The sequence below is a fragment of the Comamonadaceae bacterium OTU4NAUVB1 genome (assembly GCA_024372625.1).
Lineage (GTDB): Bacteria > Pseudomonadota > Gammaproteobacteria > Burkholderiales > Burkholderiaceae_C > Variovorax.
Genome location: CP099605.1, coordinates 2,729,977 through 2,832,500 on the forward strand (window position 1 = coordinate 2,729,977; position 102,524 = coordinate 2,832,500).

The 102,524-nt window shown below is 68.9% G+C and carries 95 protein-coding genes, 2 tRNA genes, 2 rRNA genes and 4 pseudogenes (1 of these 103 running past the window's edge); 50 read left to right on the plus strand and 53 right to left on the minus strand.

The window, feature by feature from the left end; genetic code table 11:
• On the plus strand, window positions 1-2,580 hold the 3' portion of the coding sequence (locus NF681_16210) for a DUF1929 domain-containing protein (protein UST53827.1). 2,568 nt of this gene lie to the left of the window's left edge; the window shows 2,580 of its 5,148 coding nt (coding positions 2,569-5,148); the start codon falls outside the window, past its left edge; its stop codon occupies window positions 2,578-2,580.
• A 21-nt stretch (window positions 2,581-2,601) separates the two neighbouring features.
• On the opposite strand, the gene NF681_16215 is transcribed toward NF681_16210, so the two are convergent.
• The gene (locus tag NF681_16215) at window positions 2,602-3,129 is read right to left on the minus strand and encodes an outer membrane protein assembly factor BamE (GenBank protein UST53828.1); all 528 of its coding nucleotides are present in this window, start codon (window positions 3,127-3,129) and stop codon (window positions 2,602-2,604) included.
• Window positions 3,130-3,167: 38 nt separating this feature from the next.
• Here NF681_16215 and NF681_16220 point away from each other — a divergent pair, with 38 nt between their 5' ends.
• The 5 genes from NF681_16220 (at window position 3,168) to NF681_16240 (ending at window position 5,802) form a co-directional block, all read left to right on the plus strand.
• The gene (locus NF681_16220) at window positions 3,168-3,377 is read left to right on the plus strand and encodes a DUF3460 family protein (protein UST53829.1); all 210 of its coding nucleotides are present in this window, start codon (window positions 3,168-3,170) and stop codon (window positions 3,375-3,377) included.
• A gap of 79 nt (window positions 3,378-3,456) precedes the next feature.
• The gene (locus tag NF681_16225; protein UST55811.1) at window positions 3,457-4,242 is read left to right on the plus strand and encodes a segregation/condensation protein A; all 786 of its coding nucleotides are present in this window, start codon (window positions 3,457-3,459) and stop codon (window positions 4,240-4,242) included.
• A gap of 81 nt (window positions 4,243-4,323) precedes the next feature.
• Window positions 4,324-4,968 carry a 7-carboxy-7-deazaguanine synthase gene (gene queE, locus NF681_16230; GenBank protein UST53830.1) on the plus strand — a complete coding sequence of 215 codons (645 nt, stop codon included), beginning with the start codon at window positions 4,324-4,326 and terminating at the stop codon, window positions 4,966-4,968.
• A 53-nt stretch (window positions 4,969-5,021) separates the two neighbouring features.
• A complete protein-coding gene (locus NF681_16235) occupies window positions 5,022-5,396 on the plus strand; it encodes a 6-carboxytetrahydropterin synthase (GenBank protein ID UST53831.1) in 375 nt (124 codons plus the stop codon).
• Between the two features lie 43 nt (window positions 5,397-5,439).
• Window positions 5,440-5,802, plus strand: coding sequence for a 5-carboxymethyl-2-hydroxymuconate Delta-isomerase (locus tag NF681_16240; GenBank protein UST53832.1), 363 nt, complete (start codon window positions 5,440-5,442; stop codon window positions 5,800-5,802).
• A 48-nt stretch (window positions 5,803-5,850) separates the two neighbouring features.
• Here NF681_16240 and NF681_16245 read toward each other — a convergent pair whose 3' ends face one another.
• The 4 genes from NF681_16245 to NF681_16260 form a co-directional block, all read right to left on the minus strand.
• Window positions 5,851-6,867 carry an NAD(P)-dependent glycerol-3-phosphate dehydrogenase gene (locus NF681_16245; protein UST55812.1) on the minus strand — a complete coding sequence of 339 codons (1,017 nt, stop codon included), beginning with the start codon at window positions 6,865-6,867 and terminating at the stop codon, window positions 5,851-5,853.
• A 64-nt stretch (window positions 6,868-6,931) separates the two neighbouring features.
• Window positions 6,932-7,390 (minus strand): protein-export chaperone SecB, encoded by a 459-nt coding sequence (gene secB / locus NF681_16250; GenBank protein UST53833.1) that lies wholly within the window; start codon window positions 7,388-7,390, stop codon window positions 6,932-6,934.
• A gap of 141 nt (window positions 7,391-7,531) precedes the next feature.
• The gene (gene grxC, locus NF681_16255; GenBank protein ID UST53834.1) at window positions 7,532-7,792 is read right to left on the minus strand and encodes a glutaredoxin 3; all 261 of its coding nucleotides are present in this window, start codon (window positions 7,790-7,792) and stop codon (window positions 7,532-7,534) included.
• A gap of 85 nt (window positions 7,793-7,877) precedes the next feature.
• Window positions 7,878-8,285 carry a rhodanese-like domain-containing protein gene (locus tag NF681_16260; GenBank protein UST53835.1) on the minus strand — a complete coding sequence of 136 codons (408 nt, stop codon included), beginning with the start codon at window positions 8,283-8,285 and terminating at the stop codon, window positions 7,878-7,880.
• 82 nt (window positions 8,286-8,367) lie between these two features.
• Between NF681_16260 and gpmA the strand changes: the two genes are divergently transcribed.
• The 3 genes from gpmA to moeB all read left to right on the plus strand — a co-directional run bounded on the left by gpmA (window position 8,368) and on the right by moeB (window position 11,476).
• Window positions 8,368-9,111, plus strand: a complete 744-nt coding sequence (gpmA, locus tag NF681_16265) for a 2,3-diphosphoglycerate-dependent phosphoglycerate mutase (GenBank protein ID UST53836.1) — start codon at window positions 8,368-8,370, stop codon at window positions 9,109-9,111.
• A 100-nt stretch (window positions 9,112-9,211) separates the two neighbouring features.
• On the plus strand, window positions 9,212-10,657 hold the full coding sequence (locus NF681_16270; GenBank protein UST53837.1) for a S41 family peptidase: 1,446 nt from the start codon (window positions 9,212-9,214) through the stop codon (window positions 10,655-10,657).
• Window positions 10,658-10,708: 51 nt separating this feature from the next.
• Entirely contained in the window at window positions 10,709-11,476 is a 768-nt protein-coding gene (gene moeB, locus NF681_16275; GenBank protein UST53838.1) for a molybdopterin-synthase adenylyltransferase MoeB, read from the plus strand.
• Between the two features lie 6 nt (window positions 11,477-11,482).
• Here the strand turns inward: moeB and NF681_16280 are convergent, their stop codons facing one another.
• Window positions 11,483-13,495, minus strand: coding sequence for an AsmA family protein (locus NF681_16280; GenBank protein UST53839.1), 2,013 nt, complete (start codon window positions 13,493-13,495; stop codon window positions 11,483-11,485).
• A gap of 268 nt (window positions 13,496-13,763) precedes the next feature.
• On the opposite strand from NF681_16280, the gene NF681_16285 reads away from it, so the two are divergent.
• The gene (locus NF681_16285; GenBank protein ID UST53840.1) at window positions 13,764-14,162 is read left to right on the plus strand and encodes a response regulator; all 399 of its coding nucleotides are present in this window, start codon (window positions 13,764-13,766) and stop codon (window positions 14,160-14,162) included.
• Window positions 14,163-14,296: 134 nt separating this feature from the next.
• On the opposite strand, the gene NF681_16290 is transcribed toward NF681_16285, so the two are convergent.
• A complete protein-coding gene (locus NF681_16290) occupies window positions 14,297-14,929 on the minus strand; it encodes a response regulator transcription factor (protein UST55813.1) in 633 nt (210 codons plus the stop codon).
• Between the two features lie 131 nt (window positions 14,930-15,060).
• Between NF681_16290 and NF681_16295 the strand changes: the two genes are divergently transcribed.
• From NF681_16295 to NF681_16310, 4 genes are all read left to right on the plus strand, one after another.
• A complete protein-coding gene (locus NF681_16295) occupies window positions 15,061-16,374 on the plus strand; it encodes a CHASE3 domain-containing protein (protein UST53841.1) in 1,314 nt (437 codons plus the stop codon).
• A gap of 202 nt (window positions 16,375-16,576) precedes the next feature.
• Entirely contained in the window at window positions 16,577-16,948 is a 372-nt protein-coding gene (locus NF681_16300; GenBank protein UST53842.1) for a hypothetical protein, read from the plus strand.
• 100 nt (window positions 16,949-17,048) lie between these two features.
• Window positions 17,049-17,429, plus strand: a complete 381-nt coding sequence (locus NF681_16305) for a phage holin family protein (protein ID UST53843.1) — start codon at window positions 17,049-17,051, stop codon at window positions 17,427-17,429.
• Window positions 17,419-17,904, plus strand: a complete 486-nt coding sequence (locus NF681_16310) for a hypothetical protein (GenBank protein UST53844.1) — start codon at window positions 17,419-17,421, stop codon at window positions 17,902-17,904. Before NF681_16305 ends, NF681_16310 begins: the two co-directional genes overlap by 11 nt.
• A 117-nt stretch (window positions 17,905-18,021) precedes the next feature.
• Here NF681_16310 and NF681_16315 read toward each other — a convergent pair whose 3' ends face one another.
• The 5 genes from NF681_16315 to nudB form a co-directional block, all read right to left on the minus strand.
• Complete coding sequence (locus tag NF681_16315) at window positions 18,022-18,219, minus strand: CsbD family protein (GenBank protein ID UST53845.1); 198 nt, start codon at window positions 18,217-18,219, stop codon at window positions 18,022-18,024.
• 148 nt (window positions 18,220-18,367) lie between these two features.
• Window positions 18,368-18,790: a BLUF domain-containing protein gene (locus NF681_16320; protein UST53846.1), complete on the minus strand. Its 423-nt coding sequence runs from the start codon at window positions 18,788-18,790 to the stop codon at window positions 18,368-18,370.
• Between the two features lie 9 nt (window positions 18,791-18,799).
• Window positions 18,800-19,534 carry a GTP cyclohydrolase I gene (locus NF681_16325; GenBank protein ID UST53847.1) on the minus strand — a complete coding sequence of 245 codons (735 nt, stop codon included), beginning with the start codon at window positions 19,532-19,534 and terminating at the stop codon, window positions 18,800-18,802.
• A 12-nt stretch (window positions 19,535-19,546) separates the two neighbouring features.
• Window positions 19,547-20,344 (minus strand): endonuclease/exonuclease/phosphatase family protein, encoded by a 798-nt coding sequence (locus NF681_16330; protein UST53848.1) that lies wholly within the window; start codon window positions 20,342-20,344, stop codon window positions 19,547-19,549.
• Window positions 20,341-20,802 (minus strand): dihydroneopterin triphosphate diphosphatase, encoded by a 462-nt coding sequence (gene nudB / locus NF681_16335; GenBank protein UST53849.1) that lies wholly within the window; start codon window positions 20,800-20,802, stop codon window positions 20,341-20,343. The genes NF681_16330 and nudB overlap by 4 nt, the downstream gene beginning before the upstream one ends.
• 334 nt (window positions 20,803-21,136) lie before the next feature.
• On the opposite strand from nudB, the gene mqo reads away from it, so the two are divergent.
• Window positions 21,137-22,816 (plus strand): malate dehydrogenase (quinone), encoded by a 1,680-nt coding sequence (mqo, locus tag NF681_16340; GenBank protein ID UST55814.1) that lies wholly within the window; start codon window positions 21,137-21,139, stop codon window positions 22,814-22,816.
• 89 nt (window positions 22,817-22,905) lie between these two features.
• Here mqo and aspS read toward each other — a convergent pair whose 3' ends face one another.
• The 12 genes from aspS to serA form a co-directional block, all read right to left on the minus strand.
• Window positions 22,906-24,711 carry an aspartate--tRNA ligase gene (gene aspS, locus NF681_16345; protein ID UST53850.1) on the minus strand — a complete coding sequence of 602 codons (1,806 nt, stop codon included), beginning with the start codon at window positions 24,709-24,711 and terminating at the stop codon, window positions 22,906-22,908.
• Window positions 24,712-24,751: 40 nt separating this feature from the next.
• Window positions 24,752-25,375: a DUF502 domain-containing protein gene (locus NF681_16350; protein UST53851.1), complete on the minus strand. Its 624-nt coding sequence runs from the start codon at window positions 25,373-25,375 to the stop codon at window positions 24,752-24,754.
• 12 nt (window positions 25,376-25,387) lie between these two features.
• The gene (locus NF681_16355) at window positions 25,388-25,750 is read right to left on the minus strand and encodes a zinc ribbon domain-containing protein (protein UST53852.1); all 363 of its coding nucleotides are present in this window, start codon (window positions 25,748-25,750) and stop codon (window positions 25,388-25,390) included.
• A gap of 127 nt (window positions 25,751-25,877) precedes the next feature.
• On the minus strand, window positions 25,878-27,326 hold the full coding sequence (locus tag NF681_16360) for a sodium:solute symporter family protein (protein ID UST53853.1): 1,449 nt from the start codon (window positions 27,324-27,326) through the stop codon (window positions 25,878-25,880).
• Window positions 27,327-27,377: 51 nt separating this feature from the next.
• A complete protein-coding gene (ubiB, locus tag NF681_16365) occupies window positions 27,378-28,943 on the minus strand; it encodes a ubiquinone biosynthesis regulatory protein kinase UbiB (GenBank protein ID UST53854.1) in 1,566 nt (521 codons plus the stop codon).
• Complete coding sequence (locus tag NF681_16370) at window positions 28,940-29,512, minus strand: hypothetical protein (GenBank protein UST53855.1); 573 nt, start codon at window positions 29,510-29,512, stop codon at window positions 28,940-28,942. The genes ubiB and NF681_16370 overlap by 4 nt, the downstream gene beginning before the upstream one ends.
• Before the next feature lie 67 nt (window positions 29,513-29,579).
• On the minus strand, window positions 29,580-30,644 hold the full coding sequence (locus NF681_16375; GenBank protein UST53856.1) for a Tim44-like domain-containing protein: 1,065 nt from the start codon (window positions 30,642-30,644) through the stop codon (window positions 29,580-29,582).
• A 43-nt stretch (window positions 30,645-30,687) separates the two neighbouring features.
• Complete coding sequence (ubiE, locus tag NF681_16380; protein ID UST53857.1) at window positions 30,688-31,419, minus strand: bifunctional demethylmenaquinone methyltransferase/2-methoxy-6-polyprenyl-1,4-benzoquinol methylase UbiE; 732 nt, start codon at window positions 31,417-31,419, stop codon at window positions 30,688-30,690.
• Window positions 31,420-31,500: 81 nt separating this feature from the next.
• Entirely contained in the window at window positions 31,501-31,923 is a 423-nt protein-coding gene (locus tag NF681_16385) for a DUF971 domain-containing protein (protein ID UST53858.1), read from the minus strand.
• A 30-nt stretch (window positions 31,924-31,953) separates the two neighbouring features.
• Window positions 31,954-32,424, minus strand: a complete 471-nt coding sequence (locus NF681_16390; protein ID UST53859.1) for an HIT family protein — start codon at window positions 32,422-32,424, stop codon at window positions 31,954-31,956.
• Complete coding sequence (locus NF681_16395) at window positions 32,421-36,299, minus strand: FAD/FMN-binding oxidoreductase (GenBank protein ID UST53860.1); 3,879 nt, start codon at window positions 36,297-36,299, stop codon at window positions 32,421-32,423. Before NF681_16395 ends, NF681_16390 begins: the two co-directional genes overlap by 4 nt.
• 110 nt (window positions 36,300-36,409) lie before the next feature.
• On the minus strand, window positions 36,410-37,639 hold the full coding sequence (gene serA / locus NF681_16400) for a phosphoglycerate dehydrogenase (protein UST53861.1): 1,230 nt from the start codon (window positions 37,637-37,639) through the stop codon (window positions 36,410-36,412).
• A gap of 284 nt (window positions 37,640-37,923) precedes the next feature.
• Here serA and ugpB point away from each other — a divergent pair, with 284 nt between their 5' ends.
• The 6 genes from ugpB (at window position 37,924) to NF681_16430 (ending at window position 45,529) form a co-directional block, all read left to right on the plus strand.
• Window positions 37,924-39,237, plus strand: coding sequence for a sn-glycerol-3-phosphate ABC transporter substrate-binding protein UgpB (gene ugpB / locus NF681_16405; GenBank protein ID UST53862.1), 1,314 nt, complete (start codon window positions 37,924-37,926; stop codon window positions 39,235-39,237).
• 91 nt (window positions 39,238-39,328) lie between these two features.
• A complete protein-coding gene (gene ugpA / locus NF681_16410) occupies window positions 39,329-40,210 on the plus strand; it encodes a sn-glycerol-3-phosphate ABC transporter permease UgpA (GenBank protein UST53863.1) in 882 nt (293 codons plus the stop codon).
• Between the two features lies 1 nt (window position 40,211).
• Window positions 40,212-41,063: a sn-glycerol-3-phosphate ABC transporter permease UgpE gene (gene ugpE, locus NF681_16415; GenBank protein UST53864.1), complete on the plus strand. Its 852-nt coding sequence runs from the start codon at window positions 40,212-40,214 to the stop codon at window positions 41,061-41,063.
• Window positions 41,064-41,070: 7 nt separating this feature from the next.
• Complete coding sequence (gene ugpC, locus NF681_16420; GenBank protein UST53865.1) at window positions 41,071-42,078, plus strand: sn-glycerol-3-phosphate ABC transporter ATP-binding protein UgpC; 1,008 nt, start codon at window positions 41,071-41,073, stop codon at window positions 42,076-42,078.
• A gap of 37 nt (window positions 42,079-42,115) precedes the next feature.
• Window positions 42,116-42,928 carry a glycerophosphodiester phosphodiesterase gene (gene ugpQ, locus NF681_16425; protein UST53866.1) on the plus strand — a complete coding sequence of 271 codons (813 nt, stop codon included), beginning with the start codon at window positions 42,116-42,118 and terminating at the stop codon, window positions 42,926-42,928.
• 39 nt (window positions 42,929-42,967) lie between these two features.
• Window positions 42,968-45,529 carry a DUF3772 domain-containing protein gene (locus NF681_16430; GenBank protein UST53867.1) on the plus strand — a complete coding sequence of 854 codons (2,562 nt, stop codon included), beginning with the start codon at window positions 42,968-42,970 and terminating at the stop codon, window positions 45,527-45,529.
• A gap of 24 nt (window positions 45,530-45,553) precedes the next feature.
• Here NF681_16430 and NF681_16435 read toward each other — a convergent pair whose 3' ends face one another.
• Window positions 45,554-45,832, minus strand: a complete 279-nt coding sequence (locus NF681_16435) for a hypothetical protein (protein ID UST53868.1) — start codon at window positions 45,830-45,832, stop codon at window positions 45,554-45,556.
• 105 nt (window positions 45,833-45,937) lie between these two features.
• Here NF681_16435 and hemA point away from each other — a divergent pair, with 105 nt between their 5' ends.
• The 5 genes from hemA (at window position 45,938) to NF681_16460 (ending at window position 51,159) form a co-directional block, all read left to right on the plus strand.
• Window positions 45,938-47,227: a glutamyl-tRNA reductase gene (gene hemA / locus NF681_16440; protein UST53869.1), complete on the plus strand. Its 1,290-nt coding sequence runs from the start codon at window positions 45,938-45,940 to the stop codon at window positions 47,225-47,227.
• Window positions 47,228-47,376: 149 nt separating this feature from the next.
• Window positions 47,377-48,465 carry a peptide chain release factor 1 gene (gene prfA, locus NF681_16445; protein UST53870.1) on the plus strand — a complete coding sequence of 363 codons (1,089 nt, stop codon included), beginning with the start codon at window positions 47,377-47,379 and terminating at the stop codon, window positions 48,463-48,465.
• On the plus strand, window positions 48,462-49,403 hold the full coding sequence (gene prmC, locus NF681_16450) for a peptide chain release factor N(5)-glutamine methyltransferase (protein UST53871.1): 942 nt from the start codon (window positions 48,462-48,464) through the stop codon (window positions 49,401-49,403). The genes prfA and prmC overlap by 4 nt, the downstream gene beginning before the upstream one ends.
• A 36-nt stretch (window positions 49,404-49,439) precedes the next feature.
• Window positions 49,440-49,769 (plus strand): Grx4 family monothiol glutaredoxin, encoded by a 330-nt coding sequence (grxD, locus tag NF681_16455; protein ID UST53872.1) that lies wholly within the window; start codon window positions 49,440-49,442, stop codon window positions 49,767-49,769.
• A 103-nt stretch (window positions 49,770-49,872) separates the two neighbouring features.
• Window positions 49,873-51,159, plus strand: coding sequence for a hemolysin family protein (locus NF681_16460; protein UST53873.1), 1,287 nt, complete (start codon window positions 49,873-49,875; stop codon window positions 51,157-51,159).
• Window positions 51,160-51,165: 6 nt separating this feature from the next.
• On the opposite strand, the gene NF681_16465 is transcribed toward NF681_16460, so the two are convergent.
• Together NF681_16465 and NF681_16470 are read right to left on the minus strand one after the other, a co-directional pair.
• Window positions 51,166-51,813: a lytic transglycosylase domain-containing protein gene (locus NF681_16465; GenBank protein UST53874.1), complete on the minus strand. Its 648-nt coding sequence runs from the start codon at window positions 51,811-51,813 to the stop codon at window positions 51,166-51,168.
• The gene (locus tag NF681_16470) at window positions 51,810-53,558 is read right to left on the minus strand and encodes a proline--tRNA ligase (protein ID UST53875.1); all 1,749 of its coding nucleotides are present in this window, start codon (window positions 53,556-53,558) and stop codon (window positions 51,810-51,812) included. The genes NF681_16465 and NF681_16470 overlap by 4 nt, the downstream gene beginning before the upstream one ends.
• Window positions 53,559-53,749: 191 nt before the next feature.
• On the opposite strand from NF681_16470, the gene NF681_16475 reads away from it, so the two are divergent.
• A complete protein-coding gene (locus tag NF681_16475; protein UST53876.1) occupies window positions 53,750-54,430 on the plus strand; it encodes an RNA pyrophosphohydrolase in 681 nt (226 codons plus the stop codon).
• A complete protein-coding gene (locus NF681_16480) occupies window positions 54,402-54,929 on the plus strand; it encodes a CNP1-like family protein (GenBank protein ID UST53877.1) in 528 nt (175 codons plus the stop codon). The genes NF681_16475 and NF681_16480 overlap by 29 nt, the downstream gene beginning before the upstream one ends.
• 33 nt (window positions 54,930-54,962) lie before the next feature.
• Here the strand turns inward: NF681_16480 and proB are convergent, their stop codons facing one another.
• The 4 genes from proB to rplU all read right to left on the minus strand — a co-directional run bounded on the left by proB (window position 54,963) and on the right by rplU (window position 57,871).
• Window positions 54,963-56,126 (minus strand): glutamate 5-kinase, encoded by a 1,164-nt coding sequence (gene proB, locus NF681_16485; protein UST53878.1) that lies wholly within the window; start codon window positions 56,124-56,126, stop codon window positions 54,963-54,965.
• On the minus strand, window positions 56,123-57,178 hold the full coding sequence (gene obgE / locus NF681_16490; GenBank protein ID UST53879.1) for a GTPase ObgE: 1,056 nt from the start codon (window positions 57,176-57,178) through the stop codon (window positions 56,123-56,125). The genes proB and obgE overlap by 4 nt, the downstream gene beginning before the upstream one ends.
• 96 nt (window positions 57,179-57,274) lie before the next feature.
• The gene (gene rpmA, locus NF681_16495) at window positions 57,275-57,544 is read right to left on the minus strand and encodes a 50S ribosomal protein L27 (protein ID UST53880.1); all 270 of its coding nucleotides are present in this window, start codon (window positions 57,542-57,544) and stop codon (window positions 57,275-57,277) included.
• A gap of 15 nt (window positions 57,545-57,559) precedes the next feature.
• Window positions 57,560-57,871: a 50S ribosomal protein L21 gene (rplU, locus tag NF681_16500; protein UST53881.1), complete on the minus strand. Its 312-nt coding sequence runs from the start codon at window positions 57,869-57,871 to the stop codon at window positions 57,560-57,562.
• A 186-nt stretch (window positions 57,872-58,057) separates the two neighbouring features.
• On the opposite strand from rplU, the gene NF681_16505 reads away from it, so the two are divergent.
• Both NF681_16505 and NF681_16510 read left to right on the plus strand, forming a co-directional pair.
• Window positions 58,058-59,050 (plus strand): polyprenyl synthetase family protein, encoded by a 993-nt coding sequence (locus NF681_16505; GenBank protein UST53882.1) that lies wholly within the window; start codon window positions 58,058-58,060, stop codon window positions 59,048-59,050.
• 49 nt (window positions 59,051-59,099) lie between these two features.
• Window positions 59,100-59,176, plus strand: a tRNA-Pro gene (locus tag NF681_16510).
• 53 nt (window positions 59,177-59,229) lie between these two features.
• On the opposite strand, the pseudogene NF681_16515 reads toward NF681_16510, so the two are convergent.
• From NF681_16515 to NF681_16545, 7 genes and pseudogenes are all read right to left on the minus strand, one after another.
• Window positions 59,230-61,917 (minus strand): annotated as a pseudogene (locus tag NF681_16515) (response regulator).
• Window positions 61,918-62,208: 291 nt separating this feature from the next.
• A pseudogene (locus NF681_16520) lies at window positions 62,209-62,484 on the minus strand (Hpt domain-containing protein).
• 968 nt (window positions 62,485-63,452) lie between these two features.
• A pseudogene (locus NF681_16525) lies at window positions 63,453-64,484 on the minus strand (methyl-accepting chemotaxis protein).
• A 466-nt stretch (window positions 64,485-64,950) separates the two neighbouring features.
• A complete protein-coding gene (locus NF681_16530; GenBank protein ID UST53883.1) occupies window positions 64,951-65,493 on the minus strand; it encodes a chemotaxis protein CheW in 543 nt (180 codons plus the stop codon).
• Between the two features lie 47 nt (window positions 65,494-65,540).
• Window positions 65,541-65,906 (minus strand): response regulator, encoded by a 366-nt coding sequence (locus NF681_16535; GenBank protein UST53884.1) that lies wholly within the window; start codon window positions 65,904-65,906, stop codon window positions 65,541-65,543.
• On the minus strand, window positions 65,906-66,307 hold the full coding sequence (locus NF681_16540) for a response regulator (protein UST53885.1): 402 nt from the start codon (window positions 66,305-66,307) through the stop codon (window positions 65,906-65,908). Before NF681_16540 ends, NF681_16535 begins: the two co-directional genes overlap by 1 nt.
• Window positions 66,308-66,391: 84 nt before the next feature.
• Window positions 66,392-66,562: a rubredoxin gene (locus NF681_16545; GenBank protein ID UST53886.1), complete on the minus strand. Its 171-nt coding sequence runs from the start codon at window positions 66,560-66,562 to the stop codon at window positions 66,392-66,394.
• A 97-nt stretch (window positions 66,563-66,659) separates the two neighbouring features.
• Between NF681_16545 and NF681_16550 the strand changes: the two genes are divergently transcribed.
• Together NF681_16550 and hemL are read left to right on the plus strand one after the other, a co-directional pair.
• Complete coding sequence (locus NF681_16550) at window positions 66,660-67,661, plus strand: hydroxymethylpyrimidine/phosphomethylpyrimidine kinase (GenBank protein ID UST53887.1); 1,002 nt, start codon at window positions 66,660-66,662, stop codon at window positions 67,659-67,661.
• Window positions 67,662-67,729: 68 nt separating this feature from the next.
• Window positions 67,730-69,019, plus strand: coding sequence for a glutamate-1-semialdehyde 2,1-aminomutase (gene hemL, locus NF681_16555; GenBank protein UST53888.1), 1,290 nt, complete (start codon window positions 67,730-67,732; stop codon window positions 69,017-69,019).
• 221 nt (window positions 69,020-69,240) lie between these two features.
• On the opposite strand, the gene purH is transcribed toward hemL, so the two are convergent.
• The 3 genes from purH to dusB are packed head-to-tail and all read right to left on the minus strand — an operon-like array spanning window position 69,241 to window position 72,239.
• A complete protein-coding gene (gene purH / locus NF681_16560) occupies window positions 69,241-70,839 on the minus strand; it encodes a bifunctional phosphoribosylaminoimidazolecarboxamide formyltransferase/IMP cyclohydrolase (protein ID UST53889.1) in 1,599 nt (532 codons plus the stop codon).
• 31 nt (window positions 70,840-70,870) lie between these two features.
• On the minus strand, window positions 70,871-71,107 hold the full coding sequence (locus NF681_16565) for a Fis family transcriptional regulator (GenBank protein UST53890.1): 237 nt from the start codon (window positions 71,105-71,107) through the stop codon (window positions 70,871-70,873).
• A gap of 58 nt (window positions 71,108-71,165) precedes the next feature.
• A complete protein-coding gene (gene dusB / locus NF681_16570; GenBank protein UST53891.1) occupies window positions 71,166-72,239 on the minus strand; it encodes a tRNA dihydrouridine synthase DusB in 1,074 nt (357 codons plus the stop codon).
• A gap of 174 nt (window positions 72,240-72,413) precedes the next feature.
• On the opposite strand from dusB, the gene NF681_16575 reads away from it, so the two are divergent.
• The 3 genes and pseudogenes from NF681_16575 (at window position 72,414) to NF681_16585 (ending at window position 73,994) form a co-directional block, all read left to right on the plus strand.
• Window positions 72,414-72,884 (plus strand): DedA family protein, encoded by a 471-nt coding sequence (locus tag NF681_16575; GenBank protein UST53892.1) that lies wholly within the window; start codon window positions 72,414-72,416, stop codon window positions 72,882-72,884.
• A gap of 46 nt (window positions 72,885-72,930) precedes the next feature.
• Window positions 72,931-73,884 (plus strand): ribokinase, encoded by a 954-nt coding sequence (rbsK, locus tag NF681_16580; GenBank protein UST53893.1) that lies wholly within the window; start codon window positions 72,931-72,933, stop codon window positions 73,882-73,884.
• A pseudogene (locus tag NF681_16585) lies at window positions 73,881-73,994 on the plus strand (D-ribose pyranase). Before rbsK ends, NF681_16585 begins: the two are co-directional and overlap by 4 nt.
• 120 nt (window positions 73,995-74,114) lie before the next feature.
• Here the strand turns inward: NF681_16585 and ychF are convergent.
• The gene (gene ychF / locus NF681_16590; protein UST53894.1) at window positions 74,115-75,206 is read right to left on the minus strand and encodes a redox-regulated ATPase YchF; all 1,092 of its coding nucleotides are present in this window, start codon (window positions 75,204-75,206) and stop codon (window positions 74,115-74,117) included.
• Window positions 75,207-75,299: 93 nt separating this feature from the next.
• Complete coding sequence (locus NF681_16595; GenBank protein ID UST53895.1) at window positions 75,300-76,205, minus strand: MOSC N-terminal beta barrel domain-containing protein; 906 nt, start codon at window positions 76,203-76,205, stop codon at window positions 75,300-75,302.
• Window positions 76,206-76,316: 111 nt separating this feature from the next.
• Between NF681_16595 and NF681_16600 the strand changes: the two genes are divergently transcribed.
• The 4 genes from NF681_16600 to NF681_16615 all read left to right on the plus strand — a co-directional run bounded on the left by NF681_16600 (window position 76,317) and on the right by NF681_16615 (window position 81,002).
• Window positions 76,317-77,537 carry an FAD-dependent monooxygenase gene (locus NF681_16600; protein ID UST53896.1) on the plus strand — a complete coding sequence of 407 codons (1,221 nt, stop codon included), beginning with the start codon at window positions 76,317-76,319 and terminating at the stop codon, window positions 77,535-77,537.
• A 35-nt stretch (window positions 77,538-77,572) separates the two neighbouring features.
• Complete coding sequence (locus tag NF681_16605; protein ID UST53897.1) at window positions 77,573-78,316, plus strand: DsbC family protein; 744 nt, start codon at window positions 77,573-77,575, stop codon at window positions 78,314-78,316.
• Window positions 78,313-80,157 carry a peptidase M61 gene (locus NF681_16610; protein UST53898.1) on the plus strand — a complete coding sequence of 615 codons (1,845 nt, stop codon included), beginning with the start codon at window positions 78,313-78,315 and terminating at the stop codon, window positions 80,155-80,157. Before NF681_16605 ends, NF681_16610 begins: the two co-directional genes overlap by 4 nt.
• Window positions 80,158-80,222: 65 nt before the next feature.
• Window positions 80,223-81,002, plus strand: a complete 780-nt coding sequence (locus NF681_16615) for an enoyl-CoA hydratase (GenBank protein UST53899.1) — start codon at window positions 80,223-80,225, stop codon at window positions 81,000-81,002.
• A gap of 4 nt (window positions 81,003-81,006) precedes the next feature.
• Here NF681_16615 and NF681_16620 read toward each other — a convergent pair whose 3' ends face one another.
• Both NF681_16620 and NF681_16625 read right to left on the minus strand, forming a co-directional pair.
• Window positions 81,007-82,260: a hypothetical protein gene (locus NF681_16620; GenBank protein UST53900.1), complete on the minus strand. Its 1,254-nt coding sequence runs from the start codon at window positions 82,258-82,260 to the stop codon at window positions 81,007-81,009.
• Window positions 82,257-82,991, minus strand: coding sequence for a sigma-70 family RNA polymerase sigma factor (locus NF681_16625; protein ID UST53901.1), 735 nt, complete (start codon window positions 82,989-82,991; stop codon window positions 82,257-82,259). Before NF681_16625 ends, NF681_16620 begins: the two co-directional genes overlap by 4 nt.
• A 185-nt stretch (window positions 82,992-83,176) precedes the next feature.
• Here NF681_16625 and NF681_16630 point away from each other — a divergent pair.
• Window positions 83,177-83,253, plus strand: a tRNA-Met gene (locus NF681_16630).
• Window positions 83,254-83,296: 43 nt separating this feature from the next.
• Here NF681_16630 and dmeF read toward each other — a convergent pair.
• A complete protein-coding gene (gene dmeF / locus NF681_16635) occupies window positions 83,297-84,310 on the minus strand; it encodes a CDF family Co(II)/Ni(II) efflux transporter DmeF (protein ID UST53902.1) in 1,014 nt (337 codons plus the stop codon).
• 18 nt (window positions 84,311-84,328) lie between these two features.
• The gene (gene ruvB, locus NF681_16640) at window positions 84,329-85,384 is read right to left on the minus strand and encodes a Holliday junction branch migration DNA helicase RuvB (GenBank protein UST53903.1); all 1,056 of its coding nucleotides are present in this window, start codon (window positions 85,382-85,384) and stop codon (window positions 84,329-84,331) included.
• 176 nt (window positions 85,385-85,560) lie between these two features.
• Between ruvB and NF681_16645 the strand changes: the two genes are divergently transcribed.
• From NF681_16645 to NF681_16670, 6 genes are all read left to right on the plus strand, one after another.
• Window positions 85,561-86,226 (plus strand): CDP-alcohol phosphatidyltransferase family protein, encoded by a 666-nt coding sequence (locus NF681_16645; protein ID UST53904.1) that lies wholly within the window; start codon window positions 85,561-85,563, stop codon window positions 86,224-86,226.
• Window positions 86,223-87,989, plus strand: coding sequence for a bifunctional alpha/beta hydrolase/class I SAM-dependent methyltransferase (locus tag NF681_16650; protein ID UST53905.1), 1,767 nt, complete (start codon window positions 86,223-86,225; stop codon window positions 87,987-87,989). The genes NF681_16645 and NF681_16650 overlap by 4 nt, the downstream gene beginning before the upstream one ends.
• The gene (locus tag NF681_16655; protein UST53906.1) at window positions 87,986-89,350 is read left to right on the plus strand and encodes a phosphatase PAP2/dual specificity phosphatase family protein; all 1,365 of its coding nucleotides are present in this window, start codon (window positions 87,986-87,988) and stop codon (window positions 89,348-89,350) included. Before NF681_16650 ends, NF681_16655 begins: the two co-directional genes overlap by 4 nt.
• On the plus strand, window positions 89,343-89,792 hold the full coding sequence (locus NF681_16660; GenBank protein ID UST53907.1) for a hypothetical protein: 450 nt from the start codon (window positions 89,343-89,345) through the stop codon (window positions 89,790-89,792). Before NF681_16655 ends, NF681_16660 begins: the two co-directional genes overlap by 8 nt.
• A 71-nt stretch (window positions 89,793-89,863) precedes the next feature.
• Window positions 89,864-90,520, plus strand: a complete 657-nt coding sequence (locus tag NF681_16665) for a 1-acyl-sn-glycerol-3-phosphate acyltransferase (protein UST55815.1) — start codon at window positions 89,864-89,866, stop codon at window positions 90,518-90,520.
• Window positions 90,517-91,473: a phosphatidate cytidylyltransferase gene (locus tag NF681_16670; protein ID UST53908.1), complete on the plus strand. Its 957-nt coding sequence runs from the start codon at window positions 90,517-90,519 to the stop codon at window positions 91,471-91,473. The genes NF681_16665 and NF681_16670 overlap by 4 nt, the downstream gene beginning before the upstream one ends.
• A 64-nt stretch (window positions 91,474-91,537) precedes the next feature.
• Here NF681_16670 and ruvA read toward each other — a convergent pair whose 3' ends face one another.
• Window positions 91,538-92,110, minus strand: coding sequence for a Holliday junction branch migration protein RuvA (gene ruvA, locus NF681_16675; protein ID UST53909.1), 573 nt, complete (start codon window positions 92,108-92,110; stop codon window positions 91,538-91,540).
• A gap of 31 nt (window positions 92,111-92,141) precedes the next feature.
• On the opposite strand from ruvA, the gene NF681_16680 reads away from it, so the two are divergent.
• Both NF681_16680 and ybeY read left to right on the plus strand, forming a co-directional pair.
• Complete coding sequence (locus NF681_16680; GenBank protein UST53910.1) at window positions 92,142-93,089, plus strand: PhoH family protein; 948 nt, start codon at window positions 92,142-92,144, stop codon at window positions 93,087-93,089.
• 2 nt (window positions 93,090-93,091) lie between these two features.
• Entirely contained in the window at window positions 93,092-93,574 is a 483-nt protein-coding gene (ybeY, locus tag NF681_16685) for an rRNA maturation RNase YbeY (GenBank protein ID UST53911.1), read from the plus strand.
• Window positions 93,575-93,596: 22 nt separating this feature from the next.
• Here ybeY and dtd read toward each other — a convergent pair whose 3' ends face one another.
• From dtd to tyrS, 3 genes are read right to left on the minus strand one after another with little or no spacing between them, the layout of a single operon-like run.
• Window positions 93,597-94,037 (minus strand): D-aminoacyl-tRNA deacylase, encoded by a 441-nt coding sequence (dtd, locus tag NF681_16690; GenBank protein ID UST53912.1) that lies wholly within the window; start codon window positions 94,035-94,037, stop codon window positions 93,597-93,599.
• Complete coding sequence (locus tag NF681_16695; GenBank protein UST53913.1) at window positions 94,034-94,984, minus strand: cation diffusion facilitator family transporter; 951 nt, start codon at window positions 94,982-94,984, stop codon at window positions 94,034-94,036. The genes dtd and NF681_16695 overlap by 4 nt, the downstream gene beginning before the upstream one ends.
• 35 nt (window positions 94,985-95,019) lie before the next feature.
• Complete coding sequence (gene tyrS / locus NF681_16700) at window positions 95,020-96,252, minus strand: tyrosine--tRNA ligase (GenBank protein UST53914.1); 1,233 nt, start codon at window positions 96,250-96,252, stop codon at window positions 95,020-95,022.
• 157 nt (window positions 96,253-96,409) lie between these two features.
• Between tyrS and NF681_16705 the strand changes: the two genes are divergently transcribed.
• Both NF681_16705 and NF681_16710 read left to right on the plus strand, forming a co-directional pair.
• Complete coding sequence (locus NF681_16705) at window positions 96,410-97,759, plus strand: M23 family metallopeptidase (GenBank protein ID UST53915.1); 1,350 nt, start codon at window positions 96,410-96,412, stop codon at window positions 97,757-97,759.
• A gap of 55 nt (window positions 97,760-97,814) precedes the next feature.
• Entirely contained in the window at window positions 97,815-98,975 is a 1,161-nt protein-coding gene (locus tag NF681_16710) for an anhydro-N-acetylmuramic acid kinase (protein ID UST53916.1), read from the plus strand.
• 274 nt (window positions 98,976-99,249) lie between these two features.
• Here the strand turns inward: NF681_16710 and rrf are convergent.
• Together rrf and NF681_16720 are read right to left on the minus strand one after the other, a co-directional pair.
• A 5S ribosomal RNA gene (gene rrf / locus NF681_16715) occupies window positions 99,250-99,362 on the minus strand.
• A gap of 128 nt (window positions 99,363-99,490) precedes the next feature.
• Window positions 99,491-102,363: ribosomal RNA gene (locus NF681_16720) — 23S ribosomal RNA — on the minus strand.
• Between the last annotated feature and the right edge of the window lie 161 nt (window positions 102,364-102,524).

Consider the following 102,524-nt stretch of genomic DNA (forward strand, 5'->3'; position numbering starts at 1 on the left):
ACGGCGACGGTCAACACCGCCCTCGGCGGCGCCGAGGTGCTGGCGATCGACGCGTCGACGCTGGCGGTGACCCGCACCGTCGTGCTGCGCCACAGCGACAAGACCGACACCGAGATCCAGGGCGCCGGCCTCCCCAACTACCTGGGCGCGGCCACGATCTCGCCGGACGGCAGGTCGGCGTGGGTGCCCTCCAAGCAGGACAACGTCAAGCGCGGCACCCTGCGCAGCGGCCAGGGCCTGGACTTCCAGAACACCGTGCGCGCCATCTCCTCGCGCATCGAGCTGGCCACGCTCGCGGAGGATTACGCCCGGCGCGTGGACCACGACAACGCGAGCCTCGGCTCGGCGGCGGCCTTCCACCCGTCGGGGGCCTACCTCTTCGTGGCGCTGGAGACCAGCCGCCAGGTGGCGGTGGTGGACGCGGCCGGCGGTCGCGAGCTGTTCAGGGCCGACGTGGGTCGCGCGCCGCAGGCCCTGTCGGTGTCGGCGGACGGCCGGACGCTGTACGTGCAGAACTTCATGGACCGCAGCGTGAGCGTGCTGGACCTCGCCCCGCTGGCGGTCAACGGCGAACTGCGCCTGCCACCGATCGCCACCACCACGACGGTGGCCGCCGAGCGGCTCGCCGCGCAGGTGCTCGCGGGCAAGCAGCTGTTCTACGACGCGCGCGACCCGCGCCTGGCGCGCGACAGCTACATGAGCTGCGCGAGCTGCCACAGCGACGCGGGCCACGACGGGCGCACCTGGGACTTCACGGGCTTCGGCGAGGGCCTGCGCAACACCATCGCGCTCAAGGGCCGCGCGGGCGTGGGCCACGGCTTCACCCACTGGAGCGCCAACGGCGACGAGGTCCAGGACTTCGAGAAGCAGATCCGCGACTTCGCGGGCGGCACCGGCCTGATGACGGACGCCCAGTTCGCCACCGGCACCCGCGCCCAGCCGCTGGGCGACCGCAAGGCCGGCGTGAGCACCGACCTCGACGCGCTGGCGGCCTACCTCGGCTCGCTCGACGCCTTCGCGCCCAGTCCGCTGCGCAACGCCGACGCCTCGCTGACCACGCCCGCGCAGGCGGGCAAGGCGGTCTTCGCGGCGGCCAACTGCGCGAGCTGCCACGCCGGGGCGCCCTTCACGCTCAGCGCCGACGCCAGCGCGCTGCGCAACGTCGGCACCCTGCGCACGAGCAGCGGCCAGCGCCTGGGCGCCAACCTCGCGGGCATCGACGTGCCCACGCTGCGCGACGTGTGGGCCACCGCCCCCTACCTGCACGACGGCAGCGCGCCGACGCTCGCGGCGGCCGTGCAGGCCCACGCGGGCACCAACCTGGGCGCGGGCGATCTGACCAGCCTGGTGGCGTACCTGCAGCAGATCGGCGGCGAGGAGACGGCCGCGCCCACCGCCGGCGGCACGGGCGGCGGCACGGGCAGCACCGGCGGCACGGGTGGCACGGGTGGCGGTACGGGCGGCACCGGGGGCACGACCGCCCCGGCCGCCGTGCCGCCGTCCACGGCCACGGCCTGCGCCGCCGAGGGCGGGACGTGCGCGCTGCCCGCGGGCGCCACCGCCACCGTCTGGTACGGCGCCAACGCCCAGTGGGCGGTCAGGACCGCCGTCGCCGGCACCATCGCCTGCACCAACGCCGTCTTCGGCGATCCGGCACCCGGCACGGTCAAGGGCTGCCGCTACGCGCTCGACGCGACGGTGAAGGCGACGACCAACCTGGCGCCGTCGGCCACGCTGGCGACCTCCTACGTCTCGCCCTGGGAGAGCCTGGCGGCGATGGCCAACACGGTCGCGCCGGCCAACTCGGCCGACCGCACCGGCGGCGCCTACGGCAACTGGCAGGGCGAGGCCAACTATGGACGCACCGACTGGGTCAGCTTCACCTGGACCACCCCCAAGGCGCTGAGCGCGCTGGAGGTCTACTGGTGGAACGACGGCGCGGGCATCGGCACGCCGACGGCCGCCAGCGTCGAGTACTGGAGCGGCACCGCCTGGCTGCCCCTGGGTGCCGTGGGCACCGCGCTCGACACCTTCAACCGCGCGACGCTGGGCGTGACGACCACCCGGCTGCGCGTGGCCATGAGGAGCGCCCGGGCCACCGGCATCCTGGAGGCGCGCGTGCTCGGCGCCGAGGCACCGGCACCGACCAACATCGCCGCGACGGCCACGCTGGCGACCTCCTACGTCTCGCCCTGGGAGAGCCTGGCGGCGGTGACCGACGCGCTCGTGCCGGCCAACTCGGCCGACCGCACCGGCGGCGCCTACGGCAACTGGCAGGGCGAGGCGCTCTACAACCGCACCGACTGGGTCAGCTTCACCTGGACCGCGCCCAAGTCGCTGAGCGCGCTGGAGGTCTACTGGTGGAACGACGGCGCGGGCATCGCCACGCCGACGGCGGCGACGGCGGAGTTCTGGGACGGCAAGGCCTGGCAGCCACTGCCGGCCCCGGGCATGGCGCTCAACGCCTTCAACCGCGTCGATTTCCAGGTCACCGCCACCGCCGTTCGCGTGGCCATGAAGAGCGCCAGGGCCACCGGCATCCTGGAGGCGCGCATCCTGGGCGGCGACGCGCCGCGATGACGCATCGGGCGCGACCGCGCCTCAGTTCGGCTCGGCGGCGCGGTCGGGGGACGATCCGCTGCGCACCACGCGCTGGTCGCGGTCGAGCACGACGGTGAAGACCATCGGCGTGTTCGGCGGCTGCACCCATCGCCATTCCCATTCGCTCTCGCGCTTGAGCGCGTAGGGCATGACCCTCGCGGGCTTGCCCAGCAGCTTGCGCACGTCCTCCATCGCCATGCCGGGGCGCACGCGGGCGAAGTTCTCGGGCGTGAGCACCTGGCGCAGCGCGCTCATGCGGCCGTCCGCGCCGATGGTGATCATGTAGTTCTTCTGGCCCTGCGGCTGGCGGTTGTATTCGAGCACCCGGCCGCCCGGCACGCCCGGGGCGTCCCAGACGTTCTCGGGCTGGCCGAAGCGCGTGCGCACGTCCGCCTCGGTGGAGACGCCCTCCTCGAGCTGTTCGATGCGCTGCGGATCGCACCCCGACAGCGTCAGCACGGCCGACCCCGCCACCGCCAGTGCCGCCAGCGAAGTCGCCAGCCGGTTCCCACCGAAGCGTGTTGACATGCCGTCCCCCGTAAAATCGATGCAAAGGGTTTCAGTCTATGTCCATCTTCAATCGTCCCCACTACACCTCCGAGTTCACGCAGTTCATCGACGAACTCAAGCAGAAGCGGCCGCACCTCGAGGCCGACCAGCGTACCGGCCGCGCGCTGCTGTGGGACAAACAGCCCGTCGACCTCGGCGTCCTGAAGGACGACCTGGACGCGAAGGTGCCCCAGCAGCCCTACGTCTACCAGACGCAGGCGAAGTAGGCCGGTGCACGCCTTGCCGGCCGTCGCGCCGGACGGCGCGGACCTCTCTTCTTCCCTCCGAGCCGCCCCGCACGAGGACATCGATCCGATCGCGCTGGCGCGCCTCTACGGCGAGCCGCTCTTCTCGCTGCCCAACGACCTCTACATCCCGCCCGAGGCGCTGCAGGTCTTCCTCGACGCCTTCGAAGGCCCGCTGGACCTGCTGCTCTACCTGATCCGCAAGCAGAACTTCAACATCCTCGACATCCCGATGGCGGGGCTGACCCGGCAATACCTCGCCTACGTCGACCAGGTGCGGCGCACGCACCTCGAACTCGCCGCCGAGTACCTGCTGATGGCGGCGATGCTCATCGAGATCAAGTCGCGCATGCTGCTGCCCCCCAAGCGCGTGGCCGACGGCGAGGAAGCCGAGGACCCGCGCGCCGAACTCGTTCGGCGCCTGCTGGAATACGAGCAGGCCAAGCGCCAGGCCGCCGCCCTGGGGGCCACGCCGACGCTCGGGCGCGACCACTGGGCCGCCCAGGCGCACGTCGAGCAGTCGCGCGCGCCACGCTTTCCCGACGTCGATCCGACCGACCTGCGCAACGCCTGGGCCGACGTCCTGCGGCGCGCGAAGCTGGTGCAGCACCACACGATCTCGCGCGAGGCCCTGAGCGTGCGCGAGCACATGAGCATCGTGCTGCGCCATCTGCAGGGGCGGCGCTTCGTCGAGTTCGAGCGGCTGTTCGACGTCACGCGCGGCGTGCCGGTGCTGGTGGTGACCTTCATCGCGATGCTGGAACTCGCCAAGGAGACGCTGATCGACATCACGCAGGCCGAGGCCTTCGCGCCGATCTACGTGCGGCTGGCCTATGTCCCCACCTGAGGCCTCCCATCCCGGCGCCCGCCAGCGCCCGATGCCGGCCGCGCGCACGGCGCCACCGATCGACCCTTCATCGAGTCCCCCATGAGCTACAGCGTCAAGGAAATCTTCTACACCCTGCAGGGCGAAGGCGGTCAGGCCGGCATGCCGGCCGTGTTCTGCCGCTTCGCCGGCTGCAACCTCTGGAGCGGGCGCGAGGCCGATCGCGAGCGCGCCGTCTGCCGGTTCTGCGACACCGACTTCGTGGGCACCGACGGCACGCTCGGGGGCAAGTTCCCCGACGCGGACCGGCTGGCCGACACCATCGCCGCGCAGTGGCCGGCCGACGACGGCGCGACCGGCGCGCGCCTGACGGTGCTGACCGGTGGCGAGCCGCTGCTGCAGGTCGATGCCGCGCTGGTGGACGCCCTGCACGCGCGCGGCTTCCGCATCGCGGTGGAGAGCAACGGCACCGTCGTCGCTCCCGAGGGCATCGACTGGCTGTGCATCAGCCCCAAGGCCGGCGCGCCGTGGGTGCAGCGCAGCGGGCAGGAACTCAAGGTGGTGTGGCCGCAGCCCGGACTCGACCTGGAACGCCTGCGCGCCGACAGCGAATTCGAGCACCGCTTCCTGCAGCCCATGGACGGCCCGGCGCAGGCCGAGAACATCGCCCTGTGCATCGACACCTGCCTGCGCCACCCGTCCTGGCGCCTGAGCCTGCAGACCCACAAGCTGACCGGCATCCGCTGACCCGCGGGCCGCTTCCTTCCGGGCGCCCGCTCGCCCTCCGTTTCATCGACGCCATGTCCTTCCCGCAATTCACCCTCAGCCAACGCTTCTTCTTCGACGCCGCCCATACCCTCCAGCGCGAGATCGAGACCGAGGGCAGCCGCCGCATCCACGGCCACACCTACCGTGCCGAGGTCGCCGTGCGCGGCCCGCGCGACGCAGTCACCGGCATGGTCATCGACCTGGGCCACCTGCGCGCGCGCTGCGACGCCCTGCGCGAGCGGCTCGACCACCATCTGCTCGACGACGTGCCCGGCCTCGGCCCCGCCACGCTGGAGAACCTGTGCGTGTTCATCGCCACCGCCCTGGCCGACCTGCGCCCGGCGGTCAGCAGCGTGCGCGTCTGGCGCGAGTCCTCGGGCGACGCCTGCGTGCTCGAACTGTCCTGAATCCCCGTCCCCAACCGCATCGAACGAAAGCAAAAGGTCCGCCATGCCCCACCTGATCATCGAATACACCAGCAACCTGCCCGACTTCCCGGAGGCCCGGGTGCTCGACGAACTCAACACCGCCGTCACGGCCAGCCCGGAGATCCTGAGCGAGTCCGACCTGAAGACGCGCTTCGTCCCGGTCTCGCGTTTCGCCATCGGCACCGCGCCCGCCGATCGCGCCTTCGTCCACGCCCAGCTGCGTCTGCTGTCGGGGCGCGATGCGCCAACCAAGCAGGACCTGACCGGCCGCATCGCCGACGTGCTGCGCCGGCTCGCGCCGCGTCCCGCGGGCGTGCTGGTCCAACTGAGCGTGGAGATCGTCGACATGGACCGGCCGTCCTACGTCAAGGAAAAGCTCTCGTAGCACGCGTGCCGTCGACCCGAAGCGACGAGTCGAGTGCGCGCCGGATCCTCAGGGCTCGACGCCCGGCCCGCGTCCCATCAGCTCGACCACCGCCTCGGCCGGCCGCATGCGGCCGTCGAGCAGCGCGACCACGCTGCGGGCGATCGGCATGTCGATGCCCAGGTAGGCCGCGCGCTGCACGACGGTGCGCGCGCAGTGGACCCCCTCGGCCACGTGGCCGAGCGACGCCACCGCCTGCGCCAGCGTCTGGCCCTGGGCCAGCAGCAGGCCGACCTTGCGATTGCGCGACAGGTCGCCGGTCGACGTCAGCACCAGGTCGCCCAGTCCGGACAGGCCCATGAACGTCTCGGCCCGCGCGCCCAGCGCCAGGCCGAAGCGCGTCATCTCGGCCAGTCCGCGCGTGACGAGCGCCGCGCGCGCGTTGAGACCGAGCGACAGGCCATCGCACAACCCCGTCGCGATGGCCAGCACGTTCTTCAATGCGCCGCCCACCTCCACGCCGACGATGTCGTCGTTCGCGTAGACGCGCAGCCGGGGGCCGTGGAAGGCATCGACCAGCGCCTGGCGCACGTCCGCGTGGGCGCTCGCGGCGACCAGCGCGGTGGGCTGTCCGCGCGCGACCTCCTGGGCGAAGCTCGGTCCGCTCAGGGCTCCGGCGCGAAGGCGCGGCGCGACCTGTGCCTGGACCTCGTGCGGCAACAGGCCGTGGCTTTCCTCCCGGGCGTCATCCGCGCCGTCGCGGGAGGCCGGTTCGATGCCCTTGCTCAGCCAGGCGAGCGGCGCGTCGAGGTCGCGCAAGGCCGTGAGCTGTGCGCGTAACGCGGCCATCGGCGTCGCGACGATGACGAGGTCGGCCGCGCGTGCCGGCGGCGCGGCGTCGCCGCCGACGATGCGCAATGCCGAGGGCAGTGCGATGCCGGGCAGGTAGCGGAGGTTGTCGCGCGTGGCCGCCATGGCGGCGGCCTGGGCCGCGTCGCGCGCCCAGAGCGTCACGTCGTGCCGTCCGGCGGCACCGACCGCCATGGCCGTGCCCCAGGCACCGGCGCCGAGGATGCAGATCTTCACGGACGAACGCGCCGTCGTGCGTCCCGCCGCCGGGCGGCGAGGCATGGCGGCGCGACGGGTGCGGTCACTGCGTCAGGACGGACGACGGTTGGCCGGCGGCCTGCGCCTGCTGCTGTTCGAACATGGCCTGGAAGTTGATCTCGGCCAGGTGGACCGGCGGGAAGCCGCCGCGTTGGATCAGGTCGGCCACGTTGCCACGCAGGTAGGGATAGACGATCTGCGGGCAGGCGATGCCCAGGATCGGGCTCATCTGGTCTTCCGGCAGGTTGCGGATCTCGAAGATGCCGGCCTGCTTGGCCTCGACCAGGAAGACCGTCTTGTCGCCGATCTTGGTCTGCACGGTGGCCGAGACGGTCACTTCGAAGACGCCTTCGGCCACGGGCTGGGCATCGACGCCGAGCTGGATGTCGACGGTCGGCTGTTCCTGCTCCAGCAGGATGCCGGGCGAGTTGGGCTGCTCCAGCGACACGTCCTTCAGGTAGACGCGCTGAATCTGGAACACGGGATCGGGAGTGTCGGCCATGGCTGAGCTTTCGAAGTCGAATGGAAGGCCTGCGGCGAGCACGGAAGTCCCGCGATCGCAGGCCGGATGGGGAAGGAGCCGGCGATTATGGCCTGTGCCATCGCCGGCTACGGCGTGCCCGGAGGCACGCGCGCTTCAGGGTCAGGCGCCCTGCAGCAGAGGCACGAGGCCGCCGCGGCCGTCGAGCGCGATCAGGTCGTCGCAGCCGCCGACATGGGTCTCTCCGATGAAGATCTGCGGCACCGTGCGGCGCTTCGTCGACGCCATCATGGCGACACGTGCCTGCGGGTCGCTGTCGATGCGGATCTCCTCGATCTGCTCGACGCCCTTGGACTTGAGGATCTGCTTGGCGCGAATGCAATAGGGGCAGACGGCCGTCGTGTACATCTTGACGGTTTGCATGAGGAAGGAGTGGTCGGGTTGAGGATGCCGTCAGCGTCCAGGTGGACGCCGGGCGACGGCGCGGAGAGCGGTCGGGCCGTCCGGCTCAGGCCTTCTCGATGGGCAGGTTAGCCTCTTTCCACGCCTTGAGCCCGCCCGCCACGACTTGGGCCTGCTCGTAGCCGAGCTTCTTGGCCGTCGCCAGCGCGCGCTGCGCACGCGTGCCGCTGGCGCACATCAACAGCAGCGGAACGGATTTGTTCTTGACCGCGCCGGTCAGTTTCTGCTCGAGCTGGCCGAAGGGCACGTTGCGCGCGCCGGTGGCGTGCCCCGCGGCGAATTCGTCGGGTTCGCGCACGTCCACCATGACCGCGCGCTCGCGGTTGATCAGCTGCACCGCGCCCTGGGCCGTGAGCGATCCGCCGCGCGCGCCGTTGATCAGCGGCCAGGCCAGCAGGCCCCCCGAGCTCAGCGCGATCAGGATCAGCATCCAGTTGTCGACGATGAATTTCACGATGTTCCTTGAATGGCAAACCGCCGATTTTAGAATGCTGCCTTTCGCAGTCCGCTCCCCCCCGCACTCAAAGGCCTCCCTCATGCACAAGCTGGTACTGATCCGCCACGGCGAATCGACCTGGAATCTCGAGAATCGCTTCACCGGCTGGACCGACGTCGACCTGACGCCCACCGGCGTCGAGCAGGCCAAGCAGGCCGGCCGGCTGCTCAAGGCGGAGGGCTACGATTTCGACGTCGCCTACACCAGCGTGCTCAAGCGCGCCACCCGCACGCTCTGGCACACGCTCGACGAACTCGACCGCACCTGGCTGCCGGTGGTGCATTCCTGGCGCCTCAACGAACGCCATTACGGCGGGCTGCAGGGCCTGAACAAGGGCGAGACGGCCAAGAAGTACGGCGACGAGCAGGTGCTGGTGTGGCGCCGCAGCTACGACACGCCGCCGCCGCCCCTCGATGCCGCCGACCCGCGCAGCGAGCGCGGCGACCTCCGCTACGCCAAGCTGGCTCCGGAACAGATTCCACTGACCGAATGCCTGAAGGACACCGTCGCGCGCGTGCTGCCGTTCTGGAACGAGTCGATGGCGCCGGCGATCCGCAGCGGACGCCGCCTGGTGGTCGCGGCGCACGGCAACTCGATCCGCGCCCTGGTCAAGTACCTCGACGGCATCTCCGACAGCGAGATCGTCGGGCTGAACATCCCCAACGGCATCCCGCTGGTCTACGAGCTGGACGAGCAGCTCAAGCCGTTGCGTCACTACTACCTGGGCGATGCCGAGGCCGTGGCGAAGGCCGCCGCCGCCGTCGCATCCCAGGGCAAGGCCTGACGAGCGCGTAACCGGACGGCGCGCCAGGGGAACCGTGGCGCGCCGATCGCTTCCAAGCAGCGGGCTGTATATTGATCCGACAGCCGACAAGGAATCACACATGGGCCAGAAACTGAAAATCACCGGCTGGGTCGCCGCCGGCGCCGTTGCCGGTGTGTTGACCACCGTCTCGCTGCAGACCGTCGCGCGCGGCTCGCTCGCGCCGCTGCCCCTGGAGGAGCTGCAGCAGCTCGCAGCGGTCTTCGGCATGGTCAAGAGCGACTATGTCGAGACCGTCGACGAGAAGAAGCTCATCTCCGACGCCATCGCCGGCATGGTCGCCGGACTCGACCCGCATTCCCAGTATTTCGACAAGAAGTCCTTCAAGGAATTCCGTGAAGGCACGTCCGGCCGCTTTGTCGGCGTGGGCATCGAGATCGCCCAGGAAGACGGCCTGATCAAGGTGGTCTCTCCCATCGAGGGTTCGCCCGCGTTCCGTGCCGGCCTCAAGCCCAACGACATGATCACCCGCATCGACGACACGGCCGTGCGTGGCCTGTCGCTCAACGATGCCGTCAAGAAGATGCGCGGCGACGCCAATACCAAGGTGCTGCTGACGGTCTTCCGCAAGGACGAGAACCGCAGCTTCCCGGTCACGATCACGCGCGAGGAGATCCGCACGCAGTCCGTGCGCGGCAAGGTCGTGGAGCCGGGCTATGCCTGGATCCGCCTGTCGCAGTTCCAGGAGCGCACGGTCGACGATTTCGTCAAGAAGGTCGACGAGATCTACAAGCAGGACCCCAACCTGAAGGGTCTGGTGCTCGACCTGCGCAACGACCCGGGTGGCCTGCTCGACGCCGCCGTGGCGATCTCCACGGCCTTCTTGCCCGCCAACGCCGTGGTGGTGTCGACCGACGGCCAGCTCACCGAGAGCAAGGCGGTCTACAAGGCGGCGCCCGAGTTCTATCAGCGCCGTCCCACCGACAGCGACGCCCTGCGCAACCTGCCCGCCGCGCTCAAGACGGTGCCGCTCGTGGTCCTGGTCAACGAGGGTTCGGCCTCGGCCAGCGAGATCGTCGCCGGCGCGCTCCAGGACCACAAGCGCGCCACCATCATCGGCAGCCAGACCTTCGGCAAGGGCTCGGTCCAGACCGTGCGCCCGCTGGGTCCGGACACGGGCCTGAAGATCACCACGGCACGCTACTACACGCCCAACGGCACGTCGATCCAGGCCAAGGGCATCGTGCCCAACGTGCTGGTCGACGAAACCGCCGAGGGCAGCCCCTACGCCGCCCTGCGCATGCGCGAGGCCGACCTCGAGAAGCATCTGGCCAGCGGTCAGGGCCCCGAGCAGAAGGATCCCGAGCGCGAGAAGGCCCGCGACGAGGCACGCAAGCGCCTTGAGGAGGAAGCCAAGAAGCCGCCGCAGGATCGCAAGACCCCCGAGTTCGGCAGCGCCGACGACTTTCCGCTGCGTCAGGCGCTCAACAACCTCAAGGGCGTGCCCGTGGTCGCCAGCAAGACCCAGGTCGTGGTCGAGAACAAGGAAGAGAAGAAGGAGAACTGATCGGGATGGGCCGTTGACGGCCCTTCCCGTTCGGTCCATCCGAGGCCCTGCATGGACGACGCCGCGCTGCTGCGTTATTCGCGGCACATCCTGCTCGAGGAGTTCGGCATCGACGGCCAGTCCCGCCTCGATGACGCACATGCCCTGGTCGTCGGCGTGGGCGGTCTGGGATCTCCCGTGTGCCTGTACCTCGCCGCGGCGGGCATCGGGCACATCACGCTGGTGGACGACGACACCGTCGACCTCACCAACCTGCCCCGCCAGATCGCTCACGGGACGGCCCAGGTGGGCCGGTCGAAGGTCGAATCCGCCGCGCTGGCGATGCACGCGCTCAATCCTGGCATCGTCCTCACGACCCACGAGCAGCGGGTCGACCGCGTCTGGTTGGACCGAGCGGTGACCGGTGTCGACGTCGTGGTCGATTGCAGCGACAACTTCGCCACCCGTCACGAGGTCAATCGCGCCTGCGTGCGCGCCAGCGTGCCACTGGTATCGGGCGCGGCCATCCGCTTCGACGGCCAACTGAGCGTTTACGATCCGAGGGACCCGCTGTCACCGTGCTATGCCTGTGTCTTTCCGCCCGATTCGACCTTCGAGGAGACGCGTTGCGCCGTCCTGGGCGCTTTTTCGACGGTCGTCGGCACCATCGGCACCCTGCAGGCCAACGAGGTGATCAAGCTGCTGGCGGGCATCGGTCCCTCGCTGGCGGGACGCCTCCTGGTTTTCGACGGCCGGAACGTGACCTTCGATCATTTCGGCCTCGCACGCGATCCGGAGTGCCCGACGTGCGGTCACCGATCGCCGGTTTTCACCAGCTGAATCCGCCTACTGTTTCGCGGCCTTGCCCTTGGCGGCCCCTTGCTTGGCAGCCGCGGACTGCGGCGTGCGTGCCTCGCTGAGTACCTCCTGGCAGTCGGCGTTCTGTCCCGGGCCCGTTTCCACCGTCGCGGCCAGCGCAAGCAGCGGATTGATGGCGCCCAGTGCCAGCGCCGCCAGCCCTCGCGCCACGAGCGGTGTCGCCTCGACGCCCGCCGTGGGCGATTCGAGCGTTCCGCCGATCACCAGCGGCGTTCGCAGCGACAGGATGCTCATGTCCTTGGGCTGCGGCTTGATGACGAAATCGATCGTCTCCTTGGCCAGATTGAGGTTGCCCTCGGCATTGAAGACGGTGTCGGTGGTATCGAAGACCAGGCTGCGCCCCGCCATCACGCCCTTGTCGACATCGAACGCCACGGCCGCGCAGCGCAGCACGACGTTCCGATCGCCACGGATGAAGAACTTGACGATCTCCGCGCCGTCGAGGCCCATGAATTCGAGCAGCAGGTTGCTGAATTCGCCCCGTCCCGTCATGGCGGCGACATCGCCCGATGCGTTGCCGAGCCAGGACGCGACCGAATTTCCACGCCCCGACAGGTTGATCCGGCCGTCGAGCCGTCCGAGGCTGGTGCGCATCGTCTCCACCTTCGGAATCAGCCGGTTGATCTGCACGGCGTTGACCTGGAGCGACGCGCGGATGTCCGCCGGATTCTGGGCGGCATCGATGCGGATCGCACCGGCCACCTTGCCGCCGGCCAGGCCGAGATCGAGGGGATCGAGGGTCAGCAGACCATCCTTGAGCAGGACGTGCACGCTGCCGCGATCGAGCGGCACATCGCGGACATTGCGAATGCGATCGGCGGTGTACTTCACATCGGCATTGACGGCGCGCAGGCGCGCGAAATCGAGTGTGGAGTTCGGGAGCACCCTGCCCGGGGCCGCGCGCGCGGTCTGCTTCGACGCCGTGGCCTGGACACCCTCGATCGCCTTGGCGGAACGTTCCGTGGGCGCCAAGCCGATCAACGGCCCCAGGTCGTCCATGTCCATGACCTTGGAGTGCAGCGCCCCACGCAGTTGCGGCACCTTCTGCGCCTGATCGAAATCCATCGACCCCTCGATGTCGGAAAGCCCCAACTTGCCCTGGAGGCCCTGGACCTTCCAGGACATGCCGTCCTTCACGATGCGACCGCTCACCGCATAGGGCGAAGTGTCCGGCAACGCCACGCCCAGCAGAGCGAACAACTCTCCAAGACTTTGTCCGCGCAACGCGAAATCGGCACGGATGCCGTCGAATCCTTCCAGCGCGGCGACCGTCCCGGTCGCCTTCAACCGGGTCTGGCCGGCGGCGGCGTCGATCTCCAGCGGAAACGGTGGGGACGCCGCAGAGGATTTCGTCAACTGCAGCACGTTGCCGGTGCGTCCCTGGGCCGTCAGCGGCTGGTTCTTGTAGGTTCCCTTGACGCGGTAATCCAGCGGCATGTCGCCCCGGGCATTGTCGAAATCCACATCGGCATGCAGGTCCACGCCCAAGTGCCTGGCCAGGAAATCCACCGAGCCCTTGTCGACCTGCACCTGGCCGATTTCCGGCGTGTTCTTTTCTTCCGACGTGTCCTTGCCGAAAGCCCAGGTCCGCCGACCGTCGGCTTCCATCTGGAGGCCCACCGCGGGCGATGACAGCACGATTCGCGGCAGCACGATGCGACTGGCCAGCAGCGGCCAGATGCGGATGTCGACCTCGGCCCGCTCCGCCCGCACGAGGTAGGGATCGCGGGCCCATTCCGGATTGGCGAACTCGACGCCATCGAGCCGCACGGTCGCCGTGCGCAGGCCCAAACTCACGTCGAGGCGACGGGTGATTTCGAATTTGCGCCCCGTCTTCTCGCTCACATAGCGGTTGACCGGGCCACGCAGCATGTCCCAAGGGAAGAAGACAACGACCACGACCAGAACCAGCACCAGCGATGCGAGTGCGAGACCAATGCGTTTGAGGAGGACTTTTCGCGATGTGTGTGTGTTTTGCATGAGTCGTTCATCCTGCCATGGCGACATCGAGGCGGATCAGCAAGTCGCTAATGCGCACCATCGGAGTTCGTGGATTGCGACCCGGTCGTCTGGCAGCCTCATGACCTGTGCGAGGTGACCTACGAAACACTCGGGTGGAAACCCGGTAAGCGCGCTCCTACGACCTCAAACCTTGAAGACTTGCAGGATTTCTCGCTTCGGCTTCTAGGATGATTTTCATTCCAGGTTTGTATGCCGAGGTCGGCTGCACGACAAGGGTGTCTCCGACATGGACTCCAGATTGAAAACTTTCATCGTCGAAGACAACGCCACGATCCGCGAAAACCTCGTCGACACGCTGGAAGAGTTGACGTGCATCGTCACGGTCGGCTACGCGGAGGCGGAAGACGAAGCCAGGAACTGGCTGGGTCACAACACCGGGAACTGGGAACTCGCGATCGTTGATCTGTTCCTGAAGCAGGGCAGCGGGTTGGGCGTCCTGCAGGGGTGCGCGGAACGCCTGCCGCATCAGAAGATGATCGTTCTGAGCAACTACGCCACCATCGATATCCGAAAGCGCTGCATGCAGCTCGGTGCCGACGCGGTTTTCGACAAATCCAACGAGATCGATGCATTGATCGATTTCTGCGTGGCGCAGGTTTCGGCACGGCCCACCGGCCTGTCATGAATCCTTCGACCGTTCAAGGAATCGGCACGACCGACGTCGGACACACACTGTTTCCAAAATGACGAAGGCACGATACCCTCGAGAGTGCATCGCGCCTTCCGGTCGTCAACCGCTTCCTGCGGTCGTCCAGCGAATCAGTCGATCAGCTTGTTCTTCAACGCGTAGTAGGTCAGGTCGCTGTTGGAGGAAAGATTCATCTTTTCCATCAGACGCGTGCGGTAAGTGCTCACCGTCTTCACCGACAGCGACAGCGTCTTGGCGATGTCGCCCGCCGTTTCGCCCTTCGCGAGCTTCAGGAACACCTGGAACTCACGCTCGGAGAGTTGTTCGTGGGGCGCTGCGTCGTCCTTGCGATCGAGTTGGCGCGCAAGCAGCTCGGCCACCGCGGGAGTGATGTAGCGCCGGCCCAGCGAGATCGTACGGATCGCGTTGACGATCTCGATCGGATCGCATTCCTTGTTCAGGTAACCACTGGCGCCCTGCCGGATGAGGTTCATGGCGTAGTGCTCCTCCGGATAGCCGCTGAGGATCAAGATCCCCACGTCCGGGGCCTTGGCGCGAATCATGGCCAAGGCGTCGATGCCGCTCTGGCCGGGCATCGACAGGTCCATGACGAGCACATCGAGCTCCGTGGTGCGCACCAGTTCGATGGCCTCGCGTCCCGTGCCTGCCTCACCGACCACCCTGAGGTCGACATGCTCCGAGAAAAACTGGCGCAAACCGGAGCGCACGATGGCGTGGTCGTCCACAATTCCGATCTTGATCATCATTTACCTTATTCGTTGTCCTGCGCGGCTGAGCGTCGCAATATGCTGATTGTTGGTCGGCTTCGATTATTCCCGAATTTGGATCGCTGGCATCTCGCGGAAACCTCATGCGTTGGATAGCTTTCTCGAAGATGGCCCTGGGACTCACGCTCGCCACGCTGGCGGCGGTGGCCGTGGTGGGCATCAACGAGGTCGGTTACCTGCGTTCCGGTCAGGCTCTGGAGACCGTGCGCAACGCACAGAAGGTGCGCACGACACTGTTGCGGCTCATGCAGAACGTCCTGGATGCCGAAACGGGTCAGCGTGGCTACCTGTTGACTGGCGAGGCGAGCTATCGCGAACCCTACGACACCGCCGTGACACAGGTGGGAGGCCGTCTGGAGGAACTGCGACGGCTCTACGCGGATCGGCCGGACGATGCGCGCCGGTTCGAAGTCCTCACGCACCATGTGGCTCGCAAGCTCGCGGAGATGGAAACGAGTGTCCGGCTGCGTCGCGACGGCGACGAGCAGGCGTGGAAGTTCGTCATGACCACCGACATCGGTCGCGAGGAGATGACGGCCATCCGCGGCCAGACCGAGTTGCTCATCGGCCTGAGCAACGAAGCCCTGCGGCAGGGCCAGACGCAGATCGAGAAGGCGTTGAGGTTCGGACGACTGGGGATCGTGGCGATCGTCGCCACCGCGTGGGTCGCCTTCTGGCTGTACCTGCGGCAGACCCACGCCATGCGTTCCATCGGCGAGCGTCAGCAGGAAATTCTTCAGGGCGAACGCAACGCGCTTGAAACGCAGGTGCAGGAGCGCACGGCGAATCTGAAGGAACTGGCCACCCACCTGCAGGAAGTGCGCGAAACCGAACGAGGCTATCTGGCGCGCGAACTGCACGACGAACTCGGCTCGCTGCTCACGGCCGCCAAACTCGACGTGGCGCGCCTGAAGTCGCGGCTCGCCGATGCGCCCGATGCGATGCAGCGCCTGCAGCACCTGACCGAACTGCTCAACAGCGGCATCGCGCTCAAACGGCGCATCATCGAGGACCTGCGTCCATCGTCGCTGTCCAACCTGGGGCTCGTCGCGTCCCTGGAAATCCTGGGCCGAGAATTCGCCGACCAGTCGGGCCTGCAGGTCGAGATGGTGCTCGAACCGGTCGACACCGACGAATCCCGGCAGCTGACCATCTACCGCATGGTGCAGGAAAGCCTGACGAACATCGGCAAGTACGCCAAGGCGACCGAAGTGACGGTCACGATGATGAACCAAGGCAGCCATGCCACCATCGAAGTGGCGGACAACGGCAGCGGCTTCGACACGCTCCATGTCCGAGCTTCCACACATGGATTGGCCGGGATGCGTCATCGCGTCGAGGCTGCTCAAGGCGAACTGGTGGTGGAATCGACGCCGGGCAGTGGCACCCGGCTGACCGCAACGCTGCCGCTTCGTCCCTGAATCGGCTTTGCCCGGTTTTTTGGAGCCGCACAACCGATACGTTGCTATCCTACGGCCCAAATCCCCTGCTACTGACAGGAGATTTACTTCGAGGCGGTAGATTACCAATCTGTCTTTATTTCATGTATTTGAAGCGCTGAAAATGCTTCATCGACAGAAATTTGGCCGGCACATCCAATGGAACCAAGGAAAGGATTTCTTCATGAACACCAAGTCAGCTTCGCAATTTGCCGATGACGCCAGCAAGACCGCCAACGACGCCGTCGAAACCACCCGCTCGTACGCACAGAATGCGGTCAACGCAGCGGGCGAAAAGGTCCGCGATCTGCGTCGCGAAGCGGAACCGGCGGTCGAGCAGATCGCTGCGCGTGTTCAGCAGGCCGTCCAACGCGGCCTCGAAGCGGCTTCGACCACGAGCGCACGTGCACAGCGTCGCTTCGAACAGGCTGCCGACGTGACCGGCCGGTACATCTCCGATCAGCCCGTGCGTTCCGTCCTGATCGCTGCTGCAGCGGGCGCAGCCATCACGGCACTGATCGTCCTTGCCAGCCGAAGCGGTCGCGACGAGTACTGATCGCCAGATCGATGAAGCCTTGCTTCGGTCGCATGTAATGCGCGCTGAGCAGGGCTTCAGCTGAATTCATTCCGATTTTCGTCTGCGGGCGGCTGATTCAATGTTCCATCCTATCTACTCCACCTTGTTGGGGCATCCTGAACTTATCGCCGACCACGTGGCGAACTATGGTGCCCTGATCAAGGCAGAAGCGCTGGAAGCCAAGCGCAACGTCATCAAGAAAGCCATTGCGGGCGCTGTCGCAGTGGTTGCAGGGCTGTTGGGACTCGTGTTCGCAGGTGTCGCCGTCATGCTGGGCGGTGTCAATGGTTCCTTTCATTGGGTGCTGTTGCTGGTTCCTGGCTTGACCCTGCTCGTCGCAGCGATCGCAGCCACCGTTGCCCTGCGTCCCTCTACTTTTCATGGATTCCAGGACCTGCGTGCCCAGTTGGATGCAGATCTGCATGCCTTGCACGTTGCTGGAGCGCGCGATGGCCATTGATCACTCGAGTCTCACACCTCAGCAACGCTTGGCGATTTCGCGGCGTGCGCTCTTCAATCAGATCGGTGAAGTCGCCGAGCAGGATGCGAAGCCTGCACGAACTGCGAACACATCGTCGATTCCACCTCGCGCGACACCGTCCGCAGGTCCGAGGACCAAGCGCGGCCTGTTGAGCGGCCTGCCTTGGCTGGGAGTGGCACAGAGCTTCGGTGCGCGTTGGTGGCGTCGCCACCCGGCAAACGCCGTGGTTCAATTGGCCCAGCCCCTGCTCCAGCGCTATGCAAAAAAGCAGCCGGGCAAGTTGATCGCATATGCCGCAGGCACCGGTGCGCTTCTGGTGATCATCAAGCCCTGGCGTCTGCTGTCGTTCACCGCTTTGGTGGCCGCCGTGCTCAAGACTTCCGATGTGGCCGACATGGTCACGACGCTGATGCATGGCCAATTGAACGACGATCTGAGCGACGACGGACGCTGACATCGACGGCAGCCCTATCGATGGGCGTCGTCGCGACCCACGTCGGACCTATTTGATCCACACTGGTCGGAAATAAAAAAGCCTGGCCGAAGCCAGGCTTTTTTGCGCTTTATTCGATCAAAGCTTGTCGGCGCCGGACTTCACCGCGTCCTTGGCCTTTTCCTTGGTATCGCCATAAGTGCTCTGCACCTTGCCGGCTGCTTGATCCACGTTGCCCTTGGCTTCAAGCTCGTCGTTGCCGGTCACACGACCCGCGACTTCCTTGATCTTTCCCTTGACTTGATCAACGCGTCCTTCGACTTGGTCTTTGTTCATGGCTTTTCCTTTTCGTGGATGGGTTTCATGGCGTTATGGCCACGAATTCAATCTAGGGCGATGCGCATGCCCAGGACGTTGGTGGTTCTCCCGAGCGTTTGTAGGACGTCAAGAATTCCGGCCAGCACGCCCCAAGATGATTCGGCCTTCAGCCTCGAACGCCCACGGCCGCGGTCGCCATCAATTCCTTCAACAATGCCAGGGACACCGCTCCGGACGCCGAATAAGGATCGAGTTCCGCCCGTTCCGAAAAACGCATCAGGGTCGAAGCGTGGACACGGCTGAGGTGGACCTGTCCCATCGTCCATCCTCCGAAACACCGTTCGACGATTTCCTCGAAATACAGCAACTCGACGTCCTTGTGCCTCGGGTCCTTCTGGATGTGTCCATAGAGGTCGTTGACGGCGGTGCGACTGCCTTCGATGCCCTGGAGGAACACCCCGTTGCCATAGCACAGGATGCCGGTGATGCCGCAAGCCGTGTTGTGGACACGGGCCTGGGCGAGGATCGTGTCGATCGACTGGGGACTGTCGTCGACGGCGCGGCTGGCGTACAGGAGACGGACGAGCATGGGTGGCTTTCAGCGTTGGCGTGGCAGAAGCGAAAGGAATTCACGACGCAGGTTGGGATCCTTCAGGAACACGCCGCGCATGACGGAATTGATCATCTTGCTGTCCATCTCCTTCACACCCCGCCACGCCATGCAGAAATGCTCCGCTTCCATGACGAGCGCCAGGCCATCGGGTTGCGTCTTCTGCTGGATCAGGTCGGCAAGCTGAACCACCGCTTCCTCCTGGATCTGGGGCCTTCCCATGATCCATTCCGCCAGACGGGCGTATTTCGAGAGACCGATGACATTGGTGTGCTCGTTGGGCATGACGCCGATCCACAGCTTTCCGATGATCGGGCAGAAGTGATGGGAGCAGGCACTGCGCACCGTGATGGGGCCCACGATCATCAACTCGTTGAGGTGTTCGGCGTTGGGGAACTCGGTGAGCTTGGGAGGCGGCACGTAGCGCCCCTGGAATACCTCATTGAGGTACATCTTGGCCACCCGGCGCGCAGTGTTGTCGGTGTTGTGGTCGTTGGTGATGTCGATCACCAGGCTCTCCAGCACGCCTTTCATCTTGACCTCGACCTCGTCGAGCAACGCCTCCAAGTCGCCAGGCTGAAGGAACTCGGCGATGTTGTCGTTGGCGTTGAAGCGCCGCCGCGCCGCCCTCAGGCGTTCACGGATCTTGACTGAGACCGGCGTGCCTTCTTCTTCTTGCGTGCTTGCTGCGGTGCCTGGAGAGGCATCGATCGTCCTTGACATGTACAAATCCTATCAGCGGGTGAACTCGCGTTCACCCTCGGCGAAATGCGAGAGCGTGGGGAGGGAGAATTCGGTGATCAACGGCAGGTGGTCCGACATGCGCGCCCAGACCGGGCCGCGCGGGACGCTGCAGGACACCGGCACCACCCGGCGAGCGTAGATGAAGTCGAGCTGCGTCACCGGCAGGCGCGACGGGTAGGTGAGCGTGGGCGGACCGCGCAGGTCGCTGGAATCTCGCATGTCCATCGCGTTCATCGCGTGGCGCATGCGCGCCCCCCAGTCGTTGAAGTCGCCCGCCACGATGACCGCCTCGTCGGGCGGTATCTCGCGCTCGATGAACTCGCGCAGCCGGCTCACCTGCCGCACGCGACTGCCCTTGATGAGGCCCAGGTGGACCACGATGGCGTGGACCGGGACACTGTCGACGTCGATCAGCACATGCAGGAGACCCCGCTGTTCGAAGCGGTGATCGGAGATGTCCTGATGCCCCGTGCGCACCACGGGCCACCGTGTGAGCAGCGCGTTGCCGTGCTCGCCATGGCGCGTGACCGCGTTGGTCTCGTAGACCGCCGTATAGCCTTCAGGGGCCAGGAAGTCGGCCTGCGGCTGTTCGGGCCAGCGGGCGAAGCGCCGGGCCCCCATGCGGTTCATCTTGCGCACTTCCTGGAGGCACACGATGTCGGCATCGAGCTGTTCGATCGCGTGGCCGAGGTTGTGGATTTCCAGGCGGCGCGCCGGGCCGATGCCTTGGACGCCCTTGTGGATGTTGTAGGTCGCCACCCGCAGAAGGGGGGCCGTCGTGGCATTCATGGCGCGAATTGTGGCAGCAGCAGGATGGCTTCGGCGTTGGAAGGCGAAAAGCAGCGGTCGGCCGCCTCGCGGTGCGGAAGCCACTGCCACGCCGTGTGCTCGCGCGGGGCGAGGACCGGCTCGATGCGGTGCGGCAGACACAGACCGAACAGGTGCTCGGTGTTGCGCGTCACGCCGGGAGCGTAGCGACGGCGCCATTGCGGATAGATGTCGTAGACGTTGCGCAGGCGCCAGTCGACCAGCCGCGCCTCGAACGCGCTGCCGCGTCCGCAGTCGATGCCGGTCTCTTCGCCGACCTCGCGTGCGGCCGTCAACGCGAGCGGCTCGTCCTCCCTGTCCTTGCTGCCGGTGACGGACTGCCAGAAATCGGGCGCGTCGGCACGGCGGATGAGCAGCACGTCAAGGTCGGGCGTGTACATCACGACCAGCACGGATTCGGGGATCTTGAAGGGTCGCATGGTCTGGAAGGGGTCGTGAAACGGTGGGAACGCACGGTAGCGCACCTCCGATAGGGTTTTCCCTTAGGAAACACATGCTCGCTTGTAAAATCCAGTCCCTGCGCACCGATCGCGTGGTCAGCTCCGACCCCGTGGGTCGCGAATTCCGGGGAGAGGCAACCAGCACCTGCCATCCGCCATACGAAGTTCCCGCGTCACGCCACCGTCCGGGGCGTGCACGCATTACCGATGCCGGCGACAGGACGCTATCCCCTCCGAAGTCCGAGTCTTCAATCCCGTCGTGTCGTTGCCGTACCCGTATCCGTATCCGTATTCCGAAAAGATGAATCTGATGATGTTCAAGAAAACGCATTCCGCCCTGGTGGGCGTGGCCCTGTCGCTGGCACTCGCCGGCGCGCAGGCGGCCGAACCCAGGAAGGTCGATGTGCTGCTGATCGGCGGCGGCATCATGAGCTCGACGCTGGGCGTCATGCTCGGCGAACTCGAGCCTGGCTGGTCGATGGAAATGGTCGAGCGCCTCGACGGCGTCGCCAAGGAGAGTTCGAACGGCTGGAACAACGCCGGCACCGGGCATTCGGCGCTGGCCGAACTCAACTACACGCCGGAGAAGGACGGCAAGGTGGAAATCGTCAAAGCCATCGAGATCAACGAGGCATTCCAGGTCTCGCGGCAGTTCTGGGCCTCGCAGGTGAAGCGCGACGTGCTGAAGAACCCCCGCTCGTTCATCAATTCGACGCCTCACATGAGCTTCGTCTGGGGCGACGAGAACATCGCCTTCCTGAAGCGACGCCACGCGGCGCTGCAGGCCAGCCCGCTGTTCCGTGGGATGCAGTATTCCGAAGACCCGGCGCAGATCGGCAAATGGGTGCCCTTGATGATGGAAGGCCGCGACGCGACGCAGAAGGTCGCCGCGACCTGGACGCCCATCGGCACGGACGTGAACTTCGGCGAGATCACGCGCCAGTTCGTCGGGCATCTGCAGACGCGGTCGAATTTCTCGCTCAAGCTCTCCAGCGAGGTCCAGGACATCACGCGCAATGCCGACGGCACCTGGCGCATCGGCTACAAGAATCTGAAGGACGGCAGCACCACGCAAACCGACGCCAGATTCGTCTTCGTCGGCGCGGGCGGCGGTGCTCTGCACCTGTTGCAGAAGTCGGGCATCCCCGAGGCCAAGGACTACGCAGGCTTTCCGGTGGGCGGCTCGTTCCTGGTGACGGAGAATCCGGCGATCGTGGAACGGCACCTCGCCAAGGCCTATGGCAAGGCGTCGGTGGGATCGCCGCCGATGTCGGTGCCGCACCTCGACACGCGCATCCTCGACGGCAAGCGCGTCATCCTCTTCGGTCCCTTCGCCACCTTCTCGACCAAGTTCCTCAAGGAAGGCTCCTACCTCGACCTGCTCACCAGCACGACACCGCACAACGTCTGGCCGATGGTGAAGGTGGGCGTGGCGGAATACTCGCTCGTCGAGTACCTGGCCGGCCAGGTGATGCTGTCGGACGACGACCGGCTGAAGGCACTGCGCGAGTACCTCCCGAACGCAAAGAAGGAGGACTGGCGCCTCTGGCAGGCGGGCCAGCGCGTGCAGATCATCAAGCGCGACAAGGCCAGGGGTGGCGTGCTGAAGCTCGGCACCGAGATCGTCAGTTCGCAGGACGGCACCCTGGCCGGCCTGCTGGGTGCCTCGCCCGGCGCTTCCACCGCGGCGCCGATCATGCTGGACCTGATGAAGCAGGTCTTCAAGGACAAGCTGGCCACGCCCGCCTGGCAGTCCCGCATCCGCGAGATGGTGCCCAGCTACGGCACGGCGCTCAACGCCAGCGCGGAGAAGGTCCAGCAGGAATGGACGTCGACCAGCCAGGTCCTGCAACTGGCACCGCCGCCGACGCTGGATGCCATGACGACGTCGCCGGCACCGGTTTCGGCGCCCGCCACGTCGGCCCGTCCCTCACCGAGCGGCCAGCCGGCCACGCGTCAGCCTTCGAAGGCGTCGACCGACATGGCCCTCTGAGGTCCACGCGCTCTTGAAGGAATAAAAAAGGGGCACCCACCGGTGCCCCTTCGTTCTTGGCGGCGCGACGTTCGTCACGCAACGTTCGTTCAGGCCTTGGCTTCGACGTTGCGCAGGCGGATGTGCAGTTCGCGCAGCTGCTTCTCGTCGACCGGGCTGGGCGCCTGCGTCAGCAGGTCCTGCGCGCGCTGGGTCTTGGGGAAGGCGATGACGTCGCGGATCGAATCGGCGCCGGTCATCAGCATCACCAGGCGGTCCAGGCCGATGGCGATGCCACCGTGGGGCGGCGCGCCGTACTGCAGCGCGTCGAGCAGGAAGCCGAACTTGAGCTGCGCGTCCTCGGCACTGATCTTGAGTGCGCGGAACACCTTGCTCTGCACGTCCTCGCGATGGATCCGCACCGAACCGCCGCCCATCTCGATGCCGTTGAGCACCATGTCGTAGGCCTTGGCGATGCATTTCTCGGGCGCGGTGTCCATCAGGTTCTCGTGACCGTCCTTCGGCGCGGTGAACGGGTGGTGCACGGCGGACCAGCGCTGGCCTTCCTCGTCGTACTCGAACATCGGGAAATCGACCACCCACAGCGGGGCCCAGCGATCGTCGAACAGTCCACTGCGGCGGCCGAACACGCTGTGACCGATCTTCACGCGCAGCGCGCCGATGGCGTCGTTGACGACCTTCTCCTTGTCGGCGCCAAAGAACAGGATGTCGCCGTTGGACGCCCCGGTGCGCGCGATGATCTCGGCCAGGGCGGCGTCGTCGAGGTTCTTGACGATCGGGCTCTGCAGGCCGTCACGGCCGGCCGCGGTGTCGTTGACCTTGATGTAGGCCAGGCCCTTGGCGCCATAGATCTTCACGAACTCCTGGTAGGCGTCGATCTCGCCGCGCGACAGGCCGCCCTCGCCGCCGCCGCCGGGCACGCGCAGGGCGACGACGCGACCGCCCTTCATCGTCGCGGCGTTCGAGAAGACCTTGAACTCGACATGCTTCATCAACTCGGTGAGTTCGGTGAATTCGAGCTTGACGCGCAGGTCCGGCTTGTCCGAGCCGTACCTGAACATCGCGTCGCCGTACGTCATCGTCGGGAACACCGGCAGGTCGATGCCCGCGGCGTTGCGAAAGACGTTGCGGATCATCCCTTCGAACATCTCGCGGATCTCCTCCTCGGCCATGAACGAGGTCTCGATGTCGATCTGCGTGAATTCGGGCTGGCGGTCGGCGCGCAGGTCCTCGTCGCGGAAGCACTTGACGATCTGGTAGTAGCGGTCGTAGCCCGCCACCATCAGCAACTGCTTGAACAGCTGGGGCGACTGGGGCAGCGCGAAGAAGCTGCCGTCGTGCACGCGGCTGGGCACCAGATAGTCGCGCGCGCCCTCGGGCGTGGACTTGCCCAGCATCGGCGTCTCGATGTCGATGAAGCCGTTGGCGTCGAGGAACTTGCGCGCCTCCATCGTGACCTTGTAGCGCAGCATCATGTTGCGCTGCATGGCCGGGCGGCGCAGGTCGAGCACGCGGTGCGTGAGGCGCGTGGTCTCGCTCAGGTTGTCGTCGTCGAGCAGGAACGGCGGCGTGACCGACGGGTTGAGCACCTTCAGGTCGTGGCACAGCACCTCGATCTTGCCGCTCTTGAGGTTCTCGTTGGTGGTGCCCTCGGGACGCGCGCGCACCAGGCCCGTGACCTGGACGCAGAACTCGTTGCGCAGCCCTTCGGCCACCGCGAAGGTGGCGGCCCGGTCGGGATCGCACACCACCTGCACGTAGCCTTCGCGGTCGCGCACGTCGATGAAGATGACGCCGCCATGGTCGCGGCGACGGTTGACCCAGCCGCAGAGGGTCACGGTCTGGCCCATCAGGGCCTCGGTCACGAGACCGCAATAGTGGGAACGCATGGTCATGGAATCGATTCCGGCGCCGGGGGGCGCAATGTGTCTGTGACTAGGAATGGGTCGCGAGGGTCGCGGGGCCGCCGGGGACGACCACACCCATCGAGACGATGTACTTGAGCGCGTCGTCCACGCTCATCTTCAGTTCGATGCACTCGCTGCGCTTGAGCATGACGAAATAGCCGCCGGTCGGGTTGGGCGTGGTGGGCACGTAGACGCCCAGATAGTCACCGCCGCCGAGCCGCTCGCGCACTTCGCTGCCCGGCGTCCCGGTGACGAAGGCGATGGTCCAGGAACCCTCCCGCGGCCACTGGATCAGCACCGCCGTGCGAAAGGCGTTGCCGTTCTCGGAGAACAGCGTGTCCGACACCTGCTTGACGCTGGAATAGATCGAGCGCACGACCGGGATGCGCCGCACCAGGGCATCGCCCCAGCCCAGCAGGCGCTTGCCGACGAAGTTGCTGGCGACCGCGCCGACCACCAGGAGGATGGCCAGCGTGAGCAGCACGCCCAGGCCACGCACCCGATGGGCGTTGAGCCAATCGGTCCACTCGGTGGGCAGCAGCCACAGCGTCTGGTCCAGCGTGCCGATGATCCAGTTGAGAACGCCCAGCGTGATGACCAACGGCACGATGACCAGCAGGCCCGAAAGCAGCCATTTGCGCAGCGCGTGCATGCAGACCGCCCCTCAGTCGCTCTTGGGCTTGGGCGCGGGCGCGGGGGCCGGTGCCGGCGCGGAGCCGGCGGCAGGCGCCGGGGCGGCGGCGGGCGGGTTGCCGCCGCCGGCGGACTCGGCCGGCGCGGCGGCCGCCTTGCCGGTGTCGCCCTCGCTCTTGGCGGCACCCGCATCGGCGGGTTTCTTGCCGCCGCCTTCTCGGAAGTCGGTCACGTACCAGCCGGAACCCTTGAGTTGGAAGCCCGCAGCGGTGACCTGCTTCTCGAACGCGCTCGCACCGCACGCCGGACACACCGTCAGCGGGGCATCGGACATTTTCTGCAAGGCGTCCTTGGCGAAGCCGCAGGCGCTGCATTTGTAGGCGTAGATGGGCATGGGATGGGGTGGGAAAAGGCGGCACGGCCGCCGCTCGCAAAGCCCGCGATTATAGGTCGTCGGGTGCGCCGTCCGACCCGCCCCGGGAGGGGCCGGCGGGCACCCCGGCCGCAGCGCCGCAGGCGCGTCAACCCGCCTCGGTCGCGAGCGGGCGGTGCGGCGTGCGCACGTTGGCCAGCCATTGCGGTGCGAGCGATCCAGCCCCCATTCCCGCGAACGCGGCCAGCACGCCCGCGAGCTGGGCCGGGAACGACTCGCCCCAGGGCAGTGCCAGGAACGCCAGCCAGACCCCGATGCCCAGCAGCACGGCGGCCACGGCGCCCTGGGTGGTCGCCCGTTGCCAGTAGAGCCCGCACACCAGCGGCACGAAGGCGCCCACCAGCGGCACCTGGTAGGCCCCGGAGACCAGTTCGTAGATCGGCGTGCCCTGCATGCGGATCGCATAGGCCAGCACGGCGGCGCTGAACACCAGCACGGTGACGCGCATGGTGCGCAGGTTCTCGCGGTCGGTGCCGCCCGGGCGGAACTGGCGCCAGATGTTCTCCGTGAAGGTGACGCTCGGCGCCAGCAGCGTCGCCGAAGCGGTCGACTTGATGGCCGAGAGCAGCGCGCCGAAGAACAGCACCTGCATCGCGAAGGGCATCTTCTCCAGCACCAGCGTGGGCAGCACCTTCTGCGGATCCTCCTGAAGCAGGGCCTGGGCCTGCTCCGGCATGATGATCAGCGCGCTGGCCACCAGGAACATGGGCACGAAGGCGAACAGGATGTACGCCACCCCGCCGATGACCGGACCGCGCGTGGCCGCGCGCAGGTCGTTGGCGGACATCACGCGCTGGAACACGTCCTGCTGCGGGATCGAGCCCAGCATGATGGTGATGGCGGCGGCGAAGAAGAACAGGATGTCGCGCAGCGTGGGCTCCGGCCAGAAGCGGAACAGGTCGCGGCTGATCGCGAATGCCACCACCTTGTCGGCGCCACCGGCCATCTGACCGGCGAACACCGCGATTACCCCCAGACCCACGACCAGGATGATCATCTGGATGAAATCGGTCACCGCCACCGACCACATGCCGCCGAACAGCGTGTAGGCCAGGATCGAGACGACGCCGATCACCATGCCCACGGGAATCGGGATGGCACCGGCCGACAGCACGTTGAACACCAGCCCGAGTGCCGTGACCTGCGCCGACACCCAGCCCAGGTAGCTCACCATGATGATGAGCGAGCACGCCACCTCCACCGTGCGGCCGTAGCGCTCGCGGTAGTAGTCGCTGATGGTCAGCAGCGTCATCCGGTAGAGCTTGCCGGCGAAGAACAGTCCGACCAGGATCAGGCACGTGCCGGCGCCGAACGGGTCCTCGATCACGCCCCGCAGGCCACCGTCGATGAACTTCGCCGGAATGCCGAGCACGGTCTCGGAGCCGAACCACGTCGCGAAGGTGGTCGTCACGATCATGAACAAGGGCAGATGGCGTCCGGCGATGGCGAAATCGGCCGTGTTGTCGACCCGCCGGGCCGCCACCAAGCCGATGGCGATCGTGAACAGCAGGTAGACGGCGACCAGGGTCAGCAGCAAGGGGACTTCTCCGGGACAGGCAGGGTGAAGGCAGGGTGGAGGCGGAAGCGTCTACAGGACCTTCACGCGCAGCAGCAGCTGCATCGCGAGCAGCCCCAACGCAAAACCCACGCCACCATAGATCACCCCCTGCAGCAGGCCGATGGTCTTCTTCTGCGCTTGCAGCAGTTCGAGCAACTCACGGCGGTGGTCGTCGGGGCGGTGCTCCAGGTACTCGTGCAGCAGGCGGGGCAGCTGGGGCAGCAGCTTGGCGTAGCGCGGCGCCTCCTCCCGCAGTTGGGCGAACAGCCGTTTCGGCCCGATCTGGTCGAGCATCCACTTTTCCAGGAACGGCTTGGCCGTCGCCCAGAGGTCGAGTTCGGGATCGAGTTGTCGGCCGAGCCCCTCGATGTTGAGCAGGGTCTTCTGCAGCAGCACGAGTTGGGGCTGGATCTCGACGTGGAAGCGGCGCGAGGTCTGGAACAGGCGCATGAGCACCATGCCCAGCGAGATCTCCTTGAGCGGCCGGTCGAAATACGGCTCGCACACGGTCCGGATGGCCGCCTCGAGTTCGTCGATGCGCGTGCCCTCGGGCACCCAGCCGCTTTCCAGGTGAAGTTCGGCGACCCGCTTGTAGTCGCGGCGGAAGAAGGCGACGAAATTCTGCGCCAGGTATTCCTTGTCCGTCTCGGTCAGCGTGCCGACGATGCCGAAGTCCAGCGAGATGTAGCGGCCGAAAGTGGCCTCCTCCAGGCTCACCTGGATGTTGCCGGGATGCATGTCGGCATGGAAGAAACCGTCGCGGAAGACCTGCGTGAAGAAGATCGTGACGCCGTCGCGCGCCAGCTTGGGAATGTCGACGCCGGCCGCGCGCAGGCGGTCGAGCTGCGCGATGGGCACGCCGTTCATGCGCTCCATCACCATGACCTCCGGGTGGCAGAAGTCCCAGATCATCTCGGGAATGAGCACCAGATCGAGTTCGGCCATGTTGCGCCGCAGCTGGGCGGCGTTGGCGGCCTCGCGCACCAGATCGAGCTCGTCGTGCAGGTACTTGTTGAATTCGGCCACCACCTCGCGCGGTTTGAGGCGCTTGCCGTCGGCCGACAGGCTCTCCACCCAGCCGGCCATCATGGCCATCAACGCCAGGTCCTTCTCCATCACGCGGCGCATGCCCGGGCGCAGCACCTTCACGGCGACATCGCGCACGCGGCCCTTGGCGTTGCGGATGGTCGCGAAATGCACCTGGGCGATCGAAGCGCTCGCGACCGGCGTCTCGTCGAAACGCTCGAAGACCTCGGCCACCGGCCGCTTGAAGGCGCGTTCGATGGTGGCGATGGCGACGGACGACGGAAACGGCGCCACGCGATCCTGCAGCCAGGCGAGCTCGTCGGCGATGTCCGGTGGCAGGAGGTCACGCCGCGTCGAGAGCACCTGACCGAATTTCACGAAGATGGGACCGAGCCGCTCCAGCGCCTCGCGCAGACGCTGGCCACGCGGCGCGTCCAGCCGCCGTCCGATCGAGAGCACGCGCGCCACGACTCCCAGCCATGGTTTCTGGAAGCTCGTGAGCACCAGCTCGTCGAGCCCGTAGCGCAGTGCGATCCAGACGATGTACAGACCGCGTGAGAAGCGATTCATTCGTTGCTCGCGCTCCCGGAGGCCCCACCCGGACGCCCCGCGGCGCCCGTCGCCTTGCCGACGAACTGGCGCAATGCCGCGGCCACGCGGCGCGCCACGTTGCCGATGGTGTGCGCGGGCACGTCGCCGATCACGCGCGCGAGGTCGTCCTCGACGTCCCAGCGCACATGGTCGACCAGCCAGTTGACCTCGGCGGCGAGCTGCACGTCGCCGACGATGCGCACCGACGGCTTGTCGCCGCGCAGCGTCGCGCCGGCCAGCTTCAGGGGCGAGGTCTCGGTGACGATCAGGGTGAGTTCGGGGATGGCGCCCTCGGGCGCCAAGTCGAGCAGGCCGGCGGGCGTCGCCACCAGTTGCAGGGTGACGAAACGCCATTCGAAGCGCACCACGCGGCCCTTCTGGCGCACCAGTCGCTGCTGGGCCTCCGGTTCCTGCTGCAGGACGTGGTTGAGGAACAGCACGGCGTGCTGCTGGACCTCGTGGACCGCCCAGACGGGCGGCCGCAGGCGGCTGCCGACACGATCGAGGAGGCCGTCGAGAAAAGAAAAAGGGGACGATGGTGTAGCCATGTCCCCATTATCCCGCCCGCATGCGCACCGGTCGTCGGCCGGTGCGCCGCGATGGCACCGTCTCAGGTCATTGCAATGCCTGCACGCCCGCCACCAGCCAGCCGCCCGCGCCATTGGTGGGCTTGGTCATGTTCCAGACCTCGCGGAACGGGCTCGGGCCAGCCGCCGCGTCCTCGCGGATCATGCCGGAGAACTCGACACTCGCCAGGTAGACGTCGGGCAACTCCTCGATGCCCAGCAGCTTGGCGTCAAGCATCACGACCTCGGTCTTGTTGGGCTGGCCACCGGTGTGCGTCTCGCGTTCGGCCAGCTGCGACTGGATCTCGCCGAGCATGCCGTCGGTCATCATGGAGCGCAGGTTGCCGACGTCGGCACGGTCCCAGGCATCCTGCAGCGTCACGAAATTGCGCTTCGCGGCGGTCAGGAAGCCGTCGGTGTCGAAATCGGCCGGAACGCCCCACGACTGCGCACCGCCCAGGGCCGAACCGATCATGCTGCCGCCGGCCGCACCGACCGCACCGGCGCCGGCCGCGTTGGCCATCGACGAGATGCCCGACGCGGCACCGGGACGCTGCGCGTTGGCATCGAAGGACGTGGCGCCCGTCTCCCAGGGCCGTGCCGAGGCGTCGTTGCCCACCTTGGCGGGGCTGTACTGCGTGGGCGTCGGTGCGTCCGCGGGGCTGTTGCCGGCACCCTGGAACGCGAAGTCGCCGTTGCGCTGGCCACCGCCGTTGCCGGCGCGCGAGCGGGCCGCGAAGAAACGCCACGCCATGAAACCGGCCATGACCACCAGCAGGATCAGCAGGATGTTGCCGAAGCCGGCACCCAGGCCCAGCGAATGCGCGAGCCACGCCAGGCCCAGACCCGCGGCCAGGCCGCCGAGCATGCCGCCCCAGTTGCGCTTGGGCGCGGCGGCGGCGGGCGCGGCGGCACCAGGACGGGCGGCCGCGTTGTTGGCGTTCTGCGCCGGGGCGCCCGGCGTCGTCGGCGAGGCCGGTGGCGACGCCTCGCGCTGCGTCACGTTGTTCGACTGGCGGCCCATCGACTGCCCGCCCCCCATGCGCTTTGCATCGGCCTGGGCGCTCACGAGCACCATGGCGCACACCAGGCACGCGGTCCAGAAGTTCTTCATTTCATCGTCTCCTCAACGGGGTGATCCCGGAAAAATTCAGCGTTCAACACTTGATTCCAACATGCAGGGCGACGATGCCGCCGGTCATGTTGTGATAGTCCACATGGCCGAAACCGCCCTCCTTCATGAGGGCCTTGAGCTCTTCCTGCGACGGGTGCATCCGGATGGATTCCGCCAGGTAGCGATAGCTGGCGTCATCGCCCGCCACCGCCTTGCCCAGGCGTGGCAGCACCTTGAAGGAATACCAGTCGTAGGCCTTGCGCAACGGCTGCGCGACCTTGGAGAACTCCAGCACCAGCAGCTTGCCGCGCGGCTTGAGCACGCGGTTCATCTCCTTGAGCGCCAGGTCCTTGTGCGTCATGTTGCGCAGGCCGAAGGCGACCGTGACGACGTCGAAGTGGTCGTCGGGAAACGGCAGCTTCTCGGCATCGCAGACCATCGTCGGCAGGCTCACGCCGGCGTCGAGCAGACGCTCGCGGCCGGTGCGCAGCATGGCCTCGTTGATGTCGGTGTGCACGACCTCGCCGGTGGTACCCACCTTCTTCGAGAAGGCCAACGCCAGGTCGCCCGTGCCGCCCGCGATGTCCAGCACGCGCGAGCCCTCGCCGACGTTGGCGACCATCACGGTGTAGGCCTTCCAGGCGCGATGCATGCCGACCGACATCAGGTCGTTCATGAGGTCGTAGCGCGTGGCGACCGAGTCGAACACGCCCCGCACGCGACGCGCCTTGTCGCGTTCGTCGACGTTCTCGAAACCGAAATGGGTGGTGCTCATGCTTGCCATATTAGGGCGGAAGCACTCACCTCAAGCCGACGACCCCGCAAGGACGGCGGACATTGGCGGGGGACGCGATCCTCAGTGGCTGCCGCAGGCGTGACCGCCACCGCCGCCCGACACGGCCATGGGCGCGTCGCGGTCCACGCCGGCGGCCGACAGGCGCTGTTCGTAGCGCGCCCACAGCGCCTCCTGCTGAGCGCCGAGCTCGTAGAGCAGCGTCCATGTGAAGATGCCGCTTTCATGGCCGTCGGTGAAGACCGGCTTGACCGCGTAATTGCCCACGGGCTCCAGCGCCAGCAGGCCGACGTCGCGTTTGCCGGTCTGCAACACCTCCTGGCCGGGGCCGTGGCCCTGGACTTCGGCCGATGGCGAGTACACGCGCATCAGTTCGAACGGGATGCGGAAGTTCGCACCGTCGGAAAAACCCACCTCCAGCACGCGCGACTGGCCGTGGACGGTGATCGATTGGGGCGTCGGTGCGCCGATGTGCAGGCCTGCCATGGGAATGTCCTGGGGGGGGGGGGGGTGGTTTCAGTCGGTGCCGATGGCGCTCAGGCGCTCGGCGAGCGTCCGCTCGAGCACCGGCAGCAGCGCGGCGACGGCGGCCTCGCGCGCGGTGTCGCGGGAACGCCGGGCCTCGGCCCAGACCGGCGCGGGAAAATGGCTGTCGCCCTCGAAGCGCGCGATCACGTGCCAGTGCAGGTGCGGCACCATGTTGCCCAACGCGGCCAAGTTGACCTTGGCCGGTGCCAGATGCTCGATCAGGACGCGCTCGACCGTCGCCACGGCGTCCATGCAGCGCGCGCGTCCGGTCGCGTCGAGGTCGGAGAACTCGGCCACGTGGTCGTGCCAGACCACGCGGTAGAACGCCGGGAAGCCGGCCTCGTCCGCATGGACGACGCGGAAGTCGGCCGCATCGAACACGATGCGCCCGCCCGCCGCGTCGCACAGCGGGCAGCCCGCCCGGCGCGCGGTTGGCAGCGGCGTCGACACGTCGCTCACACCAGCACCCGCTCGATGCCGCCGGCATTGGCCGCAGCGACGTAGGCCGGCAGCCACTGCTCGCCCAGGATCTTGCGCGCCATCTCGACGACGATGTAGTCGGCCTCGAGCAGGCCGTTGTCCAGGTCGCCGCCATAGCGCGACAGCCCCTGCAGGCAGCTCGGGCAGCTGGTCAGGATCTTCACGTCGCCCCGTGCCGGCGCCTTGCCCGACGCCCGCAGCGCGGCCTCGCCCTTCTTCAGTTCCTCCTCCTTGCGAAAGCGGATCTGCGTGGCGATGTCCGGCCGCGTGACGCCCAGCGTGCCGGACTCGCCGCAGCAGCGGTCGTTCTTCTGCACGCCGTCGCCCACCAGCGCCTTGACGGTCTTCATCGGGTCCTGCAGCTTCATCGGGCTGTGGCAGGGGTCGTGGTAGAGGTAGCCGCCACCGCCGGCGTCGCCCAGCGTGATGCCCTTCTCCAGCAGGTATTCGTGGATGTCGATGATCCGGCAACCGGGGAAGATCTTGTCGAACTGGTAGCCCTGGAGTTGGTCGTAGCAGGTGCCGCAGCTCACCACCACCGTCTTGATGTCGAGGTAGTTGAGGGTGTTGGCCACGCGGTGGAAGAGCACGCGGTTGTCGGTGATCATCTTCTCGGCCTTGTCGAACTGGCCGCTGCCGCGCTGGGGGTAGCCGCAGCAGAGGTAGCCCGGCGGCAGCACGGTCTGCACGCCGGCATGCCAGAGCATCGCCTGCGTGGCCAGGCCGACCTGCGAGAACAGCCGCTCCGAGCCGCAGCCGGGAAAATAGAACACGGCCTCGGTCTCCGACGTGGTGGCCTTCGGGTTCCGGATGATCGGGACGTAGTCGGCATCCTCGATGTCCAGCAGCGCGCGCGCGGTCTGCTTGGGCAGGCCGCCGGGCATCTTCTTGTTGATGAAGTGGATCACCTGCTCCTTGACCGGCGCCGGCCCGAGCGTGGCCGGCGGCAGGGCCGTCTGCTTCTTCGCGGGCAGCCGGAAGAAGTCGTGGGCCAGGCGCTGCGCCTTGAAGCCGATGTCCACCATGCCCACGCGCATCGCCTTGATGGTGGCCGGGTTGGTGGCGTTGAGGAACATCATGGCCGCGGCGTTGCCGGGACGGAAGCTCTTCTGCCCCATCTTGCGCAGCAGGTTGCGCATGTTCATCGAGACGTCGCCGAAATCGATCTTCACCGGGCAGGGCGTGAGGCACTTGTGGCAGACCGTGCAATGGTCGGCCACGTCCTCGAACTCCTCCCAGTGCTTCAGGCTCACGCCGCGTCGCGTCTGCTCCTCGTAGAGAAAGGCCTCGACCAGCAGCGAGGTCGCCAGGATCTTGTTGCGCGGGCTGTAGAGCAGGTTGGCGCGGGGCACGTGGGTCGCGCACACCGGCTTGCACTTGCCGCAGCGCAGGCAGTCCTTGACCGAATCGGCGATGGCGCCGATGTCGCTCTGCTGCATGATCAGCGACTCGTGGCCCATCAGGCCGAAGCTCGGGGTGTAGGCGTTGGTGAGGTCGGCGTGCAGTTCCTGCGGCGCCGGGCCCGGCGAGCGCAGCAGCTTGCCCTTGTTGAAGCGTCCTTCCGGATCGATGCGCCGCTTGTATTCGGTGAACGGACGCAGCTCCTCGTCGGAGAGGAATTCGAGCTTGGTGATGCCGATGCCGTGCTCCCCGGAGATCACGCCGTCCAGGCTGCGCGCCAGCGCCATGATGCGCACCACCGCGGCGTGGGCGGTCTGCAGCATCTCGTAGTTGTCGCTGTTCACCGGCAGGTTGGTGTGGACGTTGCCGTCGCCCGCGTGCATGTGCAATGCCACCCACACGCGGCCCTTGAGCACGCGCTGGTGGATGGCGGCGCACTCGGCCAGGATCGGCGCGAACTCCTCGCCCGTGAAGATCTGCTGCAGCGGCGCACGCAGCTGCGTCTTCCAGCTCGCACGCAGCGAGTGGTCCTGCAGCTGCGCGAATAGCGCGTCGATGTCGCGCAGCCACGAAGCCCACGTCGCGCGCACCTCGCGCACCAGCGCCACGGCCTGCGCCACGCGCGCCTCCAGCAGTTCCACCGCCGGGATGTCGTTGGCGTCGTCGGTCTTCCCCAGGGGCAGGTTGCCGCGCGTGAGGAACTCCTCCAGCGCGTCGGCGAAGGCGATCTTGTTGCCCAGCGACAGCTCGATGTTGATGCGCTCGATGCCGTCGGTGTACTCGGCCATGCGCGGCAGCGGGATCACCACGTCCTCGTTGATCTTGAAGGCGTTGGTGTGGCGGCTGATGGCCGCCGTGCGCTTGCGGTCGAGCCAGAACTTCTTGCGTGCCTCGGGGCTGATGGCGACGAAGCCCTCGCCGCTGCGCGAGTTGGCGATGCGCACCACCTCCGAGGTGGCGCGCGCCACGGCGTCGGCGTCGTCGCCGGCGATGTCGCCGAACAGCACCATCTTGGGCAGGCCGCCATGCTTCTTCGACTTGGTGGCGTAGCCCACCGCCTTGAGGTAGCGGTCGTCCAGGTGCTCCAGGCCGGCGAGCAGCACGCCCGAGCGCTTCTGCTCGGCGAACATGAAATCCTTGATCTCGACGATGCTGGGCACCGCGTCCCTGGCGTTGCCGAAGAACTCCAGGCACACCGTGCGCGTGTGCGAGGGCATGCGGTGGACGATCCAGCGGCAGCTGGTGATCAGACCGTCGCAGCCCTCCTTCTGGATGCCCGGCAGGCCCGAGAGGAACTTGTCCGTCACGTCCTTGCCCAGGCCCTCCTTGCGGAAGGTCCGCCCGGGGATCTCCAGGCGCTCGGCGCGCAGCTCGGTCGTGCCATCGGCGGCGAAGTACTGCAGGTCGAAGACGGCCGACTCGGCATCGTGGATCTTGCCCAGGTTGTGGCCGATGCGCGTGACCTCCAGCCATTCGGCCTGCGGCGTCACCATGCGCCAGGAGGCCAGGTTGTCCAGCGCCGTGCCCCACAGCACGGCCTTCTTGCCGCCGGCGTTCATCGCCACGTTGCCGCCCACGCAGGAGGCCTCGGCGGAGGTCGGGTCGACCGCGAACACGTAGCCCGCGCGCTCGGCCGCGTCGGCCACGCGCTGCGTGACCACGCCGGCGCCGGTCCAGATGGTCGGCACGGGATCGGCCAGACCCGGCAGCGCGACCAGCTCGACCTCGGTCATCGCCTCCAGCTTCTCGGTGTTGATGACCGCGCTGTTCCAGGTCAGCGGGATCGCACCGCCGGTGTAGCCGGTGCCGCCCCCGCGCGGGATGATCGTCAGGCCCAGCTCGATGCAGCCCTTGACCAGCAGGGCCATCTCTGCCTCGGTGTCCGGGCACAGCACGACGAAGGGGTACTCCACGCGCCAGTCGGTCGCGTCGGTCACGTGCGCCACGCGCGAGAGGCCGTCGAACTTGACGTTGTCCCTGGCCGTGAGCCTGCGGAAGACGCGCGTGGCCTTGCGCCGCAGCGCGGCGACGTCTCGGAACATGGCGTCGAAGGCCGCGATGGCCCCCGCCACCAGCGCCGACAGCTCGCCCACCAGCGCGTCGCGCTGCGCGTCGACGTCGGGCGTGCGCCGCTTGCCGACCTCGCCCAGGCGGTGCGCGAGCGCTTCGACCAGCTGGCCACGCCGGCGCGGGTTGTCCAGCAGGTCGTCGATCAGGTAGGGGTTGCGCTGCACGACCCAGATGTCGCCCAGCACCTCGTAGAGCATGCGCGCCGAGCGGCCCGTGCGGCGCTCGTCGCGCAGTGACTGCAGCAGCGTCCAGCCGCGCTCGCCCAGCAGGCGGATCACGATCTCGCGGTCGGAGAAGCTCGTGTAGTTGTAGGGGATCTCGCGGAGTCGCGCGGGCTCTGCGGCCTGTGACAACAACGCCGTCAGCGCGGTGGGTGCATTCATCGGGGAATTTGCCTCGGCCGGGCGCTGCGCACCCGCTTGCCGGGCCGGGGATTTTAGGTCAGCGCGCTCTTCGCGACCCGGGCGGGGTCAACCCGGCCGCCCCTCGCCCCTCAGAACAGCACGCGGCTGCGGATCGTTCCCGGCACCGCCGCGAGCTTTTCCAGCGCCAGGTCCGAGGACGCCGCGTCGATGTCGATCACGACGTAGCCGACCTTCTCGTTGGTCTGCAGGTACTGCGAGGCGATGTTGATGTGGTTCTCGGAGAAGATGCGGTTGATCTCCGACAGCACGCCCGGCACGTTGCGGTGGATGTGCAGCAGCCGGTGCTTGCCGGGGTGCGCCGGCAGCGCCACCTCGGGAAAGTTGACCGACGAGATCGACGTGCCGTTGTCGCTGTACTTCACCAGCTTCTCGGCCACCTCGCCGCCGATGTTGGCCTGCGCCTCCATCGTCGAGCCGCCCACGTGCGGCGTCAGGATCACGTTGTCCAGCCCGCGCAGGGGCGAGACGAACTCCTCGCTGTTGCTGCCCGGCTCGACCGGGAACACGTCGATCGCCGCGCCCCAGAGCTTCTTCGCCTTCAGCGCCGCGGCGAGCGCGTCGATGTCCACCACCGTCCCGCGCGCCGCGTTGATCAGGATGCCGCCGGGCTTCATGGCGGCGATCTCGTCGGGGCCGATCATCCACTGCGTCGAGGGCAGCTCCGGCACGTGCAGCGTCACGATGTCGCTCTGCGCGAGCAGGTCGTGCAGGCGTTGCACCTGGCGCGCGTTGCCCAGCGGCAGCTTGTTGACCACGTCGTAGAACGCCACGTGCATGCCCAGCGACTCGGCCAGCACCGACAGTTGCGTGCCGATCGAGCCGTAGCCCACGATGCCCAGCGTCTTGCCGCGCGCCTCGTGCGAATTGATCGCCGACTTCAGCCAGCCGCCGCGGTGCGCCAGCGCGTTCTTCTCCGGCACGCCGCGCAGCAGCAGGATCGCCTCGGCCAGCACCAGTTCGGCCACCGAGCGGGTGTTGGAATACGGCGCGTTGAACACCGCCACGCCGCGCTCGCGCGCCGCGTTCAGGTCGACCTGGTTGGTGCCGATGCAGAAGCACCCCACGGCCACCAGCTTGGGCGCCGCGGCGAGCACGTCGGCCGTCAGCTGGCTCTGCGAGCGGATGCCCAGGAAATGCACGTCGGCGAGGCGGGCCTTGAGTTCCTCGCCCTGCAACGCCTTGGGCAGGGTCTCGATCTGCGTGTAGCCCGCGCCCCGCAGCACTTCCACCGCCGAGGGATGGATGCCCTCGAGCAACAGGAACCGGATCTTGCTTTTGTCGAGTGAGGTCTTGGTCATGGCGCGTGCCGCGAGAAGGCGGCCGGTACGCCCCGGCGCGGACCCGGTCGGGTCCGGTGCGGGGCCAGCGTGAGGCTGGAGGAAAAGGAGGGCGATGCTAGCATGGTGCATTGCAGCAAGCCGGACGCGTTCGCCGTGGCGCCAGGAGGGTTTCCCCCCTTGGAGAAAGCGCCGTCCGGCGGCAAAACCCCGAGGTCGCCGTCGTGTCACGAGCACGGCCTAGCATGCGCGCCTTTCGCGTCCCCGGCGCCCATCCGCGCCCTTTCCTCCAGGAGTCCTCCCTCATGCGATTCAAGAAGCTCGCCCTGTGCACCGCACTGGCGGCCACCACCCTCGCCGGCACCGCGCAGGCCCAGACCGAAATCCAGTGGTGGCATTCGATGACCGCCGTCAACAACGAATGGGTCAACGACCTGGCCAAGCAGTTCAACGAAAGCCAGAAGGACTACCGGATCGTCCCGACGTACAAGGGCCAGTACGAGGAATCCATGACCGCCGCCGTCGCCGCGTTCCGCGCCGGCAACGCCCCGGACATCCTGCAGGTCTTCGAGGTCGGCACCGCCACCATGATGGCCAGCAAGGGCGCGATCGTGCCGGTGGGCAAGGTCATGAAGGACGCGGGCGAGAAGTTCGATGCGGCCGCCTACATCCCCGCCGTCGCCGGCTACTACACGGCACCCAACGGCCAGATGCTGAGCTTCCCGTTCAACAGCTCGACCACGGTCTTCTACTTCAACAAGGACGCCTTCAAGGCTGCCGGCCTGCCTACCGACAAGGCGCCCTCGACCTGGCCGGAAGTGGTCTCCGCCGCCGCCAAGCTCAAGGCCAGCGGCCACAAGTGCCCGTTCACGACGGCGTGGCAGAACTGGACCCAGATCGAGAGCTTCTCGGCTTGGCACAACGTCGAGTTCGCCACCCGGAGCAACGGCCTGGCCGGCCTCGACGCGCGCCTGAAGGTCGACTCGCCCCTGCACCTGCGCCACGTCGAGAACCTCGCGAGCATGGTCAAGCAGGGCCTGTTCATCTACAAGGGCCGCTCCAACATCCCCGAGGCCTCGTTCGTCTCGGGCGAGTGCGCCATGATCAACACGTCCTCGGGCTTCTACGGCAACGTCGCCAAGAACGCCAAGTTCGGCTACGGCGTCGCGCCCCTGCCCTACTACCCGGACGTGCCCGGCGCCCCGCAGAACACCGTGATCGGCGGCGCCAGCCTGTGGGTGATGTCGGGCAAGACGCCCGAGAAGTACAAGGGCATCGCCAAGTTCTTCAGCTTCGTCTCGACGCCCGAAGTCCAGTCGGCCAGCCACAAGCGCACCGGCTACCTGCCGGTCACCACCGCCGCCTACAAGCTGACCGAGGACTCGGGCTTCTACAAGCAGAACCCCGGCACCGACGTGGCCGTCACGCAGATGATCCGCAAGGTCACCGACAAGAGCCGCGGCATCCGCCTGGGCAACTACGTGCAGATCCGCGCCATCGAGGACGAGGAACTCGAACAGGTCTGGAACGGCAAGAAGACCGCCAAGGAGGCGCTCGACGCCATCGTCAAGCGCAGCAACGAGCAGCTCGAACGCTTCCAGAAGGCCAACAAGGGCTGAGTCCCGCGCACCGCGACCGCGCGCCGGTCGCTAGACTCGCCCGCCTCGGCTCCTCGCATGGAGCAGGCGGGCTTTTCATTTCAGGGTTTTCATGGACAAGCGTGTCTTCTTCCGCTCCGGCTGGCTGCCGTGGGCGCTGCTGGCGCCGCAGATGCTGGTCATCGGGGTCTTCTTCTTCTGGCCGGCCGGCCAGGCGCTCTACCAGTCGCTGCAGCAGCAGGACCCGTTCGGCACTTCGATCGAGTACGTCGGACTGGACAATTTCCGCCAGCTGTTCGCCGACCCGGGCTATGTCGAATCGTTCAAGACCACGGCGCTGTTCTCGGTGCTGGTCGCGGGCATCGGCATCGCGGTGTCGCTGCTGCTGGCCGTCTTCGCCGACCGCATCACGCGCGGGGGCACCTTCTACAAGACCATGCTGATCCTGCCCTACGCCGTGGCCCCGGCCGTGGCGGCGGTGCTGTGGGTGTTCATGTTCTCGCCCTCGCTGGGGGTGGTGGCCTATGCGCTGGGCCACCTGGGCATCGACTGGAACCACCTGCTGAATTCCGGCCACGCCATGACGCTGATCGTGATGGCGGCGATCTGGAAGCAGCTCTCCTACAACTTCCTGTTCTTCCTCGCCGGCCTGCAGTCGATCCCGCGCTCGCTCATCGAGGCGGCCGCCATCGACGGCGCGCGGCCGTGGCGCCGCTTCTGGACGGTGCAGTTCCCGCTGCTCTCGCCCACGACCTTCTTCCTGCTGGTCATCAACATCGTCTACGCCTTCTTCGACACCTTCGCGATCGTCGATGCCGCCACGCACGGCGGCCCGGGCACGGACACGGCGATCCTGGTCTACAAGGTCTACTACGACGGCTTCAAGGCCATGGACCTGGGCGGCTCGGCCGCGCAGTCGGTGGTGCTGATGGCGATCGTCGTGGTGCTCACCGTCATCCAGTTCCGCTACGTCGAGAAGAAAGTGAATTACTGACATGGTCGAGAAACGCGGAACCCAGGGCATCCTCGCGCACGTCATCGTGATGCTGGGGGTGCTGATCGTCGCCTTCCCGCTCTACCTGGCCTTCGTGGCCTCCACGCACACGGCGCAGGACATCGTGCAGGCGCCCATGCCGCTGCTGCCGGGTTCGAACCTGCGCGAGAGCTACATGGCGGCGCTGTTCGGGCGCGAGAACGCCGGCGGCTCCAACGCGCCGGTGGCGCACATGATGTGGGTGAGCCTGGTGACGGCCCTGGTCATCGCCATCGGCAAGATCACGATCTCGCTGCTGTCGGCCTTCGCCATCGTGTACTTCCGCTTCCCGTTCAGGAAGACCGTGTTCTGGGCCATCTTCGTGACGCTGATGCTGCCGGTGGAGGTGCGCATCCTGCCGACCTACGAGGTGCTGGCCAACCTGCACATGCTCAACACCTACGCCGGACTGACGGTGCCGCTGATCGCCTCGGCCACGGCGACGTTCCTGCTGCGCCAGTTCTTCATGACGGTGCCCGAGGAGCTGACCGAGGCCTCGCGCATGGACGGCGCGAGCCCGATGCGCTTCTTCTTCGACGTGCTGCTGCCGCTGTCGAAGACCTCGATCGCGGCGCTGTTCGTGATCCAGTTCATCTACGGCTGGAACCAGTACCTGTGGCCGCTGATCGCCACCACCGGCGAGGACATGTACCCGGTGGTGGTGGGCATCAAGCGGATGATCGCCGGGGGCGACGGCCAGAACGAATGGAACGTCGTGATGGCCACGGCCATCCTGGCGATGCTGCCGCCCGCGATCGTCGTGGTCGCGATGCAGAAGTGGTTCGTCAAGGGCCTGGTGGATACGGAGAAATAAACAAACCATGGCTGCTCTTTCGTTTCGCAATGTCATCAAGCGCTACGGCGCGGGCCCGAAGGCCAACCAGGTCATCCACGGCGTGAGCGCGGAGATCGGCGACCGCGAGTTCGTGGTCATCGTCGGGCCGTCGGGCTGCGGCAAGTCCACGCTGCTGCGCATGGTCGCCGGGCTGGAGGAAGTCTCCGCCGGCGAGATCGCGATCGGCGGGCGCGTCGTCAACACGCTCGAACCCTCCGAGCGCGACATCGCGATGGTGTTCCAGAACTACGCGCTCTACCCGCACATGACGGTCTTCGACAACATGGCCTACGGCCTGAAGATCGCCAAGGTGCCCAGGGACGAGATCAGGACGCGCGTGGACAAGGCCGCGCGCATCCTGGAGCTGGGCGCGCTGCTCGCGCGCAAGCCGCGCGAGCTCTCCGGCGGCCAGCGCCAGCGCGTGGCCATGGGCCGCGCCATCGTGCGCCAGCCGCAGGTCTTCCTGTTCGACGAGCCGCTGTCCAACCTCGACGCCAAGCTGCGCGCGCAGACCCGCATCGAGATCCAGAAGCTGCACCGCGAGCTCGGCATCACCTCGCTGTTCGTCACGCACGACCAGGTCGAGGCGATGACGCTGGCGCAGCGCATCATCGTGATGAACGGCGGCGTGATGGACCAGTTCGCCACGCCCGAGGAGGTCTACAACCGCCCCGCCACCACCTTCGTCGCCAGCTTCATCGGCTCGCCGCCGATGAACCTGCTGCGCCACGCGCCGGGCGTGCGCCCGGGGCAGATCCTGGGCGTGCGGCCGGAACACCTGAAGCTCGATCCGGCCGGCTGGGCGGTGCAGGTCGAGTACGTCGAACTGCTGGGCGCCGAGCGGCTGGTGTACGGCCACATCGGCGAGGAGCCCGTCATCGTGCGCATCGACGAGGCCGACACGCCCCCGCGCGCGGGCGACACCGTGCACGTCGGCGCCCCGCCCGATCGGCTGCACGCCTTCGATGCCGGCTCGGGCAAGCGCGTGGCCTGAACGAGCGACGCGTCGCACCCGGTCCAGGATCATCGCCATGACCTCCGCCATGACCTCCATCCCGCCCGCCGCCCCGACCGTCGCTCCCGGTGCGCCGGCACCCGCCGTCCCCCGGGCCGACTGGCCCTATCCGCGCTGGATCGCCCACCGCGGCGCCGGCCGCCTCGCGCCGGAGAACACGCTGGCGGCCTTCCGCCTCGGGGCCGCCCACGGCTATCGCATGTTCGAGTGCGACGTCAAGCTCAGCGCCGACGGCGTGCCTTTCCTGCTGCACGACGCCACGCTCGAACGCACCACCGACGGCCGGGGCACGGCCGGCGACCTCGACTGGGCCCGGCTGTCGCGGCTCGACGCCGGCGGCTGGCATTCGCGCGCCCACGCCGGCGAGCCGCTGGCACGGCTGGAGAACGTCGCGCGCTTCTGCCTGCGCAACGGCCATCACCTGAACATCGAGATCAAGCCCACGCCCGGCACCGAACGCCGCACCGGCGAGGTGGTGGCGCAGGAGGCCGCGCGCCTGTGGGCCGGCCAGCCGGTGCCGCCGTTGCTGACCTCGTTCCAGCCCCTGGCGCTCGAGGGCGCGCGTCACGGCGCCGAGCACCTGCCGCGCGGGCTGCTGCTCGACGCGCTGCCCGAGGGCTGGCTCGAGGAAGCCCTGCGCCTGGACTGCGTCGCCGTCGTGTGCAACCAGGCGCTCTGGAGCGAGGCCACGGTGGCGCGCGCGCGTGACGCCGGCCTGCGCACCCTGAGCTACACCGTGAACGACGACTGGGCGGCGCAGCGGCTGATCGCGCTCGGCACGGACGGCGTCATCACCGACCGCATCGACCTCTTCGCTGCGGCAAGCTAGCGCGTTTTGCATCCGTGGCCCCGCGCGGCCTTGTCATCGATGAGAACGACCTCCGGACCTTCCGCCTTCCTCGCCCTTCTCCTTGTCTGGCTGACGCTCGCCCTGGGCGCGCCGGCCGCCGCGCAGCAGCCCGCGACGGCCCAGACCTCCCAGCCGGCGGCGACGGCCGGCGAGGCCGCCCCGGTCGAGCCCGAGGTCACCGTGCCCGCGCTGCGCAAGCGCCTCGACCAGCTGCCGGAGAACGTCGACGACAACGCGGACGTGCCGCGCCTGATCGGCGAGACACAGGACATCGTCGCGCAGGCGCAGCGCTTCGTCGCCTCGCGCGACGGGCAGCTCGCCGACCTGAACGCGCGCCTGGGCGAACTCGGCGCCGCGCCGGCGGCCGGCGCGACCGAGGCGTCCGACATCACGCGCCAGCGCGCGACGCTGGAGAAGGAACGCAACGCGCTCGACGCCGACATCCGCCTGGCCCGCCTGGTCGCCGTCGATGCCCAGCAGCGCACCGCCGACCTGCAGGCGCGGCGCCGCGCGCTGTTCGAGGCACGCATCCTGGAGCGCGTGGAGTCGCCGCTGGGCGCGGCCTTCTGGCGGCGCATCGGTGCGGCGTGGCCCACCGACCAGGCGCGCCTGCGCGGGCTCGGCAACGACCTGCGCGGCGGGCTCGCCAGCGCCTGGCGCGAGGACGGTCTCGGCCTGTTCCTGGCGTCCCTCGCCGGCGCGCTCCTGCTGGTCGTGCTGGGCAGCTGGGCCGCCGAGCACGCCCTGATCAAGCTGGCGGTGCGGGTCTTCCCGGTCGGACGGCTGCGGCGCTCGCTGCTGGCCGTCGCCACCGTGCTGTCGACCACCGCCATCACCGCGCTGGGCACCGAATGGGCCTGGCAGGCGCTGCTGCGCCAGGGCGACTGGTCGGCCGTCGCCCAGGGCCTGGGCGATTCGGCGGCCCGGCTCGCCGCCTTCGTCGGCTTCGTCGTCGGCCTGGGCCGGGCGCTGCTGGCCAACCACCGCACCAGTTGGCGCCTGCCGCCCATGTCCGACGCCATCGCCTCGCGCCTGGCGCCGCTGCCCTGGGTGATCGCCGGGGTCTCGACGCTGATCTGGGCGGTCACGCAGGTCAACACCGCCGTCCAGGCGAGCCTGGCGGCGGTCGTGGCCACGCACGCGCTCACCGCGCTCGCGCTGGCCGCGCTGTCGACCTGGATGCTGCTGCGCTTGCGGACCTCCAGCGTCGTCGACGCGGCGGGCGGCACGGCGGCCGTGGCCGCTGCGTCAAATGCATCGAGCCGGTCCGGCGCGCCGGAGGCGAAGCCCGCCGCACGCACCGACGACGATGCCCCGCCGACCGAACACGAGGCGGTGGCCGCGGGCCGGCCCCTGTGGGTGGGCATCGTCACCGGCGTCATGACGGCGGTGACGATCGCGATCTGCGTGCTGGTGGCGCTGGGCTTCGTCTCGCTGGCGAGCTTCGTGGCCAGTCAGCTGACCTGGACGGGGATCGTCGCCGCCGCGGCCTACCTGCTGTTCAAGTTCGCCGACGACCTGTTCATGGCGCTGCTGTCCTCGCGCGGGAGCACCGGCCAGCGGCTGCACAAGAGCTTCAACATCGCGCCGCACACGCTCGACCAGGCGGCCGTGGTGCTGTCGGCGGTCAGTCGCGTCACGTTGTTCTTCTACCTGGTGATCGCCCTGCTGGCGCCGCTGGGCACCACGCCCGACGAGCTGTTCCAGCGCAGCGGCGCCGTCGGCGCGAGCCTGAAGGTCGGCCAGTTCGAACTCGTGCCCGGCGCGCTGCTGGGGGCCTTCGCGGTGCTGGTGGGCGGCTTCGTCGCCATGCGCGTGGCCCGGCGCTGGCTCGACGACAGCTACCTGCCGACCACCACCCTGGAGCCGGGCATGCGCAGCTCGCTGCTCACGCTGCTGGGCTACGTGGGCGGGGCGGTGGTCATCGGCTCGGCGCTGTCGGCGCTGGGCCTGGGCATCGAGCGCATCGCCTGGGTGGCCAGCGCGCTGTCGGTGGGCATCGGCTTCGGCCTGCAGGCGATCGTGCAGAACTTCATCTCCGGGCTGATCCTGCTGGCCGAGCGGCCGGTGAAGGTCGGCGACTGGGTGGTGCTGGGCAACGCCGAGGGCGACGTGCGCCGCATCAACGTGCGCGCCACCGAAATCCAGCTGGGCGACCGCTCCACCCTGATCGTGCCCAACTCGGAATTCATCACCAAGACGGTCCGCAACATGACGCTGGTCAACGCCGAGGGCCGGGTGCTGATCCGCCTGCCGATGCCGCTGACCACCGACGCCAACCTCGCCCGCGAGGTGCTGCTCGCGGCCTGCACCGGACACGCCGGGGTGCTGAAGACGCCGGAGCCTTCGGTCTCGCTCGACGGCATCGAGGGCGGATTCCTGATCTTCCAGGTGATCGCCTACGTCGCCAGCCCGCGCCTGGCCGGCGGCGTGCGCAGCGAGCTGCTCTTCACGATGCTCGACGAGCTGCGCCGGCGCGACCTGCCGCTCGCGGCCTACGCCGCGGCGGCGGCGCCGACGCCGGTGGCGCCGCAGTCGGCATCCAGCCCGTTGCCGCCGCCCTCGGCCCCGGCGGGCTGAAGGCGCCGTGGCCCTGTCGCGGTGCTATTTCCAGGACCGCGAGAGCGCCCATTGCGCGCTGGCGCCCACCCCCACCAGTGCGACGTAGCTGGCCATCCGGCCGTCGCGTCCGAAGACCCACAACCCGATCGCCAGCACCGCCACCCCGGCGACGGCGTTGAGCCCCACCTGGACCCAGAACCCGGGCGCGCCGGCGTCGCGGGGCAGCATCCAGCGCGCGGCCAGGGCCAGCGCGAGCGCCAGGAACAGGGCCGGGGCGACGAAGTTCAGCAGCGAGAGGGAAAGGAGGTGGGCGACGGACATGGGACGGGCCGCTCGGGCCTCGAAATGGTGCATTCCGCAGCCCCGGCGCGGGGCATGCGCGGCGTCCGGCGGACGGGACGACGACAAATTTTATAATCGGGGACTATGTCAGTCTGGGCCCTCGGCTTGAACCACACGACCGCGCCGCTCGATCTGCGCGGTCGTTTCGCGTTCGCCGTCGATCAGATCCCCCCGACCCTGAACAGCCTGCGCGAGTCCTTCGCCTCGGGCCGTCATCCGGACGTCGAGGCCGCCATCATCTCGACGTGCAATCGCACCGAGATCTACTGGGTGTCGGACCACCAGGCCGCGCTCGACCACACCGTCGGCTGGCTGGCCGACAGCGGCGGCGTCAGCCGCGACGTGCTGCGCTCGCACACCTACACCCTGCACGACGACGCCGTCGCCCGCCACGCCTTCCGCGTCGCCAGCGGGCTCGATTCCATGGTGCTGGGCGAGGCGCAGATCCTCGGCCAGATGAAGGACGCCGTGCGCGCCGCCGAGACCGCCGGCGCCCTGGGCAGCACGCTCAACCAGCTCTTCCAACGCTCCTTCGCCGTCGCCAAGGAAGTGCGCACCGCCACCGAGATCGGCGCGCACTCCATCAGCATGGCCGCCGCCGCCGTGCGCCTGGCCGGCCAGTTGTTCGAGGACCTGCGCGAGACGCGCGTGCTGTTCGTCGGCGCGGGCGAGATGATCGAGCTGGCCGCGACGCACTTCGCCGCCCGCCAGCCCAAGTCGATCACCATCGCCAACCGCACGGCCGAGCGCGGCGAGCGGCTCGCCGCGCGCTTCGGCGGCCAGGCGATGCGGCTGGCCGACCTGCCCGCGCGGCTGGCCGACTTCGACATCGTGGTGAGCTGCACCGCCAGCACGCTGCCGCTGATCGGCCTGGGCGCGGTCGAGCGCGCGCTGCGCCAGCGACGGCACCGCCCGATGTTCATGGTCGACCTGGCGGTGCCGCGCGACATCGAGCCGGAGGTCAAGGACCTGGAGGACGTCTACCTCTACACCGTGGACGACCTCGCCGCCGTGGTGCAGCAGGGCCAGGCCAGCCGGCAGGCGGCGGTGGCCCAGGCCGAGGTCATCATCGACGCGGGTGTCGAGAGCTTCATGCAGTGGCTCGGCCAGCGCGGCACGGTGCCCCTGATCCGCCAGCTCAATGCCCAGGCCGAGGAATGGCGGACGCTCGAGCTGGCGCGCGCGCGCAAGCTCCTGACCCGGGGCGAACCGGTCGAGGCCGTGCTCGAGGCGCTGGCGCGCGGGCTGACCCAGAAGATGCTGCACGGCGCCATGGCCGAACTCAACGCCGGCGACGCCGAGGCGCGCGAGCGCACCGCGCAGACCGTCTCGCGCCTGTTCCTGCGCGGCGACGCCACGCGCAAAGAGCGTTAGCGACACGGTCCCGCCGCCTTGGCGTCCCCGCCGAGGCGCCAAGGCGGCCGGCGCGGCGGCACCGCCGTCCGCCCCGTCGCTTCAAGGCGTCGCGTCGCCACCGAAACTTCCTCGTCCCCGTCTTCCCGCCCCGTCCTCCGAGGTCCGCCGTGAAACCCTTCCTCCGTCACCAGCTCGAGCGCTACGTCCAGCGCCTGGGCGAACTCGACTTCCTGCTCTCGCGCGAGGACATCATGGCCGACATGGCGCAGTACCGCGCCATCTCGCGCGAGCATGCCGAGGTCACCCAGATCGCCGGGCGCCACGCCCGCTTCGTGCAGCGCGAGGCCGACCTGGCCGGGGCGCGCGAGATGCTGGCCGACCCCGAGATGGCCGAGATGGCCCGCGAGGAGATCGCCGAGGCCGAGGCCGACCTGGTCCGGATCGAGGACGACCTGCAGCGCCTGCTGCTGCCCAAGGACCCGGACGACGCGCGCAACGCCTTCCTGGAGATCCGCGCGGGCACCGGCGGTGACGAATCGGCGCTCTTCGCGGGCGATCTGCTGCGGATGTACACGCGCCACTGCGAGCGCGCCGGCTGGCGCTGCGAAGTCGTCAGCGAAAGCCCGAGCGAACTCGGCGGCTTCAAGGAGGTGGTGATCCGCGTCGTCGGCGACGGCGTCTTCGGCCAGCTGCGCTTCGAGTCCGGCGGCCATCGCGTGCAGCGCGTGCCGGCCACCGAGACGCAGGGGCGCATCCACACCAGCGCCTGCACCGTGGCCGCGCTGGCCGAGCCCGACGAGGCGCTCGCGGTGCAGATCAACCCGGCCGACCTGCGCATCGACACCTACCGCGCGAGCGGCGCCGGCGGCCAGCACATCAACAAGACCGATTCGGCCGTGCGCATCACGCACCTCCCCACGGGCATCGTGGCCGAGTGCCAGGACGACCGCAGCCAGCACCGCAACAAGGCCAAGGCGCTGCAGGTGCTGTCCGCGCGCATCCAGGAGAAGGACCGCAGCGAACGCGCCGCCAAGGACGCCGCCCTGCGCAAGGGCCTGGTGGGCAGCGGCGACCGCAGCGACCGTATCCGCACCTACAACTTCCCGCAGGGCCGGCTCACCGACCACCGCATCAACCTCACGCTCTACAAGCTGCAGACCATCATGGAAGGCGACCTGGGCGACGTGCTGGCCGCGCTGCGCGCCGCGCGCGAGGCCGAGCAGCTGGCCGAGCTCGAATCGAGCCTGCCGGCATGAGCGCCCCGACGCTCGCGCAGGCCCTGCGCGACGCCGCGCGCGCGGGCCTCGGCCGGCTCGACGCCCAGCTGCTGCTGCTGCACGCCCTCGGGCGGCCCGTCCACGACCGCGCCTGGCTGTTCGCCCACGACGACGACGCATTGCCCGAGCCGGCGCGCGCGCGCTTCGAGGACCACGTCGCGCGCCGCGCCGCCGGCGAGCCGGTGGCCTACCTGCTGGGCGAGAAGGAATTCCATGGCCTCGCGTTGCGGGTCGATGCCCGCGTGCTGGTGCCGCGCCCGGACACGGAGGCGCTGGTGGAATGGGCGCTGGCGCTGCTGGACGCGCCGGCGGTGGCGGTGGCGGCGGGCGACGCCCCCCGGCATGGATCGTCCGGACCTTCGGTGCTCGACCTGGGGACCGGCAGCGGCGCCATCGCCCTGGCATTGCAGCGGGCCCGGCCCGGCGCCCGGGTCGACGCCGTCGACGCGAGCGCCGACGCGCTGGCGGTGGCGCGCGACAACGCGGTGCGCCTGGGCCTGCCCGTGCGCTTCGCGCAGGGCGACTGGCTCGACGGCGCTCCCGCCGCCGCCTACGACCTGATCGTCTCCAACCCGCCCTACATCGCCATCGGCGACCCGCACCTGCCGGCGCTGGCGCACGAGCCGGCAGCGGCGCTGGTGGCGGGCGCCGACGGCCTCGACGATCTGCGCCGCATCGTGGCGTCGGCCCCCGCCCGCCTGCGCGACGGTGGCTGGCTGCTGCTCGAGCATGGTCACGACCAGGCCGGCGCGGTGCGCGCGCTGCTGGCGGCGCGGGGCTTCACGCACGTCGCGAGCCGCCGGGACCTCGCCGGCATCGAACGCTGTTCCGGAGGCCGGCGCGCCGGGCCGCCCGGGCGGTCCGCCGACGAGGACTTGGGCCGCGCGACGGGCAGCGCCGGCGCCACGGTGAAATAATCCCCGCAGTCCATTCTTCCCTTCAGGAGCCCTCCCATGCCCGATTCCCAGCAACGCATCGACGACCTCGTCAAGACCAACGACATCGTGCTCTTCATGAAGGGCAACGCCAGCTTCCCGATGTGCGGCTTCTCCGGCCGCGCCATCCAGATCCTCAAGGCCATCGGCGTCGACACCAAGTCGCTCAAGACGGTCAACGTCCTGGACGACGCCGAGATCCGCCAGGGCATCAAGGAATACAGCAACTGGCCCACGATCCCGCAGCTCTACGTCAAGGGCGAGTTCATCGGCGGCTCGGACATCATGATGGAGATGTACGAGTCGGGCGAGCTGCAGCAGGTCGTCGTCGGCGGCGGCGCGGCCTGAGCGGCCGCCCGGCGCCGGCCGGGCCCGCGGCATCCCCCCGTGCCCGGCCGGGCCCCGCGGACGTTCCGGGGGCCGGGCACGCGCCGGCCCCTTTCCTTCTCCCATGAGCCTGATCCAGAGCCTGCTGCTCATCGCGGCGCTGATCGTCACGAGCGCCTTCTTCTCGCTCGCGGAGATCACGCTCGCGGCCTCGCGCCGCCTGCGGCTGCGCCAGATGGCCGACGAGGGCGACGCGCGCGCCGAGCGCGTGCTGCGCGTGCAGGAGCAGCCCGGGCACTACTTCACCGTCGTGCAGATCGGCCTGAACGCGGTCGCCATCCTCGGCGGCGTGGTCGGCGAAGGCGCCCTGAGCCCGTACTTCGCGCGCCTCTTCGCGCTGTGGCTGAGTCCCGAGACCGCCGCCGGCGCGGCCTTCGCGGCCTCCTTCGTCACCATCATCTCGGTCTTCCTGGTGTTCGCCGACCTGTTCCCCAAGCGCCTGGGCATGAGCGAGCCGGAGCGGCTGGCGGTGCGCATGGTGGGACCGATGCAGGTGCTCATCACCACCTTCAAGCCGCTGGTGTGGCTGTTCACGCGCAGCACCGACGGCCTCTTCAAGCTGATGGGACTGCCGCTGCACCGCGTCGAGCAGATCACCTCGGCCGACATCCTCGCCATGACCGAGGCCGGTGCGCGCGCGGGCGTGCTGGCGCTGCGCGAGCAGCAGGTGATCGCCAACGTCTTCGAACTCGACACGCGGCTGGTCAGCAGCGTCATGACGCCGCGCGAACGCGTCGCCTGGTTCTTCGACGACGACCCGGAGTCGGTGCTGCGCGCGCGCATCGTGGCCGAGCCCTTTTCCGCCTACCCGGTGTGCGACGGCGACATCGACCACGTGCTGGGCTACGTGGATGCCAAGGACATGTTCCAGCGCGTGCTCAGTGGCCAGCCGCTCGCGCTGGACCAGGGGGTGCCATTGCACAAGGCGCTGGTGGTGCCCGACCGGCTGTCGCTCACCGAGGTGCTGGAGCAGTTCCGCCAGGCCCGCGAGGATTTCGCCATCGTCGTCAACGAATACAGCCTGGTGGTGGGCGTGATCACCCTGAACGACGTCATGAGCACCGTGATGGGCGACCTGGTCGGCCCGCAGGACGAGGAGCCGCAGATCGTGCGGCGCGACGAGCGCTCCTGGCTGATCGACGGCGTGACGCCGATCCAGGACGTGCTGCGCGCGCTGGAGATCGACGCCCTGCCCCACCCCGACGAGTACGAGACCCTCGCGGGCTTCCTGATGACGATGCTGCGCCGCGTGCCCAAGCGCACCGACAGCGTGACCTGCGCCGGCCACACCTTCGAGGTGATGGACGTCGACAGCCATCGGATCGATCAGGTCATGGCGACCCGGCTCTGACGGGCCTCAGGCGTCGGCGCGGTCCTTGAATTGCCAGAGGCGCTGATTGGCGAAGACGGCATCGGGGTACGGCGCGCGGCCACGGCTGCCGTTGTAGCGCCCGAGCGTGAGGAAGAGATCGCCGCGCTCGCGGTCGAGGTAGTGGCGCAGGATGACGCAGCCGAAGCGCAGGTTGGTCTGCATGTGGAAGAGCTTGGCCGGGTCGGCGTCGCCGATCACGCGGGTCCAGAACGGCATGACCTGCATGTAGCCGCGCGCGCCGGCGCTGGAGACGGCGAACTTGCGGAAGTTGCTCTCGACCTGCACCAGCCCCAGCACCAGGCTCACGTCGAGCCCGGAACGCTTGGCCTCGTACCAGGCGGTCTGCAGGAATTCGATCCGCGTCGCCGCGTCGGGCAGCTTCTTCTTCAGGCGCTCGCTCATCTCGCCGAGCCAGCGCAAATGCGCGAGCCGTGCCTCGGTGCTGGCGAACTCGGGCACCGGCGGCGCGTTGTTGCGGACCGCCGAACTCAGCGCCGTGCGCACCGAGTCGATCAGCGGCTCCTCGATCTGCGCACCGGCCCGGGCCTGCCGCGGCAGCGCCGCCAGCCACGGCGCCAGGACCGCGCCGGCCGCGCCGCCGAGGCACTGGCGCCGCGACGGCCCCGGGCTCATTTCGCGCCGAGCCGCTTCTCGATGAAGCTGGCGATCGCGGCGACCGGCACCTTGGTCGCGGCGGTGTCGCGGCGGCCCTGGTACTCGACCTCGCCCTCCTTCAGCCCCCGGTCGGAGAGCACCACGCGATGCGGCACGCCAATGAGTTCCCAGTCGGCGAACATCGCGCCCGGGCGCTCGCCCCGGTCGTCGAGCAGGACGTCGACACCGGCCGCGCGCAGTTGCTCGTAGAGCGATTCGGCCGCGGCCTTGACCTCGGCGCTGCGGTCCATGCCGATCGGGCAGACCACCACCGTGAACGGCGCGATGGCGTCGGGCCAGACGATGCCGCGCTCGTCGTGGTTCTGTTCGATGGCGGCCGCCGGCAACCGGGTGATGCCGATGCCGTAGCAACCCATCTCCAGGAACTGCGGCTTGCCGCCCTCGTCGAGAAAGGTGGCGCCCATCGGCTTGCTGTACTTGGTGCCCAGGTAGAACACGTGGCCCACCTCAATGCCGCGTTCGATGGCCAGCACCCCCAGGCCGTCCGGCGAGGCGTCGCCGGCGACCACGTTGCGCAGGTCGGCCACGAGGTCGGGCTCGGGCAGGTCCCGGCCCCAGTTGACGCCGGTGACGTGGACGTCGGGTTCGTTGGCGCCGCAGACCCAGTCGGCCATGACGGCGACCTCGCGGTCGGCCACCACCTTCACCGGCCGGACCAGGTCCAGCGGGCCGAGGTAACCGGGCCGGCAACCGAAATGGTCCTCGATCTCCGCCGTCGTCGCGAAGCGGAAACCCTGGTCGAGACCGGGCAGCTTGCCGACCTTGATCTCGTTCATGTCGTGGTCGCCGCGCAGCAGCAGCAGCCAGACCTGCGCGCCCGCCGCGTTGCCGGCGGCGTCGAGCCTGTCGGTGGCGAGCACCAGCGACTTCACGGTGGCCGCGAGCGGCACACCCAGCAGTTCGGCGACGTCGGCGCAGGTGCTCTTGCCCGGCGTCGGCGTCTTCGAGCGCGGCTGCGTCGCCGCGCCGCGCGGCCCGGTGGGCGCCAGCGCCTCGGCCTTCTCCATGTTGGCGGCGTAGTCGCTGTCCGGGCAATAGACGATGGCGTCCTCGCCGGTCGCGGCGATGACCTGGAACTCCTCGCTCAGGTCGCCGCCGATGGCGCCGCTGTCGGCCGCCACGGCGCGGTAGCGCAGTCCGAAGCGGTCGAAGATGCGGCGGTAGGCCTGCGCCATGACCTGATAGCTGGCCTTGGCGGCGTCCGGACTGCGGTCGAAGCTGTAGGCGTCCTTCATGATGAATTCGCGCCCGCGCATCAGGCCGAAGCGCGGCCGGCGCTCGTCGCGGAACTTGGTCTGGATCTGGTAGAAATTCCTCGGCAACTGCTTGTAGCTGCGGAATTCCTGGCGCGCGATGTCGGTGACGACCTCCTCGCTGGTGGGCTGCACGACGAAGTCACGGTCGTGGCGGTCCTTGATGCGCAGCAGTTCCGGACCCATGGCCTCGAAGCGGCCGGTCTCCTGCCACAGCTCGGCCGGCTGGATCACCGGCATGGTGAGCTCGACGGCGCCGGCGCGGTCCATCTCCTCGCGCACGATGGCCTCCACCTTGCGGATCACGCGCAGGCCCATGGGCATGTACGTGTAGACGCCCGCGCCGAGCTTCTTGATCATGCCGGCGCGCATCATGAGGCGATGGCTCGCGACCTCGGCGTCGGCCGGTGCTTCCTTCAGGGTGGAGACAAAGAAACGGGAAGCTTTCATCGATCGCGTTCGGAAAAAGAGGAGGGAGGAAAGCGTCGCGACGGGGATTCCGGGACCTGCGACCGGGCGGCGGAGACCCGACCTTCCCGGACCGCACCGATGGCACGACGGTGGGTTCACTGCCGACGAGACAGGCCACGAATGTGGCCCGGCATGCATAATCAAAGCAGTTTAAAAATTGGGGTTTGATTATGCTCGACCGTGACGGCTTCAGGCCCAACGTCGGCATCATCCTGCTCAACCAGAGAAACCAGGTTTTCTGGGGCAAACGCATCCGAACCCACTCCTGGCAGTTTCCGCAAGGCGGCATCGACCGTGGCGAGAGTCCCGAACAGGCCATGTTCCGGGAACTGCATGAAGAGGTGGGGCTCCATCCGGAGCACGTGCGGATCATGGCCCGTACCCGCGACTGGTTGCGCTACGAGGTGCCGGATCGCTTCATCCGACGCGACGCACGTGGCCACTACAAGGGCCAGAAGCAGATCTGGTATCTGCTGCAGCTGGTCGGCCACGACTGGGATTTGAACCTGCGCGCCACCGACCATCCGGAATTCGACGCCTGGCGCTGGCACGACTACTGGGTGCCGCTCGACGTCGTGGTGGAGTTCAAGCGCGGTGTCTACGAGATGGCATTGACCGAGCTGTCGCGCTACCTGCCCCGCCAGGATTTCCGCAACCGCTTCATGCGCGTCAATCCGCGTGGACGCGAGTTAGACCGGTTCGCGCCCGCGAACGGTCTGGACCCGCATTTCGACCTGCCTCCGGGCGCCACCTTCGACCCGGATCCCAATGCCAGCATTCCACATCCCGCCAACGATCCGCCACCCCTCGCCGCGTCCGCCGATGCGTTCGGCACGCCCGACGACCGCTAGGACCCGTCGCCTCGCGACGACCCTGCTGGCCATCGGCCTGGCTTGCGCGGCCGGTGGTGCTACGGCACAGCTCTTCGGCAACACCGACTGGCAGGAAAGTCCGGCCCCGCCGCCGCCCGCCTTCGATGTCGACCGGCTGGTGCCGATCGGCATGCCGGGCTACATGACGCTCGAGTTCGGCGTCGATCCCGCGACGATCGTCGTCACGCCCGACGGCGTCGTGCGCTACGTGGTCGTGGCACGCAATCCGGCGGGCGGCGCGGTCAACGCGTTCTACGAAGGCGTGCGCTGCGCCACGGAGCAGATGAAGGGCTATGCGCGTTCGAGCGGCGGCGGCTGGGAGGCGGTGGCCGACCCGCAATGGAAATCCTTCCGCGCGATGAATTCGAGCTACACCCGGGCGCTCGCCCAGCAGGCGTTGTGCCGGGGCGGGGTGCCGCGCAGTTCGGTGGCACTCATGATCGGTCGCCTGAAGAACCCGGTCCGAGAGACGGACTGATCGGGCGCGCCGCGGCACGCGCGTCGGCCTCGCTCAGCGGGACGCGGCGTCCCTCGTCAGCACCATGTTGTCGCGGTGCACCATCTCGGGCTCGGCCGCATAGCCCAGCAGCCGTTCGAAATCGGCCGAGGGCCTGCGGCACAGCAGCCGGGCCTCGGCGCTCGAATAGTTCGCCAATCCACGCGCCAGTTCGATGCCCTGCGGATCGCGCACCGCGATCACGTCGCCGCGCGAGAAGTCGCCCTCGACGGCCGTCATGCCGATCGGCAGCAAGCTCTTGCCCTCGCCGCGCACCTTGTCGGCCGCGCCGCCGTCGACCGTGACGGAGCCGCGCAGTTGCAAGTGGTCGGCCATCCAGCGCTTGCGTGCCTGGTGCTTGGCGGTCTGCGCCACCAGCAGCGTGCCGATGGCCTCGCCGCGCATCAGGCGCAGCAGCGCGTCCGGCTCGCGACCCCAGGCGATGACGGTCGATGCGCCGGAACCCGCCGCACGCCTGGCCGCCAGGATCTTGGTGATCATCCCGCCGCTGCCGATCGCCGAGCCGACGCCACCGGCCATCGCTTCCAGCGCCGGATCGCCGGCGACGGCTTCGTGGACGAACCGGGCGTCGGGATCGCGCCGCGGATCGGCGGTGAAGAGGCCCTTTTGGTCGGTCAGGATGACCAGCACGTCGGCCTCCACCAGATTGGCGACCAAGGCGCCCAGGGTGTCGTTGTCGCCGAACTTGATCTCGTCGTTGACGACGGTGTCGTTCTCGTTGATGACCGGCACCACGCCCAGCTTGAGCAAGGTCAGCAGGGTCGAGCGCGCATTCAGGTACCGCTCGCGGTCGGCCAGATCGGCGTGCGTGAGCAGCACCTGCGCGCTGCCCGCGCCATGTTCGCGCAGCTTGGTCTCGTAGATCTGAGCCAGGCCCATCTGGCCGACGGCGGCGGCGGCCTGGAGCTCGTTGATCTCCTTGGGCCGCGTGCGCCAGCCCAGGCGCTTCATGCCCTCGGCGATGGCGCCGCTCGACACCATCACCACCTCTCGACCGTCGCGCATCAGCGCGCCCAGCTGGCGGCACCATTCGCCGATCGCCGCGTCGTCCAGGCCGCGGCCCTCGTTGGTGACGAGGCTGGAGCCGACCTTGACGACGATGCGCCGCGCGTTGCGCAATGCCGCCGTGCCGGAGGATGCGTTCGGCGGCGCGCTCATGCGAAGCGCGGGTCGATGTCCGCCGGTGGCTGCTCGGCCACCTGCTGCGCCTTCACGTGCTGGTAGACGGCCTGCACGAGCGGCTCGCAGCCTTCGCGCGTCAGGGCCGAGATCTCGAAGACCGGACCCTTGAAACGCATGCGCTTGACGAAGTCCTTCACGCGCGCGGCGCGCTCGTCGCCGGGCACCATGTCGAGCTTGTTGAGCACCAGCCAGCGCGGCTTGGCATGCAGGCCGGCGTCGTATTTCTTGAGCTCGCCGATGATGGCCTTGGCCTGCGCGACCGGGTCCACGCCCTCGTCGAAGGGCGCGATGTCGATCACGTGCAGCAGCAGCCGCGTGCGCTGCAGATGGCGCAGGAACAGGTGACCGAGCCCGGCGCCCTCGGAAGCGCCCTCGATCAGACCCGGCAGATCGGCGACCACGAAGCTCTGTTCGGGGCCGACGCGGACCACGCCCAGGTTGGGGTGCAGCGTGGTGAAGGGATAGTCGGCGATGCGCGGCCGGGCGTTGGAGATGGCGCTGATCAGGGTCGACTTGCCGGCGTTGGGCATGCCCAGCAGGCCGACGTCGGCCAGCACCTTCAGTTCGAGCTTCAGGCTCTTCTTGTCGCCGGGCCAGCCGGGCGTCTTCTGGCGTGGCGCGCGATTGATGGCGCTCTTGAAGCGCATGTTCCCGAAGCCGCCGTCGCCGCCCTTGGCGATCATCACCATCTCGCCCGGGACCAGCAGTTCGTAGAGCACCTCGCCGGTCTCGGCGTCGCTCACGATGGTGCCCACGGGCATCTTGAGCACCACGTCGTCGCCGGCGGCGCCGAACATGTCGGAACCCATGCCGTGCTGGCCGCGCTTGGCGTCGTGGCGGCGCGAGTAGCGGAAATCGACCAGGGTGTTGAGGTTGATGTCGGCCACGGCGAACACGTGGCCGCCACGGCCGCCGTCGCCCCCGTTGGGGCCCCCGAATTCCTTGTACTTCTCATGACGGAACGACACGCAGCCGTTGCCGCCATCGCCCGCGGCGATGTCGATGAAGGCTTCGTCGACGAACTTCATGATGGACTCAGTCTACAAATGAGGTGCCGCACGGCGCGCGGCGAAAAACGAAGAAGCCCCGACCAGCGGGGCTTCGATCCGATCTGGACGACGCGCTCAGGCTTGTGCAGCCGCCGGCGTCACGCTGATCGTGTGCTTGTTCAGCGAACCCTTGAAGCCGAAGGACACATGGCCCTCGACCAGGGCGAACAGCGTGTGGTCCTTGCCCACGCCGACGTTCGCGCCGGGGTGGAACTGGGTGCCGCGCTGGCGCACGATGATCGAGCCCGCGCTGATCAGTTCGCCGCCGAACGCCTTCACGCCGAGCATCTTGGGCTTGGAATCGCGCCCGTTTCGCGTTGAGCCGCCGCCTTTTTTCTGTGCCATGGTGTGAGCTCCTGCTTAACCGGCGATCGCGCCGATTTGCAGTTCGGTGAACTGCTGGCGATGGCCTTGACGTTTCTGATAATGCTTGCGACGGCGCATCTTGAAGATGTGCACCTTGTCGTGCAAGCCGTGGGACAGCACCGTGGCTGTGACCGTTGCGCCGGACACCAGGGGCGTGCCGATCTTGATGTCCGAGCCGTTGCCGACTGCGAGGATCTGATCGATCACGATTTCCTGGCCTACGTCCGCAGCAATCTGTTCTACTTTAATTTTTTCGCCGGCGGCAACGCGATACTGCTTGCCTCCGGTTTTTATGACCGCGTACATGTTGACCTCTTGGGGGAAATGGTTCCGCGGCGAATTCCGCAGAGCCCAAGATTCTAGCATGTGATGGGTCCCGCCGGCTTGCGCCCGGTCCGCTCCGGGAGCCGGACGCATCGCGCTCTTTATAATCGACGCGTTCTGGCCGTTCGCGCCGGCATCCCTCCTTCGCCGTACCCAGGCGCCCTCGTTTTGCCAGTTTCCGATACCGACAACTCCTCCACCGCCGCCATCCTCGGCCTCATCGCCGACGACATGGGGCAGGTCGATCGCGTGATCTCCGAACGGCTCGACACCGGCGTGCCCCTGGTCAGCGAGGTGTCGCGCTACATCATCTCGGCCGGCGGCAAGCGTCTGCGTCCGGCGCTGCTGCTGCTCATGAGCGGCGCGCTGGGCTACATCGGCGCGCAGCGCTTCAACATCGCGGCGGTGGTGGAATTCATCCATACGGCCTCGCTGCTGCACGACGATGTCGTCGACGAATCGACGCTGCGCCGCGGCCGGCCGACCGCCAACGAATCCTTCGGCAACCCCGCCAGCGTGCTGGTGGGCGACTTCCTGCATTCGCGCGCCTTTCAGATGATGGTCGACTGCAACGACATGCGCGTGATGCAGATCCTGGCGGATGCGACCAACGTCATCGCCGAGGGCGAGGTGCTGCAGCTCATGAACATGCACGACGCCTCGCTCGACGAGGAGGCCTACCTGCGCGTGATCCGCTCCAAGACGGCGAAGCTGTTCGAGGCCAGCACCCGCGTGGCCGCCGTGCTGGCCAAGGCGTCGCCCGAGATCGAGGAAGCCTGCGGCACCTACGGCCAGGCGCTGGGCACGGCCTTCCAGGTGATCGACGACGTGCTCGACTATGCCGGCGACGCGAGCGAGACCGGCAAGAACCTCGGGGACGACCTGCGCGAGGGCAAGACCACCCTGCCGCTCATCCTCGCCATGCAGCGCGCCGACGCCGAGGAGGGCGGGCTCATCCGCAAGGCGATCGAGGCCGGCGACGCCACGCAACTCGAGCGCATCGTCGAGATCGTGCGTGCCACCGGCGCGCTCGATGCCACGCGCGCGGCCGCCGCGGCCGAGGCGCAGCGCGCGATCGACGCGTTGACCGGACTGCCCAGGAATTCGTACACGCAAGGTTTGCTACAATTGGCGGCTCAGCTGCTTGAGCGCCGCGCCTGATCGGTCTTCCGTTGCGGAAGCGCGATGCGGCCCTCTCGCGAGACACCATCGGGGTGTAGCTTAGCCTGGTAGAGCGCTACGTTCGGGACGTAGAGGCCGGAGGTTCGAATCCTCTCACCCCGACCAAGAAATCGAAAAGCCCAAGTGGATCGCACTTGGGCTTTTTTCGTTTCAGGACCTCACGATGCCCGGCCGGCGTCGTCTGCGGGAATGCAGCCACGCACCAGCCTCAGCAATTCGTCTTCGGCATAGGGTTTGCCGATGTAGTGGTTCACCCCCAGGCGTTGCGCATGCTCGCGGTGCTTGGGCGCGATGCGGGAGGTGATCATGACGATCGGCAGGCCGGCGAGCGCCGCGTCGGCGCGGATGTGGCGCGCCAGGTCGAAGCCGTCCATGCGCGGCATCTCGATGTCGGAGAGCACGACGTCCGGACGCTCCTGGCGCAGCACCTCCAGCGCGTGCAGGCCGTCGGCGGCCAGCGCGACACGGAATCCCTCGCGCTGCAGCAGGCGCTGGGTCACGCGGCGCACCGTCAGCGAATCGTCCACCACCAGCACCAGTGGCGTGGTCGGCGCCTGCGGGCCGGGGCCCGTGCCGGTGACGGCCGTGTTGCCGGCCTGCAGGCGCCAGGCCGCTTCGCCGTGCACGTCGGCGAGGGCGACGGGGTTGTAGATCAGCGCCACGGCGCCCGACGACAGCACCGAAGCGGCGGCCATGCCGGCCAGCCGCGAAAGCTGCGGGCCGAGGTTCCTCACCACGACATCCTGGTTGCCCTGCACCTCGTCGACATGCAGGGCCACGCGGCGCGCGGCGCTCCTCACGACGACGACGAAATGCGTGCGCACGGCGAACTGGTCGCTGCGCGCGGACGCCTGCAGCAGCGCCCCCGCCCAGTAGAACGGCACCGGTTCGCCTTCGAAGACATGGTGGCGCCCGGCATACGCGGCGCCCAGATCGTCGGCGCTCACGCGCTGCACCCGCTCGACCAGGTTCGACGGCACGCCGATCGTGGCGTCGCCGGCGCGCAGCATCACCACGTGCGTGACGGCGGTGGTCAGCGGCAGCACCAGCTTGAAGCAGGTGCCCTGCCCCGGCGTGCTGTCGGTCTCGATGCGTCCGCCCAGCGCGGCGACGCTGGTGCGCACCACGTCCATGCCAATGCCGCGTCCGGACAGTTCGGAGACCTCCCCCGCCGTGGAGAACCCGGGCGTGAAGATGAAATCCGCCGCCTGATCCGGCGTGAGCCGGGCCGGGCCGGCGACGAGGCCCAGGGCGCGTGCGCGCTCGGCGATGCGCGGCACGTCCAGGCCGCCCCCGTCGTCGCGAAAGCTCACGGCGACGTCGTTGCCTTCCTGCTGGAGGTCGATCGCGATCAGGCCCGCCGGTGGCTTGCCGGCGCGCTCGCGCACGCGGGCGTCCTCGATGCCATGGGCGACGCCGTTGCGCAGCAGGTGTTCGAAGGCCGGCGTCATGCGTTCGAGCACGCCACGATCGATCTCGGTGGAACCCCCGTGGATGTCCAGCCGAACCTGCTTGCCGCTGTCGCGCGAGGCCTGCCGCACGACGCCGTACAGCCGCTCGGCGATGCTCTCGAACTCCACCATGCGCGTGCGCAGCAGGTCGCGCTGCAGTTCGCGCGTCTGGCGCGCCTGCGAGCCCAGGGCGTCCTCGCTGCCCTGCAGGCTTTTTTGCAGGGCGCGCTGCACCGTGGCCACGTCGTCCACCGATTCGGCCATCATCCGCGTGAGTTCCTGCACGCGGGTGAAACGGTCGAATTCGAGCGGATCGAAGCCCTGCTGCGAATCCTTGGCCTGCGCCAGGCGCGACTGCATCTGGCTCTCGGCCTGCAGCTCGACGTCGCGCAGCTGCTGGCGCAGGCGATCGAGGTTGCCGGTGAGGTCGCCCAGGGAGGCGCGCATCTGCGCCAGCCCGGTGACCAGCCGCGAGCGCGTGACGACGACCTCGCCGGCCTGCGCCACCATCCGGTCGAGCAACTGCGTGCGGATGCGCACGGTCTGGCTCGCCGCGGCCTGCGGAGACGGGGCTTCCGCCGGAACGGCATCGGCGCCGGCGTCCACGCCTTCGATGCCGGCACCGGCTCGCAGGTGGTCGAGCGCCGACTGCAGCGCGTCGAAGCGCTCGAACAGTTCGTCGATCGCTCCCGGAGTGACCGTGGCCTTGCGCCGCGCCAGCAGTTCGATGGCCGATTCCATGCGATGCGCGCGCTCGCCCAGGCGCATCGCGCCGGCGAGCCGCGCACCGCCCTTGAGCGTGTGCAGCGTGCGCAACGCGAACGCGCGCGGCGCGTCCGCGCCCGGCTGCCGCGCCCATTCACGCAACGCGCCGCCGAGCTGGTGGAGCAGTTCGACCGCCTCCTCCTCGAACACCGGAAACAGGTCGGCGTCCACGGCGTCGGTGGTGTCGAAGGGGTCTTCGCCCGGCAGCAGCGCCACCGTCGCACGGGCCGACGGCGCGGTCCGGGCGGCCGTGATCGCGTCGAGCGCCTGCAACGTCGAGGGCGCGGCCGCGTCCAGGAACCCGGCGGCGAACCGGTGCAGCAACCGGCGCAGCTCGTCCACGCCCGCGACCACCGCCGCGTCCTGCAGGGCGGTGCCACGCCCCTGGCGGCGCAGCTGCTGCAGCGCGCGTTCGACCGAGCGCGCCAGCGCCGCCAGGTCGCTCAGGCCGAGGGTCGCGGAGCTGCCCACGAGCGCGTGCGCGAGACCGATCGCCGAAGCGGCCACCGGCCGGCGCGCGTCGCCTGCCCAGGCGGCCACCTCGGCGGCCAGGTCGCTCGACCAGACCTCGGCCTCGGCGAGGTAGACGTCGTGCAGCCGACGCTCGATGCGCAGCGGCCCCACCACCCTCGCGTCGCCGTCGCCGTCGCCGTCGCCGTCGCCGTCGCCGTTGCCGTTGCCGTTGCCATCGCCATCCTCGCCCGCCAGGCCGGCCTCCTCGCCGGGCCGTGGCCGAGCCGCCCGTTCCCGCCCGGCGCGACGCGGCGCCGTGGCCGGCGCCTCGCCCTGCAGGGCGTCGGCCGCCTCGCGGAACGGCGCCGCGCGCCAGTCCTGCGCCCGTCCCGCCCCGATGGCGTCGATCCACTGCGAGAACTCCCGCAGCGCCGTCCGCAGGGCCGCGAGCAATTCCGGCGTCGCCGGGCGCTGGTCGGCCAGCCACGTGTTGAGCAGCTGTTCGAACGCCGCCGCCGCCTCGCCCAGCTCCGTGAGCGAGACCATGCGCGCGCTGCCCTTGAGCGTGTGGAAGGCGCGACGCAGCGCGGTCATGCGCGCGGCGTCGGCAGCCTCGGCGGCCAGGGCGGCGACGGCGGCGTCGGCGTTGCCCAGCACCTCGCGCGCCTCGTCGAGGAAGATGGCGCGCAGTTCGTCCTCCTCCTCGTCGTCGGCGGGCGTGGCGCCGGTGCCGGGGCTGGGCATGTCGGCGGCCGACGCCGACGCAGACATCGGCACCGGCACCGGCACCGGCGGGGACGATGGCGCAGCGCCGCCGCCGTCCACCGCCGCCGCTTCCGACGCCGCAGCCCGCAGCGCGCCGGTCGCCGCGTCGAAGACGAAGGCGCGCCGCGCCAGCGCCGGCTGGTAGCCGAGGCGGTCGACCAGCAGGCCGAGCGCGTCGAGGTTGCCGCCCAGGGCATCGACGTCCTGCGGCCGCACGTCGTCCTGCGCGGCGTCGGCGTCCCGCAGGCGCCGGACGTCCTCGTGCATGCGCCGCGCGGCCTGCGCGCCATCGACCAGGCCGAGCACCGACAGCGCCCCGTCGAGCGCGCGCAGTTGCGCCAAGACGGCGTGCAGCGGCGTGCGGGTCTCGGGGCGGCGATAGAAGCGGTCGAGGCCGCGCCCGATGTCGTCCAGGCGGGCGCGCAGTTCGGCCAGCGCCGGCCCGCTCACCTCGGCATGGCGCACGAAAAGCGCGAAGTGGTCGGGGGTCGGCGTCGGGCGGTCGGCGGCCAGCGCCTCCAGGTGCTCGACCAGCGCGCGCCCGGTGCGCTCGATGGCCGCCAGGTCGGCTTCGTCGGCCTCGCGCGCGGCCGTTCCAGCCGGCGTCGCACGGGTTTCGGCGGGCCCCATCCAGGCGCGGGCCGCCGCCTCGATGGCCGAGGCGATGCGCGCGGGCGCCGGCCGGTTGACCATCGCGAGCACGCCACCGGCCTGCCGCAGCGCCTGCAGCGCGGCCTGCGGCGACCCGGCGGCATCCGGCGGACGCTCGCCGGACCCCACGCCTCGCAGGGCCCGCGGGACGCCGTCGAGCGCGGCGCGCAACTCGTCGAGCACCCAGCCGAGCGATTCCCGGTCGTCACCGGACGGGACGCCCCGTTCGCCATGGGCGTCGGCGGGATTCCGGCCGGGATCGCGAGGGGTGTCCAGCACGTGCGGCGCTCCGGGCTTCACGCGATCTTGAAGCGCGCGACCGACAGGCGCAGCTCCTCGGCCATGTGGGAGAGTTCGCGCACCTGCTTCGCGGTGGTGCGCGTGCCGTCGCCGGTCTGCTCGGTGACGGCGAAGATGTGCTGGATGTTGGCCGCCACGACGTTGGCCGACGCCGCCTCGTGCGAGGCCGAGCGCGTGATCTGCTCGATCAGCTCGGCCAGCCGGCGCGAGACGCGGTCGATCTCCGACAGCGCCGTGCCGGCATGGTCGGACAGCCGCGCGCCCTCGACCACGCCCTGCGTCGAGCGCTCCATGGCGCCGACGGCGTCCTGCATGTCGGTCTGGATGGCGCGCACCAGCGCCGCGATCTGGCGCGTGGCGTCGGCCGAACGCTCGGCCAGGCGCTGGACCTCCTCGGCCACCACCGAGAAGCCGCGTCCGGACTCGCCCGCCGACGTCGCCTGGATCGCGGCATTGAGCGCCAGCACGTTGGTCTGCTCGGTGATGTCGGAGATCAGCTCGGTGATCTCGCCGATCTCCTGCGAGGATTCGCCCAGGCGCTTCAGGCGCTTGGCGGTGTCCTGGATCTGGTCGCGGATCGCGTTCATGCCGCCGATGGCGTCCTCCACCGCCCGCAGGCCGGACGAGGCGGCCTGCAGCGACTGGCGCGCCACCGTGGCCGATTCCTGCGACTGGGAGGCCACCTCGTTGATGCGCTCGGCCATCGTCAGCACCGCCTGGCCGGTCTCGCGGATCTCGCGCAGCTGTTCGGTCGACGCGGCCAGCAGCTCGGTCGACGTGCTCTCGACCTGGGAGGTGGTCTCGGCGACGCGGCCGGCCGTGTTCTGCACGTTGCTCACCAGCAGGCGCAGTTCCTCGACGGTGTAGTTGACCGAATCGGCGATGGCGCCGGTGATGTCCTCGGTGACGGTGGCCTGCTGCGTGAGGTCGCCCTCGGCCACCATCTGCAGCTCGTTCATGAGACGCAGGATGGCGGCCTGGTTGGCGGCGTTGACGCGGCTGGCCTCCTCGCCCAGGCGCTCGGCCTCGGAGCGGGTGCGCTCGGTGGTCGCGATCCGCTCGCGCCCGGCGCGCGCCTGCGAGAAACCGGCGGTGGCGGCCATGGCGAGCGCAACCAGCGGCAGCAGCCCGAGGCCGGCGACCGTGGCCAGGTCCAGGCCGGTGCGCGCGGCGTGCAGCAGCAGGAAGCCGGTGACCACCAGCAGCAGCAGCACCGCGACGGCCAGCGCGATGGCGAACGGACTGCGCGTGCGCGCCGTGGCGAAGTCGGGGCGCGCGTCCTTGCGCTCGGTCGCCGTGGTGTCGTCGTGCAGCACGCCGGACGACAGGATCGGGTCGCCAGCGGCGGTGGTGGTGGACGTCGCGACCGGGGCGCCGCCGGGGGCGTCGGCCGCGTGCGCGGGCGGGGACGGCGCCACGGGCGGGTTCGCAGGCGCGGGGTCGTTCGTCGGGTTCACGGTCGGTTCCTTGGGAAAGCGGTCGGTCGTCATGCGCTCAGACACCCACGCTCAGGAAGCGGGGGTACCGGGCGAGCGCCTGCAGGTCGAGCACCCGCCAGCGCAGGCCGGTCGCGTCGACGCAGCCGCGGGCGCGCCAGGCCGGCGTCTCGCCGGGCCCCGCGTCGGCCTCGCCGCCGGGCAGGGGCTCGAACAGGTCGGCGCCGCGCAGGCCGAGCACGCGGTCGACCTGCAGCGCGCAATTCACCTCGAAGCGCGAATGCAGCGCGATCAGGCGCGAGGGCGCGGCGGACGCGGCCTCCACCGGACGGCGCGGCGCGTGGGTCTCCTGGGGGTCGGCATCGGCCGCGATGAAGGCGTCCAGCCGCGCCACGCCGTAGAGGCCGCCGCGCAGGTTGGCCACGCCCAGGAACCACGCCAGGGTGTGCGGCACCGGCTGCGGCACGGTCCAGGGAAAGATCTCCCCGGTGTCGCCGAGCGCCAGCAGGCAGTGGTGAGGTCCCGCCTCGACGGCCAGCCAGGCGGCCGGCGCGGCGTCGGCGGCGGGAAGCGGGGCGCGGGTCGGGTCGCTGGAGGCCATGGGCGGGCGGTGGGGTTCGGGAGGAGCCGGTGGTCGGGATCGCGAAGTCAGCCCAGCGCGGCGATCTTGGCCAGCAGGCTGGCCGGATCGACCGGCTTGACGATGAAGTCGCGCGCGCCCTGGCGCAGGCCCCAGATGCGGTCGGTCTCCTGGCTCTTGCTCGTGCACAGGATGATCGGCACGGCCGAGTAGACCGGATCGCGCGCGAGGGAGCGCGCGAGCTGGAAACCGTTGCGCCCTGGCATGACCACGTCCAGCAGGATCAGATCGGGCCGCTGGCGGGCCAGGCAGGACATGGCGTCGTCGGCGCTGCCGGCCGTGCGCACCGAGAAGCCGTGGCCCTGCAGCAGGCGGGCGAGGAAGAGCGACTCGGTCTTCGAGTCGTCCACGACGAGGACGTCGCGCACCGGCATCAGCCCCCCGCGCCGGCTGGGGCCCGGGCCAGGCGCCGCACCGCGTCGAGCAGCTGCTCGCCGGTGAAGGGCTTGACGAGGTGTTCCGGCGCGCCGGCCTCGCCGCCGCGCGGGTCCTCGAACGCGCTGTCGCTGGCCGACAGCATCACCATCGGCAGGTCGTGGAAGTCCGGATGGCGACGCACGATCGCGCGGGTGCGCCAGCCGTCCAGGCGCGGCATCTGGATGTCGCAGAAGACGATGTCGGGTCGGGCGTCGGCCACGCGGGCCAGGCCCTCGAAGCCGTCCGCCGCCAGGAGCACCTCGCAGCCCCCCTGCGCGAGGAAGATCTCGGCGCTGCGACGCACGGTGTGGCTGTCGTCGATGACCAGCACCCGCCTCGGCGATCCGTTGGCACCCATCGTCCGGCTCCTTGGTTGACCACGGACAGCGCCGATGGTCTCCGGCCCCACCGGGGACCGGGACGCACGGCGCTGTGCCATGCTTCAGATCTCGACCATTTCGAAATCTTCCTTGCGCGCACCGCACTCGGGACATGTCCAGTTCATCGGCACGTCGGCCCAGGCCGTGTTGGGCGCAATACCATCCTCCGGCACGCCCGCCGATTCGTCATAGATCCAGCCGCAGATCAGACACATCCAGGTTTTCGTATTCATCGCTGCTCAAAGTCCGTATTCTAAAAATGCAACCCATGTATTCAATCGCATGCAGGCTCGTGGCATATCGTTTTCAAGAATCTCCCCGGAGAGGCGAATGAGAAACAAATTACTACCGGCGAGTGACAGCGCCGCAGGGCCCGCGAATCTTAACGATCCATCCGGCGCCGAGCCCGGAATCGACGACGACGCCACCGATGGCATGGAGGTCGAACTCGACCTCGATCCGCCCTGCGTGCTGGTCTTCAACGCCAGCGATCCGAGCGGCGCCGGCGGCCTCAACGGCGACGCCCTGGCGATCGCCTCGGTCGGCGCGCACATGCTGCCGGTGGTGACCGGCGCCTACGCGCGCGACACCGCGGAGATCTTCGAGCACTTCGCCTTCGACGAGGAGGCCGTGGCCGAGCAGGCCCGCGCCATCCTGGAGGACGTGGAGGTGCAGCTCATCAAGGTGGGCTTCGTCGGCTCGCCCGAGAACCTCGCGGGCATCGCCGGCATCGCCGCCGACTATCCCGAGACGCCCGTCGTCGCCTACATGCCCAACCTGTCGTGGTGGGACGAGGACCGCATCGAGGCCTATCTCGACGCCTTCCGCGAACTCGTGCTGCCGCAGGCCACCGTGCTGGTGGGCAATCACAGCACCCTGCGGCGCTGGCTGCTGCCCGACTGGGCCGGCGAGCGTCCCCCCACCGCGCGCGACATCGCGCGCGCGGCCGGCGAGCAGGGCACGCCGTTCACGCTGGTCACGGGCATCGTGCTGCCCGACCAGTACTTCGACAACGTGCTGGCGTCGCCGCAGGCGGTGCTGACCAGCGAGAAGTACGAACGCCTGGAGGCCGTGTTCGCCGGCGCCGGCGACACGCTCTCGGGCGCGCTCGCCGCGCTGCTCGCGAGCGGCACCGACCTGGTCGCCGCCACCGGCGAGGCGCTGAGCTACATGGACCGCTGCCTCGATGCGGGCTTCCGCCCCGGCATGGGCCACGTGCTGCCCGACCGCCTGTTCTGGGCCCAGCCCGAGGACGAGGGCGACGAGGACGCCGCCGGCAACCCACCCGACCCCTCCGACTTCGGGCTGCCGCCCCACGACACGCGTCATTGAGCGCCCGGGTGCCGCGGCGACCCGCCCGGCGCCATCCCTCGCATTTCCATCTTTCCCTGCGCATCGCCATGGCCCACATCGACACCAACGACCTCCTCTTCGAACGCGCCCGCGCCGTCATCCCCGGAGGCGTGAACTCGCCCGTGCGCGCCTTCAAGGCCGTCGGCGGCACGCCGCGCTTCGTGCAGCGCGCCCGGGGCGCCTACTTCTGGGACGCCAACGACAAGCGCTTCATCGACTACATCGGCTCGTGGGGGCCGATGATCCTGGGCCACGGCCACCCGGCGGTGGTGGAGGCGGTGCAGAAGGCGGTGCAGGACGGCTTCTCCTTCGGCGCCCCGACCGAGCGCGAGATCGAGCTGGCCGAGGCCATCCTGGCGCTGGTGCCGTCGATGGAGATGGTGCGGCTGGTCAGTTCCGGCACCGAGGCGGCGATGAGCGCGCTGCGCCTGGCGCGCGGCGCCACCGGCCGCAAGATGATCGTCAAGTTCGAGGGCTGCTACCACGGGCATGCCGACGCGCTGCTGGTGAAGGCCGGCTCGGGCCTCGCGACCTTCGGCAACCCGACCTCGGCCGGCGTGCCGCCGGAGGTGGTGCAGCACACGCTGGTGCTGGAGTACAACAACCTCGCGCAGCTGGACGAGGCCTTCGCGCTGCACGGCGCGGACATCGCCTGCCTGATGATCGAGGCCATCGCGGGCAACATGAACTTCATCCGCGCCACGCCCGAGTTCGCCCGCCGCTGCCGTGAGCTGTGCACGAGGCACGGCGCGCTGCTGGTCTTCGACGAGGTGATGACGGGCTTCCGCGTCGGCCTGCACGGCGCCCAGGGCGTCCTGGGCGTGGTGCCGGACATCACCGTGCTGGGCAAGGTGATCGGTGGCGGCATGCCGCTGGCGGCCTTCGGCGGGCCGCGTGCCGTCATGGAACTGCTCGCGCCGCTCGGGCCGGTCTACCAGGCCGGCACGCTGTCGGGCAATCCGGTGGCGACCGCCTGTGGCCTCGCGACCCTGAAGGAGATCGCCCGCCCCGGCTTCTACGAGGCACTTTCGGCGCGCACGCGCTCGCTGGTCGAGGGCCTGACGGCGGCCGCCGCGGCCGAGGGCGTGCCCTTCTGCGGCGACAGCGAGGGCGGCATGTTCGGCTTCTTCCTGATGGACACGCTGCCGCAGAACTACGCCACCGTCATGACCACCGACAACGCGCGGTTCAACGCCCTCTTCCACGGCCTGCTCGACCGCGGCGTCTACATCGCGCCGGCGCTCTACGAGGCCGGCTTCGTGAGCGCGGCGCACACCGGCGCGGACGTCGCGGAGACCGTCGCGGCGGCGCGCGAGGTCTTTCGCACGCTGGGCTGACACACCGGCGGCGGGCGGGTGCGCCCTCCAACGGCGTCCGCCTGCCAGGGCACGACGCCGCCCGGACGGGCGCCATTGCCGGCGTCAGCCGCCCATCAGCCGCCAGCCGATGTTGAGCATGCCGGCCATGACCATCGCCATGACGACGACGATCAGCCAGGCCACCCAGCGCGGCCGGGGCGTGTCGACGGCGTCGTCGTCGTGCTTCGGGGCCATCGGGCTCAATGCCGGAAGTGGCGCACGCCCGAGAGCACCATCACCACGCCGCGCTCGTCGGCCGCGTCGATGACCTCCTGGTCGCGCATCGAGCCGCCCGGCTGGATCACGCAGCTCGCGCCGGCGTCGACCACCACGTCCAGGCCGTCGCGGAACGGGAAGAAGGCGTCGCTCGCCACCGCCGTGTCCTTGAGGGACAGGCCGGCGTGCTCGGCCTTGATGCTGGCGATGCGCGCCGAGTCGAGCCGGCTCATCTGGCCCGCGCCGACGCCCATCGTCATGCCGCCGGCGCAGAACACGATGGCGTTGCTCTTGACGTACTTGGCGACCTTCCAGGCGAACAGCAGGTCCTGCAGCTGCGCGGGCGTCGGCTGGCGCTGGCTGACGACCTTGAGTTCGCTCTCGGCCAGCACGCGGTTGTCGGCCGTCTGCATCAGCAGGCCGGAGCCGACGCGCTTGACGTCCACGGCGTTGCGGCCGTTGTCCCAGTCGGAAGCGCCGCCCGCGGGCAACGCGATCTCCAGCACGCGCACGTTGGCCTTGGCCTTGAACACCGCCAGCGCCTCGGGCGTGAAGCCCGGCGCCATCAGCACCTCGACGAACTGCTTGCTCACGGCCTGCGCGGCGGTGGCGTCCACCGGGCGGTTGAAGGCGATGATGCCGCCGAAGGCCGAGGTCGGATCGGTCTTGAAGGCCTTGGCATAGGCCTCCAGCGCGTCGGTGCCGACGGCCACGCCGCAGGGGTTGGCGTGCTTGACGATCACGCAGGCCGGGGCGTCGAAGCCCTTGACGCACTCCCAGGCCGCATCGGCGTCGGCGATGTTGTTGTAGCTCAGCTCCTTGCCCTGCAACTGCTTGGCCGTGACCAGCGAGCCCGGCGCCGGATGCAGGTCGCGGTAGAACGCGGCCTGCTGGTGCGGGTTCTCGCCGTAACGCAGGTCCTGCAGCTTGACGAAACGGCCGTTGCTCTGCGCCGGGAACGGGGTGCGCACCGGCGCGGCCTGGCCGGCGCTGGCCTCGAAGTCGATGGCCGAGAGGTAGTCGCTGATGGCGCCGTCGTAGTCGGCGATGCGGTTGAAGGCGGCCACGGAGAAGCCGAACTTCGTCCGGTCGCTCAACTTGCCGTCGGCCTTCAGTTCGGCCAGGGCGACCGCGTACTGCGACGCGTCGGTCAGCACGCCGACGTCCTTCCAGTTCTTGGCGGCGCTGCGCACCATCGCCGGACCGCCGATGTCGATGTTCTCGATCGCGTCCTCCAGCGTGCAGCCGGCCTTGGCGACGGTGGCCTCGAACGGGTAGAGGTTCACCACCAGCAGGTCGATGGCGTCGATGCCGTGCGCCTCGATGGCCGCCACGTGGGCCGGCAGGTCGCGCCGCGCCAGCAGACCGCCATGGATCTTGGGATGCAGGGTCTTCACGCGACCGTCGAGCATCTCGGGGAAGCCGGTGTGGTCGGCCACCTCGGTCACGGGCAGGCCGGCGTCGGCCAGCAGCTTCGCGGTCCCGCCGGTCGACAGCAGCCGGATGCCCAGGGCGTGCAGCGCCTGGGCGAATTCGAGGATGCCCGTCTTGTCGGAGACGGAGAGGAGTGCGGTCGATGCCATGGATTGATCTATCTCGGTTGATGCGTGGGAATTACTTGATGAGCTTGTGGTCGACCAGCTTCTTGCGCAGCGTGTTGCGGTTGAGGCCGAGCCACTGCGCGGCGCGCGACTGGTTGCCCTCGGCGCGCGCCATGACCACCTCCAGCAGGGGCTTTTCCACCACGCGCACGAGCATGTCGTACATGCCGTCGGGCTCGATGCCGTGGAGGTCGCGGAAATAGATTTCGAGGCTGTTCCTGACGCACTCGTCGATGTTCTTCTTGCTCATGGGCTCGAGGTCTGTCGTTGGTTCTGTCGTGTCGCCCGACCCGGTCGGTCGGGCGCGCTCACCGTGCGGCCGCGGTGGCGGCCTCCTGGTGCGTGTCCGCGTCGTCGTCGGTGTCGTCCGTCGGCGCGTCGCGATGGGCCGGGATGCGTTGCATGCGGGTGGCGAGGTCCTCGAAGTAGTCCGACACCGCCTGCCACTGCGCCTCGCACTCCTCGATGGCGTTCATGCCGGCGCGGAAGGCCTCGCCCCCCGGGAGCGCGCGCACGTACCAGCCGATGTGCTTGCGCGCGGTGCGCACGCCGCTGTGCTCGCCGTAGAGCGCGTGGTGCTCGCGCAGGTGGTCGAGCAGCAGGCGGCGCACCTCGGCGACGAGCGGCGGCGCGAGGTGCGTGCCGGTCGCCAGGAAGTGCGCGATCTCCCGGAAGATCCAGGGCCGGCCCTGCGCCGCGCGGCCGATCATCACGGCATCGGCGCCGGTCGCAGCCAGCACGTCGCGCGCCTTCTCGGGCGTCGTGATGTCGCCGTTGGCCACCACCGGCACGCGCACCGCGGCCTTGACGGCGGCGATGGTGTCGTACTCGGCGGCGCCCTTGTAGCCCTGCTCGCGCGTGCGGCCGTGCACGGTGAGCATGCGCACGCCGGCGGCCTCGAAGTCGCGCGCCAGCTTGACGGCGTTGCGGTGGTCGGCGCTCCAGCCGGTGCGCATCTTGAGCGTCACCGGCACGCCGTGCGGGGCGGCGGCGGCCACCACCGCGGCGGCGATCTCCAGGGCCAGCGGCTCGTCGCGCATCAGGGCCGAGCCGGCCCACTTGTTGCAGACCTTCTTGGCCGGGCAGCCCATGTTGATGTCGATGACCTGCGCGCCGCGATCGATGTTGTAGCGCGCCGCGTCGGCCATCATGGCCGCGTCGGTGCCGGCGATCTGCACCGCGATCGGACCGGGCTCGCCGGTGTGGTCGGCACGGCGCGAGGTCTTGAGCGTGTGCCAGAGGTCGCGCCGCGAGGTGACCATCTCGCTGACCGCGTAGCCCGCGCCGAGCGAGCGGCACAGGCTGCGGAAAGGCCGGTCCGTGACGCCCGCCATGGGCGCGACGAAAAGACGGTTCTCCAGCGCGACGGGGCCGATCTGCATGGTGGGAAGGGAGAGGTGCGAGCCAGGTCGCTGCTGAAAAATTAGGCACGATTCTAACGAATCCGCATTTCGGACAGTGAAACGTTCGGCGCCGCGCCTGCCGCCCTGCGCTCCCGCCGGCGCGGCGCGCTCTCCGACGCCGTGGTGCCCGCGCGTTCCTATACTCCGGCGCACATGCAAGCCTGGCTCGACTCCATCTTGGCGCTGCTGGCGCTGCCCGAATACGGGCTCTCCACCGTCTTCATGGCGGCGTTCGTCTCGGCGACGCTGGTGCCGGTGGGGTCGGAGCCGATCCTCTTCGGCCTGCTCAAGCTCAATCCCGACATGCTCTGGTCGGCCATCGGCGTGGCCACCCTGGGCAACACGCTGGGCGGCATGGTGACCTGGTGGATGGGCTACGGCGCCCACCGGGTGGCCGACAAGTACTCGCACTCCAAGCACCACGTGCGCGTGCTCGGCTGGCTGGAGCACCTGGGGCCCAAGGCCTGCCTGCTGAGCTGGCTGCCGCTGGTGGGCGACCCCCTGTGCGCGGTGGCGGGCTGGCTGAAGATGCCGTTCTGGCGCTGCACGGGCTACATGGCCATCGGCAAGTTCGCGCGCTACGTGACGATGACCTTCGCCCTGCTCTACCTCTTCCCGGAATGAGCGGGCCGCGCGGGCGCGTTGCGCCCCCATGCCTTCTCCCGCATCCATGACCGATTCTCCCGACACATCGCCGCGCATCGTCGTGCTCGGCAGCCTCAACATGGACCTGGTGGTGCGCGTGCCTCGCGCGCCCGCCGCCGGCGAGACCCTGCAGGGCCGCTCGATCGACCACGTGCCCGGCGGCAAGGGCGGCAACCAGGCCGTGGCCTGCGCGCGCCAGGGCGCGCGGGTGCGGCTCGTGGGCTGCGTGGGCGACGACGCCCACGGACGCGCCCTGCGCGAGGCGCTCGAGCGCGACGGCATCGACACCGCGTCGGTCGCCGTCGACGCCACCGCGCCCACCGGCACCGCGCTGGTGATGGTGGAGGACGGCGGGCAGAACCGCATCGTGGTCATCGCGGGCGCCAACGCGCGGGTCGCGATCGACGAGGCGGCGCTGGGCCGGCAGCTCGAGGGCGCGGACTTCCTGATCGCCCAGTTCGAGACGCCGATCGCGCAGGTGGCACGCGCCCTGCGCGCGGCCGGGCGCGCCGGCTGCAGGGTGCTGCTCAACCCGTCTCCGGCGCAACCCGTGGACGATGCGTGGTGGACGCTGATCGACACGCTGGTGGTCAACGAGGTCGAGGCGCACATGCTCTCCGGCCACGTCGCCGAGTCGCCGGCGGACGCCGCGGCGGCCGGCCAGGCGCTGCGCCGGCGCGGCGTCGCGCGCGTGGTCGTGACGCTGGGAGCACGCGGCGCGGTGGCGGTCGACGCACGCGGCGCGCGCCATCACGCGGCGCCGGAGGTCGAGGTGGTGGACACCACCGCCGCCGGCGACACGTTCCTGGGCGCGCTGGCCGTGGCGCTCGCGCGCGACGGCGACCTCGACGCCGCCGTGCGCCTGGGCATCCGGGCCGGCGCGCTGTGCGTCGGGCGCCCCGGCGCGCAACCCTCCGTGCCACGCCGCGCCGACGTGCTGCGCGGCCCCGTCCCACCCGCCTGGACCGTCCTCCCATGAAACGCACCGCCCTGCTCCACCCCGAACTCTCGCGCACCATCGCCCTGCTCGGCCACGGCGACATGGTGGTGATCGGCGATGCCGGCCTGCCGGTGCCGGACGGCGCACGGGCGAGTGCTCGCCCCATGCCAACATCGTGCTGGTCGCCGGGGTGACGTTCTGAGCCGGCGCCGCGGCGGCGACGACCGGGACGGGCATCGCGCCGTCGCGACCCCTGTCCGCAAGGACGCTCAGGAACTGAACAGGAAGTTCATCACGTCGCCGTCCTTGACGACGTAGTCCTTGCCTTCGGCGCGCATCTTGCCGGCGTCCTTGGCGCCCTGCTCGCCCTTGAAGGCGACAAAGTCGGCGTAGGCGATGGTCTGGGCGCGGATGTAGCCCTTCTCGAAGTCGGTGTGGATCACGCCGGCCGCCTGCGGGCCGGTGTCGCCGACATGGATGGTCCAGGCCCGCACTTCCTTCACGCCGGCGGTGAAATAGGTCTGCAGGCCCAGCAGCGTGTAGGCCGCGCGGATCAGGCGGTTCAGGCCTGGCTCCTCCTGGCCGATCTCGGCCAGGAACATGGCCTTGTCCTCGTCGTCCATCTCGGAGAGTTCGGCCTCGATCTTGGCGCAGATGGCCACCACGGGCGCCTTCTGTTTCGCGGCGTAGTCGCTCAGGCGGTCGAGGAAGGGGTTGTTCTCGAAGCCGTCCTCGGCCACGTTGGCGACGAACATCGCCGGCTTGGCCGTGATGAGCGTGAAGGACTTCACCAGCGGCTGCTCCTCCTTGGTGAAGGACAGCGCGCGCACCGGCGTGTTCTCGTTGAGCGCGGCCTGGCAGCGCTCGAGCAGGCCGACGAGCTTCTGCGCCTCCTTGTCGCCCGAGCGGGCCACCTTGGTGTGGCGGTGCAGCGCCTTCTCGACCGTGGCCAGGTCGGCCAGGCAGAGCTCGGTCTGGATGACCTCGATGTCGGAGATCGGGTCGACCTTGCCGGCGACGTGGATCACGTTGTCGTCCTCGAAGCAGCGCACCACGTTGACCGTGGCGTCGGTCTCGCGGATGTGGGCGAGGAACTTGTTGCCCAGGCCCTCGCCGGTGCTGGCGCCGGCCACGAGGCCGGCGATGTCGACGAACTCGACGATGGCCGGCACGACGCGCTCGGGCTGCACGATCTGGCTCAGGGCCGCGAGGCGCGGATCGGGCACCTCGACCACGCCGACGTTCGGCTCGATGGTGCAGAACGGATAGTTCTCCGCCGCGATGCCGGCCTTGGTCAGCGCGTTGAAAAGGGTGGATTTACCGACGTTGGGCAGGCCGACGATGCCGCACTTCAAGCTCATGGATGTCCTCTGGAATCAACCCGCGATTTTAGGGCGCGGGTGGGCCGGCGGGACCGATGGCCCACGATTCGACCTTTCGCCCCGCTTCCGGGGTCACCCGAACACGTAGTTCGCGCGCACCGCCTGCCCCACCCGCAGCAGGTGGTCGATGCCCGAGGCGACGGTCGCGTTCATGCCGAAGGTGACCGCACCGCCCACGCGCGCGTCGGCGCGGTAGGCGCGCAGGGTGTCGCCCACCTCCGGGCTGCGGCGCGCGGTCGCCGGGTCGATGTCGGGGATCGGGCAGCGCGTGCAGGGCTTGGCCGGGCGCAGCGTGGCGCCCTCGCCCTCCCCGGTGGCGATGCGCAGCAGGTCGACGCGGTCCTCGTCGTGCGGCTCCACGCCCGCGAGCACGATGTTGGGCCGGAAGCGCTCGATGCCGACCGTGCCGTGGCCCGCCGCCACGAGGCGCGCGTTGAGGTCCGCGAGCGAGGCCTCGCTCGCCACCAGCACGGCGAAGCCGTCGGAGAACTGGTTCTGCGCTTCGGCGCCGCCGGTCCACTTCGGGTTCGACAGTCGGCGGTGCGCGGGATCGAAGCGCACCAGGCGCAGGACGCGCGGCGCGCCCGGCTCGGAGAGGAAGTCGCCGAACCACTGCGCCGCGATGTCGCCCATGTCGTAGGCGGCCACCTCGTCCTTCCAGACGCGCACGCGCACCGGCCGCTCGACGCGGTCGAAGGCGACGTGCAGCGCCAGCATGCCGGGGGCGCGCAAGACCATCTCGAAGTGCTTGAGCTGCGGCCGGATCAGCGCCATGCGCGGCAGTTCGCGCTGGCTGACGAACACGCCATCGGCGTCGACCACCATCCAGGCGCGGTCGAATTCGAGGCCGGTCTCCGTCAGCAGCGCCTCCTGCAGGTCGACGCCCGCGCAGGACTTGATTGGGTGGACGAACAACCGCGCGATGGTGGCGTGGACGTCGAAGGCGCCGTCGTCGGTGGCGGCGGAAGGAGCGGGCATGGGAGTCGCAGGCGTCACGCGGAGGACCTCGGGCAGGGATGGGAGGGAGTGGGCAAGGGACAAGGAAGAACCGATTGTCGGCGCCGGACACCCCCTCCCTACAATGCCCCGATGGCACCATCCCCCGAGGTTTGCATTCGCGGCGGCGGCATCGTCGGCCGCACCCTGGCACTGCTGCTGGCCCGCGAGCGCGTGCGCGTGGCGCTGGTGGCGCCGGCCCCGTCGGCGGGCCGCCGGGCCCACGACGACGTGCGCGCGTATGCGCTCAACGCCGCTTCGAAGGCGACGCTCGAATCGCTGCGCGCCTGGCCCGAGGCGGCCCACGCCACCCCGGTGCGGGAGATGCGGGTGCACGGCGACGACGGCGGACAGGTGCGCTTCGAGGCCGCGCGCCAGGGGGTCGAGGCCCTCGCCTGGATCGTCGACGTGCCGGCGCTGGAGCGACGGCTGACCGATGCGGTGCGCTTCCAGCCGCAGGTCGAGGTGGTGCAGGCGCCCGTCCCGGCCGCGCTCACGGTCGTGTGCGAGGGCAAGGCCAGCGCGACGCGCGAGGCCCTGGGCGTGGGCCACGAGGTCACGCCCTATCCGCAGCACGCCATCGCCGCGCGCCTCGTGGCCCAGCGGCCGCACGGCGGCATCGCGCGGCAGTGGTTCGGTCCCCGGGGCGAGGTGCTGGCGCTGCTGCCGCTCGGCGCCACGGACGCCGTCGCGCCGGGCGCACTCGGCGATGCCGGCAGCGACGGCGTCGTCGACCCGCTTGCCACCGGCGCGAGCCACGCGCTGGCACTGGTGTGGTCGGTCGACCAGTTCCGCGCCCCGGCCCTCCTGGCCCAGGGCGCCGACGAATTCGCCGCCGCCGTGCGCGAGGCCAGCCAGGACGCGCTGGGGGCGCTCACGCTCGCGAGCGAACGCGCCGCCTGGCCGCTGCAGCGCGCCGTCGCCGAGCGCTGGACCGGCCGCTTCGCCGCCGATGCGGACGATCCGGCGGCCGGCAAGGCCTGGGCTCTGGCCGGCGACGCGGCGCACACCGTGCATCCCCTCGCCGGCCAGGGCCTCAACCTCGGCCTGGCCGATGTCGCCATGCTGGCGCGCGTCATCCGGGAGCGCGACTACTGGCGCGGCGTCGGCGACGCCCGCCTGCTGCGCCGCTACGAGCGCGCGCGCCGCACCGACGTGCTGTCGATGAGCCTGGCCACCGACGGCCTGCAGCAGCTCTTCTCGCACGGCGCCGAACCCCTGCCCGCACTGCGCAACTGGGGCATGCGCGGCTTCGACCGCACGCGGCTCGTCAAGCAATGGGTCGCGCGCCAGGCCATGGGCCTGGGCGCCTGACCCTCCACCCTACGACCCCCTCGACTGGACCCTCGATGACGCTTTCCCGTTCCGCTTTCCGCTGCCTCGCGGCCGCCGCCCTGGTCGCGTGCGCCCTGCCCGCCGTCCATGCCGGCGAGGCCGAGATCCGCAGGAACCTCGCGGCGCAGATCCCGCAGTTCGCGAAGATCGACGAGGTCCGCAAGACGCCCGTCGACGGCCTCTACGAGGTGCGCATCAACAACACCGAGATCTACTACGCCGACGAGCAGGGCACCTACCTGCTGCAGGGCAACCTGATCGACGTCCAGGCGCGCAAGAACCTCACCGAGGAACGGGTGGAGAAGCTCAGCCAGATCGACTTCGACAAGCTGCCGCTGAAGGACGCCTTCAAGATCGTGCGCGGCAACGGCAAGCGCCAGCTGGCGGTGTTCGAGGACCCGAACTGCGGCTACTGCAAGCAGTTCGAGCGCGACCTGAAGAACGTCGACAACGTCACCGTGCACCTGTTCCTGTACCCGGTGCTCGGTCCCGATTCGACCGTCAAGTCGCGCGACATCTGGTGCAGCAAGGACAAGGGCAAGGCCTGGAACGACTGGATGACCGCCGGCGTCCGCCCCGAGACCGCCGCCGCCGGATGCGACGCGGCGGCGCTGCAGCGCAACACCGAGTTCGGCCGCAAGCACAACATCACCGGCACGCCGACGCTGATCTTCGGCGACGGCACGCGCGCGCCCGGCGCGATTCCCGCCGCGCAGGTCGAGAAGCAGCTGACCGCGGCGGCGGCGCCCCGGCGATGAGCCGGGCCGTCGCGGCCCGCACCGCCTCGGCGGCGGCGGCACCGGGCCTCCACTACCGCGTCGAGTGCGCGGACCGCAACGCCCACCTCTTCGCCGTCACGCTGACCATCGACGACCCCGCCGCGTCGCAGCGCGTCTCGCTGCCGGTGTGGATCCCGGGCAGCTACCTGGTGCGCGAGTTCGCGAAGAACCTGCAGGCCCTGCGCGCGACGCAGGGCCGCCGCAAGGTCGCCGTCACGCAGCTCGACAAGCACGGCTGGCGCATCGACGCCACGCCCGGCAGGCCGCTGGTGCTGCGCTACGAGGTCTGCGCGTACGACCACTCGGTGCGCACCGCCTGGCTCGACGCCGACCGCGGATTCTTCAACGGCACCAGCCTGTGCCTGCGCGTGGAGGGCCGCACCGACGCCCCGCACGCGCTGGAGATCGTCGCGCCGCCGACGCCCGCAGGCACGGCGCGCTGGTCCTGCGCCACCGCGCTGGTGCGCCAGCGGTGCGACGCGCAGGGCTTCGGCCACTACCTCGCGGCCGACTACGACGAACTCGCCGACAGCCCGGTCGAGCTGGGCGCCTTCTGGAGCGCCGACTTCGAGGCCTGCGGCGTGCCGCACCGCTTCGTCGTCGCCGGCGCGCCGCCCGCCTTCGACGGCGCGCGCCTGATCGACGACGCGCGCGCCATCTGCGAGACCCAGATGCGCTTCTGGCACGGGCCCGACGTCGGCAAGGGTCGCCGGCGCGGGACGTCCCGGCCGCCGCACGACCGCTACGTCTTCATGCTCAACGCCGTCGACGACGGCTACGGCGGGCTGGAGCACCGCCACTCGACCGCGCTGATCTGCACGCGGCGCGACCTGCCGCAGCAGGGCGCCAGGAAGCAGCCCGAGGGCTACACGACCCTGCTCGGCCTCATCAGCCACGAGTACTTCCACACCTGGAACGTCAAGCGCCTGCGGCCGGCCGAGTTCGCGCGCTACGACTACGACCGCGAGAACTACACGCGCCTGCTGTGGTTCTTCGAGGGCTTCACCAGCTACTACGACGACCTGCTGCTGCGTCGCGCCGGCCGCATCGACGACGCCACCTACCTGAGACTGCTCAACAAGACCGCCAACCAGGTCCTGCAGACGCCCGGGCGCGCGGTGCAGTCGGTGGCCGACGCCAGCTTCGACGCCTGGGTCAAGTACTACCGCCAGGACGAGCAGACCCCCAACCAGACCGTCAGCTACTACACCAAGGGCGCGCTGGTCGCGCTGTGCCTGGACCTCACGCTGCGCCGCGAGGGCCACGGCACGCTCGACGACGTGATGCGCCACCTGTGGCGGCACAGCGGCGACGGCGGCCCGATCGACGAGGCCGCCATCGCCGGCGCGCTCGAGGCGGTCGGCCGGCGCAACTATGCGCCGGAACTGGCGCAGTGGGTGCACGGCACCGGCGAGCTGCCGTTGTCGGCGCTGCTGCGCGCCCATGGCGTGGCGACGCTGGACGATCCGGCGGTGCGGGCCCAGGCACTCGGGCTGCGCGTGGCCGAGGCCAACGGCGGCATCCAGGTCAAGGTCGTGCTGCGCGGCGGCGCGGCCGAGCGAGCCGGCTTCGCGGCCAACGACGAATGGATCGGCATCGAACTGCCGGCCGCGAAGGGCCGGCCGGTCCAGGGCTGGCGGCTGACCCGGCTCGACGACCTCGCGCTCTACCTGGGCGCGCAGCGCAAGGCCACCGCGATCGTCGCGCGCGACCGGCGCCTGCTGCGCCTGCCGCTGACCCTTCCGTCGGGCGCCACCACCTGGCGGCTGTTCGCCCAGGACGCCGCCAGGCTGGGGGCCTGGATGGCCGTGCCGGCCTGACGCCGCAGCGCCCCGCCCTCCCGGCCCGCCCGTTTCCTTCTTTCCCCACTCTCACGGAGACAACCATGAGCTACGACACCATCGAAGTGCGCACCGAGGCCGGCAAGGTCGGCCTCATCACCCTCAATCGCCCGAAGGCGCTCAACGCGCTCAACGACGCGCTGATGACCGAACTGGGCACGGCGCTCCAGGCCTTCGACGCCGACGAGGCGATCGGCTGCATCGTGATCACCGGCAGCGAACGCGCCTTCGCCGCGGGCGCCGACATCGGCGCGATGGCGAAGTTCAGCTTCGTCGATGCCTACAAGGGCGACTACATCACCCGCAACTGGGAGGTGATCCGCTCGATCCGCAAGCCGGTGATCGCCGCCGTCAGCGGTTTCGCTCTGGGCGGTGGCTGCGAGCTGGCCATGATGTGCGACTTCATCATCGCCGCCGACAACGCGAAGTTCGGTCAGCCCGAGATCAAGCTGGGCGTCATTCCCGGCGCCGGTGGCACGCAGCGCCTGCCGCGCGCGGTGGGCAAGAGCAAGGCCATGGACATGGCGCTGACCGGCCGCATGATGGACGCCGTCGAGGCCGAGCGCGCCGGACTGGTCAGCCGCGTCGTGCCCTACGAGAAGCTGGCCGACGAGGCGCTGGGCGCCGCGCTGGTGATCGCCGACTTCTCCCGGATCGCGGTCATGGCGGCCAAGGAATCGGTCAACCGCGCCTTCGAGAGCGGTCTGTCCGACGGCGTCATGTTCGAGCGCCGGCTGTTCCATGCGCTGTTCGGCACGGCCGACCAGAAGGAAGGAATGGACGCCTTCGTCAACAAGCGCAAGGCCGTGTTCACGCACAACTGAGCGGTCAGCGGCCCGGAACCTCCACGGGCGCCGGGGCCGGGACCGGGGCCGGCCTCGATGCGGCGGCCGGCGCGGACTCCTCGAACACGTTCTCCAGCATCTCGCGCACGCTGTCGAGCGACCCCGCCGGCGGCGTCCCGCTGCCGGGCGCCGCGCCGTTCTCGATCCATCTGACCTGTTTGCCGGCCAGCTCCACGCGCGCCAGGGTCTGCCCGTTGCGCTCCAGACTGACGCGCCAGTCGACACGCCCCCTCACCGGCTCCGCACCGGCGCCCGCCAGCGCCGCCGACGACAGCAGCGCGCCGAGTTCGCGCGCCTCGGCCTTCGATCGCCGGCGCGTGCTGCCGTCGGCGCGCGTCATGGTCAGGTGGGTCCACTGGGACAGTGCCGAGAAGGTCGGGGCACCCGGCGGGAGCGACTCGGCCGTTGCCGCAGCGGACGGCACGCTCGCGCTCGCCGGCCCGGCGAACGAAGCGGCTGCGCGCCCCCCGGGCGTGGGTGCGGGCGTGGGCATGGGCGCCGGCACCGCGGTCGAGGGGATCGCGGGCGTCGGCGCGGCCGGCTTGGCACGCTCGGCCGTGGCGCCGGGCGTCGGCGACGCGGCCGCCGGCGCCGCGGGAACGGGGGTCCTGGGCGCCGCCGCTGCCGCCGCGCTCGCGCCCGGTGCGGGCGCCGGAGTTGCCGATGGTGCCGGCGGCGGCGTGACGCGCGGCGCGAACAGGATCTTCTCCGCCTCGGACAGCGCCGGCGGCGTCGCCGGGGCCGAGGCCGCCGCCACGGGCGTCGGCGCGCTCGAGGCCGGCGCCACGGGCGCGACCGGCTCGGGCGCCACCACCGCCTCGGGTGCCGTGGCGGCGGGACGCCCGCCTCCCGGACCCGGCTCGCGGTGCCAGGTCACGCTCGCGACGATCACCACCAGCACCGCCGCGACGATCAGGTTGCGCAGCAGCCGACTGCGCCGGGCGTTGGTGCGCGCCTCCAGGCCCGTGGCGCCGTCGCCGCCGCGCCGGCCCAGGCGACCCGTGCGTCCGGCCGGCAGCGATGGCGCGGCCGATTCGTGCGCGAAGGAGCGGATGGCCTGGCGCAGTTCGTCGTCCGGCTCGTTGCCGCGATCGGGCGCATGGTCGAGCGCGCGTCGCAGGGCGGGATGACCCGGATGCGCGGCGGGCGCGGCCCCGTCGAACACCGGCGCCGGATCGAAGGTCGGGTCCACGTTGTCGTTGGCGTTGCCGGATCCGGATGTGCGTTCGTCGGTCATGCGCGGTTCTCCGTCAGGTCGGTGGTGCTGCCGCCGACGTCGCTGCGATCGTCCATGCACGCATGCAGGACGGCGGCGCCGTGGCGCAGGCCGCTGCGCACCGTGTCCACCGGCAGGCCGAGCGTGTCGACCAGCATCGGGGTGGTGAAGCCGTGGTCGTGGCGCAGCAGCAGCATGGCGCGCTGCTCGGCGGGCAGGCCGTTGAGGCCGTCGAGGAGCCGGCGGCCGGCGGCACGCCACAGCGCCGCGTCGTCCAGCGCCGGGTAGCGGGCGGAAGGCTGGTCCGGAACGTCCCCGGCACCGCCGGACACGCCGGGAGCGACGTCGTCCGCCACGTCGGGACGCTCGTCCTCGTCGCCTTCGAAATCCATGTCGTCGCGTGGCGGGAAGAACTTCACCTGGCGTCCGCTCGCGCCCAGGCGGTCGAGCGTGAGGCCGCAGACGAAGGCGAAGGCCCAGGTGCGCCAGGCCAGGGACTGCTGCGCGAAACCCGCCCGCGCCGCGATGATGCGCACCCAGGCTTCCTGGAACACCTCGTCGCCTTCCGGCGCCTGCGCGCCCAGCAGGCGCCGGACGAAGCGGTAGAGCGGCATCTCGTGACGCGCGTAGAGCACATCGAAGGCACCGAGATCGCCCTCGGTGGCATAGGCCAGCATCAGCGCCTCGTCGGAGCGGTCGGCTGGCGCCGTGGCAATCAGGGGCGGTGGAAGTGTGTCGGCGGATGTGGACATAAGCACGAATTCTCACATCCGCACGTCCCGCGCAGGGCGTCGACGGCGTCACGAGGCACGCAATACGAGCGACTTGTGCACTCGCCGGGCGGCTTTTCTCAAGGAACGCCGAAAATGGCCGCCGGCGGCATCGGAGCGAAAAGCTCTGGCATGGACCGAAAAGTCCGGGCTATAATCTCGGGCTCGGCTCTTTAGCTCAGTCGGTTAGAGCGATGGAATCATAATCCACAGGTCCGCGGTTCGAATCCGTGAAGAGCCACCAACACCGCTTTCGAATTCACCTTCGGCAGCTCGAAAAGCCCCGGTCAGGCAACTGACCGGGGCTTTTCTTCGTCCTCGACCCCGTCGGTGCAGCGCTGCACCTCGATCGTCGAATGCACGATCTCCTCGTGCATCGAGAACGTCGCGCGCACGTCGTCGGCGCCGAGCGTGGGCGAATGCGTGACGACCGCGAGCGCGCACGAATAGACGTTGCGCCCGACACGCCAGACGTGCAGGTCGACCACGCGCGTGTGCGAATCGGCCAGGCCCTGTTCGATGCCCTCCCGGATCTCGGCGACCACCGGGTGGTCCATCTCCCGGTCCAGCAGCGCGCGGCCGGTCTCCTTGAGCAGGCCCCGGGCCCAGTGCGCGACCAGCGCGGCACCGACGATACCCATGGCCGGGTCGAGCCAGGCCCAGCCCCAGACCCAGCCGCCCACGAGCGCGACGATCGCCAGCACCGACGTGGCGGCATCGGCCAGCACGTGGAGGTAGGCGGACTTGAGGTTCAGGTCGGTGCCGTGGCCGTGGCCGTGGTCGTGGTCGTGGTCGTGGTCGCCGTGGCCGTGCGAATGCCCGTGGCCGTGATCGTCGTGGGCGTGGTGCGCGCCCCCCAGCACGCGGGCGCAGAACAGGTTCACCAGCAGTCCCAGCACCGTCACGGCGATCGCCTCGCGGTAGTGGATCGGCGCGGGCGACCACAGCCGCTCCACCGATCCCACGACCATCAGCGCCGCGACGCCGAGCAGGAACAGGGCACTCGCGAAACCCGCCAGGACCTCGATCTTCCAGGTGCCGAAGGCGAAGCGCGGATCGCTCGCATGGCGTCGCATGGCGGCGTAGGCGAAGGCGCTCAGGCCGATCGCGAAGGCGTGCGAACTCATGTGCCAGCCGTCGGCCAGCAGCGCCATCGAGTTGAACCACCAGCCCGCGCCGATCTCCACCACCATCACCACCGCCGTGATCCACATCACCAGCCGGGTGCCGCGCTCCCCGGCCGAGTCGTCCGTGCCGAACCGGTGGCTGTGGCGCCAGGGCGAAAGGTCGTGGGCGTGCATGCGGGGCTTTGTGCCGGGTCAGCCGAACAGGCCGCCTTCGGCGCGCTGCGGCGGCGCCACGCCCAGGTGGCGGTAGGCGGCCAGCGTGGCGATGCGCCCGCGCGGCGTGCGCTGCAGGTAGCCCTGCTGGATCAGGTAGGGCTCGATCACGTCCTCGATGGTGCCGGGCTCCTCGCCGATGCTCGCGGCGATGTTGTCCAGGCCGACCGGGCCGCCGTCGAAGCGGTGGATGACGGCCTCGAGCATCTTGCGGTCCATGAGATCGAAGCCCTGCGGATCGACGTCGAGCATGGCCAGCGCGCGGTTGGCGATGTCCTCGGTGATGCGGCCCTCGCCCTTGACCTGCGCGTAGTCGCGCACCCGGCGCAGCAGCCGGTTGGCGATGCGCGGCGTGCCGCGCGAACGCCGCGCGATCTCGAAGCCGCCAGCCACGTCGGTGGGCACGTCCAGCAGCCGCGCGCTGCGCGTGACGATGAGGGCGAGCTCCTCGGGCGTGTAGAACTCCAGGCGCGAGACGATGCCGAAGCGGTCGCGCAGCGGGTTGGTCAGCATGCCCGCGCGCGTGGTGGCGCCCACCAGCGTGAAGGGCTGCAGGTCGAGCTTGATGCTGCGCGCGGCCGGCCCCTCGCCGATCATGATGTCGATCTGGTAGTCCTCCAGCGCGGGGTAGAGGATTTCCTCGACCACCGGCGAGAGCCGGTGGATCTCGTCGATGAACAGGACGTCGTTGCGCTCCAGGTTGGTCAGCAGGGCGGCCAGGTCCTTGGGCTTTTCCAGCACCGGGCCGGAGGTCTGGCGCAGGTTCACGCCCAGCTCGGCGGCGATGATGTGCGAGAGCGTCGTCTTGCCCAGGCCGGGCGGGCCGAACAGCAGGACGTGGTCGAGCGCCTCGGCGCGCTTCTTGGCCGCGCCGATGAAGATCTCGAGCTGCTCGCGCACCTTGGCCTGGCCGACGTACTCGTCGAGCAGCTTGGGCCGCAGCGCGCGTTCGATGGCCTCCTCGTTGGGAGATGCCGGCGCGGCCGACACCATGCGGGGCGGCGCCGGGGCGAAGTCGTCGGTCTGGATGGTCATGGAAGAGGTCGTTCGCTGGTGAGTTTAGTCCGGGCACGGTGCCGGGCCGTCCCGTGCGGGCACGTCCTTCTCCAGATGGCATCGGGCACCCGGAGTGTCAAGCGCCCCGCCCCGCCTTCGCAGGCAAAATGTGGCGGCCACGCGCGTGGCCACATGACGAACCAGGGAGCCAGCACGTGTCGATCTACGAACTGAAGCCTCGCTTCCAGGCACTGCTGCGCCCGTCGGTGGTCCGGCTCCACGCCAGGGGCGTCACCGCCAACCAGGTGACGCTGGCGGCCTGCGGCGTGTCGGTCGCCCTCGGGCTCTGGCTCTTCTTCGCCGCCCCCCCGCCCACGGCCTTCGCGCTCGTGCCGCTGTGGATGCTGCTGCGCATGGCGCTCAACGCCATCGACGGCATGCTGGCGCGCGAACACCACCAGCAGACCCGCCTGGGCGCCCTGCTCAACGAACTGACCGACGTGGTCTCCGACGCGGCGCTGTACCTGCCGTTCGCGCTGGTCGCGCCACTGGGCGGTTTCTGGGTCGGCACGGTGATCGTGCTGGCCGGCCTGAGCGAGTTCGCCGGCGCGCTCGGGCCGACGGTGGGTGCCTCGCGCCGCTACGACGGCCCGCTGGGCAAGAGCGATCGCGCCTTCGTCTTCGGCGCCCTGGGGCTCTGGGTGGCGCTGGGCTGGCCGCTGGCGGACTGGACGCGCGGTCTGATGCCGCTGCTGGCGGCACTGGTGGCCTGGACCGTCGTCAACCGCGTGCGCAAGGCACTGGCCGAGGCCGCCCCCGCCACGCCGGGCGCGACGACCCACGCCACCATCGAACAGGAAACACCCACAGGGATCGAATGACGGACATCGCGCCACGCAATCACGAAGAACTGCATTTCCAGACACACGACGGCGAAGCGCTGTTCTACCGGCACTGGCCCGCCACCGGTGCGGCACGGCGCGGCGCCGTGCTGCTGTTCCACCGCGGCCACGAACACGGCGCCCGCATGGCGCACCTGGTCGACGAGCTGAACCTGCCCGACTTCGACTTCTACGCCTGGGACGCGCGCGGCCACGGCCGGTCGCCGGGAGCGCGCGGCCACAGCCCGAGCTTCGGGACCTCGGTGCGCGACGTGCAGACCTTCGTACAGCACATCGGCACCGCCCACGGGGTGGCCGAGCACGACCTCCACGTGGTGGCGCAGAGCGTGGGCGCGGTGCTGATCGCCACCTGGGCGCACGACCACGCCCCCAGGGTGCGCGGCCTCACGCTCGCCTCGCCCGCCTTCAAGGTCAAGCTCTACGTGCCCTTCGCGCGCGCCGGGCTGGCCCTGATGCACCGGCTGCGCGGCCTGTTCTTCGTCAACAGCTACGTGAAGGCGCGGTTCCTCACGCACGATGCGGGGCGCATCGCCAGCTACCAGAGCGATCCGCTCGTCTCGCGACCCATCGCGGTCAACGTCCTGCTGGGGCTGTACGAGGCCGCCGACCGCGTGGTGGCCGACGCCAACGCCATCACGCTGCCGGTGCAGCTGCTGATCTCGGGGGCCGACTGGGTGGTGCACCACGCGCCCCAGCACCGGTTCTTCGAACGCCTGGGCAGCGCCGTGAAGACCAAGGTCGAGCTGCCGGGCTTCTTCCACGACACGCTCGGCGAGAAGGATCGCGCGCCGGTCGTGGCGCAGGTCCGGGAGTTCATCCTGCAGCGCTTCGACGCGCCGGCAGCGCCGGTGGACCGGCGCGAGGCGCACCTCGCCGGCGAGACGGCCGACGAGTCGCGCGCGCTGGCCGCGCCGCTGCCACCGCTGTCGCCGCGTGGCCTCTACTGGGCCACGACCCGCGCCGGCCTGAAGCTCGGCGGCACGATGTCCGAAGGCATCCGGCTCGGGCACGACACGGGATTCGACTCGGGCAGCACGCTCGACTACGTCTACCGCAACCGGCCCGGGAGCCGCTCGGCCCTCGGCCGCGCCATCGATCGCACCTACCTGGACTCCATCGGCTGGCGCGGCATCCGCCAGCGCAAGGTACACGTGGAGGAACTCATGCGCATCGCCATGGAACGGCTCGCCGAGGCGCATCGCGAGGTGCGGGTGATGGACATCGCCGCCGGCCACGGCCGCTACGTGCTCGACGCGGTGCTCGCCAGCCCGGTCAAGGCCAGTTCCATCCTGCTGCGCGACTACAGCGACGTCAACGTGCGCGACGGGCAGGCGCTCATCATGGAGAAGGGCCTGGAGGACGTCGCGCGGTTCGTGCAGGCCGACGCCTTCGACCGCATCGGACTGGCCAGCGTCACGCCGCGCCCGACCCTGGCCGTGGTGTCGGGCCTGTACGAACTCTTCCCCGACAACGCCCTGGTGCGCCGCTCGCTCGCGGGCGTGGGCGACGCGGTGGAGGACCGCGGCTTCCTGGTCTACACCGGACAGCCGTGGCATCCGCAGCTCGAGATGATCGCGCGCGCGCTCACCAGCCACCGCCAGGGCGAGGCCTGGGTGATGCGCCGCCGCACCCAGGACGAACTGGACCAGCTGGTGGAGGAAGCGGGCTTCCGCAAGATCGACCAGCGGATCGACGAGTGGGGGATCTTCACGGTGTCCCTCGCGGTGCGCGTCACGCAATGACCGCCCGTGCGGCGCGACGACCCTGGCGGCGCGCCGCCGCGTGGCTGGCGTTGCTGGGGCCGCTGTTCTACGCGACCTACGGCCTGGCCAACTGGTGGGCCACGACCCGCGCGAGCGTGCCGTCGGTGGCCTTCGGGTGGGAGCGGCACGTGCCGTTCTGGCCCTGGACGATCTTTCCGTACTGGACCATCAACGTCTTCTACGCGCTGTCGCCGTTCCTGGCACGCGATCGCCATGCGCTCGACCGGCATGCGCTGCGCCTCGTCACGGCCACGCTGGTGGCCTGCGCCTGCTTCATCGCATGGCCGCTGCGCTTCGACTTCGGGCAGCCCCCGGTCGACGGCGCGCCGGCGTTCCTGTTCGAGGCGCTGCGCAGCTTCGACCAGCCGTTCAACCAGGCGCCGTCGCTGCACGTCGCGCTGGCGGTGATCCTGTGGGACTGGTATCGCCGGTCGCTGGCCGGGCCGAGGCGGCGCCGGGCGCGGTGGGTGCTGCACGCCTGGACCTTCGCCATCTGCGCCTCGGTGCTCACCACGTGGCAGCACCACGTCGTCGACATCCCGACCGGTGCACTGCTCGGCGTGTTCTGCGTCTGGCTGTGGCCGCTGGAGCGCGTGGTGTCGATGCCGCGGGCCTGGCGCCGTGCGCGCGACGCGCAGCGCTGGAAGCTGGCGGCGGCGTACGCGCTGGGCGCGGCCGCGTGCCTCGGCGCGGCCCTGCTTGGCGGCGGCGTCGCGCTGTGGCTGGCGTGGCCGGCCGCCTCGCTGGCGCTGGTGGCGCTCATCCACATGGGCTTCGGCACGCGCGGCTTCCAGATGGACGGCCACGGCCGCATGGGCTGGGCGGCGCGCTGGCTGCTGGCGCCCTACCGGCTCGGTGCCGCCCTCAACGCCCGGTGGTGGACGCGCGGCATGCCGGCCTCCGTCGAGGTGGTCCCGGGCCTGCGGCTGGGCCGGCGGCCGACGCGGGCCGAATGGCTGGCGGCCGGGCGGCCGCGCCTGGTGAGCCTGTGCGCCGAGCTGCAGTTGCTCGCCGACGTGCCGCACGCACGGTGCGTGCCGCTGCTCGATCTGGTGGTGCCGCCCGCGGTGCGGCTGCGGCGCGCCGCGGCGGTCATCGAAGGACAGCGCCGCGCGGCGCCGGGCACGGCGGTGTGGGTCTGCTGCGCGCTCGGTTTCTCGCGCAGTGCGGCCGCATCCATCGCCTGGCTGGCGCGCCACGGCGCGACCGACGGCATCGGGAGCGTGGCGCGGGCCGAGGCCGCCGTGCGACGCGCGCGACCGCAGACCGTGCTGCGCAACGCCTGGCTCGCCGCCCTGGCAACCCTCGAACCGCGCACGGAAGGCTCGCGCCATGACTGAGAACGAACGCACCGCCTGCGCCACGCTGGCCGCCCTGCTGCGCGCCACGGCGCTGCTGGCGTCATGGGGTTTCGCCCTCACCGGCATCGCCGCGCTGGTGCTCGCGCTGACGCTGCGATCGCTGCCGCTCACCTCGGCCATGGGTTTCGGGGCGGTGGTGATCCTCGGCGCGCTGGAGCGCTATTTCGCGTTCCGGCTGCGCCTGGACGAGGCGCTGTTCGACGGCCTGGCGCGCGGCACCGTCGCCTCGCTCGGCGCGCTCGACGCGGCCCTGTCGTCGCTGGGCCTGCGCGGCGCGCCGCCCCGGTCGACGCGGCCGTCCGTGCGCGCGCTGGACGAGCGGCTGCAGGGCACCCGTGCGCTGCTGCAGCGCCACGCCATCGTGGTCGCCTGCCAGAGCGCCATGTTCCTCCTTGCCTTGATCACCCAGGACGCCGCGTGACCCCCACCGATTCCGACGCCTCCGGCCTCCCGCACCGTCCCGCGCGCACCGCCCTCAGGCGCGGGCTCGCCATCGCGGCGGGCCAGCTCATCATCGGCGCGGCCGGGTTGCTCACCGGGGTGCGCGCCATCTGGTCGGGCACCGCTCCCAAGGCCGAGCAGACGCTGTACTTCGCCAACCACACCAGCCACGGCGACTTCGTGCTGCTGTGGGCCACGCTGCCCCCCGACCTGCGCGCGCGGACGCGGCCGGTGGCGGGTCAGGACTACTGGGAGGCCTCGAAGCTGCGCCACTTCATCGGCCACGACGTGTTCAACGCGCTCATGATCCGGCGCGACGGCACTGGCGAGGGCGGCAACCCGGTCGACCAGATGAAGGCGGCGCTGGACGGCGGCGACTCGCTCATCATGTTTCCCGAAGGCACGCGCAACACCGGCGACGACGTCCTGCTGCCGCTCAAGAGCGGGCTGTTCCACCTAGCGCGCGCCTGCCCCCGGGTGCGGCTGGTGCCGGTGTGGATCGAGAACCTGAAGCGCGTGCTGCCCAAGGGCGTGCTGGTGCCGATCCCGCTGGCCTGCACGGTGCGCTTCGGCGCGCCGCTCGCGCTGGCCGAAGGCGAGGACAAGGCGTCGTTCCTGGCCCGTGCCCGCGCCGCCATGCTCGACCTGCGTCCCGAGTACGACCGCGTCGACCCGAACGGGCGCGACGGAGCGGGCGCCGCGCCATGACCGCGCTCTCCCCGTCCGCGTGGACCACGCTCAAGCTCTTCGGCGGCATCTTCGGCGTGCTGGCGCTGGCCTCGGCCATCGGCGCGCTGCTCAGGTGGCGCGTGGCGCGCGGCCAGCCGCACCCGGTCCTGGACAACCTCGTTGCGCGCGTGAACGCCTGGTGGGTGATGGTGGCGGTCATCGGCCTGGCCTTCGCCTTCGGCCGGGGCGGCGTGATCGTCCTGTTCTACCTGATCTCGTTCTACGCGCTGCGCGAATTCATCAGCCTGGCCTACACGCGGCGCGGCGACCACGGCGCGATCGCGCTGGCCTTCTTCGTCGTGCTGCCGGGCCAGTACGTCCTGATCTGGATCGACTGGTACGGGCTCTATTCGCTCTACATCCCGGTCTACGCCTTCCTCATCCTGCCCATCCTGGCGGCGGTGGGCGGCGACACGCAGCGCTTCCTGGAGCGCACCTCCAAGCTCCAGTGGGGCCTGATGGTGTGCGTGTTCTGCATCAGCCACGTGCCCGCGCTGCTCATGCTGCAGATCCCGGGCTTCGAGGGCCGCAACCTGCTGCTGATCGCGTTCCTCGTCATCGTGGTGCAGGGCAGCGACGTGCTGCAGTACGTGTGGGGCAAGCTGCTGGGCCGCCACAAGGTGGCCCCCGGGCTGTCGCCCTCCAAGACCTGGGAGGGCCTCGTGGGCGGCGTGGCGAGCGCCACCGCGCTGGGGGCGTCGCTCCACTGGGCGACGCCCTTCAACCCCTGGCAGGCTGCGCTCATGGCCTTCGTCATCTGCCTGATGGGTTTCTTCGGCGGCCTGGTGATGTCGGCCATCAAGCGCGACCGGGGCGTGAAGGACTGGGGTTCGATGATCGAGGGCCACGGCGGCATGCTCGACCGGCTGGACTCGGTGATCTTCGCGGCGCCGATCTACTTCCACGCGCTGCGCTACGCGTGGGTGCCGTGAGCGCGGTGCGCGCGCGGTCCGGGCCCCGCCCGGGCGCCGCGCCCGTCACCGGGCGGCGGACGGCCTACTTGGCCAGCGCCCGCAGCGCCAGCTTGATGCCCTCGCCTACCGTCGCGTCCCGGGGCAGCGCCTTGAGCGCGGCGGCGGCTTCCTTGTCGCTGTAGCCCAGCGCGAGCAGCGCCTGCAGGATGTCGGCCTGCGCGTCGGTCTCGGCATGGGCCGGCAGCGCGAGATCGGCGCCGAGCTTGCCCTTGAGTTCGAGCAGCAGCCGCTCGGCCGTCTTCTTGCCGATGCCTGGCAGCTTCACCAGCCGCCCGGTGTCCTGCAGGGTGACGATCTGCGCCAGTTCGCCCACGCTCAGTCCCGAGAGCACGCCCAGCGCCATGCGCGGGCCGACACCGGTGATCTTGATCAGGTGGCGGAATGCCGCGCGCTCCTGGTGCGTGCCGAAGCCATAGAGGATCTGCGCGTCCTCGCGCACCACGAAATGCGTCAGCAGCGAGATGCGCTCGCCGGTGTGAGGCAGGTTGTAGAACGTGCTCATCGGCACGTCGACCTCGTAGCCGACGCCGTTGCAGTCCACCACCACCTGGGGTGGATTGCGCTCGGCCAGCGTGCCGGTCAATTTGCCTATCATGGGTTTCCTTCAACGAACCCGGAATTATCCTTTGATCGTCCGACACACTTTCAAGCCCCTCAACAACGCGCGCCTGGGCCACCTGTGCGGCCCGCTCGACGAGCACCTGCGCCGCATCGAGGAAGCGCTGGGCGTGACGATCGCGCACCGCCACGAGCAGTTCAAGGTCGACGGCCCCAAGGCCATCGCCGACCAGGCCGTCGAGGTGCTGCAGGCCCTCTACGAGATCGCCGACCGGCCGATCGACGCCGCCGTGGTGCAGCTCACGCTGGCGAGCGACTCGGGCATGGGCGCCGACGGCGAGGACGCCCCGATGCTGGTCACGCGCCGCGCCGACCTGCGCGCCCGAACGCCCACGCAGGCGGCCTACCTCGCCAACATCGCCGCCCACGACATCACCTTCGGCATCGGCCCGGCGGGCACCGGCAAGACCTACCTCGCGGTGGCCTGCGCGGTCGACGCGCTCGAGCGCAGCGCGGTCCAGCGCATCGTGCTCACGCGCCCGGCGGTCGAGGCCGGCGAGCGCCTGGGCTTCCTGCCGGGCGACCTGTCGCAGAAGGTCGACCCCTACCTGCGACCGCTCTACGACGCGCTCTACGACCTCATGGGCAACGACAAGGTGCAGAAGGCCTTCGAGCGCAACGCGCTGGAGATCGCGCCGCTGGCCTTCATGCGCGGGCGCACGCTCAACAACGCCTTCGTCATCCTCGACGAGGCGCAGAACACCACCCCGGAGCAGATGAAGATGTTCCTCACGCGCATCGGCTTCGGCGCCAAGGCCGTGGTGACGGGCGACGTCAGCCAGATCGATCTGCCCAAGACGCAACTCTCCGGCCTGGTCGATGCCGAGCGCGTGTTGAAGCGCGTCAAGGGCATCGCCACCACGCGCTTCACCAGCGCTGACGTGGTGCGCCATCCGCTGGTGGCGCGCATCGTCGATGCCTACGACGGTGTGCGCAAGCGCGCCGGCACGGCCTGACCATGGCCGCGGAGTCCCTGCGGCAACTGTCGCTGTCGCTGCAGTTCGCCCGCTTCGAGGAGGTGGCGACGCACCGCGCCGCGCTGCCGCGCCACCGGGTCGCGCGCTGGATCCGCCACGCGCTGGCGGTCGACGGCGAGATCACGGTGCGCATCGTCGGCGCCGAGGAGGGCCAGCGCCTGAACCGTGAATTCCGCGGCAAGGACTACCCGACCAACGTGCTGACCTTCGACTACGCGCAGGCGCCGGTCGTCATGGCCGACCTCGTGCTGTGCGCCCCCGTGGTCGCGCGCGAGGCCGTCGAGCAGAACAAGCCGCTGGCCGAGCATTACGCGCACCTGCTGGTCCACGGCGCGTTGCACGCCCAGGGCTGGGACCACGAGACCGGCGAGGCCGACGCCCTGGCCATGGAGGCCTACGAGACCGAGATCCTGGCCGGCCTCGGCATCCGCGACCCCTACGCGGACCCCGACGCCCCCGCCTGAAGGCACCGCGCCCGTTTCCGGGTCACGGCATCTGCAGCGGGATCGTCACCGGCCCGTCGTTGACCAGGTGCACCTGCATGTCGGCGGCGAACACCCCCGTCTCGACCACTGGATGGGCGAGACGCGCCCCCGCCACGAACCGGTCGTAGAGGCGCCGGCCCTCGTCGGGCGCGGCCGCCTGCGTGAAGCTCGGCCGGTTGCCGCCGCGAACGTCGGCCGCCAGGGTGAACTGGCTCACGATCAGCAGGCCACCGCCGACGTCCTGCACGCTGCGGTTCATCTTTCCCGCGTCGTCGGAGAAGATGCGCAGCTTCAGGAGCTTGGCCAGCAGACGGTCGCCGACGGCGTCGGTGTCGTCGCGCTCGGCGCACAGCAGCACCAGCAGGCCGGCGCCGATGCAGCCGACCACGCGGCCCTCGACCTCGACGCGCGCCTCGCGCACGCGCTGCAGCACGGCCTTCATGCGGCGCCCTGCCCGTCGGCCAGGAGCACCGCGCGCGCCTCCATGTCCAGCGGCAGCAGCTGGATGGTGACGCGCAGGCCGGGCAACGCGTCCATCAGCGCCTGCTCCAGCCGGTCGCGCAAGGCGGCGGCGTGGCGCAGCGACCAGTCGCCCGGCACGTGCATGTGCAGGTCGGCGAAGCGACGCTGGCCGGCGCTGCGGGTGGCGATGTCGTCGAAGCGCAGGGTCACGCCGCCGGGCTGGGCGGCGAAGCGCGCCAGCACGGCGTCCAGCGTGGCGAGCGACTCGGCGTCGAGCGCCTGATCCATCAGGCCCTGCGACGAGCGCCACACCAGGTGCACGCCTTCGCGCGCGATGTTGAGCGCCACACCGATGGCCAGCACCGGATCGAGCCAGAGCCAGCCCGTGAAGTGCACGCCGACGATGCCCACCACCACGGCGGCCGAGGTCCAGACGTCGGTCACGAGGTGGCGCGCGTCGGCCTCCAGCGCGATCGAGCGGTGCTCGCGCCCGGCCCGGAACAGCATCCAGGCCAGCGCGCCGTTGAAGCCGGAACTGACGATCGACAGCGCCAGCCCCCAGCCGAGGTCCTCCAGGGGTTGCGGCGAGAGCAGGCGCAGGACCGCCACCACGCCGATCGCCAGGGACGCGCCCAGGATCAGGATGCCCTCGAAGCCGGAGGAGAAGTATTCGGCCTTGTGATGTCCGTAGGGATGGTCGTCGTCCGGAGGCCGGGTCGCGATCGTCACCATGCCCAGCGCGAAGGTCGCGCTCGCCAGGTTGACGAAGGACTCCATCGCATCGGAGATCAGGCCCATGGAATTGGTCACGTACCCGGCCAGTCCCTTGAGCACGATGGTGATCAGCGCCACCGCGATCGACAGCCGCAGCAGCGTGCGCGGCTGCGGCAGGCGACCACGACGCAGGGACCGGGGAAGGATCGGCATCGGCGGAGCGGGTGGACCGATGGCCGTCCGGCCGGTCAGGCCAGCGTCACGCGCGCGAACTTGCGCTTGCCGACCTGCACGACATAGCGGCCGGGGTCGAGCTTCAGGCCGCGGTCGCTCACCACGGCCGAATCGACGCGCACGCCGCCGCCGTCGATCAGGCGGTTGCCCTCGGACGTGGACGGCGCCAGGCCGGCCTGCTTGAGCAGTTGCGCGATGCCCAGCGGGGCACCGGAGAGCGACACCTCGGGCATCTCGTCGGGCACGCCGCCCTTGCTGCGATTGACGAAGTCCTGCTCGGCCGCGTCGGCGGCGGCGGCGCTGTGGAAGCGCGCCGTGATCTCGCGCGCGAGAGCGACCTTGGCGTCCTTCGGGTTGCGACCGGCGGCGACCTCGGCGCGAAGCGCGGCGATGTCGGCGAGCGAGCGGAAGCTCAGCAGCGTGTACCAGCGCCACATCAGGTCGTCGGAGATCGACAGCACCTTGGCGAACATCGCGTTGGGCTCCTCGGTCACGCCGATGTAGTTGCCCTTGCTCTTGGACATCTTCTCGACGCCGTCCAGGCCCTCGAGCAACGGCATCGTCAGGATGCACTGCGGCTCCTGGCCATGTTCCTGCTGCAGGTGACGGCCCATGAGCAGGTTGAACTTCTGGTCGGTGCCGCCGAGTTCGAGGTCCGACTTCAGCGCCACCGAGTCGTAGCCTTGCAGTAGCGGGTAGAGGAACTCGTGCACCGAGATCGACTGGCCGCCCTTGAACCGCTTGTCGAAGTCGTCCCGCTCCATCATGCGCGCCACGGTGTACTTGGCCGCCAGCTGGATCAGGCCGCGCGCGCCCAGGGGATCGCACCATTCGGAGTTGTAGCGGATCTCGGTGCGCGCCGGGTCGAGCACCAGGCTCGCCTGGCGGTAGTAGGTCTGGGCGTTGGCCTCGATCTGTTCGCGTGTGAGCGGCGGCCGGGTGCTGTTGCGTCCCGACGGATCGCCGATCGTGGTGGTGAAGTCGCCGATCAGGAAGATCACGGTGTGGCCGAGGTCCTGCAGCTGGCGCATCTTGTTGAGCACCACCGTGTGGCCGATGTGGATGTCGGGGGCCGTGGGATCGAGGCCCAGCTTGATGCGCAACGGCACGCCGCTGGTTTCGCAGCGCTGCAGCTTGCGCACCCATTCGGCCTCGGGCAGCAATTCGTCGGCGCCCCGCAGGGACGTCTCGAGCGCGATTCCTACACGATCGGACACATTTTGGTCTGTAACAGGAGTGGCGGTCATGGGGAGGTTGGGGACGGTTTCCGGGTGCCGAAGCTATACTCACCCCGACTTTTTCTCAGGCGCCGGATTCTAAGCGGCGCTCCCGGCCGCGCTGTCCACCGTCTCGCCCCGCGAGTTTCTGCAGCACGGATCCGCCGACCCAAACGGAATTCAGACGTTGATCCATGCCATTCTTGCTGCGGAGGAGTTGATCGCTTCCCGCATTTCCCGGACCCTGCAAACCTATCCCAGGCAGATCACCGCCGCCATCGGCGCCTTGCTGCTGTGCGCCGGCGGCGGTGCCTTCGCCGTGGCCTCGCTGGGTGGCGACCCTGCCGATCTGCCCGTGCAGCAGGTGCTCGAAGCCGTCAAGCCGTTCCCCGCCACGTCTCAGACCGAAGCCCTGGAATCGCACGATTTCACGCTGTTCCGCACCGAGGTCACGCGCCCGAGCGACACGGTCGAGGCCCTGTTCAAACGCCTGGGCATCTCCGATCCGGCCGCCGCCGCCTTCGTGCGCGGGAACGCACAGGCGCGCGGCGCGCTGCTGAGCCGGTCCGGGCGGACCGTCACGGCCGAAGCCGCGCGCGACAACTCCCTGCAACGCCTGATCGCGCGCTGGATCCCGGACGGCTCCGGCGCCTTCAAGCGCCTCGTGGTGACCCAGACGGCCGGGGGGTTCACCGTCCGCATCGAGAACGAGCAGCTCGCCGCTGCCAGCAAGCTCGCCAGCGGCGTCGTGCGCACGACGCTGTTCGCCGCCACCGACGACGCCAACATTCCCGATGCCGTCGCCAGCCAGCTGGCCGATGTGTTCGATGGCGCGGTCGACTTTCGCTCGTTGCGAAAGGGCGACCGCTTCGCCGTGGTCTACGAGACCTTCGAGGCGGATGGCCAGGCCCTGCGCACCGGTCGCGTGCTTTCCGCCGAGATCGAGAGCGGCAGCAGGACCTACCAGGCGATCTGGTTCCAGGAGCCCGGTCAGAAGGGCGGTTACTACCAGCCCGATGGCAAGAGCCTGGGCGCCGCCTATCTGGCGTCGCCGGTCGAGTTCTCGCGCATCTCCAGTGGCTTCGCGATGCGCCTGCACCCCATCCTCAACAGCTGGCGTCAGCACAAGGGCACCGATTTCGCGGCTCCCACCGGAACGGCCGTTCGCACCGTGGGCGATGGCGTGGTCGCTTTCGCAGGCACTCAGAGCGGCTATGGCAATCTGGTCGTCATCAAGCACCGCAACAACCAGGAAACGGCTTACGCCCACCTGAGCCGCATGGACGTGAAGGTCGGCCAGAGTGTGAACCAGGGCCAGTTCATCGGCGCCGTGGGCTCGACCGGCTGGGCGACCGGTCCACACCTGCATTTCGAGTTCCGCATCAACGGCGAGCAGGCCGACCCGGCCACCCTCGCCCAACAGACCGGCGTGGCACCTTTGAGTGCGGCGGCACGACCGGCTTTCGAGCGACTGGCGGTATCGACCCGCATCGAGCTGGCCGCGGCGTTCTCCGTCGTACAGGCCAGCGCCGACTGACGTCCCGCCTCCACGCCGATCCGACGACAGCGTTTCATCGGCCGATGCCACACGCATGACGGGACGACATCGCTACATCGGACTGATGTCGGGCACCTCGCTCGACGGCATCGATGGCGTGCTGGTGGAATTCGCTGGCGAGGGCGGCGTGCAGGTGCTCGGCCATGCAAGCGTGGAGCTGCCCCCAACACTGCGCACCGAACTGCTGGCCCTCAACACCCCTGGCGACGACGAAATCCATCGCGCGGCGCTCTGCGCCAACGCGCTGGTCCGTTGTTACGCCGACGTGGTCGGGCAGCTGCTCGCCACCAGGGACGGCGACGCGACGAACCCAAGCGATGTGATTGCCATCGGCGCCCACGGCCAGACGGTGCGACACCGCCCCGGTGAGTTCGACGGCATCGGCTACACCGTTCAACTCAACAATCCCGCCCTGCTCGCCGAACTGACCGGCATCGACGTCGTCGCCGACTTCCGGACCCGCGATCTCGCAGCGGGTGGCCAAGGGGCGCCACTGGTGCCGGCCTTCCATCGTGCGGTCTTCGGACGTAAAGACGAAACCGTCGCTGTCCTGAACATCGGTGGCATCGCCAACCTCAGCGTGCTTCCGCCTCAGGGTGCGGTGAACGTTGCGGGCCGTGCCACATCGGCCGGCGTCGTGCTGGGTTTCGACTGTGGCCCAGGCAACGCCCTCATGGACCATTGGTGCCGACTTCACACCCAACAGCCCTTCGACCGGGCTGGACGCTGGGCTGCGAGCGGCCAAGTAATGCCGGACCTGCTTGCCGACCTGCTGTCGGATGCGTATTTTTCAAAATCACCTCCCAAGAGCACGGGTCGTGATCTCTTCCATCCGCAATGGATCTCTGCATCGATCGCCGACCGGACGGTGAACCCAGCCGACGTCCAAGCCACTTTGGCGGAACTCACGGCCGTCTCATGCGCGAACGATGTGCAACTTCACGCACATGCCGCACGTGAACTGATTGTCTGCGGCGGTGGTGCCTTCAACGACCATTTGATGGCACGTCTGGGGGCACGGCTGCCCAGCATCAACGTGATCTCATCAGAAGTGCGTGGTCTTCCTCCGCAACAGGTGGAGGCCACGGCATTTGCCTGGCTGGCCCGCGCCACCATCCAGCGTGAACATGGCAACCTCGCCAGTGTCACGGGCGCACGAAGCGGACGAGTGCTCGGAGCGATCTACCCGAAGTGACGAGAACAGATGGAAGGCGCCCGATCAATGGGCGACTGATATCACGCTTGATTTCGTACGGCGCCTCGCAGCAGAAACCTTGAACCGTGACGGGAGCAGTCATGCTCCAAGGCCAAGGCACATCCGTGGCTCGGTGGTCGTGCGAAAACATCAAATCGCGTGCTAGGCCTGCAAAGGGCAGGGATTGGCTGGAAGATCCAGCGAATCACTGGAATTCTTTTCCCAATGAAGAAAGCCCGGATGCTTTCGCAACCGGGCTTTCTAGGCTGTAAGAGCCTGACGATGACCTACTTTCACACGGGAACCCGCACTATCATCGGCGCTGACGCGTTTCACTGTCCTGTTCGGGATGGGAAGGAGTGGTACCACGTCGCTATGGTCATCAGGCATAAAGGGTTGTCCGGCTGATCACACGATCAGTCGAACGAATTCATAGAGTTTGGAATCAGCTTTTGGCGAATTGTTTTGAATGCGTCAACTTGGCATAACACCCTGATCTGATCGATCAAAGTTATAGGGTCAAGCCGCACGAGCAATTAGTATCAGTTAGCTTAACGCATTACTGCGCTTCCACACCTGACCTATCAACGTCCTGGTCTTGAACGACTCTTCAGGGGGCTCAAGGCCCCGGCAGATCTCATCTTGAAACGAGTTTCCCGCTTAGATGCTTTCAGCGGTTATCTCTTCCACACTTAGCTACTCGGCAATGCCACTGGCGTGACAACCGATACACCAGAGGTGTGTCCACTCCGGTCCTCTCGTACTAGGAGCAGGCTTCCTCAAATCTGCAGCGCCCACGGAAGATAGGGACCAAACTGTCTCACGACGTTTTAAACCCAGCTCACGTACCTCTTTAAATGGCGAACAGCCATACCCTTGGGACCGGCTACAGCCCCAGGATGAGATGAGCCGACATCGAGGTGCCAAACACCGCCGTCGATATGAACTCTTGGGCGGTATCAGCCTGTTATCCCCAGAGTACCTTTTATCCGTTGAGCGATGGCCCTTCCATACAGAACCACCGGATCACTATGTCCTGCTTTCGCATCTGCTCGACTTGTCAGTCTCGCAGTTAAGCACGCTTATGCCATTGCACTATCGTCACGATGTCCGACCGTAACTAGCGTACCTTCGAACTCCTCCGTTACGCTTTGGGAGGAGACCGCCCCAGTCAAACTGCCTACCATGCACTGTCCCCGATCCAGATAATGGACCTAGGTTAGAACCTCAAACACACCAGGGTGGTATTTCAACGTTGGCTCCACAAGATCTAGCGACCCTGCTTCAAAGCCTCCCACCTATCCTACACAGATCTGTTCAAAGTCCAATACAAAGCTACAGTAAAGGTTCATGGGGTCTTTCCGTCTTTCCGCGGGGAGATTGCATCATCACAAACATTTCAACTTCGCTGAGTCTCAGGAGGAGACAGTGTGGCCATCGTTACGCCATTCGTGCAGGTCGGAACTTACCCGACAAGGAATTTCGCTACCTTAGGACCGTTATAGTTACGGCCGCCGTTTACTGGGACTTCAATCAAGAGCTTGCACCCCATCATTTAATCTTCCAGCACCGGGCAGGCGTCACACCCTATACGTCCACTTTCGTGTTTGCAGAGTGCTGTGTTTTTAATAAACAGTCGCAGCCACCGATTTTTTGCAACCCATTCATGCTTCGTTGTTCACTACACACTAATAGGGCACACCTTCTTCCGAAGTTACGGTGTCAATTTGCCGAGTTCCTTCTCCTGAGTTCTCTCAAGCGCCTTAGAATACTCATCTCGCGCACCAGTGTCGGTTTGCGGTACGGTCGTGTATAGCTGAAGCTTAGTGGCTTTTCCTGGAACCTCGTTCAGTCACTTCACCAGCAAGCTGGCTCGATCATTGGCCTCGGTATATGTACGCCGGATTTGCCTAACGTACGCCTACATCCAATTAAACCGGGATGTCCAACACCCGGATGACCTATTAAGATCCGTCCCCACATCGCACTATACATCGGTACAGGAATATTGACCTGTTTCCCATCAGCTACGCATCTCTGCCTCGCCTTAGGGGCCGACTCACTCTACGCCGATGAACGTTGCGTAGAAAACCTTGCGCTTACGGCGAGGGGGCTTTTCACCCCCTTTAACGCTACTCATGTCAGCATTCGCACTTCTGATACCTCCAGCACGCCTTACAACGCACCTTCACAGGCTTACAGAACGCTCTCCTACCACTTGCAATAAATTGCAAATCCGCAGCTTCGGTAACTGGCTTAGCCCCGTTACATCTTCCGCGCAGGACGACTCGATCAGTGAGCTATTACGCTTTCTTTAAATGATGGCTGCTTCTAAGCCAACATCCTGACTGTTTTAGCCTTCCCACTTCGTTTCCCACTTAGCCAATTTTAGGGACCTTAGCTGGCGGTCTGGGTTGTTTCCCTCTTGAGTCCGGACGTTAGCACCCGGTGCTCTGTCTCCCAAGCTGTACTCATCGGTATTCGGAGTTTGCCTTGGTTTGGTAAGTCGCCATGACCCCCTAGCCAAAACAGTGCTCTACCCCCGATGGTAATACTTGAGGCACTACCTAAATAGTTTTCGGAGAGAACCAGCTATTTCCAAGTTTGTTTAGCCTTTCACCCCTATCCACAGCTCATCCGCTAGTTTTGCAACACTAGTCGGTTCGGACCTCCAGTACCTGTTACGGCACCTTCATCCTGGCCATGGATAGATCACTTGGTTTCGGGTCTACACCCAGCGACTGATCGCCCTATTCGGACTCGATTTCTCTACGGCTTCCCTATTCGGTTAACCTTGCCACTGAATGTAAGTCGCTGACCCATTATACAAAAGGTACGCAGTCACCCTTGCGGGCTCCTACTTTTTGTAAGCACGCGGTTTCAGGATCTATTTCACTCCCCTCCCGGGGTTCTTTTCGCCTTTCCCTCACGGTACTAGTTCACTATCGGTCAATGATGAGTATTTAGCCTTGGAGGATGGTCCCCCCATATTCAGACAGGATTTCTCGTGTCCCGCCCTACTTGTCGTTAGCTCAGTACCACACAGGTCATTTCACGTACGGGGCTATCACCCACTATGGCCAGTCTTTCCAAACTGTTCCGTTATGTCTTGTGCTATCACTAACAGGCTCTTCCGATTTCGCTCGCCACTACTTTCGGAATCTCGGTTGATGTCTTTTCCTCGAGCTACTGAGATGTTTCAGTTCACCCGGTTCGCCTCGCATGACTATGTATTCATCATGCGATACCTTTGCAGGTGGGTTTCCCCATTCGGAAATCTCCGGATCAAAGCTAATTTGCCAGCTCCCCGAAGCTTATCGCAGGCTATCACGTCCTTCGTCGCCTATCATTGCCAAGGCATCCACCACGTGCTCTTATTCACTTGACCCTATAACTTTGACGTCTCGACGGATCGCTCCAACGAAACACAAAATCATCACAAGGAATATGTCAGGTCTTTCACCTGACGCGTTATGCCGTTTCATTCAATTCGATTTGACTCGAAATTGAAGTTCATTTGACGCAATCAAAAATTCTATGTTGCTGATG

Excerpts from the sequence above, each read along its gene's own strand:
- NF681_16670 (UST53908.1), top strand. The coding sequence starts at position 90,517 with ATGACCGCGCTCTCCCCGTCCGCGTGGACCACGCTCAAGCTCTTCGGC.
- purH (UST53889.1), bottom strand. The coding sequence starts at position 70,839 with ATGGCATCGACCGCACTCCTCTCCGTCTCCGACAAGACGGGCATCCTC.
- NF681_16660 (UST53907.1), top strand. The coding sequence starts at position 89,343 with ATGACTGAGAACGAACGCACCGCCTGCGCCACGCTGGCCGCCCTGCTG.
- NF681_16535 (UST53884.1), bottom strand. The coding sequence starts at position 65,906 with ATGCCGGTGCGCGACGTCCTCGTCGTGGACGACTCGAAGACCGAGTCG.
- serA (UST53861.1), bottom strand. The coding sequence starts at position 37,639 with ATGACCAAGACCTCACTCGACAAAAGCAAGATCCGGTTCCTGTTGCTC.
- rpmA (UST53880.1), bottom strand. The coding sequence starts at position 57,544 with ATGGCACAGAAAAAAGGCGGCGGCTCAACGCGAAACGGGCGCGATTCC.
- NF681_16280 (UST53839.1), bottom strand. The coding sequence starts at position 13,495 with ATGCAAAACACACACACATCGCGAAAAGTCCTCCTCAAACGCATTGGT.
- rplU (UST53881.1), bottom strand. The coding sequence starts at position 57,871 with ATGTACGCGGTCATAAAAACCGGAGGCAAGCAGTATCGCGTTGCCGCC.
- NF681_16605 (UST53897.1), top strand. The coding sequence starts at position 77,573 with ATGACGCTTTCCCGTTCCGCTTTCCGCTGCCTCGCGGCCGCCGCCCTG.
- aspS (UST53850.1), bottom strand. The coding sequence starts at position 24,711 with ATGACCATGCGTTCCCACTATTGCGGTCTCGTGACCGAGGCCCTGATG.
- dusB (UST53891.1), bottom strand. The coding sequence starts at position 72,239 with ATGCAGATCGGCCCCGTCGCGCTGGAGAACCGTCTTTTCGTCGCGCCC.
- grxD (UST53872.1), top strand. The coding sequence starts at position 49,440 with ATGCCCGATTCCCAGCAACGCATCGACGACCTCGTCAAGACCAACGAC.
- NF681_16545 (UST53886.1), bottom strand. The coding sequence starts at position 66,562 with ATGAATACGAAAACCTGGATGTGTCTGATCTGCGGCTGGATCTATGAC.
- ruvB (UST53903.1), bottom strand. The coding sequence starts at position 85,384 with ATGACCATCCAGACCGACGACTTCGCCCCGGCGCCGCCCCGCATGGTG.
- NF681_16395 (UST53860.1), bottom strand. The coding sequence starts at position 36,299 with ATGAATGCACCCACCGCGCTGACGGCGTTGTTGTCACAGGCCGCAGAG.
- NF681_16480 (UST53877.1), top strand. The coding sequence starts at position 54,402 with ATGCGTTCGGCACGCCCGACGACCGCTAGGACCCGTCGCCTCGCGACG.
- NF681_16530 (UST53883.1), bottom strand. The coding sequence starts at position 65,493 with ATGGCCTCCAGCGACCCGACCCGCGCCCCGCTTCCCGCCGCCGACGCC.
- NF681_16355 (UST53852.1), bottom strand. The coding sequence starts at position 25,750 with ATGCCCATCTACGCCTACAAATGCAGCGCCTGCGGCTTCGCCAAGGAC.
- ugpA (UST53863.1), top strand. The coding sequence starts at position 39,329 with ATGGACAAGCGTGTCTTCTTCCGCTCCGGCTGGCTGCCGTGGGCGCTG.
- queE (UST53830.1), top strand. The coding sequence starts at position 4,324 with ATGAGCTACAGCGTCAAGGAAATCTTCTACACCCTGCAGGGCGAAGGC.
- NF681_16310 (UST53844.1), top strand. The coding sequence starts at position 17,419 with ATGGCCATTGATCACTCGAGTCTCACACCTCAGCAACGCTTGGCGATT.
- NF681_16625 (UST53901.1), bottom strand. The coding sequence starts at position 82,991 with ATGTCCACATCCGCCGACACACTTCCACCGCCCCTGATTGCCACGGCG.
- NF681_16550 (UST53887.1), top strand. The coding sequence starts at position 66,660 with ATGAGAAACAAATTACTACCGGCGAGTGACAGCGCCGCAGGGCCCGCG.
- prmC (UST53871.1), top strand. The coding sequence starts at position 48,462 with ATGAGCGCCCCGACGCTCGCGCAGGCCCTGCGCGACGCCGCGCGCGCG.
- NF681_16385 (UST53858.1), bottom strand. The coding sequence starts at position 31,923 with ATGGCAGGCCTGCACATCGGCGCACCGACGCCCCAATCGATCACCGTC.
- NF681_16215 (UST53828.1), bottom strand. The coding sequence starts at position 3,129 with ATGTCAACACGCTTCGGTGGGAACCGGCTGGCGACTTCGCTGGCGGCA.
- NF681_16235 (UST53831.1), top strand. The coding sequence starts at position 5,022 with ATGTCCTTCCCGCAATTCACCCTCAGCCAACGCTTCTTCTTCGACGCC.
- ychF (UST53894.1), bottom strand. The coding sequence starts at position 75,206 with ATGAGCTTGAAGTGCGGCATCGTCGGCCTGCCCAACGTCGGTAAATCC.
- NF681_16300 (UST53842.1), top strand. The coding sequence starts at position 16,577 with ATGAACACCAAGTCAGCTTCGCAATTTGCCGATGACGCCAGCAAGACC.
- NF681_16565 (UST53890.1), bottom strand. The coding sequence starts at position 71,107 with ATGAGCAAGAAGAACATCGACGAGTGCGTCAGGAACAGCCTCGAAATC.
- mqo (UST55814.1), top strand. The coding sequence starts at position 21,137 with ATGTTCAAGAAAACGCATTCCGCCCTGGTGGGCGTGGCCCTGTCGCTG.
- NF681_16650 (UST53905.1), top strand. The coding sequence starts at position 86,223 with ATGACGGACATCGCGCCACGCAATCACGAAGAACTGCATTTCCAGACA.
- NF681_16470 (UST53875.1), bottom strand. The coding sequence starts at position 53,558 with ATGAAAGCTTCCCGTTTCTTTGTCTCCACCCTGAAGGAAGCACCGGCC.
- hemL (UST53888.1), top strand. The coding sequence starts at position 67,730 with ATGGCCCACATCGACACCAACGACCTCCTCTTCGAACGCGCCCGCGCC.
- NF681_16655 (UST53906.1), top strand. The coding sequence starts at position 87,986 with ATGACCGCCCGTGCGGCGCGACGACCCTGGCGGCGCGCCGCCGCGTGG.
- NF681_16320 (UST53846.1), bottom strand. The coding sequence starts at position 18,790 with ATGCTCGTCCGTCTCCTGTACGCCAGCCGCGCCGTCGACGACAGTCCC.
- NF681_16375 (UST53856.1), bottom strand. The coding sequence starts at position 30,644 with ATGAAGAACTTCTGGACCGCGTGCCTGGTGTGCGCCATGGTGCTCGTG.
- NF681_16305 (UST53843.1), top strand. The coding sequence starts at position 17,049 with ATGTTCCATCCTATCTACTCCACCTTGTTGGGGCATCCTGAACTTATC.
- NF681_16465 (UST53874.1), bottom strand. The coding sequence starts at position 51,813 with ATGAGCCCGGGGCCGTCGCGGCGCCAGTGCCTCGGCGGCGCGGCCGGC.
- rbsK (UST53893.1), top strand. The coding sequence starts at position 72,931 with ATGACCGATTCTCCCGACACATCGCCGCGCATCGTCGTGCTCGGCAGC.
- ruvA (UST53909.1), bottom strand. The coding sequence starts at position 92,110 with ATGATAGGCAAATTGACCGGCACGCTGGCCGAGCGCAATCCACCCCAG.
- ybeY (UST53911.1), top strand. The coding sequence starts at position 93,092 with ATGGCCGCGGAGTCCCTGCGGCAACTGTCGCTGTCGCTGCAGTTCGCC.
- secB (UST53833.1), bottom strand. The coding sequence starts at position 7,390 with ATGGCCGACACTCCCGATCCCGTGTTCCAGATTCAGCGCGTCTACCTG.
- obgE (UST53879.1), bottom strand. The coding sequence starts at position 57,178 with ATGAAGTTCGTCGACGAAGCCTTCATCGACATCGCCGCGGGCGATGGC.
- nudB (UST53849.1), bottom strand. The coding sequence starts at position 20,802 with ATGCGACCCTTCAAGATCCCCGAATCCGTGCTGGTCGTGATGTACACG.
- hemA (UST53869.1), top strand. The coding sequence starts at position 45,938 with ATGTCAGTCTGGGCCCTCGGCTTGAACCACACGACCGCGCCGCTCGAT.
- NF681_16325 (UST53847.1), bottom strand. The coding sequence starts at position 19,534 with ATGTCAAGGACGATCGATGCCTCTCCAGGCACCGCAGCAAGCACGCAA.
- NF681_16540 (UST53885.1), bottom strand. The coding sequence starts at position 66,307 with ATGGGTGCCAACGGATCGCCGAGGCGGGTGCTGGTCATCGACGACAGC.
- grxC (UST53834.1), bottom strand. The coding sequence starts at position 7,792 with ATGCAAACCGTCAAGATGTACACGACGGCCGTCTGCCCCTATTGCATT.
- ugpC (UST53865.1), top strand. The coding sequence starts at position 41,071 with ATGGCTGCTCTTTCGTTTCGCAATGTCATCAAGCGCTACGGCGCGGGC.
- proB (UST53878.1), bottom strand. The coding sequence starts at position 56,126 with ATGAGCGCGCCGCCGAACGCATCCTCCGGCACGGCGGCATTGCGCAAC.
- dmeF (UST53902.1), bottom strand. The coding sequence starts at position 84,310 with ATGCACGCCCACGACCTTTCGCCCTGGCGCCACAGCCACCGGTTCGGC.
- NF681_16315 (UST53845.1), bottom strand. The coding sequence starts at position 18,219 with ATGAACAAAGACCAAGTCGAAGGACGCGTTGATCAAGTCAAGGGAAAG.
- NF681_16620 (UST53900.1), bottom strand. The coding sequence starts at position 82,260 with ATGACCGACGAACGCACATCCGGATCCGGCAACGCCAACGACAACGTG.
- NF681_16695 (UST53913.1), bottom strand. The coding sequence starts at position 94,984 with ATGCCGATCCTTCCCCGGTCCCTGCGTCGTGGTCGCCTGCCGCAGCCG.
- NF681_16475 (UST53876.1), top strand. The coding sequence starts at position 53,750 with ATGCTCGACCGTGACGGCTTCAGGCCCAACGTCGGCATCATCCTGCTC.
- NF681_16710 (UST53916.1), top strand. The coding sequence starts at position 97,815 with ATGACGGGACGACATCGCTACATCGGACTGATGTCGGGCACCTCGCTC.
- ugpB (UST53862.1), top strand. The coding sequence starts at position 37,924 with ATGCGATTCAAGAAGCTCGCCCTGTGCACCGCACTGGCGGCCACCACC.
- NF681_16435 (UST53868.1), bottom strand. The coding sequence starts at position 45,832 with ATGTCCGTCGCCCACCTCCTTTCCCTCTCGCTGCTGAACTTCGTCGCC.
- NF681_16460 (UST53873.1), top strand. The coding sequence starts at position 49,873 with ATGAGCCTGATCCAGAGCCTGCTGCTCATCGCGGCGCTGATCGTCACG.
- NF681_16595 (UST53895.1), bottom strand. The coding sequence starts at position 76,205 with ATGCCCGCTCCTTCCGCCGCCACCGACGACGGCGCCTTCGACGTCCAC.
- NF681_16370 (UST53855.1), bottom strand. The coding sequence starts at position 29,512 with ATGGCTACACCATCGTCCCCTTTTTCTTTTCTCGACGGCCTCCTCGAT.
- tyrS (UST53914.1), bottom strand. The coding sequence starts at position 96,252 with ATGACCGCCACTCCTGTTACAGACCAAAATGTGTCCGATCGTGTAGGA.
- NF681_16285 (UST53840.1), top strand. The coding sequence starts at position 13,764 with ATGGACTCCAGATTGAAAACTTTCATCGTCGAAGACAACGCCACGATC.
- ugpE (UST53864.1), top strand. The coding sequence starts at position 40,212 with ATGGTCGAGAAACGCGGAACCCAGGGCATCCTCGCGCACGTCATCGTG.
- NF681_16575 (UST53892.1), top strand. The coding sequence starts at position 72,414 with ATGCAAGCCTGGCTCGACTCCATCTTGGCGCTGCTGGCGCTGCCCGAA.
- ugpQ (UST53866.1), top strand. The coding sequence starts at position 42,116 with ATGACCTCCGCCATGACCTCCATCCCGCCCGCCGCCCCGACCGTCGCT.
- NF681_16295 (UST53841.1), top strand. The coding sequence starts at position 15,061 with ATGGCCCTGGGACTCACGCTCGCCACGCTGGCGGCGGTGGCCGTGGTG.
- NF681_16610 (UST53898.1), top strand. The coding sequence starts at position 78,313 with ATGAGCCGGGCCGTCGCGGCCCGCACCGCCTCGGCGGCGGCGGCACCG.
- NF681_16430 (UST53867.1), top strand. The coding sequence starts at position 42,968 with ATGAGAACGACCTCCGGACCTTCCGCCTTCCTCGCCCTTCTCCTTGTC.
- NF681_16270 (UST53837.1), top strand. The coding sequence starts at position 9,212 with ATGGGCCAGAAACTGAAAATCACCGGCTGGGTCGCCGCCGGCGCCGTT.
- NF681_16290 (UST55813.1), bottom strand. The coding sequence starts at position 14,929 with ATGATCAAGATCGGAATTGTGGACGACCACGCCATCGTGCGCTCCGGT.
- NF681_16350 (UST53851.1), bottom strand. The coding sequence starts at position 25,375 with ATGCACGCGCTGCGCAAATGGCTGCTTTCGGGCCTGCTGGTCATCGTG.
- NF681_16220 (UST53829.1), top strand. The coding sequence starts at position 3,168 with ATGTCCATCTTCAATCGTCCCCACTACACCTCCGAGTTCACGCAGTTC.
- NF681_16330 (UST53848.1), bottom strand. The coding sequence starts at position 20,344 with ATGAATGCCACGACGGCCCCCCTTCTGCGGGTGGCGACCTACAACATC.
- ubiE (UST53857.1), bottom strand. The coding sequence starts at position 31,419 with ATGAGCACCACCCATTTCGGTTTCGAGAACGTCGACGAACGCGACAAG.
- NF681_16600 (UST53896.1), top strand. The coding sequence starts at position 76,317 with ATGGCACCATCCCCCGAGGTTTGCATTCGCGGCGGCGGCATCGTCGGC.
- moeB (UST53838.1), top strand. The coding sequence starts at position 10,709 with ATGGACGACGCCGCGCTGCTGCGTTATTCGCGGCACATCCTGCTCGAG.
- gpmA (UST53836.1), top strand. The coding sequence starts at position 8,368 with ATGCACAAGCTGGTACTGATCCGCCACGGCGAATCGACCTGGAATCTC.
- dtd (UST53912.1), bottom strand. The coding sequence starts at position 94,037 with ATGAAGGCCGTGCTGCAGCGCGTGCGCGAGGCGCGCGTCGAGGTCGAG.
- ubiB (UST53854.1), bottom strand. The coding sequence starts at position 28,943 with ATGAATCGCTTCTCACGCGGTCTGTACATCGTCTGGATCGCACTGCGC.
- NF681_16240 (UST53832.1), top strand. The coding sequence starts at position 5,440 with ATGCCCCACCTGATCATCGAATACACCAGCAACCTGCCCGACTTCCCG.
- NF681_16615 (UST53899.1), top strand. The coding sequence starts at position 80,223 with ATGAGCTACGACACCATCGAAGTGCGCACCGAGGCCGGCAAGGTCGGC.